The sequence below is a fragment of the Paenarthrobacter sp. NPDC091669 genome (assembly GCF_044756725.1).
Taxonomy (GTDB): domain Bacteria; phylum Actinomycetota; class Actinomycetes; order Actinomycetales; family Micrococcaceae; genus Arthrobacter; species Arthrobacter bambusae_C.
Genome location: NZ_JBIVTK010000007.1, coordinates 1 through 113,446, shown reverse-complemented (window position 1 = coordinate 113,446; position 113,446 = coordinate 1). Strand labels below are relative to the sequence as shown.

The window sequence follows — 113,446 nt, the reverse complement described above, 5'->3', positions numbered from 1 at the left end:
CGTTCTCCTCGAGCCAGCCGGAGCGCCCTACAACTACAGTCTGGGAGGTTCCCTCGAAAGCTACGGTTCCCCGGACACCGCCGCCCGGAGCGGAACTAAAGCCCTCAACGCCAGGCAGGCGGCCGCCGTCGTGCGTTGCTTCCTGCGCCGAGGCGGCGATCGCGTGGGCGATCGGGTGCTCGGAAGCGGCTTCAACGGCCCCTGCCAATGTCAGGACGGTGGCCGATGAGTAGCCGTTGAGGCCCGAAGTGTGGTCCACGGCGAGCTTCCCGCTGGTCACGGTGCCCGTCTTGTCCAGCAGGATGGTGTCCACGTGCCGGGTGTCCTCAAGAACCTGTGGGCCCTTGATGAGGATGCCAAGCTGAGCGCCGCGGCCCGTTCCCGTCAGCAGGCCGACGGGAGTGGCCAGACCCAGGGCGCAGGGGCAGGCGATGACGAGGACCGCGACGGCGGCCGTGAAGGCTGCGTTAAGGTCACCGGAGAAGAACAGCCACAGCAGGAACGTCACCAGGGCGATGACCAGCACGATCGGCACGAACACCGAACTGATCCTGTCCGCCAGCCGCGCAATGGGCGCTTTTCCGGTCTGCGCCTGGCTGACCAGTCGACCCATCTGGGCGAGCGTCGTGTCCGAACCAACACGGGTTGCACGGACCAGCAGGCGGCCGGACGTGTTGATGGTAGCGCCCGTCACCGCGCTTCCGGGCCCGACCTCGACCGGCACCGATTCGCCTGTCACCAGTGAAGCGTCGACAGCGGAAGCGCCATCAGTGACCACGCCGTCAGTGGCGATCTTCTCGCCTGGGCGGACCACAATGACGTCGTCCACCAAAAGCTGATCGGCAGGAATCTTCTGCTCCACGCCGTCCACCAGGATCGTGGCATCCTTGGCGCCCAGATTCAGCAGGGCCTTGAGTGCATTGCCGGCCTTGGCCTTCGCGTTCGCCTCAAGGTAGCGCCCCAGCAGCAGGAACGTGGTGACCACCGCAGCGACCTCGAAGTACAGCCCGCCGCCGGACATGCTTTCCATACCGGGGTGTTCAGTCATTCGGGGGTCCGCGAACAACTGCCACGCAGAGTAGAGGTATGCGGCGATCACACCGATGGACACCAGCGTGTCCATGGTAGAGGCGAAGTGGCGTGCGTTGATGGCAGCAGCCCTGTGGAAAGGCCACGCCGCCCAGCTCACCACCGGCAGGGCCATAGCCCCGACAATCCAGCCCCAGTTGGCGAACTGGAGGGCGGGGATCATCGAGATGGCGAAGACTGGAACGGTCAGGAGGGCGGCGACGATCAGGCGGGGGCGGAGTGTTGAAGCCGTTGGGCCGTGGGCCATATGGTCTTCGTGCCCGGCGTGTTCCATGGGCTCGGCTGTTGCGGCGCCGCTGGCGCCGTGCTCTGCATGCTCGGTCGTGCCTCCCTTAGACGCATGCTGCCGCACGCCGCCAGCGGCGCCGCTATGGTCGTGCTCCGTTCCCGCAGGCGAACTTTGGGCCGTGTCTTTCGGTGCCGCATCGTCGTGAAGGGTGGACTTGTGTCCGTGGCCCTCGTGATCCTTCTGGTTGTTGCTTCCCTCTGCGCGCCGGGGACGGGTGTTTGGGGGTGGGGCTTGGCGGACTGTGGCTTTGTAGCCTGTGGCGTTGACCGTGTCCACGATTTGCTGGTCTGTCACGGTTGCCGGGACGGTGACGTGGGCTGATTCGAGGGGCAGGTTGACGCTGGCCTCGACTCCTTCAAGTTTGCCCAGTTTTCGTTCCACTCGATTGACGCACGAGGCGCAGGTCATGCCCTCGATGTCCAGCTCGATGACCCTGTGTGCAGGCTGGTTGAAAGTCTCCTGGCTACTCAAGAGGACTCCTAAGCTTCGTTGGCTACCACCAGGTAGCCGGCTTCTGCCACGGCTTCGCCAATTTCAGACGGCGAGAGCTCCTTGGTTGAGGTGATGGTTACGGTGGACAGTCCACCGGGGTTGAGGTCTACGGCCACGTTTTCGACGCCGTTGAGAGACTCAAGTTCTTCGCTCACGCTGGAGACGCAGTGGCCGCAGGTCATGCCGGAAACGTTGACGTTGGTCTGGATGGTCTGGCTCATGGTGGTCTCCTTGGTGGTGAGTTGAATGGTGTGGTGGTTGTTGGCGGAATTACCGCAGCAGGCGCCCGATGGCATCGGTGGCCTCCTTCACTTTGGCGTCGATCTGTTCGGCGCGGGCTTCAGGGTTGGGCTCGGAGGCGGCGCCAACGACGCAATGGCCGATGTGCTCTTCGACGAGTCCCAGGCTGACGGCATGGAGGGCCTTGGTGGCGGCAGCCACTTGGGTGAGGATGTCGATGCAGTATTTGTCGTCCTCCACCATCCGTGCTATGCCGCGGACTTGCCCCTCGATCCGTTTCAAGCGTTTGAGGTACGCGTCCTTATTGCTGGTGTACCCGTGGGGTGCGGGGTGCTCCGGTTCCACGTTGATGGTGGGTGCATCCGGCTGACTCATGCTCAGGTCTGGCGTGCTCATATTTAGAACATATACCCATAGGGGGTATGCGTCAAGTACCCCTAGGGGGTATCTGTCCACGAATCCGGACTGGGGAAAAGCCTTGGCTCGTCCGATACTGAAGTCAGTGCCTTCGATGCAGCGTAATCACCGGCGCAGGCACTAGTGGAGCGATGTCTTGAAGGGGTAGGAAGATGGCGGTTTTCGTACTGATTCATGGTGGCGGTTCCACGGCGTGGGACTGGCACTTGGTCCAGCCCCTGCTCGAGGCTGCTGGCCACGAGGTCATCGCGGTCGACCTGCCCATCGAAGACAAGAACGCGATGCTTGAGGACTACACCCGCGCGGCAACGGAGGCGGCCGACGGCGCCCGGCACACCATCGTGGTGGGCCACTCGCTGGGTGGCTTTACGGCACCCTTGGTCAGCAATGAACTCACGTCAGATGGCCTGGTGTATCTCTCGGCCATGATTCCGATGCCGGGCGAGACCTTCGGAAACTGGTGGACCAATACCGGGCATGACCGCGAGACCATCCCCGACGAGGCGTTCTTTAACCTCGTCCCTGACGATCTTGCAGAGCAAGCCCGGGACAAGGAGCGTGATCAGCAGGGGGCCTGGATGTCTGGGCCTTGGCCAGGCCAGCATCCGGACGTGCCCACACTGGCCATTCTGTGCCGTGACGACCTGTTCTTTCCAGCGTCCTTCATGCGGTGCCAAGTACAGGATCGGCTGGGAATCGAACCGGTGGAGATCCCGGGCGGCCACTACGCCACACTGAGCCACCCGGGTGCTGTGGCTGCGGCGTTGAACCAGTTCGCCCGGCAGATGCATACGAGCCAAGCGAACGAGACCAAGAACTGAACCCCCCCAAAAAGCCCGACGTCGGCACCCACCCGGGTGCCGACGTCGAACCTTACTCATGTGGTGACCTACTACCGAAGCGTCGGCGTCGATCCTGCGTCCGGCCGGAACGCATCCAAAGCCGGGAGCGCGCGGTTGTTGTAGTCGAACATGGCCTGGTTTTCCCACGCATTGCCGGAGGACGGGTCTGCCGGGTCCCAGCCGTTTCCGGGGACGGATGTCCAGGCCGGCTCCCAGTAGACAGCGCCGAGGCCGCGGCCGCCCGGGGCGGAGGCCACCACATCCTGGACTGCGCGGAAGTTTGCGGCCTGCCCGGACGGCGTGGCCGGGTAGCCCTTGACCAGCTGGCCCGGAGTGGCGATGACGTTCTCCCAGGGGGCATTCGGGTTGTCCGCGAGGGTGAACGGGTACGAGGTTTCCACCACGATCACGTCCTTGTTGTACCGGGCGGACAGCGAGGTCACGGAGCTCTGCAGGGTGGCGAGTGTGCCGTGCCAGTAGCCGTAGTAGGACAACCCGATGATGTCGAACGGCACGGAGCGGGCGGTGGCCTGGTCGTACCACCAGTTGATCCCGTCAATCCCGTTGTTCAGGTTGGTCAGGTGGAGGATCTTCTGGGTGCCGGGGCTGACGTCGCTGACTGCGCGCGCCCCTGCCTTCAGGAAGGACGCCAAGTTGTCCCACTGGGCGCCTGTCACCGAATCGTTGGGGTCCACATCGTAGGACTGGCCGTAGGGCCACAGCATGCCCGGGTTGATTTCGTTGCCGATCTGGGCGGCGTGCGGGGTGACACCAGCAGCTCTAACGGCAGCCATGACATCACGGGTGTGGTTGTACACCGCGTCCGCGAGCCCTGCGGGAGAGTGTCCCTGCCACGCGGCCGGGACTCCCTGGGCACCGGGATCCGTCCACCGGTCCGAGTAGTGGAAGTCGAGCAGGACACGCATGCCCTGGGCGTCGGCGCGCCGGGCCATGGCGGCGACCTGTTCCTTCATGTTGAAGCCGTCCGCCGGGTTGACCCACACTTTCAACCGGACAAGGTTGGTTCCTGCGTCTGCGAACGCTTCGACTGGATCCACGGAGTTGCCGTCCGCGTCAGCGTAAACGGCGCCGTTCGCTTCGTTCTTGGGAATGCTGCTGAGGTCTGCTCCGCGGACCTTACGATCGACCTTGCCCGGGTTGAAGGTGACGTTGTCCATGCTCGCCCAGGCACCTGCGCCGCTGGTGGTCAGCTTAAGTGTGCACTTGCCGCTGGTGACGTTGGCGCTCACGGCCATCGACAACCATTGGTCATCCGTTTCGGTGGAGGGCAGAATCGTTGTCCCGTGCACCCCGCAACCGGTGAGGGTCAACCGGGACGATTCCACGGGGCCGCCGGATTTGATGTTTGCCCGGAACGTCCACCAGCCTTTCGCAAGACCGCTAAGGGTCTGTGACGTTGTGACCGTCCCATTGCCCGGAAGCCAGTGCGTCAGGCGGCTGTTGGATTGAAACCCACCAGACTCCACTTTGGCCGCATCTCTGTGTCCGTTAACAGTCCATCCGTTCAGGCCTGCCTCGAAACCTGCATTGGTGACGGTTCCGGCAGCTGTTGCTGCGCCCGGGGCAAGCAGGCTTGCGCCTGCCAGGGCTAAAGCGAGTACGACGGCGGGTAGCAGCCGTCGTTGCTGTTTCAGTCTTCCGGGGGTACTCAGCGCGGGGTGGTTCATGGTTCGTCCTCCTTGACGGGTGCTGCCGGGGTCTTACCTGGAAGTGGAACTGTTTGCGGGTTAGTGGCTGCGCTCGCGGGTGAGGCCGAAAGGGACCTCGTCGCTGACGGAGATGGTGAAGTGCCCGGGGTTGAGCCGGGTCACCAGGATGCCGTGACCGCTGCGGGTGGCCTGCGGCTGCAGGTGCTGGATGGCGGCGTTGAGCTGGTCCTCAAGTTGGGTGGCGGTTTCCACCCGGACTTCCACTGAGGTGTCGGTGGCGGTGTTCATGGGGCACCTTTCGGATAAAAAGCTGGGAGCTGGTGATTGGAATACCGGCCCGGACCGTGGTCGGTCCGGGCCGGCAGCCTGGGTTCAGCGGGTCAGGGGTGTTCCGCTGGAGCATGGATGACGCAGATGGTGCCGGCGGGAACATGCGCGGTTCCGCCGACGGCTTCGCCGGAGAGCAGATTGAGCCCGGTCGCCGGGTATTCGGCGTCCGCATCGGTGTGGTTGATGAGGAAGGTGAACGTGCCGTCCTCGGAGGTTCGTGAAGCCACTTCCAGCCCGGCGGGGGGCTGGACTCCGGTATCGATTCCGGCATTCCGGACGGCGTCCAGGACAACGTCGGCGAGGTGTCCGCCGTCGAGCTTGGTGGAAACGTACCAAGCGGTGCCGCTGCCGAAATCGTTGCGGGTGATGGCGGGTCCTGAGGCCGCGGGTCCGCTGGTGTAGCGGCTGAGGACTGTGGCGGTGCCGGGGTGGATTTCCTCGGACCACACGGTGCCGGTGGCGCCGGTGCCGAGGGTGACGATTTCTTCCTCGCGCAGGGGAAGGAATTCGTGGATCTCCAGGCCAAGAACATCACGGAGGCCGCCGGGGGAGGCGCCAGCCGGGACAGTGTCATTGCAGTCCACAATGCCGGAGAAGTAGGACACCATCAGGTGGCCGCCGTCGTGGACGTAGCGGCTCAGGTTCGCTGACGCTTTGTCGCCCACCAGGTAGAGCGCCGGGGCCAGGACCAGATCGTAGCCGGAAAGGTCGGCTTCGGGATGGGCGAAGTCCACGCTGATGCCGTGGTTCCACAGGACGGAATAGAAGGATTCGATGCGTTCGCGGTGGTCAAGATCGCTGCTGGGCCGCCATTCCAGATCCTGCGCCCAGAACGATTCCACGTCCCAGAGGATGGCCACGCGTGATGACACGGTGGAGCCCTTGACGGGGGAGAGCTTCCCCAGGTCGTCCCCGAGGTCCAGGACTTCGCGCCAGACACGGGTGCCGGTGCCGGCGTGCGGGAGCATGGCGGAGTGGAACTTTTCCGCGCCATAGCGGGAAGCGCGGAACTGGAAGAACATCACGGCGTCGGCGCCGCGGGCCACGTGGGACAGGCTGTTGCGGGCCAGTTCGCCGGGGCGTTTGGCGATGTTGCGGCCTTGCCAATTCACGGCCCCGGTGGAGTGTTCCATCAGCATCCAGGGACGGTTGCCTGCCAGGGAGCGGGTGAGGTCGGCGTCCATGGAGAGGAGGACGTGGTTGTCCTTCCGCTGGGCGACGAGGTAGTGGTCGTTCGCCACGATGTCCACCGCTTTGGCCCAGGCCCAATAGTCCGGGGACAGACAGTTGGTGGCCATGAAGTTGGTGGTCACCGGCAGGTGGGGCGTGTACTTCTTGATGACATCGCGCTCTGCGATAAAGCACTGGAGCATGGCGTCGGAGGTGAACCGGTGGAAGTCCAGGCGCTGGCCCTGGTTGCTGACACTTGCTGAGACCCTGGGGGCGTCAATCTCGTCCCATGCGCCGTACTTCTGTCCCCAGAAAAGGGTGCCCCAGGCTTGGTTCAGGGCGTCCAAGGTGCCGTAGCGGTGGCGGAGCCAGTCACGGAACGCCAGCACGGAGTTCTGGTCATATGAATCGCTGACAGGGGCGCCGTATTCGTTGTGGACATGCCAAAGAACCAGAGCGGGGTGGGAGGCGTAGCGGCGTGCCAGTTGCTCGGTGATGTTGGTGGCCGCGCGGCGGTATTCCGGTGAGCTGGGACTGGCCATGCCGCGGGATCCGTTGCCCAACGTGACCCCATCGCGGGTCACGGGACGCGCATGCGGGTACTTCTTCCAGAACCAGGCAGGCGGTGCGGCGGTGGGAGTTCCGAGGTCCACGCTGATGCCGGCATCGGCCAGCAGATCCATGAGGTGGTCCAGCCATTCGAAGTCGTATTCGCCTTCGCGCGGCTCCAGCAACACCCAGGAGAAGATGCCGATGCTGACCAGGTTGATCCCGGCCTCCTTCATCAGCGCGATGTCTTCCACCCAGACCTCGCGGGGCCATTGCTCGGGGTTGTAATCCCCGCCATAGCAAAGGCCGGCCGGTCGCTGTACCCAAGGCGCCAGTGCGGGTTGGGTGGCGGGGGCCTGCAGGACGTCTGTCATCAAATCTCCTAAGAACTGTGTGCGCTCCCAGTAGTATCACAGCTCGAATTCCGCTGGCTAGATCAAATTTGGGGTTGACATGGATCACAGGGCTGTGACTAACTGGAACCGCTCACAGTCATGCGACCTCGGTTCGGATGAGCGGTGAAACTCAGACAGACCCCATTCAGCTTTTCGACAAGGAGGACGAAATGCGCAAGTCATTTCGTGCAGGCGCCGTAGCCATGCTCGCAGCGGCCACTATGCTCGCCGCAGGATGTTCCGCAGGCTCCAGCGCCGGCAGCCAGGATGCTGCAGCCAGCGACCCCAACCAGAAGGTGGAACTGACCTACTGGGCATGGGCCCCGAATCTGGACAAGGTGGTGGAACTCTGGAACGAGAAGAACCCCACCATCCACGTCACGGTCAACAAGCAGGACGGCGGCGACCCCGCGGTCACCAAGCTGCTCACCGCCGTCAAGGCCGGCAGCGGCGCACCGGACCTGATCCAGGCCGAGTACCAGAAGATTCCTACGCTGGTGGCCGCCGACGCGCTCGCCGATCTGTCCGGCACTGCAGCCAATGACACCAAGAGCCACTTCCCCGAAGGCGTCTGGAACTCCGTGACGCTGGGCAGCGAAGCGCTGTACTCGGTCCCGCAGGACACCGGCCCCATGGTCTTCTATTACCGCGCGGACATCTTCGAGAAGCTCGGCATTGCCGTCCCCGCGACGTGGGATGAGTACGCAGCAGCGGCCAAAGCAGTCCATGCAGCCGATCCGGAGGCCTATCTCGGAACGTTCTCCTCCAACGATGCCGGCTGGTTTACCGGCATGGCACAGCAGGCCGGTGCTTCCTGGTGGGGTGTTGACGGCGATGCCTGGAACGTCAAGATTGCCGAAGAGCCCACGGAGAAAGTGGCCGGATACTGGGGTGGCCTCGTCGAAGAGGGCATCATCGACAACAAGCCCATGTACACGCCTGAGTGGAACACCGCGCTCAACACCGGCAAGCAGGTTGGCTGGCTCAGCGCAGCGTGGGGCCCGGGCGTCCTGGAGGGCAACGCCGGAGCCACAGCAGGCCTGTGGAAGGCAGCACCCATGCCGCAGTGGGATGCCTCCAAGCCGTCCACCGGTAACTGGGGAGGCTCATCCACCGCTGTCACCTCCCAGTCCAAGAACCTCGACGCCGCCGCCAAGTTCGCCACGTGGCTCAACACGGACCCTGAGGCAGTCAAGGCCTTGGTCAAGGAAACCGGAATCTACCCGGCAGACTCCGCCGGCGCCGAGTCCTCCCTCACCGAGGCCCCCGCGTTCTTCTCCAACCAGCCGGACTTCTACAAGGTGGTGGGAGAGGCCGCACAGAATGTGGGTTCCTTCACGTACGGCCCCAACGTCAACGTCGCCTACAACGCCTATAACGATCAGTTCGCCAAGGCTGCCCAGTCCAAGCAGAAGAGTGCCTTCCTGGACGCGGTCAACAGCATGCAGCAGGTCACCGTTGATGACCTGAAGAAGACCGGCTTCACGGTCAAGTAGCCGTTCCAAGCAAGCGCACCAGCTGCGGGAGGGTGGTGCCCCGCCCTCCCGCAGCATCTCCACCCAGAGTCTTACCCCCGAACCACCACAAGGAAGTGCACCGTGGCAATGACCGCAACCAGGCCCGGTCCGGCGGCCGGCAGAACAGCTGACACCCCCAGGCGGGCCAAGAACTTCAAGTCCCGGGTGCTCATCCCTTACACAATGCTGGCCCCAGGCATCATCCTGTTCCTCGTCTTCATGGCAGCGCCCATCATCTACACGTTGGTGCTCAGCTTCCAGAAGAAGAAGGTCAGCGGCCTGGGCCTCGGCAAAGGCTCGCAGAGCACTGCGTTCGCTGGCTTGGACAACTACGTCAGCGCACTGACGGATCCCGAATTCCTGGGCAGCGTCCTCCGGGTCCTGACCTACGGACTCATCCTGATTCCCCTGATGCTCGGCTTTGCCCTGCTGTTCGCGCTGCTGCTGGATTCGCGGCGTACGCGGGCCGGAAGCTTCTCCCGCACAGCGATCTTCCTGCCCTACGCAGTCCCGGCAGTGATCAGTTCACTCCTGTGGGGTTTCCTCTATCTTCCCGGTGTCAGCCCGTTCCACTTCCTGGCCCGTCAGTTCGGGATGGAACTGCCCTCGCTGCTGGATCCCAACCTGGTCACGTTCGCCATCTGCAACATCGCGCTGTGGGGTGGCGTGGGCTTCAACATGATTGTCATGTACACCTCGCTCAAGGCTGTTCCCAGCGAAATCTACGAGGCCGCCAAGCTGGATGGGTGTTCTGAAATCCAGACCGCCATCAGGATCAAGATCCCCATCATTGCCCCGTCCCTGGTGATGACCGCGCTGTTCTCGATGATCGCAACGCTGCAGGTCTTCGCCGAGCCCACCACACTCCGTCCCCTGGCCAACAGCCTTTCCACCAGTTGGTCCCCGCTCATGCTGGTGTACCGCGACGCCTTCACGCGGAACGACGTCTTCTCCGCAGCTGCCACCAGCATCGTGATCGCCCTGGCTACCTTCATCATTTCTTTCCTGTTCCTGCGCATCGTGCAGAAGCGGGCCTTCGGACAGGAGAACTGACCGTGACTGCCCTCGCCACGCCACCCAAAAGCCGCCGCGCCAACCCCAAGCCAAGCAAGCCAGGCAAGGCCACCAGGCCGGAGTATGTGAAGGAAAAGCCCAGCTACCTGTCCACCGGCATCCTGATCCTGGGTGCGCTCTATTGCCTGTTCCCGGTGATCTGGGTGGTGGCTGCTGCGAGCAAGGACGGCACCGAGCTGTTCTCCACCTTCACCTTGGCCCCCAGCACGCACCTGTGGGACAACATTGTGGAACTCACCGAATACCGCGACGGCCTGTTCTGGCGATGGATGCTCAACACCGCCCTCTACGCGGGCGTCGGCGCAATCTTATCCACCTGGGTGTCAGCCCTTTCCGGCTACGTGCTGGCGAAGTTCGATTTCCCGGGAAAGTCCGGAGTCTTCAAGATCCTGCTGATGGGGGTGCTGGTTCCCGGCGTCATCCTCGCCATTCCGCAATATCTGATGCTGGCGCAGGCAGGCCTTACCAACACCTACTGGTCCGTGCTGTTGCCCCAGATCATCAGCCCCTACGGCATTTACCTGGCCCGCATCTATGCTGCGGCTTCAGTTCCAGGCGACGTCATTGAGGCCGCCCGCACTGAGGGCGCCAAGGAGATGTACATCTTCAACCGCATCGCCGCGCCCATGATGCTGCCGGGCCTGGTGACCATCTTCCTGTTCCAGTTCGTCGCCATCTGGAACAACTTCATGCTGCCGTACATCATGCTGGGCGATGACCACCTGTTCCCCATCACGGTGGGCCTCAACGGACTGCTGAACCAGGGTGCCTCCGCGCCGGCTCTCTACACGTTGGTCCTTGCCGGTGCGCTGCTGTCGATCGTCCCGCTGGTCATCATGTTCCTTCTGCTGCAACGCTATTGGCGGGTCGATCTGGCCGCCGGCGCCGTCAAAGCCTAGTCCTAGGTAGGCTTTGGTCATGACGCAACCCACCCATCGGCCAAGGCCCAAAATCGACGACGTGGCCGCAGAGGCAGGCGTCTCGCGAGGTACGGTCTCCCGGGTTCTTAACGGAGGCCACTGGGTCAGCCCGTCTGCGCTGGCTGCGGTCAACGCAGCCATCAAGAAGACCGGGTACCGCGTCAACCCGCATGCGAGGAACCTGGCTACCAACCGGGCCAATTCGGTGGCGTTCCTGCTCACGGAAACGCAGGAGAGGCTCTTCGAGGACCCTAACTTTGCAGTGCTCATGCGCGGTGCTGCAGACGCCCTGGCCGTTCACGACATCCCCTTGGTGCTGATCATGGCCGGTACGGATGACGAGCAGCGGCGCGCCACCGACTTCCTCACCGCGGGCCATGTTGACGGCGTCCTGCTGATCTCGTCCCACGGCAGCCGGAAGGGCATCATTGCGGACATTATCGCCGCGGGTGTCCCGGCCATTGCCTGTGGCGTCCCATTGGGCTTCGAGAAGAAGATGGGCTACGTCGCGGCCGATGATTACGAGGGCGCCCGGGATGTTTTGCGGTACCTGCACGACGGCGGGCGGCAGCGGATTGCCACCATCGCCGGCCCTGCGGACACCTCGGGCGGTACGCGCCGGCTCGAAGCGTACCGGGACCATCAAGGGGAGGACATCGATGAAGCCCTCATCGCGCACGGAGATTACAGCCGCGACAGCGGGGCCAAGGCCATGCGGGAACTCCTGGGCCGCACCAAGGCGATCGACGCCGTCTTCGCGGCGAACGACCTCATGGCACTCGGCGCGATGGACGTCCTGCGGGACGCCGGCCTGACAACGCCAGGTGATGTAGCCGTCGTCGGATTTGATGACATCAAAGCCTCCCAGGAGGCAGCGCCGCCACTGACCACCGTGCGCCAGCCCTTTGACCGGATCAGCGAGGAAATGGTGCGGCTCCTGTTGGACGTCATCAGCGGCAAGCGCCCCGCCGCCGTCACCATCCCCACCGAGCTGGTCATCCGCGAATCGGCCTGAGCCGGGCACCGCGAGGGCGCCATCCCCAGCGCATAGGCTTGGACCATGCTGAACCTGGTCCTTGGACTTCTCTTTGCGGGGCTCTTCCTTGCCTCCTACCAGTCCGATCGGCGCAGGCTCCGCAACGGCGTGCTGCTTCTGGTGGCGCTATGGTTCCTGTTGCAGGCCATCCTGGACTTCCTGATCGACCTGAACCCGTGGTTCGAATGGCTGAACCTGGTGGTCGTGGTGGTTCCGGTGGTGAGCATTTTTGTGTTCGCCGGCTTCCTGATCGCCAACGGCATCACCATGGTCCGCAGGGAAGGCCCCGGCATCAGCAGCTTCCTGCCCGTTGCGGTGGGGCTGGCGGTGTTCCTCGCTCCGGTGGTCGCGTTCCTCTTCGTCCTGAGCGGGCAGCCCGTCCTGGCAGGCCTCGCCGCGTTGGCCTTCTTCCTCTGCGCTTACCTGGGCTGCGCCTTTGTGGTGTTCCTCGGGTATGCCTTGGTGTATTCGAGGATGCGCTTCAGCGCGAACCCGGCGGCCGTCATTGTCCTGGGTTCGGGTTTGATCGACGGCAAGGTCCCGCCGTTGCTCGCCGCGCGCCTGAACAAGGCGTTGGAAATCTACGACGGCGGCGCACCGGTGAGGCCGGTCCTGGTGCCTTCCGGGGGTCAAGGCCCGGATGAACCCCGGCCCGAGTCCACGGCAATGAAGGAGTATCTGGTGGCGAAGGGCGCTGCTTCCGGCGACGTGCTGGAAGAAAACCAGGCCACCACCACCCGCGAGAACCTGGCCTATTCCGTTGCCTTGCTTACTGAAAAGGGAATCCAAGGGCCCTTGCTGGTGTGCACCAACAACTACCACGTCCTCCGCGCTGCCCTCCTGTCCCGACGCCAGAAGATCAACGCGGAAGTAGTGGGTGCTCCGACCGCAAGATACTTTGTGCCCAGCGCCTTCCTTCGAGAGTTCGTGGCCGTGATGAGGGACAACCGCCTGACCAACATGGTCCTTTGCCTGCCGATGCTCGGGGTTGCCCTGCTCATCACGGTGGCACTGATGAACTCGTCCGTGGTGTAAGCCCTCTAGCCCGGGGCCGATGAACCCGGCCCTACGGCTTGGGGAGCCCCGTGGTGAAAGTGTGGCTCCATTCCGTGACGGCACCTTCGGTAAAGACGTACCCCTTGTCGCGGACTGCAGTGACCGTCACGGTTCCGGACGGCTTCCTGTAGGTCCCGGCCGCGACCTCCTTGCCGTCCACGTGATACGCCACTCCGTCCACGGCGGGAACAGTGTAGGCGTCCTGTCCCTGACCCGGCTTGTCAGTGAAGGTGACCGCTGCCGGCGTCGCGGTGTCGTAGTGGAGGCCGAATCCCAAAGGCACCAGGACGCCGTCGCCGTCTGCTTCCGGTATGTTGACCGGAAGCTTGCCACCGGGGTTCACCGCACCTGAAATGGCACGGACGGCACCGTGGAAATTGACGTCCTTGACCCCGTAGCTGTTGAGCACGGCGTCGGCGCCGGGGAAGACGCTGATGTCGTAGGGATTGCGTGTGGCCACAACGATGACGGGCGTACCAGTGGCTGCCAGTTCCGCAACCATCTGCTGCTGCGCAGCGTTGCCGGTGGCGTTGTACGAAGCGAAGACCACGGCATCCACGGTGCCGGCTGCGGCTACCGCACGCGCGCGGTACGCCGCGGAGGGGGTTGCCCCATCCTCGTAGTCTTCAGTAACGGCGAATCCCTGCTCCTTGAGCATCGGTCCCGCGAGCTCCGGCCACGCTGAACCGGCGCCCACCATGAGTACCGAGCTGCCGGATGCGAGGGGCAGGATCTTGTCCTCATTGCGGAGCAGGGTCACTGCCCGGTCCGAGATCAGCTTGGCCGTGGCCAGGTTCTCTGCGCTTCCAACAAGGGTGTCCACGGCGTTGGGGTCTGCCATCGGTTGCGCGAAGACTCCCCGCTTGACCTTCCACTCGAGGATCCGCCGGACAGACTCATCAAGGCGGCTCTCGGTGAGCTCACCGGACTCGACGGCGGCACGGACCCCTGCGAACGAGGCGTCCACATCGGGGGAGTTGAGCAGGATGTCAGAGCCGGCCTGGATGGCCTTGACGGCAATTTCTTCCTGGGGCCATTCGGCGGCCATCGCGGCCATATCCAAGGCATCGGTGGTGACCAGGCCCTTGAAGCCCAGCTCATCGCGAAGCAATCCTGTGAGGACCTTGTGGGACAGGGTGCCGGGCATCTCCGCGTCAATGGCCTCCACAATGATGTGCGCTGTCATCACCATGTCCACGCCACCGTCAATGGCGGCCTTGAAGGGTTTCAGGTGCTGGTTCAGGGTCTCGCGGTCGTAGGTGACGGTGGGGAGTCCGTAGTGGGAATCCACCGACGTATCGCCGTGCCCGGGGAAGTGTTTGGCTGCCGCGCCGACGTTGTGTTCCTGGATGCCGTCGATTTGCGCCACGCCGAGCGCGCTGACCAAGGCGGGATCTTCGCCCATGGAGCGGATGCCGATCACGGGGTTGTCCGGGTTGGAGTTGAGGTCCAGCACGGGTGCGAAGTCCACGTTGATACCCATGGCGCGCATCTCAGAGCCCAGGATTTCGCCCTGTGCCCGCGCGAGTTCCGCGTCTGCCGTGGCTCCCAATGCCATATTGCCCGGGAGGACGGTGGCCGGCGGTCCGATGCGGGCAACCAGGCCGCCTTCCTGGTCGATGGTGACCGCCAGCGGAATGCCGGTTCCGTCCTGGCCCACGGCAGCTTGTTGCAGGCCGTTGGACAACCCGGCAACCTGCCGGGGGTTGTTGGTGTTCCCGGACCATGCGAAGTAGAGGACACCGCCAAGGTTGTACTTGGCCACGACTTCAGCCGGCGTATTGACGCCGTAGCGTGCTTGGTTGCTTGCGGCCATGGATGTGTCATCGGCCGAGGATCCGTAGACGTGGGTCCAGGTCATCTGGCCGATCTTTTCGTCCAGCGACATGCCGGAGATCATCGCCTCGATGTCCGGTGAGGCGGTGACCGTCGTCGTACGTGCCGTGGTGGGTGGGGCGGCCGCAGCGACCCCGCCCGCCACCCCCGCGCCCGTCATCAACAGCGCCGTGGCTGCGGCCGTCAGCAAGGTAGTTCCTTTTCTGAGCATGTGAATTCCCATCCCAATCGTCTGAGTATTTCCGGCTGGCCTAGCGCGGCCCGTTGTAGAGGAGGTATTGGCGGGTATCGCGGACGAACTGACCCAGTTCCGCCTGCCAGCTGTCCATGATGGTCCGGGCGTCAGCACCGGCGTCGAGCTGTTCAGCAAAGCGGGCGGACCCGCTCAGCAGCCCCATCCAGCGTCCGGCGTCGCCGCGCCAGGCGAAGCCCGGGTATAGCCGCTTGGCTTCCACCAGCATGTGGGTGCCGATTTCCACGGCCTCAACGCGGGCAGGGTCGGTGATGTGCACCTGGACTCCCCCGCAGATGACGCCCTGGTTCTTGGACAGGGTGGGCTGGAAGTAGGCCTCGCGGAACGTGACTCCTGCGAGGCCCTTGCTGTTAAGCGCCTCGGCCCAGCGGTAATCCACGTAGGGGGCGCCGATCAGTTCGAAGGGCCGGGTGGTTCCGCGGCCTTCGGACATATTGGTGGCCTCGAAAAGTGCCGTGCCCGGGTACAAGAGCGCTGTCTCCGGGGTGGGCATGTTGGGACTCGGCAGAATCCAGGACGCACGGTTGTCCGGGCCGGTCATCTCGCGGCGCCACCCCTGCACTTCCACCACCTGGAGGTCGTGAAGGGGAGCGAGGCCGGCGGCCGGCAAATGCACCGCGTTGAAGTACTTGGCGAGCTCACCCACGGTCATGCCGTGCTGGAGTGCGATGCCCAGTTTCCCCACTCCGGACTCGAATCCGCTCTGCAGGACCGGTCCCCTTGCCTGCCCGCCGATCGGGTTGGGACGGTCCAGGACCACAAACCTGGCACCTGTCCGGGAAGCGGCCTGCATGGCACCCCACATAGTCCAGATGTAGGTATAGAAGCGCGCGCCCACGTCCTGGATGTCGAAGCAGATGGTGTCCACACCGGACTTTTCGTAGAAGCCCACGTACTGGTCCACGTCGGCGCCGTAGGAGTCGTAAACGGTGATGCCGGTGCGGGGATCCACTGAGGTGCCCTCGCTGCCGCCGTCCTGGGCAGTGCCGCGGAACCCATGCTCTGGGCCGAAAACGGCCCTTACGTCCACGCCGTTATCCGCCATGTCATCAACGATCGAGTGGAAGTTGGCCAGGACTCCGGTGGGATTGGTGATGATTCCCACCCGGCGGCCGGCGAAAATGCTCCAGTTGTCGGCGGCGGCAACGTCGGCACCGGTGACTACGGTTCCCGGCTTTCCGGGGCGGGTGGCCAGGCCGGTGGAGGCACTGGCGCTTGGGGCAAAGGGCGCGACGACGGCGGCCGCGGCGGCCAGTCCCGACGCATGGATGAGTTTTCGGCGGTTGAGTGTCATGGGGAGCCTTTCCGGATGAGCGGGGCATGACAACTTTTGTGATGTCGCTTACATCGACCGTATTCGCTGGAAGGATCTGCGTCAATCGTTTACCATCACTGCTGCAGTTGGGTAAGTTATTTACATGGGCCGACCGCTACTGTGGATTGGCTGGGCCGGCTGGAAGGAAACACCATGGAAGAGGCACTTGGCGGGCAGTTATCGCGGACCGTTTTAGTGCGGATCCGTTCCGCACTGCCGTCGCTGCGCCCCTCCGAGCGCGCCATTGCCGAGCTTGTCCTGGCGGATCCCTCCCGTGTGGCCATGATGTCCATCGCAGATCTTGCCGAGCAGGGCGGAACGTCCACCACGTCGGTAGTCCGTTTCTATAAGAAGGTGGGCTACGGCGGATACTCGGACCTGCGTCTGGACCTCGCCCGGGAGACCGCACGCGAGAGCCTGGCCAACAACGTGCCGGCGGGGGTCTATGAGGACATCAACACGTCCGATTCGCTGCGCGACATCGTTTCCAAAATTGCCTTCAACGAGACCATGTCCATCGCCGACACGGCCCAAGTGCTCGACGTCGACAAACTCGCCCAGGCGGTGGAGGCCATCTCCACCTCGCGGAAGACCGACATCTTCGGTGTTGGGGCCGGCGGCCTGGTGGGCGAGGACCTGCAGCAGAAGCTGCACAGGATTGGACTGACGTCCTTCAGCTGGTCGGACCCCCATGCGGCGCTGGCGTCTGCGGCGCTCCTGGACGGCGACGGGGTTGCTGTCGCCGTCTCCCACTCGGGGACCACCATGGATACGGTCGACTTCCTGCTGGCAGCCAAGGCGGCAGGGGCAACCACCATTGCGGTCACCAACCATGCCGATTCTGCGCTGGGGCGGACGGCCGACATTGTGCTGAGTACTGCCGCGCGTGAGACCCCCTTCAGGTCCGGGGCCATGGGTAGCCGGATCGCCCAGATGATGGTGGTTGACTGTCTCTTCGTTGGAGTGGCCCAACGTTCCTACGACGCGTCCGTCTCTGCCCTAAAGAAAACGCACGCAGCGGTCCAGGGCCGTAAATTGGCTTGACAAGAAGTTCGGATGAGCGGGGCCTAGAGTCGTCACCATGTTTACTCTTACCGCTCCGGATGCGTCCTTTTACGAGTCTTTTGCCGAGTCCCACCGCGAGTGGGATGGCGCCCATCAGGATGGCGCCGGGCTGTTTGCCGGGGATGACATCAGCACGGCCGAGGGTTTCGCCGCGTGGGTCCGAAAGTTGGCGGACGCTGAGCATGCCCAGGAAGTGAACGGCATTGTTCCCTGCACCTATCGCTGGATAACAGAGGAGTCGCGATACGTCGGCTCGATTGCCTTCCGCCACTACCTCACGGCTTCCCTCCTGAACTCCGGCGGGCATATTGGTTACGGGGTGCGCCCCTCAGACCGCGGCCGTGGTGCGGCAACCTGGGCCCTGCGGGAAATGTGCTCCAGCCTGGCTGCCGGGGGAGGGCCTGGCCGGGTACTCCTGACCTGTGATGACGACAACGCGGCATCTGCGAGGACCATTGAGCGGAGCGGTGGCGTGCTGGAAGATGTGCGCCTGGACGGCGAGGGCAAGGCCTTCCGCCGCTACTGGATTGAGCTCGCCCCCTCCTCAGGCAAGTAAGTTTGTCACCCCAGGGTTGACGCCGCGCTGTCGTGCGGTGACTATGGACATATGACAAGTCAACCCGGGGGTGACAATGCAGCTTCCCAAACCACTGATCCGCAGTGGCAGCACGTGCTCAGCCATCGTCCGGCCGACGACGGTTCCCGCGAAGCCGCAGCCAAAAGATTCGCGGAACGCGGGATCACCCCTGGGCAGCTCCGCGCCGTCCTGACCGATGGCGGGGATGCCCTGTACGCGGCAGCCGCGGCGGGCGGTCCCGGCTGGGCACAACCGTTCGGCGGACCTTTGGCCGTGGCACTGCTGTCCGCGGAGGTCAGTGTCTTTGCCGCACATCTAAATTCCAGGGCGTCCGGAATCAGGTCAGCGGCTGTCGCTGAACTCCTGGACGAGTACAGCGCCGTGACGGTGGCCGCCGAGCTCGGGGTGGCACGCCAGAAGGTGTACGAAATTGCACGGGCAGGTCTTCGTCCGCCCTACATTGAGCAGGTCCCTTGGAGGACATCGTGAATCCGATCGAAGAGAAGGTCCAGCTACCGGACCCGAAAACCCACTTTCTTGTCCATCCTCTTGACCTGCCCGGAGCTCGAAGGGAATTCCTGCTGGGCTGGTGGTTGGGAGTCTTCGCAACGCCCCAGGTCTACACGGCGCTCCTGGCCGTCTTGTGGGCCGTCAGCAACAACTACGTCACGCCCGTTCTGGTCCCCCTGGTCCTGGTGGTGATTGCGGGGTGGATCAGTGTGAAGCTCACGGGCGGCGCGTGGGACTACATTCCCCGGAAGCGCCATGACAAGGACCGGCGCATGACGGGAATGACCATCGCGGCGTCGCTCATCACCTCGCTTGCACTCTTTGCGGGTCTGCTGATCTTCATGGCGTGGACTGCATCGCAGGATTTGGTTCCTGGTTTCAGCGCCTATCCGCTGGGAATGGGCTCGGCCATCGCGCTGATCATGGCAGGAGAGCTGGTGATCAAGCTGGTTCGCCGCAGATCCGTGGAACTGGTTTCCGACGCCATCAGCTTGATCGTGGTGGTTGCCGCTGTGTGGATCGGCTTCGGCCTCCTCCCTGAAGGGCGGGACATCGCACCGTTGGACCTGGTGCCTGGTGCCGCCATCCTTGTGGGTGTCTGGTTGAGCTGGCTGCTGTTCACCAAAACGGAGGCCCGCCGCAACCACGGCTAGACACTGAAAGGCCTGTTCATATTCCCGTCACCATCGGTTGCTAGGCTGCCGGGCACTACACGGCTGACCAGGAGGACCGCATGACGGAGGCAAACTCACTATCCACATCCTTGGACGATTGGTGGGTCAGGGACAACCTTCGGGAGACCATCGATCACCTGGTGGAGTTGGGCTACACCATCAGCGGCGGGCAAGGGGAGGACCCGGACCTGATCGATCCCGGTGGATCGGCCGTTGAAACATGGAACGAGGACTACCCGTACCAGGAGCGGATGACCCGCGATGAGTACGAGATCGAGAAGTATCGACTCCAGATTGAGTTGCTGAAGTTCCAGTACTGGGGCCAGGACCGCGGACTCAAGCACGTGATTGTCTTCGAGGGCAGGGACGCCGCCGGCAAGGGCGGCACCATCAAGCGCTTCACTGAGCACTTGGATCCCCGATCCGCCAGGACAGTTGCGCTGGCCAAGCCGTCGGACCGTGAACAGGGTCAGTGGTATTTCCAGCGCTACATCCAGCACCTTCCCACAGCCGGCGAGATCGTCATGTTCGATCGCTCCTGGTACAACCGGGCCAACGTGGAGAAAGTCATGGGCTTCTGCACAGACGACGAATACGACACCTTCATGGGACAGGCACCGGTCTTCGAAAAGATGCTGGTGGACGCCGGGATCCACGTGACCAAGTTCTGGTTCTCCGTCACCCGGCAGGAGCAGCGGACCCGCTTCGCCATCCGCCAGATCGACCCCGTCCGCCGCTGGAAGCTCTCGCCCATGGACCTTGCATCCCTGGACCGCTGGGAGGAGTACACCGACGCCAAGGAACAAACGTTCCTGCATACCGACTCCGACCATGCGCCCTGGATCACCATCAAGTCCAACGACAAGAAGCGCGCCCGCATCAACGCCATGCGCTACTTCCTGAACCAGTTCGACTATGAGGACAAGGACACCTCGGTGGTTTACGACGCCGATCCACTGATCCTCCGACGCGGCCGCGACGCCGTAGGCGACTAACTCGCGGGGTTTTTCCGGGAATCAGTTACATTTTTCCGATGGCCGGACATTAACGGGGTATGGGCTTGCAAACGGAGCAGGGGGATCGCGTGGAGTTGGCCAGGCAGAAGCATTTTCTGGCGGCCCACGCCGCGTGCCATGACAAGGTGTACCGCTATTTCCGGCGCCGAACGGAGGGTGCGTCCACTGCCGAGGACCTCACCGCAGACGTCTTCCGGATCGCGTGGGAAAAGTCCCGACAGGACCAGGAACTCTCTGTGCTTGTGGTCTTTGGCATCGCCCGCAACGTCCTCCGGAACCATTACCGTTCGACCGTCCGCTCGCAGAATCTCACGCAGCAGTTGGAGCGGCAGCGGACGGCGGAGTTGGGCTCCGACGACGGCGTGGTGAGGGAAGCGCTGGACCGGCTCAAGCCTGAGGAACGCGAAGTCCTTCTCCTGACGTACTGGGACGGATTCAGTTCAGCCGAGGTCTCGGACCTGCTTAATGTCACCGCCACTGCCGTCAGGATGCGCCTGCACCGGGCACGGAAAGGACTCAGCAACCTGCTTCGGACAGACCACTTCACGGAGGATCCCAGCAATGCGTAACAACGACACGTCCACCCTGGATCGCCTGGCCGCGGCAGACCCCGGCTTGACGGTCACCGAAGATGAGTTGGCCCGGAGCCGGGAGAAGAGTTTGGCGGTAATGGCTACCGACGCCGAGCAGCTTGCCGTGGGAGGTTCCATCCATGACTTCCACCGGAGGTCCGCCGGGCGACCGATGCCTCTGCTGGCACGTTATGGGTTGGCAGCAGCGGCCGCTGCAGTTGTTGTGGGTGTCTTCGTGACATTCTCCGCGCCGACCGGAGTGGTTCTGCAGGGGGCTCCAGCGGCCACGCAACTGGACGAGGCGTCTCACGCTGTCTCCCCCGGTGAGCTACCGCCCCTCATCACCGGCTCCCCAACGCCGACCGTGGAAGCCGTCATCGTGACGGGCGGTGCAGGTAAGTTGGCCGCTTCCAGTACTGAAATCGACCGACTCATCTCTGAGGGCATTCACATGCGACCGGATGTTCTCCGGATACTGAAGCTTGAAGCGGACAAGGACGGTTGCATCGGCAACGGCCTACTGTTTCCCACTGGAACCACAGTCACGGACACCGGGCTAATGATGCCTGACGGAACACTCTTCCGCATGGGTGATGTCATCTCATTTGGGGGTTTGGACGTGGAGTCGAGAGACGTGGGACAGTGCGCAGACGGCCGTCAGCTTGTCTTAATGGAGGACGTGCGTCCCTACGTCGGCAATTACCCATGGCCCAGGTGAATAACAACAACCGCGACGTCGGCACTCACCGTGAGTGCCGACGTCGTGCGTTCTATTCGGCGGACTCTTCCTCAACAACCGGGTCCTTCAACAGCAGTGCCGTGCCCTGGAAGGCGGGCAGCTCGAGGTAGAAGCTGTGGAGGTCGTCCACCTGGCCTACGTTGTCGCCGCTGAAGAGGTCGTGCACGCTGGCGCCGGGGACAAGGTGACCGGACTGGATGCTGCCTGCAATGTCCTGGTCCGAGAAGTTCAGGACCGTGACCTGCAGTGCTCCGTCGGCGAGCTGGTTGACCAAAACCAGCAGCCCCCGGTTGGAAACGTCAGGCACGTCCAGCAGAGTGCTGGTGGCGATGCCGGACTCCTCCCGCACTGTGAGGATCTGCTGGAGCCGCCGCGCGTAGGAGCGTGAATCCTTGAGCTGCTCGGGCAGTGAACCGTAGAGACTGCGGGCGCGGGCCATGCCGGCCAGCGAGGTCTTCGCGTCCGGGCTGGTGCCCATGAGGTCGTGGGCTCCGCGGTTGATCCAGCGGGTATCGCCCTGCGAAGTGAGTTCCTTGACGGTTTCGCGGTCCAGGGCCGTGATGCCGGTGAGGTCCCAGCCGGAGAGCGCGAAGACGCCCGGCTGCAGCGCGTTGTACATGGACAAAAGCACGTGGGCGTCCAGTACCTGGGCTTCCTGCTCCGGGGTGATGGCGTCCTGGTCCTTGATACCCAGTGCGGCCATGATGAAGCTGACCGTGGTGCAGGCGATGCCGTTGGTGGTGAACAGTGCGTTGTAGGGCCCGTTGTCGCCCGTGAGACGTTCCCGCAGGGTCTCCTGCACCTTTTCCGCAACTTCGGCCCCGGTCAGTTCTTCGCCGCCGAGTTCGAAAACGTCGTCCCTGTGTCCGGCGGCGAAGTGCAGCAACTCATACGTCAGCTCGTCGTGGTTCTGGAGGGCGTGGACCAAGGAGGCCTGGTCCACCCCGATCTCCATGGAGAGGCGCAGGGTCAGGCGCAGGAATTCGGTATCGCCGGTGACGAAGGCGTAGTGGTACGCGGGCCGGGTGATGAAGTCGTAGGAGAGGTCGGGGCCCGATTCTGACTGGGCCTTGATGTCATCGATGGTGAGGTTGAGTTCCTGGAAGGAGAACCCGCCCACCTTGCGGATCATGGAGCCGATCAGCTGGTTTGCCGCCTCGGACAACGGGTGGCCCTCTGACCATCCCGGCTCTTCTTCCGCGGTCTTTTCGACGCCCAGGAAGCCGTTGGCATCAAGCCGCAACGCGCCGGTGCCGAGGTCCAGCAGCGAATGCAGTGCGTCGCCGACCACCAGGCGCATGCCGGCGAACGTTGGGTCCAGCCAGTTGATGGACGGTTGGCCGGACTTGAAGTAGTGGAGGTAGACCCAGCGGCGGGTCTTTCCGGTGGTGTCGATAATGGGCTTGGTGGCGCTCCAGTTGGTTTCCTTGACGCCGGGCTCATAGAAAATGACCCGCTGCAGCCGCCCAATGATGTAGCCCGCTTTTTGCAGGGCTTCCTCAGCCGCCGGGCTGATGTTCACCGAGTCTTCGCCCTCGGGGACGTCCGGCAGCAGGTGCCAATCCTCTTCAGGGATGTCCACCATGTGATAGATGCCGGGGTAGTCCCGGAAGTTCATCTCGGCGAGCCGGAAGTCGGCACCCTTGCCGGTGTGCCCGGGGACGATGTCGTCAATGATGGTGCCGCCGTGCTCGTTGGCAACCTCGCACATCTGACGGAACTCTTCTTCTGTCCCGAACGCGGGATCGATCGCCATGGAGATACGGTCAAAATGGCCGTCCACGCTGGGCGTCTGCGACCAGCCGCGGATGCCGCCGGCCAGCTTCACCGGGCCCGTGTGCAGCCCGCGGATGCCGATTTTGCTGAACGCATCCCAGAGCTCGGGATCACCCAATGCCGAAAGGAAGGACTGGCCGTCCTTGGTGATGAAGGACAACGGGTAGGCGGTGAACCAGACAGGTGAACGCTCAACGGCTGCGCGCGGGTTGGGCCGGGCATACGAGTTCTGCCACATGCTGGCCTGGCCGGAGAGTTGCCGGGCCATGGTGTTGGCGTCGCCCAACATGGATTGGTTCCTGAGCCAGTCCACATAGGTGGAGTTCAGGCCGTCAAATTCCAGGGAAGGGCGGGCCGCGAAGAATTGCCTTCTGCGGGCGATGGGCCGGAGCGCTTTGGGCCGGGCCGGGTAGAACTGCTCGTCGAAGGTGATTTCCGCCGGTTCGCTTGCGATTTCATCGGGCGTTTCCTGTGGCGTCTCCTCCGGATTTTCTTCTGGAGTTCCGCTGATTTCTGACACGCTCGTGTTGACTGCAGGCTCCCGCACAGTTGTCTCCTTACGTGGTCGCCGCGTCAACGCCGACCGTCCGAGGGGGGGGTCGTTCAAGAGGTCACGTACCCGGGCTTGCCCGGACTATTCATGCTAGTCACGTTGGCCTGCGGTTTGTCGAACCCGGGAACAACTAAGTCTCGTGATCATCCGGCGGCTTGACGTACGTCGACTGGGAGGTCAACCATACCAACACCCGACGTCGGCATTCACGTGAGTGCCGACGTCGGGCTTCGCTTACGAGGACCGCCACACCCTGGCGGCGTTCAGGTTCCCGGAACTGCGTCCGACCCTACCGATGCACCCTCCTCAGCCAGTACCGTGACTCGTGGAGATCGGAGAACCCATGAAAATCGTAGTAATCGGCGGCAGCGGCCATATTGGGTCCTTCCTGGTCCCCAGGCTTGTGCGCGCCGGACACGAGGTCGTGAACATCAGCCGCGGAAGCCGCCTGCCCTACGTCGACGTCCCCGAGTGGCAGCAGGTCCGCCAGGTCACCGCGGACCGCGAGCACGAGGAACGCAAGGGCATCTTTGGCGACCGGGTAGCGGAACTGGGCGCCGACGTCGTGGTTGATCTTTTGTGCTTCACGCTCGAATCAGCCACTGCGCTGGTGGATCGCTTGCGCGGCGAAACAGGCCATCTGCTGCACTGCGGCTCCATTTGGCGATACGGCGTCAGTCTGAAGTTGCCCCTTGCCGAAGGCCGGGATTTTGCCGGGGAGCCGGTGGATGAATACGGGATCCAGAAGCGTGACATCGCCCGCATGCTCAAGGAAGAAACTGCTGCCGGAGGGTTGGCCACAACATCCATTCATCCTGGGCATATCGTGGGTCCTGGCTGGCAGCCGATCGGCCCCTTGGGCAACCTGGATCCCGGGGTGTGGCAGACGATTGCCTCCGGACAACCGCTCCAGGTTCCCGGGAACGGTACTGAGCTGATGCACCATGTGCATGCCGACGACGTCGCGCAGGCCTTTGAGAAAGCCATCCTGAATCGGGACGCGGCGGCCGGGGAGGACTTCAATATTGTTGCGCCGATCGCCCTGACGGTGCGGGGCTACGTGAGCGTCGCTGCTTCCTGGTTCGGGCAGGAGCCGCGCATGGAACCTGTGGGCTGGGAGGAGTTCCGGCGGACCACTCCCGGGGAATCTGCCGATATCAGTTGGGCGCACCTCTCCCGCAATCACTGCGTGAGTATCCACAAAGCGACGTCACTGATCGGGTACGCGCCACGCTATGAACCCGAGCAGGCAGTGCTGGAGTCCGTGCAGTGGCTCATCAGCAACGGGCAACTTGATGTGCCAAAACTGCTGACCTAGGCCTGTACAACGGCCACCCGAGGCCCGAAGCTTAAGGGGCCACAGGGGGAGCTTCATGGATAAAGTGCCGAACAACGGCGTCACGGACAGCCGGCTCGATCACGGGTTCTTCGTCCTGGGTGGAGCTGCCGCGGTGTGGCTGGCGTTCCTGCTGGTGGGGGAGAGCTTCCACTTGGGGTGGGGCCAGCTGTGGTTTTCCTTCGTGTTCTGGGCGTTCCTTGCCTACCTGCTTTTGCCGCGGCTGCACCGGATCCTGACCACCATCTACGTGCCCGGCTATTTCATCGGCCGCGCCCGCACCAGCGATGGGCTGCTGGGCGATCCCGTTAATGTGGCGCTGCTGGGAGCCGAACCGCAGATCCACGCGCTCATGAGGTCCGCAGGGTGGACCATGGCCGACGACGTCACTTTCGCCAGCAGCCGCCGCATCATCAGCTCCACCATTTTTCGGCAGAGTTATACCGAGGCGCCGGTCAGCCCCCTGTATCTTTTCGATCGGCAACAGGACTTCGCGTACCAACAAGAGGTCAACAACACCCCCGGCAAACGCCACCACGTCCGCTTCTGGCGTTGCCCCGAGGGGTGGCTCCTCCCCGGTGGGCACAAAGTGGATTGGCTTGCGGCAGGAACGTACGACCGCAGCGTCGGCTTCTCGCTCTTCACCCTGCAGATCACGCACAAGATCGAGCAGAACACGGACGTGGAGCGGGACCACATCGTGTCCACCGTTTCGACTGCCGATCCTGCCGTCTCAGTGCAGGTGATTGAGGACTTCTCCACGGGATATCACACGCGCAACGGCGGCGGCGATTCCATCTCCACCGACGGCGACCTGCCCATCATCGACGCCAGCCGCGTCCAGGTCCCCGCCAACCAGCCGCCCAGCCGGACCGACAGCCGTGACCGGCGCCCGGCACCCATCGTGACCGGCGCTGTCCTGGTTGCCATCCGGGCGATTGCCGCCTTTACCTTGGCGATGACACTGCTCACCTCCGGCGGCGACATCGGGCTCGAAGATGTCCCCCTGGACCCGGAAACCACGACGACGACGATCGTCACCATGGCTGTCATCGTCCTGCTCTTCGGGCTCGGTGAAGTCTTCCTGGCATGGCGGATTTTCCTTGGCAGCAACGGGGCCCGGGTGATCGCCATGGCCCTGAGCTCCATCTCGATCCTGGTACAGGCCGTCGACTACTCTACCGGGACCGCGAATCTCACCCTCGAAGCGGGCCTCTCCGGCCTGGCCTCGGACATCCTCGTCCTGCTGGCGCTGTCCAGCCAGCGGGCCAGGGTCTACGCCAAACGGCAGCGCATCCCGGCCGTTCCGGCATCCGTGGTGGGGCGGCGCGTGCCTTCCTGACCTTCTTTGAGTGCGGCTTCCGTCCGACACGCCGGCCTTTGCAGCGTGTCGGGGTGGTTTTAGATTCAAAGTGGGTGGGGACGGTACGGGGCAGCCCGATTAAGGCCGGCCCGATAGGGTTAATCCGTTCCCAGCCAGCCTGCGTCACCAGCCGGGCCTCCAGAGTTACGGATTGAGGAAAACGGTGTGGACGGAGTCCTTCAGGGTTTCTTTGTGGTCAGCGTGGTGCTGCTCATTGGCTACATCCTTGGCAGAACCAGAGCTTTGGGTCCCGAAGGAAGCAAAGTCCTCTCCACACTGACCTTCATGGTGGGACTGCCCTGCCTGATGTTTTCGGCGATTGCGTCGCGCCACATATCAGATGTCCTCAGTGCCACGGGCTTGATTTCGGTGGTCACCGCGGTTGCGGTCATGCTGGTGTTTACGGTGGCCGGCCTCATTGGCCGCTGGGGTGTTCGTCGGAGCACCATCGGCGCGCTGTCGGTGGGAATCGTGAACTCCACCAATCTGGGTGTGCCGTTGTCGCTGTATATCCTTGGCAGCGCCACGTACGTCACGCCCATCATGCTGTTTCAGTTGGCCATCGTGACTCCCATCGCCCTGACGATCCTCGACCTCACAGATCCTGCGGGCAAGGAGGTCTCCGTCTGGCGGGTGCTGTCCATACCGTTTCGCAACCCTGTCACTGTGGCAGCAATTCTCGGGGTGGCCGTGAGCGCTTTGGGCATCGAAGTACCCGCGCTCATCCTCGACCCCTTGGCGCTTGTAGCCCAGTTGGCTGTGCCGCTGATGTTGATCATCTTCGGCATGTCCCTGCACGGGCTCTCGGTCCGGCCCGGCGTCGGTGACAGGGGTCCCACAACCGTGGCCGTGATCCTCAAATCCGCTGTCCAGCCAGCGCTTGCCTGGATCCTGGCGGCATTCGTATTCCACCTGGACCCGTTCAGTACGTTCGTGGTCACCGCCTGCGCCATCCTTCCTACCGGCCAAAACGTGGTGCTCTATGCGGTCCGGTACGGCGTGGGCCAAGGAATTGCGCAATCCACGGCGGTGTTCACCAGCATCCTGGCCGTGCCGCTGCTTCTTGGGGCGGCGTGGCTGTTCGGCTGAGCCGTTTCACCCGAGCGCGGCCGTCCCGCCACCACCCACTTTGACTCCGCTGACGCTTGGACACGCCGGTGAATGCGGCGTGTTGCTCTGCCCGGATACCCACAGTGGGTGGCGACGGTACGCGGCATGAAGCCAGCCACCCGTAGAAGGCCGCCCCCATAAGGCTCGACGACGGCACTCACCTTTAGCGCCGCCGTCGTTCCGTCTGCGTGGGATGTGGAAGAGCGTCCGGCTGAAGGGCGTGGGATGTGGAAGAGCGACCGGCTGAAGGGCGTGGGATGTGGAAGAGCGATCCAGGGGTTAAACAAAAGAGCTCCGGAGTGCGTTATTGGGGGATACGCACTCCGGAGCGGCCTTTGAGCAGGCGCTTTCGCTGACCTGCAGTAATCACTCTACGTTGCGCGCAACCCCTTCGCCACCACCTCGAATAAGTACTTTCGCTTTAGTTTCTGTGGGCAGCTTCCGGCCGTTTTTTCTGGGGCACAATCAGCACCGGACGGCGTTGGTGATGGCTCAGCCACGCGGCAACTGATCCGTTCAGTGCCTCGGAAATCCTGTGCCCCAAACCGGGCTCGGGCGTCCCCACGATGATCATGGACGCGTTGATGTCAGCGGCGAGCCTGCCCAACGCCCGTGCCGGGTCACCTGCCAGCAGGCGCAAGGTCCAATCGGCCGTACCGCCGTCCATCGCCTCCGCGATCACCCTGCCGAGGTCGCCGCGCACGGCCTCGACGTCGGCATCTTCCTTCTCCGGGTGAAGCGACATCCGGTGCGTCTCCCGGGACGGGTCCCACTCGACGAGGTAACTGGCCTCGTCCACGTAAGCGCACACCAACGGCACGCCGAGGCGTTCCGCCAAGGTCCGGGCGGTTTGGAGTACTTCCACATGCTGGTCCGGGAGAACTCCCACCACCAAGGGAACCGGTCCGCTGAAATTTTCCGCAGCCATACCCTTATTGTTGCGCCGGGGCGATCCAAAGAACAGGCTGTTGCGGCGGTAGCCGGTGTCAGGTTTCAGTCGGTTTGTTCCAGGTGAGCCGCACCTTGAAATTGGACGCCGTGCTTGCCGACGCGATGAAAGCGCCAGCCTCCGCGTGCAGGTCAATGCCGAACTCCACGCTGACCTCATCCGGACGGTTCTCCAAACTCAGGAGCTCGTCGATCACGCCCTGCACCGCTGGACGCACATGCGCCAGTGCGCGCTCGAAGGTTTGCTGCGCCCGCGCGAAAACCCCCGAATGGTCCCCAGCGTGGTCACCACCCCTGGTTACCAGGCTCCCCGCTGCGTTCGCGACCTCCACAACTACCGTGCCGCCGTCGTCGGTGGTGAATTCAACCAGCCTGCTCATGTTCCTGTCCCTTCTCCGACGCCCGCAGTCGGCGGACCGCCACCACGAAACCGATCCCGGATGCACACAAGACCAGCAGCTGAATCAGCACAAAGTAAGCGTGCGTCCGGTACCAGGACTCAAGGAAGACGCCTTTGTCCTGCACCCAGACCAGCGGAACCGTCACCGTGGGCCACAGCAGCAGCCACCCGAACGGCTCGGATCGGCGGGATCGCAGGGCCAGGATCCCCGCCCACAAACCGAAGCCCGCATGCACAAAGCCGGCGATGACTGTGGTCGGGTCCACCGTTTCGGTGAGTCCCGAGAGTCCAAAAAGAGCGCCCGAAATAACGACCCCTGCCATCACCACCCGGGCCATGGCGGTGCGATCGGGAAGGCCCGCGACCGCCAACAGCAGGTACCCAAGAGGTGCCACCAGGCCGTAAACGATGCGGAGGGAGCCGTCTCCGCCGCTTTCGTACCAGTAGTTGTCGTCCAACCACAGGAAGTAGACCGCGAAGCAGGCCCCGAGTCCGCCCGCCACGATCAGTGCGACGCCGCCCCACAGCAGCGGCGTCCGCAGCGGAGGAGCCGACCCGCCAGCGGGGGCGGGTGCTGAGCCGCCGGGCTTTGACCCCCGGAGGACAGCGTTAGACGGCGCGACGCCAGCGGGTGCCCCGGGTTTGGCCACGGATGGGGCCGGGTTCAGTGCTGAACCCGCTTGGCGGCTGGGGCTGGGGGCGGTGTAAGGGGCGGGGTTGGCGCGGGCAGGGGCTTTTTTCCGCGGTGGCCGCACCGGTAGATCCGCTGCCGTGTACGAACCGTGGGGCTTCTCATCGTCAGAGGCCGGAGGCACCTCAGCCGTTTCAACGGGAGGTGGTTCTTTCGACTTGGCCTTCTGGATCTCTGTCCGGGCGGCGGTTGCGAGCCCATCGGGATCTGCGGCATCAGGGTCCACGGTGGCCAACTCCGCCGACACATCCAGCACTGCTTCCCAGGAACCCAGGGAGGAATGGTATCGAAGCTCGCCTTGCAGGTCCGAGATCCGTTGCCGGCGCTCGCAGTCCTGGCGTCGGACGGCGGCGTCAGGGAATCCGGGGTCGTCCTGCACCGCGGCAAAGCCATCCGCCGCGGCCAGCCAGTCTTCGGTTTCCTCTGCCTTGAGGGCTTCGCGGTAAGTGCGGTCCAGCTCCAGCCGGTGCCGGGCCTTGTCTCTGAGCGCCGTGGCATCCCGGTAACCAGGCTCCAGCGTGAGGAGGTCATCGAACAGTTCCACGGCCTGTTCCAAGCGCCGGGCCCGCAACTCAGCGGACGCCTGAACGTACAGTGCCCGCAGCTGCGCCCGTTTCATGGCCTGTCCGGCGTTGGCCTGCCCGGCGCCGGGCAGCGGCTGGGTGGCCGGTACCGGCGCCGCTTGGGCCGGTATGGCGTGGTCCTGTCCCGTTCCGGGCGGCGAGGCCGGCGAACTTGCGTGGGCTGGTCCCGTAGCCTGACCGCCGGAGGTCCCGGCCGTCGTCGAACTTTCAACCGAAGCCGGCGCGCGCGGTGTTCCTGTGAGTGTGAACAGCTGGGTGGTGCCGCCGCGGACGTAGAGTGCCGGGGTGACCCATTCGAGCGTTCCGTCCGGGCTGGCCATGACGGAGATTCTGCCGACACGTGCCGCCTCGTCCACGGTGCGGCCGTTGGCGATTGCTGCGTAGAAGCCGTGGGCGAAGGCGATGGCGGCGTAGTCGCTGATGGCGAACTGCATGGCGGCCACGGCGCCGATCCCGCTTCGGACCAGCGCGGACGCGGTGCCGGAGAAGAGGTCCGACTGGCCCATTTCCCCCGAGGAACACGAGTTCAGCACCACCAACCGTGGGCGGGGAGCAGCGACGCTGAGCAAGGCCATGAGGCGGACGGCGCGGACCATGGCGGCCCTGCCGTCGGGTCCCACCAGTGCGATCCTGCCTTCGTCGGTGCGGGAGTCGTAGTCGCCGTGGCCTACAAAGTGGACCACATGCCAAGGCCCGGCCAGCAGCATCGACTGCACGTCATCCCAGGTTCCACTTTTTGCCCAGACCAGCTCCACCCGGCCTTCGGACACCGGCCCGGCCAGGGCCCGGCCCAGGTGGTCCTTCTCGGCGGTGACGTCCAAGCCGGGCAGGTCCCGGGGCGAGGCGACGATCCCCAGAATGCGCAGGGGCGGTGCCACATCCAGGGGATTCAGGTTGTAGTCGGGGGCGGGGACGTGGCGGAGGAGGGGCTCGGTCTGGCAGAGGTAGGTTTCGGTTTCGGGGTCGAACAGGGTCTCCCACGGCATGGTGGCCAGCTCAGGGGCGGACAACCTCAGGACCACCCTGAGCTGCTGGCCGGCATGCTGCGCCGCGCCGAGGCTGGCCCGGTAGGTTCCATAAACCTCGCGGGTGAACAAGGCCTGGAACAACTGCTGGCCTACTTCACGGACAGCCATCTCAGCCACGGGCATGGTCCTGCGGGCGGCCACGGCAGACGCCAGGACGGTGGCTTCAAGCTGGGGGAGCCGTTCAAGGATGCCCTCCACGTCCAGGGTGAACATGCCCGAGGCGTGGCCTCCCGCCGGTGCACGGACCACGCGCACCGTATATTCGCCGCGTGCAGAGCCGGCATCAATCTCCAGCTCGATGTCACAGTCCATCGCGGATCCCTTGCGTGACGGGCGGTCCGGCCGAACATCGAGTGGGCCGGGAGCACCCCTAGGAATAGATTGGCCCTAAGCCCGGCCCGCCACAAGAGCCGGACCCTTGTAGACGCTCCGGACCCGGCCTACGGTTAATCCGGGCCCACGGCGCATCGGAACCCGTGGCTCCTCCGACGGAAGGCGGTCCGCGATGGAAATTTTCATGTGGTGGCTCGATCTGCATCTGGACAGCAAGGAATGGCTGCGTGAGAACCTGCGCGCCGACGAACTTCCGCTGCCCGTGCTGCAGCATATTGCCGAGGCCGGCGGACCCCATCCGGACAAGGTCAGCGGCGTGCTGACCGAAGCGGATTGGGACTTCATCGAGACACAGTCGGAGTTCGTGGACTGACTGGACTGGCTGGGCTGACTGGGCTGGGCGGGCTTCGGCTTAGCCGGCAGGTTTCCAGCCCAGGGCAGGCCCCAGTTTGCCCGCGATGTCGGTGAGGATCTGTACGTAGTCCTCGTGGTCAAAGCTGAAGGGCAGCGCGAAGGCCACCTCGTCCACTTCCTGGAATCCCCGATGGGCATAGAGCTGTTCGGCAATGTCATCGCTGGTGCCGATGATGTCCTGTGCGAACATCATGCCCTTCGGCCCTTGGGGCGCGCGTGTGCGTGGCGTGCGTTCATCGACGTAGCGTTGGTATTTCTCCCGCTGGGCAGGTGAAGCTGTGTCTGTGGGAATCACCACCAGGCCTTGCGAGACACGGGCGGTGTTCCCTGACTGGGCAGCGGCTTCACGGTAGGCGCGGATCTGTGACTGCTGGACTCCGGCGAAGTCCGGTTCCTGGTCCTTGTCCGGGAAGATCACGCTGCTGGAGAGCAGATTGAAGCCGTTTTCTCCTGCCCACACCGCCGATTTCATGCTCGCAGCCCCATACCAAAGCCGCGAACGCAGCCCGGCAGAGTGCGGCTCCACGCGGTTGGAGAATTCTTCCACCACGCCCTGCTTGCCGGAGAAGTCCCGCACTTTCTCCCCGGCGATCAGGCGGGCCAGCCGGTTCACGCGGGCGTAGCTGAAGTCCTCCACACCGGCAGTGTCCGGGTAGAGCTCATGTTTTACGGTGTCGTAATTCATGGGTTCCCCTACGCTCAGCCCTGGATTGATCCGGCCGCCGGAGAGCAGGTCCACGGTGGCCAGGTCTTCCGCAAGGCGCAAAGGGTTTTCCCAGCCCAACGGAGTCACCGCGGTGCCCAACTCAATCCGCGAGGTGCGCTGGCTGGCCGCGGCCATGACCGCAACCGGCGAGGAGATCCCGAACTGCAGGTGGCGGTGACGGAGCCACGCGCTGTCGAAGCCCAGCCTCTCCCCGAGCTCGATGATCTCCAACGTGGACTGGTGCCCGGCAGCTGGATCCGCGGGATCGAACAGGCCAATAGTGAGGAAACCAAGCTTGCGCAGGGGGTGTTCGGGGGTGGGCATGGGCTTCCTTCACGGTAGGGCGGCGGCTACTTGCCCAGAATAGGCTCCGGTCCTGCGGACGACGGCGGGACGTTACCTTTTGTGATGCCCGGACCGTTTATGGCGGCAGGACTGCCCGTGACGCCCGGACCAGGCGCAGCTTGCGGCCGCGCTAGGCGCAGGTGGCGACTGGGCGGGTGGCCGCGACGATGACTTGGGCGGCAGTGTCGGGGGCAAGAGAGTGGATCTCTTGAGCATGGGGCGCCACCTGCACAGTCTGCGCCGGCCGCTCCGCCCGCTCCTTGGCCCGCATCCGGAGAAGCGCCACAGCGGAGATGAGGAACCACGCCACGTTGGTCACCACGGAGGGCCAGGCCCCATGGAGCGTGCCGTTGATGATGAAGGCGCACGAACCGAAGAGGTTCACGGTCTGGAAGGTGGTGCCTGCCTGCAACCAGCCCATGGACACTGCCATGTAGCCGCCGAGCATTGCCACTGCGCCGGCCCAGCCGGTGATTTCGAACAGCAGTTCCATGGGAGTCCTTTCAAGGTTTTTGGGCACCCGGATGACGCCGGCGGGCGGCGTATGGTCCGGAGTGGAGGCTTGATTCGCTAGACGGTGGTGTGTTGCTGAATCGTGCTTTTGAGTCAATATTGAGCGACTATGGGCTTTAGATCAATTGCAATATTCTGAAGACGGTGTTTAGGAGTGCTTAACATGGATGTGGACCCGCGCCGGCTGCTGGTTCTTCTTGCAGTAGCGCGAACTGGCGGCGTTCTGGCGGCGGCTGATGAACTGCGGATTACGCCGTCCGCCGTGTCCCAGCAACTCAGCAAACTCGAGACTGAGGCAGGGCAGGCGTTACTCCTGCGCACCCCCAAAGGATCGGTCCTCACTCCCGCCGGCCTGGCCATGGCAGAGGCAGGGGAAGAGATAGAGCGAGCCCTCAACGTTGCCCGCGCCCGGATGCAAAGCGAGGTCAACATCGCGGGAGTCGTGCGGGTGGGCGGATTCGCCAGTTTCATGCGCACAGTGGTGATCCCGCGACTTCCCGAGTGGCGCAGCCAATACCCTCAGCTGCAGATTCAGATCGTTGAGGACAGCTTCCCTGCAGTGATGCGGCTGCTCCGCCAGCGACAACTGGATGCTGTGGTCATAGAACAGGATTCGACGGCGGCAGAGCAGCATCCGATGGCGGCCGGAATGGTCCAGGAACCCCTGCTGGATGAGCCATGGAAGTTGGTGGTGCCCGCAGGAAGCCTGCTCGGCACGGACAACATCGACCTCAGCCGCCTGCACTTGCCATGGCTGGGGGTGGAGCCGTCAGCAGCCAATATTGCCGTACTGGGACGCCTCCGCCACTCGACAGGTGCCCGGATTGAGACTGTGCATCAGTACCACGACACCCTCACCGCACTGGCACTCGTCGCTGCCGGGGAGGGCGTGGCCATTGTGCCCACTTTGGCGCTGACCGGCGTTGTCCACGACCATGTGGACATCCTGGACGTTCCTGGGTTGGGAACCCGCCATATCGCCCTGCGGCGCTTCGATCGGCGACGGGCAGCCAGCCTGCCCGTGGACACGGTGTCCCGGCTCCTCAGGGAATCCGCGGCGGCGTTCGATACCCGCTCAGCCTCCTGACCTGTCCCGCCGTCGCGGACGGGACAGGTACAGGCAATCACGGGCAGTACAGCTAGTTCAGCGCCGGAGTGTCGGCAGGGATGACCCCGGAGCCGTACAGATCCGAGGCCAGATCCTGAAGAGCCCGCAGGGCCACCCGCTGGGTGAACGGACCGTAGGACACGCGCGCCACGCCAAGTTGCTGGAGTTCAGCAGCCGGGAGGGCTCCGGGGGCTCCGATCACGGAGAGCTTCCCGTGTCCCAGCCCTTCCACCAGCGGCTCGATGACCTCCCGGGTCATGGCACCTGGCACGAAGACCAACGAAGCTCCGGCGTCCAGGAAAGCGCGTCCCCGGGCGATGGCGTCCTGAATACTCTCCTCAATCGGCCGGTCTCCACCCCTGGCAATCGCGTCGGTGCGCGCATTCAGCTGGAACGGAATGCCTTCGCCGGCAGAAGCCGAGATGATGGCCTGTACGCGGGCGACGGCCTCGTCGAAGGGCCGCAAGCGGTCTTCAACGTTCGCGCCCACCACGCCGATCCCTATCGCCCGGCGGATGGTTTCGGCAGGGTTGTCATAGCCATCGTCCAGGTCTGCGGTGACCGGGAGATCCACGGCGTCGACAATCCGCTTCACCCCGTCCAGCGCCACGTCCAAGGGCATGGTTCCGTCGGCATAGCCGAAGGCTGCAGCAATGGAATGCCCTGCAGTGGCGATGGCCTTCGTTTCAGGAAGTCCTGCAATAGTGCGGGCACTGATGGCGTCCCAGACGTTGACCACACTCAGGATTTCAGGGGCTTCGTGCAGGGCTTTCAGCTGTTGTGCACGTGCATTGGTGGTTGCTTCAGTCATCGTCGCTCTCTCCGTCACTGTTGTTCTCCGTGCTCCAGGGGTGGGAACCAAACCCACTTGCCACCCACAGCCTAGGCATAACGTCACGCAACGCGATACCAAGCGCCTGCCGAGGGCCATAAGGGTGCGGCCCGGCGCAATGCGTCGTCCGTGTACTACGAACGTGCGTGAATTACGACGGCGGGCGGCTGGCTTCAGGTGCGGACTCCACGTCCGCGGGGTCCGCACCTACAACCCTGTTCCGTCCTTGGGCCTTGGCACTATAGAGCGCGGCGTCGGCCACATTGATCATGAAGGCAAGGTCCTGGACATCCGCTCCGGTGGACGTCACGCCGTAGCTCACTGTGGGAAACGGCAGGCCATCCGGACCCTTCATGGCTGCCAGCCGACCACTGATTTCGGACGCGATGGCTTCGGCCCGCTGTTGTGTGGCTCCCGGCAGCAGCAGGACGAATTCTTCCCCGCCATACCGCGCCACGACGTCTGTGGACCTGACCGAAGAAGTGCAGGCCGCAGCAAAAGCCCGGAGCGCGGCGTCGCCCGCTGCATGACCATGCTCATCGTTGACGGCCTTGAAGTTGTCCAGGTCCGCAAGGATCAGCGCCGCACCCCGCGGGGACGACTCCGCAAGAGACCGGGACGCCAGTTCCAGGAAGGCACCCCGGTTCAGCAGACCCGTCAGGTGGTCACGATCGGCACGTTCCCGGAGGCGTTTGATCAACTGCTTGTTGCTGAGCGTATTCATGGTGGAGGACACGGCCACCAGCAGGATCAGGTGCATCAGGGCGGCCGGAGCATACCCAAAGAATGTTTGGAACACGTGGCTGGTGGGCCCGTCCAGGACAAAGCTGATAGCCCGGAACAGGTAATACAAGGCTGTCAGCCCGGCAATGATCGACAGGAATCTGGTAATCCTGGACCGGACGGGTTTGGCGAACCACAGTTCCAGGCCCGCCAACGTGAGTCCCAGTGTGGTCAGGCCCAGGTACACCAAGCCGCCGGACCACACGCTGTTCCCGGGGTCATCCACAACGGAGGCAACAAAACCGGGAATGGACGCAGCCGCCAGAATCCAAGGCTGCACCCGCTGGTCGCGCAGTGTGCGCGCTCCCGCCCAGATGCAGAAGGTTCCGGCAACAACAAGGGCCTTGCCCAAGGGGTTGGCCCACGGCTGGAAGTCAGTACCGTTCAGCAGGAAGGCGGCATTGCCGGCTAAAAAGAGGCACAGGGCTACCCGCCACCACTCGGCGTAGGGCGAGCGTCTCCGCTGGGACGAGACACAGGAAATGACGATCAGGGTCAGAATGACCAAGCCGAGGACCATCCTGACGGAGAAGGGGTCCAGAACAATCGTTCCCTCTTGCAGCGAAACTGCAATCACGACGCGGCCCCGCTACCGGGCTACAACCGCGGAGTTCCCTCGTGATGGCCTCATGGCTCTTTGACCTCGCAAAACATCTGATCCCCCAATAAGTTGTTCCGGCCTCATGACCGCAAAACCACAGTCAAGCACGTTTTCTCCAGTGCCCGGTGGAGGTTCGTCGCTTTAGTTCCTTAAAGTTTTTTTCTGTTTTCGCGTCACGATCCGGAGTTTGGGCACACTGTAACCGTAAGGGTTGTTCTTGCCCTGTAGGCCTGACTATCCACATAGGCCAAAAAACCGTTGCCACCCACCCGCCCTGATGGTTCGATGGAACGCATGGCAACCGCAGATACCGCAGAGAGTTATGTCATTGCGATCGGGACCAAGAAAGGCCTGTGGCTGGCAACCAGCCCGGACCGCAAGGAATGGTCCCTCTCCGGCCCGCACTTCCTGATGAGCGAGATTCCCAGCATCGGCATAGACACGCGGGACGGCAAAACCCGGATCATGGTGGGCGTGCGATCAGAGCATTGGGGACCCACCGTGGCCCACTCCGATGACCTTGGCGCCACCTGGACCGAGCCCGAGCAAGGTGCCATCAAGTTCCCGGACGGCACTGACGCCGCCCTGGAACGCATCTGGCAGATCCACCCCGACGCCGACTCCCGCCCTGGCGTTGTCTGGGCCGGTTGCGAGCCGATTTCAGTATGGAAATCCACCGACGGCGGCGAACACTTCGAGCTGAACCGCGGACTGTGGGACCACCCGCACCGCAGCGAGTGGGGTGCCGGCTATGGTGGCGCGGCGGCGCACTCGATTGTGGTTGATCCGTCCGGGGAAAAGGTCCACATCGCCATGAGCACGGGCGGCGTTTACCGATCGCTCGACGGCGGGACTTCCTGGGAGCCCCGGAACAAAGGAATCTCGGCCTATTTCATGCCCGATCCCAACCCGGAGTTCGGGCAGTGCGTGCACAAGATCGCGGCGGATGCCGCCGTCGAGGGCCGTTTGTACGCGCAGAACCATCACGGCGTGTACCGCACCGATGACAACGGGGAGAACTGGGATTCCATCGCGGACGGGCTGCCTGCGGACTTCGGCTTTGTCATGCTGACGCATCCGCGGCGTGAAGGAACGGCGTGGGTGATTCCGCTGAAGGCCGACGGGGAACGCATCCCGCCGGGCAGCAAGCTCAGTGTTCACCGCACCAACGACGCCGGCAACACCTGGACAGAACTTCATACCGGCCTGCCTGACCACGAATACAACGCTGTCCTGCGCGACGCCGCGTCCGTGGACACGGCAGAACCTGTTGGCGTGTATTTCGGTACCCGTGGAGGTGCGGTCTACGCCAGTGCCGACGAGGGCGGGACCTTCACTGAAGTGGCCTCGCACTTGCCGGACGTCCTGTGCGTGAGGGCCGCTGTCGTGGTGGGCAATGCGGCAGGCGTGGAAGTCCCACTGGCTGCGGGGGAAGCCACGGTGATTGCCGAAGCCGCATTGATAGTGGAGGCAGCGGCCCAGGAGATTGACCCCACGCCGGGCGATCAAGCCAGCGCCCCGGTACCTGGGTAGGCCCGTTGTGGCTGACTTTACGGTCCTGTTGCCTGGTGTCCTTCAGCCACTCGTCGGCGGACAGTCCTATCTGACTGCGTCCGCCGACGGGGCTGTGACCGTTGGACAGTTGCTTGATGCGGTGACCGGAGATTATCCGGTGCTGGCCAGGCGTTTGCGGGATGAAACCGGGGCACTCCGCCGTTTCGTGAATATTTACGTGAACGGTGATGAGGTCCGGCGTCTGAAGGGTCTTGATACGGAGGTCGCGGCCGGCCAGGAGGTCCTGATTGTCCAGTCCGTGGCCGGCGGCTGAGCAGGGTTTGGGGTCAAGCCGGTTCAGGCGACGCGCCAGACGCTGCATTCGTCGGTATTGATGGCTTTCCTCATCCCGGAGGCGTGATCCATGATCCAGACAACGCCGATTCCCGGCGCGGTTTCCTGGACCTGTCCGCGGCGGATGACCACGTCATCATAGGCGGGTCCCACGGACAGTCGGGCTTCGATCTCGTCTCCACGGTGGAGCTGGCTGATCGCGCGTATTCGTGTTGTGTGTGTTGTGACTTCCTTCAACATGGTGGCCTCCTGGGCTGGAGCTGGTGCCTGCACTTGCCGGCTCTTCCAGTGTGGCGCGGCAATGTTGCCACGGTATTTCGGGGCGGTTAGGGTCCGGTTAGCATTCCGGGTTGGTTGCATTTCCGGTGATCCAGCCCCGCCTTCCCGGCGCATTGCGGGTGCGGCTGTAACCTGATCTCGGTTCTTGAGACTCACAGGAACCACAGGCTCCGTCCCCGGGGAGATTCAATGGGTGTTTTGCGGCGATCGATCGCGCTGTCCACGGGCTTGGTGGTGTTCGCCACCGGCCTGTTTTTTGTTCAGGCCCCCGCCACGGCCGTTCCAGTGCCCGGTCCGGATCATCCGAACGTCCAATTCATCGAGGGCACTCCGCACTCTGATCACACGTTCGAAACGCCACCGGTTGATGACGCGCCCAAGGGGCAGTCCGACGTCGACTCTTCCCTCCGCGACGGTGCGGCAGCGATTGGCCCCGCCGGGGACATCCGCGTCCGGCTGGTTACGGCAAAGCTGGCGGACAACACCAATACTGTCTCCATGGCCGATGCCGAAAAGACGGTGGCGGCCAGCAGTAAGTACTGGCAGGCGATGTCGGCCAACAAGCTTTCCATGACCGTGAGCAGCAAGGTTGCCGGGCACCAGTCCAGGGCGAAGTCGACCGACAGCTACAGCTCCATCATCTCCACCATCACCAGCGAGCTGAAATGGTCCGCGAGCCCGTACACGGCGCTGGTGATCTACATTCCCACCACCACCCTGTCCGGGAACGCGCTTGGCGCCGGCTACAGCAGTGGCAGTTACAGTGGCCGCGTCTTGATGCCGCAGATCAGCAACTTCTCCAACAACGTGATGAGCCATGAGTTCGGGCACGTCATTGGCATGATGCACGCCGATGCCCTGCAGTGCCGCAGCGGGGCGTCCGACGTCGGCGTCAACAGCAATGGCCAGTTCACGGACCCGTCTTGCTACATCCGCGAGTACGGCGACACCACAGACATCATGGGCGCTGCGCAGTGGAACTCGCCGGTCATCAGCTCCACGTTTTGGGATTACGGAGGCCTCGGGCGAGGCGACGAAATCCGCGACACCGGCGTGGCTACGGGAGTCAAGAGCTACACCCTGAAGCCCTGGGGCGGCACAGAGGCCCAGCGTGCCATCAAGTTCACGGATCCCGTCAGCCGGGAGGTCTACTACCTGGAACTCCGGCAGCCGGTGGGGGCTTACGACAGCTATCTCTCAGGCGGCAACAAAGGCGTCAAAATCGTCCAGCGCGGCGGCGCCACCATCGCCTCGTCACTGGTCCTCATGCCGGACACCACGCCTTTCAATGGCTGGTACAGCCAGAACCACGCCTGGCAGGCGGGCAGTACTTTCACCACCTACACAGGCACCAGGGTGACCATCAACTCGGTCAGCGCCACCTCGGCAACCGTGACCATCAACGCTGACACGAAACTGAAGACGCGGATGAGCTTTTCCGCCGGCGATTTCGACGGCGACAAGCTGGCCGACGTCCTTTCCCGCGAAGCGGACGGGTCGCTCCTGCTCTTTGCAGGCTTGCCCGGGAACCGCCTTGAGGATCCCGTGCGAATCGGCAGTGGCTGGGACATTTTCAACGCTGTACTGGGCACCTCCGATTTCAACGGTGACGGCTTCGCTGACATTCTGGCGCGCAGCAGCGACGGCGCTCTGTGGCTCTACCCTGGCAACGGCAAGGGCGGTTTCCTGCCACGTACGCAGGTAGGCGTGGGCTGGCAGGGCTTCACACAGTTGGTGGCTCCCGGTGACTTCAACGGCGATGGCCGGGCAGACCTGGTGGCAAGCGGAACCGATGGCCGGCTATGGCTCTATCCCGGAAACGGCTCCGGCGGCTTCCTGGCCCAGCGGCAGATCGGCCAAGGCTGGGATGCGTTCACCAGTCTTTCTGCGGCGGGGACGTTCGGGGGCGGGACGGCAGGACTCCTGGCCCGCTCGTCGGACGGCACCCTCTACGTCTACCCCGGCGATGGCAAGGGGAGCCTCCTGCCGCGTACCGCCGTCGGAAGTGGTTGGAACCTGGCGGGCGACATCGTCGGCGGGCAGGAATTTACCGGCGACGGCAAAGCTGACGTTCTCGGCGTCGGTTCAGGGATGACCCTTTATCCGGGTGACGGCACCGGCTTCGCAGACCGCCTGCCGATCGGAACCGGTTGGAACCAGTTCAGCCAGGTGTGGGAGGCCGGGGATTTCGATGGCGATGCTGTCGCTGACATTCTGGCCCGCGGCAGCAACGGCATCCTGTGGCTCTACCCTGGCAACGGTTCGGGCGGCTTCTTGCCGCGCGTGCAGGTGGGGACGGGCTGGAACGTCTTTACGTCAGTCCTGAGCGTGGGCGACTTCGACGGCGACAAGCACCCGGATCTGGTGGCCAGGGCATCCGATGGGACGCTGTGGCTGTACCCGACCGACGGGAAGGGCCAGTTCCTTGCCCGCAAACAGATCGGTACTGGCTGGCAGGGTTTCACGCAGATGCTGGCGCCGGGCGACTTCTCCGGTGACGGAAAGGCCGACATCCTGGCACGCGCCGCGGACGGGACCTTGTGGCTTTATCCGGGAAATGGCGCCGGCGGATTCCAGGCATGGAAGCAGATCGGTACCGGGTGGAACATCTTCAACGCGGTGATGCAGGGCAGTGATTTCAACGGCGACGGCAGGGAAGACGTCCTTGCCCGAGGGACGGACGGCGCCCTGTGGCTCTACCCGGGCAACGGCAGCGGAGGGTTCCTCGCCCGGCAGTACCTGGGCTCTGGCTGGAACATGTTCACCTCCTTCGCGGCCCTCGGCAACGCCTTCACGGGCACGGGCGATCCGACGCTCGTAGGGGTAGCCGGCGATGGAACACTGCTGCTCTACTCCGGGACGGGTGCGGGAAAGTTCAAGCCGGTGGCGTTGGACCCGAGGTAGCCCGCCCTCGGAGGTGAGAGAGCGCTGCTGGTTTTCCTGGGCCCCTCAGGTTGAGGCAAGCGAAAAACCCGGAATGTCAGGTGACACTCCGGGTTTTCGCTGCTTCGGTCCCAGCTCACTGGGAAGAAGCCTCAGGCTTTAGGCGTGCTGCTATTGCTGGGGCAGGCCGAGTTCCGCTGTGGGCGTCTTGGCGGATTCGCGGGCCGTCATCGCTGAGACGGCTGCGATCACACAGATTACTGCGGTGAAGATGGAGATCTGAACCCATCCGCCGGGCTTGGTTCCGCCCAGGGCAGTCACGATTGCCGGGGCGAACCCTGCCATGAGGAAGCCGAGCTGCGTTCCGATGGCCAGGCCGGAGAAGCGGACCTTGGTGCTGAACATTTCACCGTAGAAGGACGGCCATACCGCGTTGGCAGCGGCGTACCCGAACGAGAAGAACACCACGGACACCAGGAACATCAGCGGCACCACGCCGGATTCCAGGGTCAGCAGGAACACGGGGGTCATGATGGCGCTGGCGAAAGCGCCGTAGATGAAGACGGGCTTCCGGCCGATCTTGTCCGCGAGCATACCGAACAGCGGCTGGGTTCCGAGGGCCACCACATTGGCTACTACTACCAGCCAGAGCGTGATGGTGCTGCTCACGCCGGCAACATCCTGGGCGTATTTGATGGCCAATGTTCCAAAGACCGTGCTCACTGCGGCAATGAAGGCACAGCAGACCACGCGGAGGACATCGCGCCAGTGCAGCCTGAGAAGGTCGGCTACGGGGAGCTTGGAGATCTCGTTGTTCTTCTTGGCTTCAGCGAAGGCGGGCGGCTCGTGCAGGGTGCGGCGGATGAAGAACGCCACCAGAACCACCACGGCGCTGAGCCAGAACGGGATGCGCCAGCCAATGCCGTATTTGATCTCGTCAGGCAGGGCCACCACAGGAATGAAGACCAGCGCTGCCAGGATCTGGCCGCCCTGGGTGCCGGTGAGGGTCCACGAGGTGAAGAACGAGCGGCGGTTGTCCGGAGCGTGCTCCAGCGTCATGGACGAGGCTCCGGCCTGCTCGCCGGCAGCCGAGAGACCCTGGCAAAGACGGGCCAGAACCAGCAGGACCGGAGCCCACCAGCCGATGGTCTTGAAGTCGGGGAGACAGCCGATCACGAAGGTGGCTGCACCCATCAGGACCAAGGTGAACATGAGCACCTTCTGCCGGCCTATCCTGTCACCGAAGTGGCCCAGGATCACGGCGCCCACGGGGCGGGCAATATATGCGAAGCCGAAGGTCGCGAAGGACATGATGGCCGCGTTGGCATCGGCGGACGGGAAGAACACGTGCGGGAAGATCAGGGCCGCGGCCGAGCCGAAGATGAAGAAGTCGTAGTACTCAACCGCGCTGCCCAGGAAGCTGGCAAGCGCGGCTTTCTTAGGGGTTCCGGCGGCGGTTTCAGTGCCTGGCGTCGCTGACGGCATTGTTTGGCTCATGGGTGGTTCCTTCTGTGACGACGATGTCGCGGACTGGCTTTTGTGGGGAGACCCAAGCGAGGTGCGGCCGGTCAATCCCAGACAAGTAACCACATTGTGAGAGCTACTTGTGCAATACAGCAATAGTGGCTGTGAGTGGGGTCACTTGTCAAGAGATGTCACCACTATCTAGAAATAGCTCTCACTATGTGAGAGCATCGAGCTATGAGTGTGAAAGAGGACACAAAGACCGACATGGTCGGCAAGGCACTGAGCTTGTTGGTACTACTGGGCGACGAGCCGCGCGGGGCCAGTGCGGCGGATCTTGCGAGGAGTGCCGGACTGCCGTTCAGCACCACCTACCGCTTGCTGGGCTCGCTGACCCGCGATGGCTTTGTGGATTACGAGCCCGACGGGCGCCGGTACCATCTGGGCTTGCGCGTCTTCCAGCTCGGTCAGCGGGTATCGAACCATCACGGGTTCGCGGCCACTGCACTGCCCGTCTTGCAGCGCGTTACCGATCGCACGCATGAGGCCACCATCCTCTCCGTCCGCGATGGCAACCACCACCTGACGGTCAATAAGGTGGATGGCCCCAAGACCTTCCGCGTCACCAGCGACCCCGGCCATCTGGGGGCGCTCCATACGACGTCGGTGGGCAAGGCCATTGTGGCTTTCGAAGAAGAGATCGAGCGGAAGCGACTGCTGGAGGAGCTTCCCCTGGATCCCCTCACAGAACGCTCCATCACCGACCGCGATGCGTTCCGGGAAGAAATCGAGCAGGTCCGCCGGCAGGGCTATGCGGTGATGGATGAGGAAAATGAGGTTGGCATGCGGGCGGTCGCTGTACCGGTCCTCAACTCCCAGGGCCACGCTTTCGCCTCGCTCGCCGTCGCCGCGCCAGTGTTCCGCATGACCATGGAGGAGCTGATCGCCCACGTCCCCACTCTGCAGGAGGCTGCGGCTGAACTCGCGGCCCGCCTGCCCCAGCGCTGACCCCTTCATTGCGAGGCCCGCTTTGCGCCCCAAGCACGCGGGATACCCCGCAAAGCGGGCCCCGCAACGAGCGACCCGCATGCTTCTTGTTCGCGATAAGAACAAGCGTGCGGAATATGAACACTTGTAGTAATCTAAAGAACACCCGGTCAGGCGACGCCCCGAAAAGGCGCCACAAGACCGCGGTGCTGAAGTCAAAGGAGCTTTAGGATGAGCAACCGAGCCGAGTCCGTTCTGGTGGGCCTCATAGGCGAAGGCGTCATGCCCTCCCTCACGCCGCCCATGCACGAACGCGAAGCCGATGTGCAGGGCCTTCGCTTGCTGTACCGCCCCATCGACCTGCTGGAACTCACGTTGCCGGCCACCGCCGTCGGGGATCTCCTGACCGCCGCCCAGCGCATGGGATTCAACGGCCTGAACATCACCCACCCGTGCAAGCAGTTGGTGCTCGAACACCTTGATGAAATTTCCGACGACGCTCGTCGCCTGGGTGCCGTCAATACAGTCCTCCTCCAGGACGGTCGGCTGATCGGCCACAACACAGACTTCTCCGGCTTCGGCTCGGCGCTCGCCGACGGACTCCCCGGGGCAACGCTGGACCGCGTGGTCCAGTTGGGCGCAGGCGGCGCCGGCTCGGCCGTGGCCTACGCGCTCCTCACGGCCGGCGTGGGCACGCTGGACCTCGTGGACATGGACCCGGCCCGCGCTGCGGAACGTGCCGCAGAACTCGGTGGGCTCTTCCCCGAAGCCACCGTCACTCCGCGGAGCACCAACGAGCTGAGCCAGATCATGCCCCTGGCCGACGGCCTGGTGCACTGCACCCCCATCGGCATGGCCGCCCACCCGGGCCTTCCCCTGGACATCGACTTGCTGGAACCGCGCCACTGGGTGGCGGACATCGTGTACCGCCCCATCGAGACGCAACTGGTCCGTGAGGCCCGCGCCAAGGGTTGTGACGTCCTCGACGGCGGCCGGATGGCAGTCGGCCAGGCGGCCGACGCCTTCCAGCTCATCACGGGACGCGAAGCCAACCGCGAACGGATGCGGGCACACTTCCTGGAGCTGATTGCCGTGGAAGATGCCGCGGCCCCCGAGCTCGCGAAGGCGGCCCACTGATGCGCACCGGAATCGCCACGGTCTGCCTGTCCGGCACGCTGAAGGAGAAGATGCAGGCCTGCGCCATTGCGGGCTTCGACGGCATCGAGATCTTCGAGCAGGACCTCGTGACCTCTCCGCACAGCCCGGAGGAAGTCCGGAAAATGGCGGCGGACCTCGGGTTGGGCTTGGATTTGTACCAGCCGTTCCGCGATTTCGACGGCGTCACTCCGGACTTGCTGAAGGCCAACCTCAAGCGCGCCGAGGCCAAGTTCAACCTGATGGAACGCCTGGGCATGGACACCATCCTGGTCTGCTCGAACGTTGCGACGGCTACCATCGACGACGATGGTCTCAGGGTCGCGCAACTGGCTGAACTCGCCGAACTTGCTGGGGCCCACGGCGTTAAAGTTGCTTACGAAGCCCTGGCCTGGGGCAAGTACGTCAACGACTACGAGCACGCCTACCGCTTGGTCGAAATGGTGGACCACCCCAACCTGGGCACCTGCCTGGACTCCTTCCACATCCTCTCCCGCGACTGGGACACGGCGCCCATCGAGGACATCAACGCGGAGAAGATCTTCTTCGTCCAGGTTGCCGATGCCCCCAAGCTCTCCATGGACGTCCTCTCCTGGAGCCGCCACTACCGGGTGTTCCCCGGTGAAGGCCAGTTTGAGCTCGCCAAGTTCATGGGCCACGTGGTCCGTGCGGGCTACACGGGCCCGGTCTCCTTGGAAGTCTTCAATGACGTCTTCCGCCAGTCCGACACCGAGCGCACCGCCGTTGACGCCATGCGCTCCTTGATCTGGCTGGAGGAGCAGAGCGCCCAGTGGCTGGCCGGCACCTCAGCGGCAGAGGGAACAGAAGGCGCAGCCGCGTCCCGCCGTCGTTATCCCATGGAACTGGCCACGCTCCCCAAAGTGAACGAACCCGCCGGCTTCAACTTCGCCGAGGTCAAGGCCGACGACACCGCTCAGTTGGAGAAGCTCCTGGGCCAGCTCGGGTTCGGGTTCGAGGGGCGGCACCGCACCAAGAACGTCCAGCTCTGGACCATGGGCCAGGCCCGCGTGATCATCAACGAACAGGCGGCCTCGCACGCTGAACCGGCCATCGCCGCTTTGGGGTTCGACGTCGACTCTCCAGTGATTGCCTCCGCTCGCGCCCAGCAACTCAAGGCGCCCGTGGTGGCCCGTAAGGTCCAGGCTGATGAGGAAGTCTTCCAAGGCATCTCCGCACCGGACTCCACCGAGATTTTCCTTTGCCAGGGCAGTCCGGACGGGACCGCGGCGTGGACGCACGAGTTCGGGGAAGGCCAAGAGCACGCTTCCAGCGCACAGAACGCAGTGATTGACCACGTCAACCTGGCCCAGCCGTGGCAACACTTTGACGAAGCCGTCCTCTTCTACACCAGCGCGTTGGCTTTGGAACCGCAGCCGTTCGCCGAAGTCCCCAGCCCCAGCGGCCTGGTCCGTTCCCAAGTCATGGAGACCAGCAACGGTGCCATCAGGCTGGTCCTGAACCTGGCGCCCGCACAACAGGCCCAAACAGCCCGCAAAACGTACCAGGAGCACATCGCCTTCGCCGTGGACGACCTCGTGGCGACGGCCCGAGAGGCCCGGAAAAGGGGCCTCGAGTTCCTGCAGATTCCGGCCAACTATTACGAGGACCTGGACGCCCGGTTCGATCTTGAACCCGGCTTCCTGGCCACCCTCAAGGAGCTCAACCTCCTGTATGACCGGGACGCCAACGGCGAATTCCTCCACTTCTACACCGCCACGGTGGGCAGTGTGTTCTTCGAAATGGTGGAGCGCCGCGGCAACTACGACGGCTACGGGGCGCCCAACGCCCCGGTGCGCCACGCCGTCCAATACGACTCGCTCCACCGGGTGTAAACCCGCCGCCGCCCCGCAAACCAAGAGAACCCATCAACCGAAAGGAGCCGGCCGTGCCGCAAGAACAGACAGCACAGGCGCTCGAATCCGAGGAACTCGTGCCGCCCGCTGAGCCACACGCCGCCCACCAAGCACACCACGCCAAGAAGGTGGAAACCCAAGCGGATCTCAGTGCTGAGATCAAGGGCATCGGGGACCGCTACGCGGAGGCGTTGAAGAACGGCAAGGGGCCGGAGACCATGCCGCGCCTGGACTACGCGCCGTACCGCAGCAGCATCCTGCGCCACCCCACCAAGAGCCTGCACCACGCGGACCCGGAGACCATCGAGCTCTTCTCGCCGGCGTTCGGACACCAGGATGTCCACGCACTGGAATCCGACCTGACCATCCAGCACAACGGCGAACCGCAGGGTGAACGCATCATCGTGGCCGGCCGCGTCCTCGATGGTGATGGCCGACCGGTGGCGGGCCAGCTCGTGGAAATCTGGCAGGCCAACGCATCAGGCCGTTACATCCACAAGCGCGACCAGCACCCCGCACCGCTGGACCCGAACTTCACCGGCGTCGGGCGTTGCATTACCGGTGACGACGGCTCCTACAGCTTCACCACCATCAAGCCCGGCGCGTACCCATGGAAAAACCACCTGAACGCCTGGCGCCCGGCGCACATCCACTTCTCCATGTTCGGCTCGGAGTTCACCCAGCGAATCGTCACCCAGATGTACTTCCCGGGTGACCAGCTCTTCCCGCTGGATCCCATCTACCAGTCCATCGTGGACCAGGATGCCCGTGACCGCCTGGTGGCACAGTACGACCATGAGCTGACCAGCCCCGAATGGGCCCTCGGCTACAAGTGGGACATCATCCTGACCGGTTCCAAGCGCACCTGGACCGAAAACGAAGCATACGGCGACGCCGGGGACGAGGAGTAAGCGCATGAGCAAGCTGGCACCCACACCTGGCCAGACCGTAGGCCCTTTCTACGGCTACGCCCTCCCCTTTAATAAGGACAACGAACTCCTGGCGCCGGGCAGCCCCGGCAGCATCCGGCTGCAGGGCACCGTGTACGACGGCGCCGGTGATGCCATTCCGGACGCCATCCTGGAAATCTGGCAGCCGGATTCCGACGGCAACATCGTCCAGCGCACCGGCTCCCTGGTCCGCGACGGCTACACCTTCACCGGGTGGGGCCGTGGCTCCGTGGGCAACTCCGGCGTGTACACCTTCACCACCGTCAACCCGGGCCCCACGGCACCGGGCGCGGCCGCGTTCATCTCCGTGGCCGTGTTCGCCCGCGGCCTCATGAACCGCCTCTTCACCCGCGTGTACCTTCCGGAAAATGAGGAAGCGCTGGCCAACGATCCGTTGTTGAGCTCCTTGGATCCTGAGCGCCGCAAGACGCTCATCGCCCGTCGCGACCCCGACGGCGGCCTCACCTGGGACATCCGCCTGCAGGGTGGCGACGAGACCGTCTTCCTGGATTTCCAGCAGGACGGTTCGCTGGACATCAATACGGAAAACCCGGCATGACCGACGGCGACTTCGGCCTCCTTAGCCCTGTCTCGGCGTCGCCCGCTGTGGCGGCGCTGACGGGCGACCGTGCCGTGATCACGGCAATCCTCGACGTCGAAGCCTCTTGGGCTGCCGTTCTTGAGGACGCAGGACTGGTTCCTGCCGGATCCGCCGCTGTGGTGGCCGAAGCCGCCTCGGTCGAGCATTACGACGCCGCCTCAATTGCGGAACGCGCCCAGGGTGGCGGGAACCCGGTCATCCCGCTGCTCGGTGATCTGCGGGCCCGGGTCCGGGAGCTGGACACTGCCGGAATCGGCGCGGCTTCGGCTGTGCACACCTCGCTGACCAGCCAGGACGTCCTCGACTCCGCCCTCATGCTCCTGGCCAGCCGCACCGTCACGGCGTTGCTGGCAGAGGTCAAGGGCACGACGACGGCGCTCGCTACCTTGGCGGAGCAGCATGCGGACACGCTGTGCGTGGGCAGGAGTCTGACGCAGCATGCCCTTCCGTACATCTTCGGGCTCAAGGCCGCCCAGTGGTTCCAGGGCGTGGCCGCTGCGGCTGCGCGGTTGGAGTCCCTGGAGCTGCCGGTGCAGTTTGGTGGGGCTGGCGGAACGCTGGCTTCGGGTACCAAACTGACTGCTGGATCGCCAGCAACGCCGTTCACTCTTGCGGATGCCCTGGCTGCCGCACTGGGCCTCGCACCCGCTCCCGCTCCGTGGCACACCAACCGGCTGGCCGTCACGGCCCTCGGTGACGGACTCGCTGCACTGATCGATTCCTTCGGCAAGATCGCTGCCGACCTGCTGTTCCTGAGCCGCCCGGAAGTCGGCGAACTTGGCGAACCGTTGGCTGCCGGACGCGGAGTTTCCTCGGCCATGCCGCAGAAGCAGAACCCCGTGCTGTCCGTCTTGATCCGCAGTGCTGCATTGCAGGCGCCGGGCCTCGCATCGCAACTGCACCTCGCGGCCGCAACCTTCAACGACGAGCGGCCGGATGGTGCCTGGCACAGCGAATGGCCGGCCCTGCGCCAGTTGCTCGCGTTGGCCCTGGGTGCTGCCGGACACCTCCGCGAACTCACGGAGGGCCTCCGAATCTTCCCCGATGCCATGCGCCGGAATCTTGAGCTCTCGGGACCCCTCCTGCTCAGCGAAAGTGTTTCGGCCGCCGTCGCCCCGCTCCTTGGTGCGGAGGGAAAGCAGAAGCTGCAGGCCGTCGTCGATGAAACCTTGAAGGCGCCCGCCGCCGAACAGACCCGCATTTACACCAAACTGCTGCGCGAAACCATCCCGGCGGACCAGCTCTCCGACGCCGAACTTGAGGCACTGCTGGATCCCACGAGCTACCTTGGCGAAGCCCGGGAGATCAGCCGGCGGATCCTCGCCGCGTACCCCCACTTTGCAGCTTTTTCACCGAAGGGAGCCACTCGTGGCTAAGCCAACTGTCAAGGCCGTGCTCCTCTCCCCGCAGCGCGAACTGGGAGCGAAGCCGCTCCTGGTGGTGGGCCCGTCGCTGGGCACATCCACTGTGCTGTGGACCGAAACCGCTGCCCTCCTGGGTGACGAGTACGACGTCATCGGCTGGGACCTCCCCGGCCACGGCATCTCGCCGACCACCACCGAAGGTTTCGATGTTGCGGAACTGGCGGACGCCGTCGTCGATCTTGTTGACTCGGTTTTGCCGGGAGCGAGCTTCCATTACGCGGGCGTCTCACTGGGCGGGGCTACGGGGCTGCAGCTTGGCATCAAGCACGGCGACCGCCTCCGCAGCCTGTCCGTCCAGTGCACCGGAGCCAAGCTTGGCACGCCCGAGGGCTGGCTTGAGCGCGCAGAGACGGTTCGCAAGTTGGGTACGCCCGTGATGATCCAAGGCTCCGCGGAACGCTGGTTTGCGCCCGGATTCATGGACCGCCAGCCCGAGATCAGCAGCCGCCTCCTGCACGCCCTGCGCGATGCCGACCGCTTCGGCTACTCGTTCTGCTGCGAAGCCCTGGCGTCGTTCGATGTCCGCGGGCAGCTCGGCAGCATCACCGTCCCCACTTTGGCGATTGCCGGCGTAGAGGACTCTGTTGCTCCGCCGTCGTTCGCCGAAGCTGTTGCCGCCGGTATCACCGCCGGCGGCGGTACCGCCCAGGCTGTAGCGCTCGACGGCGTCGCCCACCTCGCGCCTGCAGAGGCACCAGCCGCTGTGGCGGAATTGATGCGCACCTTCATGAAGGAGAACGGACTGTGACTACTTTGTCCCCTGATAACTTCGAGCGGAACGGCGCCGTGCAGCCCGATGCCACCGCCCAGGACATTTACGACGCCGGCATGGTGGTCCGCCGCGAAGTGCTCGGCGATGCCCACGTGGACCGGGCCAACGCCAACAAGGACTCCTTTACCGAGGACTACCAGGACATGATCACCAGGATCGCCTGGGGTGGCATCTGGACGCGACCCGGCCTCAGCCGGCGCATGCGATCCGCGGTCACCCTCACCGCGCTGGTGGCGCACGGTCACTGGGAGGAGCTCGCCATGCACGTCAAGGCGGCCCTCAACAACGGCCTGAGCAGGGACGAAATCAAGGAGATCCTGCTGCAGACCGCCATCTATTGCAGTGTGCCGTCGGCCAACTCGGCCTTCAAGACGGCCCAGAAAGTATTCGCCGAGATCGACGCGGCCACCGCCCACCCCTCCAACGAACCCAACTAGGTCGCAGTTAAGCGCGTTTAGACCCTCCAAAACGCGCACTATTGCGACTCAGTTGGGAAAGAGAACGAAAGAGAAAACCATGAACCAGGCTTTTGTGTACGACGCCGTGCGCACGCCCTTTGGCAAGTTCGGCTCCGGTCTTGCTGCTGTCCGTCCCGATGACCTTGCTGCCCATGTGGTCCGCGAGTCCGTCAAGCGGGCGCCGGGGCTGGATGTTGAGCGGATCGACGAGGTGGTGTTCGGTAACGCCAACGGCGCCGGTGAGGAAAACCGCAACGTCGCCCGCATGGCCACCCTGCTGGCCGGCCTTCCGGTCTCGATTCCGGGCACCTCGGTGAACCGGCTGTGCGGCTCATCCTTGGACGCGGCGATTATCGCTTCGCGCCAGATCAATGCCGGCGACGCCGACCTCATGCTGGTGGGCGGTGCCGAGTCGATGTCGCGTGCTCCGTGGGTGCTGCCGAAGACCTCCAAGCCCTACCCGGCCGGTGACATGACGCTCGCGTCCACCACCCTGGGCTGGCGTTTGGTGAACCCGGCCATGAACAAGGACTGGACCATCTCCCTGGGCGAGGCCACGGAGCGGCTGCGCGAGAAGTACGGGATTACCCGTGAACGCCAGGATGCTTTTGCGGCTGATTCGCATAATCTGGCCGACGCTGCCTGGAACGAAGGCTTCTACGATTCGTTGGTCTCGCAGGTTCCGGGCACTGACCTGGTCCGCGACGAGGGCATCCGTGCCGGTTCTTCGGCGGAGAAGCTGGGCGGTTTGAAGACGGTGTTCCGGCCGGAGTCGTCGGGGCCCGACGGCGGCACGGTCACCGCCGGGAATGCCTCGCCGTTGTCTGATGGTGCTTCGGCTGCGTGGATCGGTTCAGAGGCTGCCTCGGCGATCCTTGGTTTGGAGCCTTTGGCCCGTATCGCCGGCCGCGGTGCGCATGGCAACGATCCCCAGTTCTTCGGGTTCGCCCCGGTGGAGGCCGCGAACAAGGCCCTCGCGAAGGCGGGCATCGGCTGGGACCAGGTGGGCGCCGTCGAACTTAACGAAGCGTTTGCCGCGCAATCGCTGGCGTGTGTTGACGCGTGGGGGATCGACCCCGGGATTGTGAACCAGCACGGCGGTGCGATCGCGATGGGACACCCGCTGGGTGCCTCAGGTACCCGCATCCTGGGCACGCTCGCCCGTTCCCTGCAGGCTTCCGGGCAGCGCTGGGGTGTTGCGGCGATCTGCATCGGCGTGGGCCAAGGCTTGGCTGTGGTGCTCGAAAACGTTACTGCCGGCGCAACGGCGTAGAAGGGTAAAGAGTCATGCTGAATTTCATTGACACTGTTGGCGAGGCTGTCGCCGGCATCAAGGACGGATCCACGGTGATGATCGGCGGTTTCGGCAACGCCGGGCAACCGTTCGAACTGATCGACGCCCTCATGGATTGCGGCGCGAAGGACCTGACCGTGGTGAACAACAACGCCGGCCAGGGCGATCAGGGCCTGGCGTTGCTGATCAAGGAAGGACGGGTCCGCAAGATGATCTGTTCCTTCCCGCGGCAGTCCGATTCCTGGCACTTCGACGCCAAGTTCCACGCCGGCGAGATCGAACTCGAGCTCGTCCCGCAGGGCAACCTTGCCGAGCGCATCCGTGCCGCGGGCGCCGGAATTGGTGGATTCTTCACGCCCACCGGCTACGGCACCACGCTCGCTGAGGGCAAGGAAACCCGTTTACTGGACGGGAAATGGCAGGTTTTCGAGACTCCGATCCACGCCGACGTTGCCCTGATCAAGGCACTCAAGGCCGACGGCAAGGGCAACCTCGTCTACCGCAAGACTGCGCGGAACTTCGGGCCCATCATGGCTGCGGCAGCCAAGCACACCATCGTGCAGGTCTCTGAGATCGTGCCCACGGGTTCCTTGGATCCGGAGAACGTGGTCACGCCCGGTATTTACGTCAACAGCGTGGTCCGCGTCGATTCTGCCGGCTCAAACGAAAAGGTGGCCTGACCATGAGCACCCAAACCAGCATTCAGACCTCCGAGAAGCCACTGGGCCGCGACGAGCTCGCCCAGTTGGTGGCCCGCGACATCACGCCCGGTTCCTTTGTGAACCTGGGCATCGGCCAGCCCACCCTCGTGTCCAACTACCTCACCGAGGAACAAGACATCACCCTCCACACGGAGAACGGGATGCTCGGCATGGGCCCGGCCGCTGAAGGCGACCAGATCGACGGTGATTTGATCAATGCCGGCAAGATCCCCGTCACCGAACTGCCCGGAGCCTCCTACTTCCACCACGCCGACTCGTTCGCGATCATGCGCGGCGGGCACCTTGACATCTGCGTGCTCGGCGCCTTCCAGGTCTCGGCCACCGGTGACCTCGCCAACTGGCACACCGGCGCCCCGGACGCCATCCCCGCCGTCGGTGGCGCCATGGACCTGGCCACGGGCGCAAAGGACGTCTTCGTGATGATGACCTTGCTGACCCGCGAGGGCGTATCCAAACTCGTGGAACAGTGCACCTACCCCCTCACGGGCGTCGGCTGCGTCACCCGCGTGTACACGGACAAGGCGGTGTTCCTCACAGGACCCGACGGCGTCACCGTCCGCGAGACGTTCGGCTGCACCTTCGAAGAAATCCAGGAACTCGTGCCGCTGCCGCTGAAGAAGGCAGAGTAGGACCCGCAAGTTGGTCCCTTCCCGTTGTGGGGCCCGCTTTGCGTGCTTGATCCCGCGTTTGGGGCGCAGAGCAGGCCCCGCAAGTTGGGCCCCGCAACGCACCCTAGGATTGGTAACCATGACCGACTCCGCAGTTACCCCGCAGGCCAGCGACCAGTACGTCCAGTCGTTGGCCCGCGGGCTCGCTGTGATCCGGGCGTTCGATGCGAACAACCCGGTGATGACTCTCAGCGAAGTCGCAGCCCGCACGGACCTGACGCGCGCCACGGCACGCCGTTTCCTGCACACCCTGGTTGAACTGGGTTACGTCCGCACGGACGGGAAGACCTTTGCGCTCACGGCCAAGGTGCTGCAGCTTGGCTACTCCTACTTGTCCGCGCTGTCCCTGCCGCAGTTGGCCCAGCCGCACCTGGAGCAGCTGAGCCTGAAACTGGGGGAGTCGACGTCGGCCGCCGTCCTCGACGGCCCGGACATCTTCTACGTGGCCCGCGTCGCCACGCGCCGGATCATGAACGTGGGCATCACCGTCGGCACCCGCTTCCCGGCGTACGCCACCTCCATGGGTCGCGTCTTGCTGGCCGGATTGCCGCAGGCCAAGCTGGAGGCTTACCTCACGACGGCGGAACTCACCCCGCTCACGCCGCGAACCGTCGCCAGCGTGCCCGACTTGAGGGCCGCCGTCGAGCAGGTCCGCCAGCAAGGCTGGTGCTTGCTTGACCAGGAGTTGGAGATCGGGCTGATGTCCATCGCGGCGCCCGTGTGGAACCACAACAACGGCGACAACGTGGCTGCGATCAACGTGTCCCTGCAGGCGCAAGCCGTCTCTGCGCAGCCGGATCCGGACGCGTATCTCGAGTCAGTGCGGCAGGAAGTGGTGGCCACCGCCCACGCGATCTCGCAGGACGTCTCGGCGAAGCACTAGGACGTCGCAGCCTACTTCCGGATCGAAGCCAGCCGCGTCTCCAGGATCCGGCGCACCAGCGAGTCGGGCACGGGGTTGTCTGCCGAGAACCGCAACGTCCCCGGCGACCACGAGTATCCACCAAGCTCTTCCGACATCTCCGGCAGGATCTGCCCGCTGAAGGGGTACAGGGCCAGGTGCTTTGCGGTTTCCTGCACGCTCAGGAAGCCCTTGCCATCAACCAGCAGCGCGGGCATCCCGTAGCTGACCCCTTCTTCGGCATCCGGCGCGAGTTCGCGGGCGATCTCCACAATCCGCTCCAGAATCGCGCGGTTGGCTTCGCTGACGCCCACAAGATATTCGGTGACGGTTCCCATGGCCCAATCCTGCGCCATACACGGGAGTTTTTGTACAGCTAATGACCTTTAGAAGCGGTTTTAGGGGCGGTATCTGTACAAAAACTCCAGAGGTTTAGCGCTCAGGAATGACCGCGATGCCCTGGATTTCGATCAGGGCCTCTTTCTGCCACAGCCTTGTGACACCGATGCCGGCCATCGCTGGGTACTGGGATCCCGCCATCTCGCGCCAGATGCGTCCGATTTCGCGGCCGTTGGCCATGTAGTCGTCCACGTCCGTCAGGTAAATGGTCACGTTGACCAGGTCCTCGGGCTGTCCGCCGGCCTCGCGCAAGGTGGTGATGACGTTGGAGAACGCCTGCGTGAACTGCTCCACGATGCCGCCTGGAACGATGTTCATGTTCTTGTCCAGGGCCGTCTGCCCACCCAGGAAGACAGTGTTGCCGGCAAGAATGCCGTGCGCAAAACCTGATGGCTTGGGCAGCGATTCCGGGTTGATCGTCTGGTGGCTCATGCTGTTCCTCCTCGTTGTGGCAACTGCAAAAACTTTTGGAAAGCCTCTGTGCAGATCATTTCCGCCGTGCTACGTTGAGCATATGTGACGATCGTAAAAAAGTCGACACATCACATCATCTCGAAGGGAACCCGCAATGAAACTTGCCACCTTGCGTACGGCCAACGGAGGTACGACGGCGGCCCTCGCCACGGGCGCCGACTCTTACCTCACGCTGCCCGCCACTGACGTCGGGGCGCTCCTGGCCCAGCCCGAGTGGCGTCTTGTGATCGAGAAGGCAGCAGAGACGGCGGGTGATCAGAACATCATCGCGGCAGGAGACGCCGACTTCGCCACACTCCTTCCCCGCGCCGGCAAAGTCATCTGCTGCGGCCTGAACTACGGGGACCACATCCAGGAAATGGGCCGGGACCTTCCGGAATACCCCACGCTGTTCGCCAAGTACGCGGACACCTTGGTTGGCGCCAATGACGCCGTAGAAGTCCACGGCAGCGGCCGCGTCGACTGGGAAGCCGAGCTCGCCGTCGTCGTGGGTTCTGAACTGTTCCACGCGGATGAAGACCAGGCCCGTGAGGCAATCGCCGGGTACACCGTGGCCAACGATGTCTCCATGCGCGACTGGCAGAGCCGGACCCTGCAATGGTTCCAAGGCAAGGCCTGGGACGGCTCCACGCCTGTGGGCCCGGTCATGGTCACCGCGGACGAGGCAGATCAGCACTTTGAGGTCCGCGGCTACGTCAACGGCGAGCTCGTCCAGCAGGGCAACACCAGCACCTTGGTGTTCGGCCCCGCGCAGCTGCTGTCCTACATTTCGCAGTTCACCATCCTGCGTCCCGGCGACCTTGTCCTCACGGGCACGCCCGGGGGTGTGGGGATGGGGATGACCCCGCCGCGCTTCCTCAAGGACGGTGACGTCCTCACCACCGAAATCGACGGGATCGGCCGGCTGGAAAACAGGTTCCGGATCCACGCACCCGTCCCGGCAAACGCCTAGAAACCTTCACACGACACCAAAGGAGAGAGACCCATGAGCCAGACCACCACCGAATACCGCCTCGAAGGCGACAACTCCATCTACGCCCAGGCGGATGGCAAGGTTGTCCCCGTTGTCACCCGCGCCGGCGCCGAAGACACCAATACTGCCCAGTCCGGTGATTGCATCCGCGTCTCCGGCGTGAGCATCCAGCACACCCCGGCAACCAAGATCTGGTTCGGCCAGGTATCCAACACCCCCGGGTACCGCTCACTTCCGCACCACCACGGCGAGGCCGAGACGGGCGGCTACGTGCTCCGCGGCCACGGCCGCATCTACTTCGGCGAGGACTACTCGGAGTTCATCGACATGAAGGCCGGCGACTGGGTGTTCGTGCCGCCGTTCATGCCCCACGTCGAGGCCAACATGTCCATTACCGAAGAACTCGTCTGGCTCACCGCGCGCACGCCGGAGAACCTCGTGGTCAACCTCGAAGACGTTGCCGACGAAACCCTCGCAGACTACCGCCGCGTCTAGCCATGATCACTGGAACCCTGACATCGGAAACCTTCCTGAAGGCCATCGAGCTCACGCCGGCAACGGCCGAGGTCTTCGACGAAGCCTATGAAGCAACCACCCAGTACGTGCCCTGGCCAAAAGCCTACGGCGGGGACATGGTGGCACAAGCAGCGGCCGCCATGATGCGCTCAGTGGGTGCTGACCGGACCCTGCACTCGATGCACAGCTACTTCATGCGTCCCGTGGATATCGGTTCCAGTGTCCGTTACGAAGTAGAACATTTGCGGGACGGCCGCGGGTATTCCACCCGCACGGTTCGCGGCTTCCAGAACGGCAAGCCCGTCTATGCCGCCATGGGTTCCTTCCAGGTTCCCGAGGAAGGTCCGGAGTTTCAGCCGGAGGCTCCCGCCGCCGTCGAGCCTGAATCGCTGCGGACAGCTGCGGAAGCGCTGGACGGGACCGGGGGAGCGGCCGCAGACTATTGGTCCACGGGTCGAAGCTTCGACATGCGGCATATTCCCGGTCCGGTATACATCGAGCTTGAAGGCGGCGCAGTGCCTCAGCAAGCCATATGGGTCAAAGCCTTTGACGCCCTGCCCGACGACGTCGACCTCCACCGCGCGGCCCTCGCCTACGTCTGCGATTACACGATCCTGGAGCCGTTGCTCCGGGTCAACGGACTGAACTGGTCCAGCCCGGGACTCACCACCGCCAGTCTGGACCACTCCATGTGGTTCCACCGGGATGGTCGCGCGGACGAATGGGTCTTATATGCCCAGGAAGCCATATCCGGCCAGAGCAACCGGGGCCTGGCCATGGGCCGCTTCTTCGACCGGCAAGGAAGGCTCCTCGCCACCGTGGCCCAAGAGGGCATGATCCGCGCCGGCGCCTGAATAGCTTTCTACCTCCCCAACCATCAGCTTCAACGACGCACCACTGAAAGGACCGGCCATGAGCATGATGCCATCGGCCCACGTGGACACGTTCACCCGCGACCACCTGCCGCCCGCCGATACCTGGCCTGCGCTTGAATTCACCCTCCCCGAACTCCACTACCCGGAACGGCTCAACGCTGCCGCAGTGCTGATCGACGACGCTGTCGACCAGTACGGCGCGGAGCGTCCGGCCCTGTGGACCCCTGACGGCTCGGTCTGGACCTACGGTCAGCTCCAGAAGCGTTCCAACCAGGTGGCCCAGGTTCTCACCGAGGATCTCGGTGTTGTTCCCGGCAACCGCGTGCTCCTGCGCGGCCCCAACAATCCGTGGATCGTCGCTGCCTGGCTGGGTGTTCTGAAGGCCGGCGGCGTGGTGGTTACCACCATGCCCATGCTGCGCTCCACTGAGGTCGCCACACTCATTGAACTCACCAAGCCGACGGTGGCCATCTCGGATCACCGGTTTGTGGACGAGCTCGCGATTGCCGCCGGGGATGACCTCACCGTCCTCACGTATGGCGCCGGTAACGGATTCGACGACGACGGCGACCTCGCCTCCCGCTGCGAGCACAAGAGTGGCAAGTTCACGGCAGTAGACACAGCCTCCGACGACGTTGCCTTGCTGGGTCCGACGTCGGGCACCACCGGCGTCCCCAAGGTGACCATGCACTTCCACCGGGACATCCTGGCCAACGCCGATACCTTCGCCCGCTACATCCTGCAGCCCACCGCCGAGGACGTCTTCGCCGGTTCGCCGCCTTTGGCCTTCACCTTCGGGCTGGGCGGTTTGGTGGTCTTCCCCCTCCGGTTCGGGGCGTCGTCGCTCTTGACCGAGAAGGCAGGGCCCGTGGAATTGGCGGAGCACGCCTCAAAAGCCGGGGCCACCATCCTGTTCACCGCCCCCACGGCGTACCGGGCCATCCTGAAAGAGAAGCGCGGCGATCTCCTCCGCGGCCTGCGCATCGCAGTGTCCGCCGGAGAGCACCTCTCCAAGGAAACCTGGGAAGCCGTCCATGAAGCCACGGGCCTGCGGCTGGTCAACGGCATCGGTGCCACGGAGATGCTGCACGTCTTCATCTCCGCTGCCGGGGACGACATCCGGCCCGGGAGTACAGGACGCGCTGTTCCGGGATTCCGGGCCACCATCCTGGACGAGGACGGCAACGAACTCGGCCCCGGGAACATCGGACGCCTGGCCGTCATTGGCCCCACCGGCTGCCGCTACCTGGACGATCCCAGGCAGGCGAACTACGTGGTCCGTGGGTGGAACGTCACCGGAGATACCTTCGCGATGGACGCGGACGGGTACTTCACGTACCAGGCCCGCTCAGACAACATGATCGTCTCCTCCGGCTACAACATTGGCGCGCCGGAGGTCGAAACGGCCATCGACCAGCACCCTGACGTCGTGGAAAACGCCGTGATCGGAGTTCCCGACGAGGAGCGCGGGAGCATCGTCTGCGCGTTCATTGTCCTGCGTGAAGGCGTCACCGGCGACGCCGCGAAGCGCAAGGAAATCCAGGACTTCGTCAAACAAACCATCGCCCCGTACAAGTACCCCCGGGACGTCCGCTTCGTCACCGAACTTCCGCGCAATCCCAGCGGCAAGCTCCAGCATTTCAAGCTCCGCGAGGGCCTTTCGAAGGCGAACGCGAGCCAGACCGAACAACTTACCCCCGCCGGCCAGAGCCAGGCCTGAGAAGGAGCAACACCCATGAAAATCGCAATTGTTGGAGGCGGCCCCGGTGGCCTGTACTTCGCAGCACTGATGAAGCAGCTGGACCCGTCCCACAACATCACCCTTTGGGAACGCAACGCTGCCAGCGACACCTTTGGCTTCGGCGTCGTATTTTCCGATGAGACGCTCGGCGGCATCGGCAACGCGGATCCCGTGGTGGCCGAATACATGAGCCGCCGTTTCGCCCGTTGGTCGGACATCGACATCCACTTCCGCGACCAGATGATCACGGTGGGCGGACAGGGCTTCGCTGCCATGAGCCGCAAGGAACTGCTGGAACTGCTCCAGCGCCGCTGCATCGAACTGAACGTGGACGTGCGCTTCAGCACCCTGGCCCCGGCCATCGAGGAACTCGAAGCCAACTACGATCTGGTTCTCGCCGCGGACGGCATCAACTCGCAGATCCGTGCCAAGTACGCCGATTCGTTCAAACCGAACCTGGACATGAGGACCAACAAGTTCATGTGGCTTGGTACGGACCAGGTATTCGAGGCCTTCAAGTTCTTTGTGAAGGAAACCGAGTGGGGTGTCATGCAGATCCACGGTTACCCCTACTCGGACGAAGGTTCCACGTTCATCGTGGAAATGCACCAGGACGTATGGCACGCGGCCGGCTTCGACGAGACCGCCAACGAGGTCTTCCCTCCCGGCGTCTCCGACGAGAAGGCAATCGCGAAGATCCGTGAGATTTTCGCTGAAGAACTGAACGGCTACCAGGTCCTGACCAACAACTCCAAGTGGATCAACTTCACCACGGTCCGCAACGAGAACTGGCGCCACAACAACGTAGTGCTGCTGGGCGACGCGGCCCACACGGCCCACTTCTCCATCGGTTCCGGCACCAAGCTGGCCATGGAGGACTCGTTGGCGTTGGCCGCTTGCCTGCACGAGCACCCGGATGTTGAATCCGCATTGGCAGCCTATGAGGCCGAGCGCCGGCCCGTGGTCGCTTCCACCCAGCGTGCCGCACAGGCATCCCTTGAATGGTTTGAGCGCATCGGGCAGTACAAGGACCAGGACCCCACCCAGTTTGCGTTCAACCTGCTCACCCGCAGCCGCCGCATCACGCAGGAAAACCTGCGCCTGCGTGACCCGGAGTTCGCTGACGCCGTGGACCGCGACTTCGCAGAATCCCAGGGACTCACAGAGGTGGCTCCGGCCATGTTCCAGCCGTTCCGGATCGGCGGGCTGGAGCTGAAGAACCGCATTGTGGTCTCCCCGATGGACATGTACTCCGCCACGGACGGCGTCCCGGGTGATTTCCACAAGGTCCACCTCGGCTCCAAAGCGCTTGGCGGTGCCGGCCTGGTCATGACCGAAATGGTCTGTGTTTCCGAAGCCGGCCGGATCACCCCCGGTTGCAGCGGCTTGTACACGGACGATCAGCGTGACAGCTGGAAGGAAATCGTGGACTTCGTCCACAGCCGTTCCACCGCCAAGATCGGTGCCCAGCTGGGCCACTCAGGCCGCAAGGGCTCCACCAAACTCATGTGGGAAGGCATCGACCAGCCGCTCGAGTCCGGCAACTGGACCGCCGTCGGGCCTTCAGCCCTGCCGTACAGCCCGGAAAACCAGACTCCCGTGGAGCTGGATCGCGCCGGCATGGACGCCATCAAGGCGGAGTTCGTCGCTTCCACGGTCCGTGCCGACGAGGCAGGCTTCGACCTCCTTGAAATCCACGCGGCCCACGGTTACCTGCTGTCCTCCTTCCTCTCGCCGGTGTCCAACAAGCGGACCGACGAATACGGCGGCAGCCTGGAGAACCGGCTGCGGTTCCCGCTGGAAGTGTTCGACGCCGTTCGCGCGGCGTGGCCCGCCGGTAAGCCGGTGACGGTGCGCATCTCCGCGACCGACTGGATCGAGGGTGGCAACACGTCCGACGACTCCGTGGCAATCGCCCGCGCTTTCGTGGCACACGGCGCTGCCGGCCTGGACGTCTCTACCGGACAGGTCGCCAAGGAGGAGAAGCCCGCCTTCGGCCGCAGCTACCAGACCCCGTTCGCCGACCGCATCCGTCAGGAAGTGGCCGCACCGGCAGGAGTGGCGGTGATCGCCGTCGGCGCCATCTCCACCTACGACGACGTGAACTCCATCCTCCTCGCAGGCCGTGCGGACTTGATCGCCCTGGGCCGTACGCATCTCTACGATCCCCAGTGGACCCTTCACGCCGCCGCAGAGCAGGAGTACCAGGGGCCCGGCGCTGACTGGATACCGCAGTTCCGTGCCGGTCGCCGGAAACCACCGAGCTCCCGCACTGACGCAGTCCGTCCGCGTCTGTCCTTGCTGAAGGAAGCAGACATCGAAGAGGCCAACACCCACCTCCGCTGGACTCCCGAGTCCGCCGCCGCATCGGTTTTGGTGAAGTAGCCATGGCCACCGCACCCGTCAATAACTGGAACGTGCCCAAAAAGACCACCGGCTTGGTGTTGTTCTGCTGCTGGCTCGCGATCCTCGCCGAGGGCTACGACGTCGGCGTCCTCGGAGCCATCCTTCCGGCCCTTGCCGAGTACAAGGAATGGAACCTCAGCCCGCTGGCCTTGGGCGGCCTGGGCTCATATGCCTTGATCGGCATGCTTATTGGTGCCCTGTTCATCGGTACGCTCAGCGACCTCGTGGGACGCAAGAAGATGCTCTTGGCCTCCATGGCGATCTTCACGCTTACCCAGGCCGGTGCTGCCTGGGCTCCGACGCCGGAGCTCTTCGGACTGTTCCGGCTCATCGGTGGTTTGGGTATGGGCGGTGTCATTCCGGTGGCAGCAGCCCTGACCATTGAATACTCTGCGCCGAACAAACGCTCCTACAACTACGGCCTCATGTATTCCGGCTATTCGCTGGGAATCGTCGCCGCCGCTCTCGCCGCCCTCTTCGTCCTGCCCATGGGTGGCTGGCGTGCCGTCGTCGCCATCGGCGCCGCGCCCGTGGTGCTGATCCCGATCATCTGGAAGTTCCTGCCCGAGTCCTTGGAATTCCTGGAATCCAAGGGCCGCAAGACCGAGGCCAAGGCACTGGCCACCAAGCTGAACATCTCCAACTACACGCCGGTTGTTGCCGTTGCTCCCAAAGCAGGTGTGCAGGCTGATCCTTGGTGGAAGACCATCACCACCATGTTCTCGAAGAAGTACCTGCGCTCCACGGTGTTCTTCTGGATCTCGCTCTTCTGCGGCCTGGTCCTCGTCTATGGCCTGAACACCTGGCTGCCAAGCATCATGAAGAAGGCCGGCTATGATCTCGGTTCTTCCTTGACCTTCCTTCTGGTCTTCAGCCTTGCTTCCGCAATCGGTGGCCTGCTCCTGGGCCGCGCCGCAGACAAGTACGGCAAGAAACTCATCCTGGTGGTGTTCTACATCCTGGGCGGGCTGGGCATCATGCTGTTGGTCTTTCCGAACACCATGGTGGTCAACCTGCTGTTCGTCGCCTTCGCCGGTGTCGGTTCCATCTCCACATCGCTTGTACTCACCGGGTATATCGCCGATTACTACCCTGCCAAGGTCCGCGGCACGGCAACGGGTTGGGCCTTGAGCTTCGCCCGCCTGGGTGCCATCTCCGGGCCATTGATTGGTGGCTGGATCGCGGGCTCCAAGTTGCCTTTCGAGGCCAACTTTGCGATCTTCGCCGGCATCGCAGTACTGGCAGCCGGTGCTGTGGCGATGATTCCCAAGCCACAGCCTGAGGTGCCGGTCGCCGTCGTCGACGTTGATCCCGACGACGCCACCGTCAGCGCCCGCTAGGAGCAATCATGGACAGGTTTCCGGAGGCGTGCGTCGAGCGAACGGTGGAATGGGTGGACACCGACGCCTCCGGACACCAGCACAACTCGGCCATCCTGCGCTGGGTTGAGGCTGCGGAAGCCGAGCTCTTCCGTTCGCTGGAGTTGCCTGGCTATTTCCCCAGCGCACCCCGGGTCCAGCAAGTGATCAACTACAAGGCCAAGTTGTGGTTCGGCCAGCGCATCACTGCCACGGTGAAGATCAGTGCGCTCGGCCGGAGCTCGCTGACGCTGGCTTTTGAGGTAACTTCCGACGGCGGTGAGGTGGCCGCGTACGGAACGGTCACCACGGTGCATGTCCCCCAGGGGACGACGTCGGCGCAGCCTTGGCCGGATCACCTGATCCGGGCCGTCGGGGCCAGGCAAGAGTCCTAAGCGCCCCGCGAGACGGCAGATAACACCAATGTAGAGTGGGGGATTGGTGTTAGCTGCCGTCTCGGCGTCAGGGTAGTGACCGCGGGGTTGGCGGTTAGCGCAGGCCCTTCAGGATGTTCTTGGGCCGCTGCATCTCGCCGTGCTTGGCGCCAAGGATGATCACCCATGCTGCGAAGGCCGGAATGGCCCACTGGAGTGCTTTCAGCTGCGTTTGTGCGGCCTTCAATTCATCCGATGCCCCGGCGCGCGGTTCGGTGGCACCCTCGGCGCCTTCCTCGGAGAGTTCGTCCACCTTCTTGCCCACAACACCGGCGTACAAGGTGACGGCAGCTCCAGCCAAGGTCACTACTGTCTTGTAGACGGTGTTCGCGGCAACGCTGTCCTGCTTGGCGATCCGGCCTTTGTTTTCCCACGCGATGGCCAGGTCTGCGGCCAGGTGTCCGGCGAAAGCGGCTGTCTGAACCGGAGCCCATTTGCCCCAGCCCTTGCTTGAGAGACGGGTACGCTCGGTGGGATCCTTGGCTTCTGCTGCGGCACCGTTCAATCCGATGGCGCCCATCAGTGAGCCGCCGAACCATGCCGCGGCGGTGAGGTCGTGAAGGGAACGGGCTACGAGATTTCCTGCCATGATGTGCTTCCTGTCGTTGATACGGAAAGGACCTTTCGAGGCGGGTCAGCCTCGAAACAGCGTGGACCTATAGTAAGCATGCTTATGAAGATGCGGCCAGTCGCGCGGAGCCTTCAGGCATGTGGTTGAGGGCAGGTTCCGCCGGCGTTCATGTCAGGTTCGCCGATGGCACGGCGCCGGGCGGTTACGCTTAGCCGGTGGAGCAGCTCTACGCGATTCCCGCGTGCATAATCCTTGGTTGTTTGGCCGTGTTCCAAGTGGCTTTGGCGGCCGGCGCGCCCCTTGGACGATTCGCTTGGGGTGGGCAGCACGACATCCTGCCGCAGAAGCTCAGGGTAGGCAGTGTGGCTTCCGTCGTGCTCTACGCCGTCTTCGGCTACACGGCGTTGGCCAAGGCCGAACTGGTGCCGGCGCTGATCAGCGAAGGGTTCACCGACGTCTTCATGTGGGTACTTACTGCCTACTTCACTCTGGGCGTCTTCATGAATGCTATATCCCGCAGCAAGCCTGAGCGGTGTGTCATGACCCCGGTGGCGTTGGTACTCGCAATCCTCTTCCTGCTTCTTTCGCTGGGCTGATCCGGAACATCGGCGGGAACCATCACCGCACCTATGATGAACTGGACTGGCGCCTGATTGAGGGCGCGGAAATGAGGATCTTTCGATGTTCGCCGTCCCGGCACCCCCGGTACGCCACCAGCAGTTGCTCGTGACGATCTTCGGCCTCTATGGCCGGAACGCAGGCGATGCTTTGCCGGTTTCTGCGCTGATTTCCATGCTGGGTTCGCTCGGTTATGACGCTCCGGGTGTGAGGTCGTCGGTCTCCAGGCTCAAGGCCAAAGGGGTGCTGAAGAGTGTCCGCGAGGGTGGAATCGCCAAGTACAAGATTTCCGAGTCCGTCAGCGATGTGTTCCGTGAGGGCGACCGGCGGATTTTCGCACCGGAACCGCCCGCTCCGGTAGACACGTGGGTACTTGCCGTTTTCTCGGTGCCGGAATCCATGCGTAACCGCCGCCACCAGCTCCGTTCCGCCTTATTGGCGTTGGGGTTCGGTTCGGTGGCCAACGGGGTGTGGATCGCGCCGGCCCACAAGCTGGAGCAAGCCCGGGAGCGGCTCACCGCCGGAGGGCTGATTGAGTTCGTGGACCTGTTCCGGAGCGACTACGTTTTTGACGGCCCCATGCGACCCAAGATCTCCGAATGGTGGGACCTCAAGGAGCTCGATGAGCAGTTCACCGAGTTCCTGGGTCTGTACGAAGGTGCGGAACAGCAATGGACGGAGAAGGTGGGCGGCGATCCCGCAAGGGCGCTGGCTGATTCCACCGAAGAGCTGCGGCGCGACGCCTTCCGCTATTACATTCCCATGCTCACCATGTGGCGTAAGTTCCCGTACCGCGACCCGAACCTCCCTGCCGACTACCTTCCGCCGGAATGGCACGGTCCGGCGGTGCGCAGGACGTTCCAGGCGGTTCATCGCCTGGCGGCACCCCTGGCCGCTGCCCACGCACACGAGGTCATCGCGGAAGCACTGGACCCCGCAGCAGCCTGATTAGTCACTGGTCCGCGGCGCGTCGATGACGCCGAACACTTCACCCTGCGGCGCCCGGACCACTACCATCCGGCCCAGGGTGGTTTCCGCCACGGGACCCAGCAGGGTGGCGCCCAACTCGACGGCCCGGGTTGCTGTCCCCGCCACGTAGTCGCTGGCGAACCAGGTCATCCAGTAGTTGGGCGCGTTTTCTGGAAGTGCGGCATCGTGCTGCATCCCGCCCACTTCCCGGCCGTCCGAAGGGCGGCGGAAGGTGGAGTAGATCAGGCCCTCTTCGGTGACGTCCTGGTAGCTGACGTCGAAGACCTCCGAGTAGAAGGACCGGGCGGCGGAATAGTCGCGGGTGTGGAGTTCATTCCAGCACAGGGATCCGTGCTCATTGACGCGTTCAGCTCCGATGTGGGTGCCGGCCTGCCAGACGCCGAACGCCGCACCAACACTGTCAGTGGCCAGGGCCATGCGGCCGGATTCCATGACATCAAAGGGCGGGGCCAGGAGCTGCCCTCCAGCCGCGCCGATCTTTTTTGCCGTGAGGTCAACATCGTCCGAAGCCAGGAAGGTGGTCCAGACTGTGGGCATGCCGGGATCCTGTTTGGGGCCTAGTCCGGCCACGGCGCGGCCCCTCAGGTGAGCCAGGACGTAGTCGCCGGATTCCTTGCCGCCGGATACGAAGTCCCAGCCGAAAAGGTCTGCGTAGAACGCTTTTGCGGCGCTGAGGTCGTCAACTCCCAGGTCCACCCACAGGGGAGTTGCTGCTGGCCAGGTGGAAATCTTGGTGGACATGGGGCTCCTCGGGTCGTGGCGCTGGGGGGGCAGCTGCTTCCCCGGGTGCCCGATGCGCCAAGCGCCTGAGGAAGCAGCCACCCATAAAGTGCGCCACGGACCCGATTCATGACACCGTTTCCACTCCCTTTTTCAGGGCAGCAGCCCACAACAAGGCGGCGGGCAAGCGTCAGCCGCTTGCCCGCCGCCGTGCATTGAGGGTTTAGACCGTACGGGTCGCCTTGGCGAGGTTGTCCTGAAGTTCGACGGCGGTCTGCCGGATGACGTACGCGGGGCGGTCGCGTTCGACGCGCCAGCTGTCCTCCAGGGGGCCGACGTTGACGGTGTCAAAGCCAAATTCGTCGTACAGCTTGGTGACGAGGCCGGCGGCTTCCGGGAAGTCGCTGGAGGTGGCGAGGGCGCGGCGGTTGGGGGTGCCGGCCGGCGTGCCGTCGGTGGTGATGTCCTTGGCGAAAATGTGGTTGAAACCCTTGGCCACCTTGGACGTGGGGAGGTGCTTCTGGAGCAGGCCGGAAGTGGTGGCTTCGCCGTTGTCCAGCTCCGGGATGCGGCCGTCGCGCTCCCAGTAGTAGTTGTTGGTGTCGATCACGATCTTGCCCTCGAGGGGCTCAGCGGGGATGTCCTGGTAGTTCTTCAGGGGCACGGTCACGACGGCGAAATCGCCTGCCGCTGCTGCTTCGGCTGCCGTGGCGGCGCGGGCGCGCGGCCCGAGTTCCGCGACGAGTTCGCCGAGCGTTTCGGGGCCGCGCGAGTTGCTGATGACGACGTCATAGCCCAATTCCACGGCCTTGCGTGCAACCTGGCTGCCAATGTGTCCTGCACCGATGATTCCGATTGTTGTCATGGCGGTGCCAACAAGAAGTTGCAGGCGCCTATTTCCCGCGTGACGAAATATGTCGATCAGCCTCTATACTAAGTAGTCTTACTATGGGGACTGTTGTTGAAGCAAGGAGGTCGGTATGGCCGGTCATTTGGAACTGGTAGAGACCCCCGACGGAGGATTTCGCATACTGGTATTGGACGGCAGCGACGCGTTGATGGGTCTGTCCAAACGTTTTTCGTCGCTGGACGAGGCCATTGAGGGAGTCTCTGCCATGAGGGAAGTGGCCGGGACGGGCCTGCTGCGAACGGGATCCGCTGAGCGGTATGAAGTCCTCATGCTCCAGGAACCAGACATCGATCCCGCCCTGGCAGCGCAGGGCATCCAGACCAAAGCGAAGGTGGTTGGCCATGACAAATGATTCAGCATCACCAAAGAAGCGCGGGGTCCTCTTTGATGTGGATGGAACCCTGATTGACTCCAGCTATTTCCACGCCATGGCATGGTGGCAGGCGTTCCGGCGTGAAGGGCTGGACATCGAGATGTCCGCCATTCACCGGCGGGTGGGCATGGGAGGCGACCGACTGATCCAGAGCCTCGTACCTGACTGCCCTGAAGACCTGCTGGAAGATCTGAAATCGGCACATAGCGCAGTGTTCTCAACGTTCTGGCCTACGCTGCGGTCATTCGATTCCGTCCGCGACCTTCTCTCGGCTTGCTCCGGGTCCGGGCTGGCAGTGGGCTTGGCATCGTCAGCACAGCAGAGAGACCTGGAAGTCAGCAGGCACATCCTCGACGCCGGCTCCTCCATCGATGCGTGGACCAGCTCCAATGACGCCAAGGAGAGCAAGCCCGCGCCGGACATCCTCATCGCATGCTTGGAGAAGCTTGGCGTCAGCCCGGAGGATGCGGTCTTTGTTGGTGACGCAGTCTGGGACATTAAGGCCGGTGCGGCCATTGGTGTTCCCGTGATTGCCCTGACCTGCGGCGGAATCAGTGAGGCGGAGCTGCGTGACGCAGGTGCCGCAGAGGTCTATGACAATCCGCGGCACCTGCTGGAACACCTGGAAAGCAGCCTCATCGGCCGGTTGGCGGCGGGCGCCCTCAAGGCGTAGCCCGTCGCCTAGCGAGGCTCGTCGCTGATTCCCTTGTCCCGCCCGCGCCGATTGCGCGCGGTCCAGATAATCAAGGCGATGATGATGACTGTGGCTACTCCGGCCAGCACCCAGGGGGTGGCGTCCGTGCGGGTCTGTTCCTGGGAATCAGACTCTCCGGTCCCGGGGTTGGCTGGCCCGCTGCCTGCAGGATTGGACGTGCTGGGAGCCCCGGACGATGGTGCCGGGTTGGTTGGTGTTTGCGTTGAGGGGCCGGAGGGGTTGGTGGAATCCGCCGTGGGTGTCGGCGTCGTGGCGGCTACGTTGCCTTGGACGGCGCTGCTTTGGGCGGCGCTGCTTGGGGCGGCTGGCGCCGCGGTGGCGGCAACCGTCGTGGAGAGCATGGACCCCGCGAAAAGGGCCACGGCCAAGGTGGTGGTGGCTAATCTTCGAAACATCGATACCTCCAGGGGTTTAGTGGCGTGAATCCTCATACTCGTAAGGATACTGACTAAACCGTGGCGGTGGGTGATTTTCGCCGGTGCCGCCCGCGCGCCGGGAGCGGCACCCCATCGGCCTTTACCGCGTGAGCTTGGCGGAATCCGGCTCCTGGTCCCCGATGTGGCCCGGGGCGTTGGCGGCGAGGACACGCTGCACGAACGCGCTGTATTCCTCCATGTAATGCCGCAACAAGGAAGCGGTTCCTTCATCCTTAACTGAACCGTCGTCGTCGTACGCGTCTGCGACGAAGCGGATGTAAGCCTCCGGCGCATTCAGCTGCGGCGCGTCCAGGAAGCTCAACACGCTGCGCATGGACGACTGCATCACGGCCGTTCCAATGCCGCCGGGCGATGCGCCGATGATTCCCGTGGGCTTCCTTGCGAACGAGTTGGTGCCCCATGGGCGCGAACCCCAGTCGATGGCATTTTTCAATGCGCCCGGAATGGAGCGGTTGTACTCGGGGGAGACAAACAGGATGCCGTCCGACGCGGCGATGGCTTCCTTGAGCTCCCGGCCCGCAGGCGGGAAGTCGGCGTCGTAATCGGAGCTGTACAGGGGGAGGTCCTTGATGGCGATCTCATGGAACTCGAGTTCCGGCGGGGCCACGCTGATGAGGGCCTTGGAGAGGACCCTGTTAATGGAATTGCTTGCCAGGCTTCCGACGAAATAACCGATGGTGAAAGTGTCCATAGCGGCGTTCCTTTCCGACGGCACGGCCGGAACCGGCTCGTCGACGGTGTGGTGGCTGGTTGCCCCCAGCTCCCACCGACCCTAATTGACTTATGCACATAGCGCAGCCCCTACTCCCGCCCGGCCCCTCGCGGTCATAGACTCATGCCAACTGAGTTCTGGAGAGTTCCGGAAAAGGGGTGGCGGGTGAAAGCAGGCATAGCGCACGAGACGCTCGACGGTGAACGGCGTGTGGCCGCAACGCCGGAAACGGTGAAGCAGCTGGTGGGGTTGGGCCTTGAGGTGCAGATCGAGTCCGGCGCCGGGCTGGCGTCCGGCCATGGCGACGACGACTATCGGGCCGCTGGCGCCGCTGTGGTGCAGTCGTTGGTTCTCGGATCGCTTGATGTGTACTGCCACGTACGCCCCATGGAACCGTCGACGGCGGGAGCCCTCCGCCGGGGTTCGGTCACTGTCGGGTTGGGGTCGCCGTCCTCGGAGTTGCCTACGGTGCGGGCACTCGCCGCCGGTGGAATCACGTCCTTTGCCCTCGAGCTGGTTCCCCGCATATCCCGTGCCCAATCCATGGATGCGCTCACTTCGCAGGCTCTGGTGGCTGGCTATCGCTGTGTCCTCGAGGCGGCCATGCGTTTGCCACGTTTCTTCCCGCTGTACATGACGGCAGCCGGAACCATCCCGCCCGCCCGGGTGCTGGTGTTGGGCGCAGGCGTTGCCGGACTGCAAGCGATCGGCACAGCCAAGCGGCTCGGGGCCAGGGTTTCCGCCAACGACATCCGCCCGGCTTCGGCGGACGAAGTAGCATCCATGGGCGGCACATTCATCAAACTGGACCTCGAAACCGCCGAAGCATCCGGTGGATACGCCCGCGAACTCAGCGCAGATCGCGGCGCGTTGCAGCGGGCGCTCCTGGCGCCGCACGTTGCCCAAGCCGATGTGCTGATTACCACCGCCGCTGTCCCCGGCAGAAGGGCGCCACTCCTGGTGAGCCGCGAAATGGTGCAGGGTATGCGCCCCGGCTCCGTGGTGGTGGACCTGGCGGCCGAATCCGGCGGGAATGTTGAGGGAAGCATCCCGGGACAGGACATCCCCGTGCCCACCGCAGACGGCCAAGGGCTGGTGACGCTGGTGGGAATCAAGGACGCAGCCTCCGCGATGCCCGCAGACGCTTCCCGTCTCTACGCCAAGAATGTGGCCAATCTGCTGGCACTCATGACCAAAGACGGGACGGTCTCACCGGACTTCGACGACGAAGTAGTGGCGGGCACCTGCCTCACCCACCTCGGCGAAGTACGGCACGCCCCCACCGCGGAGGCACTCACGGCGCTCGCAGGCGAAACAGAACCCGTAGGCACTACCCGTCCCGGAACCGAAGGAGTGCGCTGATGGATGGCATGAGCCTGCTGACGATCACCGTGCTGGCCGTGTTTGTGGGCTTCGAGGTTGTTTCCAAGGTCTCCAGCACCCTGCACACGCCGCTCATGTCCGGTGCGAACGCGATCCACGGCATCATCCTGGTGGGAGCCATCATCGTTGCAGGACAGGCTGCAGATCCGTGGGTGCTGGCCGTGGCCTTGTTGGCTGTCGTCCTTGCCACAGCCAACCTCGTGGGCGGGTTCGTGGTGACCGACCGCATGTTGGAAATGTTCCGCGGAAGGCAACGGCCGCCGTCGAAAGTTGAGCCGGCCAGTCCTGGCTCCGCCGAAGCCGTGACGAAGGAGCGCCAACCGTGACGCTGCTCAATCCCACGTGGACGGCACTCCTCTATCTCGCAGCGGCGGCGTGCTTCATCCTCGCGCTCAAGGGGCTGAACTCACCGAAAACGGCCCGTCGCGGCAACCTGATCGGCGCCCTTGGTGCTCTGTTGGCCGTGGTCACGGTCTTCGTCTCCGTGAAGTTGGACAACATTCCCTGGATCCTCGGTGCCATTGCGGTGGGTTCAGGTGTGGCGGCACCGGTGGCCCGCCGCGTGCAGATGACGCAGATGCCCCAGCTCGTGGCCCTCTTCAACGGTGTTGGCGGTGGTGCCGCGGCGCTGGTTGCCATGCTGGAACTTTCCCACGCAGACGATCCCTGGGTTCGCCTGGCCATCGTCTTTACGCTGCTGGTGGGTGCAGTGTCCTTCGCTGGTTCCGGTGTCACCTTCGCCAAACTCCAAGGGCTCATGACCACCAAACCCGTGACGTTCCCTGGCCTGCCCGCATTGATGGCTGTGGTGTTGCTGGCCGCTGTGGGTGCCGGGGTGGTGGTGATCCTGAACGGTTCGCTGGTGCTGGCGCTGGTGCTGTTGGTCCTGGGTCTTGTTACCGGCATTCTCTTGGTTCTTCCGGTGGGTGGCGCGGACGTTCCGATCGTCATCTCGCTCCTGAATGCCTTCACCGGCCTGGCTGTCGCGGCATCGGGGCTGGTGCTGGGCAATGTTCTTTTGCTGGTCGCCGGAACGCTGGTGGGAGCCTCGGGCACCATCCTGACCCGGGCCATGGCGGCGGCGATGGGTCGGAGTGTCGCGGGCATCATGTTCGGTGCCTTCAAGGGTGGCTCGACGGCAGGTTCCACGGCCGTGAGCGAGCGACCGGTGCGGTCCTCCAGCGCAGAGGACGTTGCAGTGCTGCTCGGCTACGCGCAGCGCGTCATCATTGTGCCGGGATACGGACTGGCGGTCGCCCAGGGACAGCACACCGCCGCCGAACTCGCCCTGGCCTTGGAAGCACGCGGAATTGAGGTGGATTTCGCCATCCATCCCGTGGCCGGACGAATGCCCGGACACATGAACGTTCTACTGGCAGAGGCCAATGTGCCCTACGAATCGCTGAAGGAAATGGGCGACATCAACTCCGAATTCAAGACCGCCGATGTTGCTTTGGTGGTGGGCGCCAACGACGTCGTCAACCCTGCCGCGAAGACCACCTCCGGCTCGCCGATCTACGGAATGCCCATCCTTGAAGTTGCCGACGCCCGGCAGGTGGTGTTCCTCAAACGCTCCATGCGTCCGGGATTTGCCGGTATCGAAAACGAACTCCTTTACGAACCCCACACCACCTTGCTGTTCGGAGATGCCAAGGATTCATTGACCAAGGTCCTGGGTGCAGTGAAAGGACTCTAGCGAAAAACCCCTGAACCGCGTCATGTACTGAGCCCTGGCGGCACAAGTCCTTACAGACAGTTTGTAAAGCACCGCTAGGAGTCATTGACGTGCAGGACAGTAACAAAAAATCGTCGCCCGGGAGGCCTTTCGGCCAAGCCGAGGGCAGGGCCGTGACCAATTGGCGGGTCCTCGTGGGCCAGACGGTACAAGTCTGGCGGTACAACGAAGTTGTGGACCAAGGCTGCGTGGAGTCCGTCACCCATGACGGCAGGGTCCTCTGGCTTGCCCAAAGCGGGCCCATAGAGCGGAGGTTGGTGGAGAAAGAGCGGGGAACCGGCCTCAGGATCCGGCTGGTGGACTGACCGCAGGGGCCTGGCGCGGAAATTGAGCCTGGTCGCTGGGCCCGCCAGTCCGGCCTTCCAGCCAAGCGGGCCTTCCCGCCCGTCCGCCGTCGTCCTAAGCTGGGCTGCACGAGCTACCGGATTCAGCCAAGCCACCCATCCCAGCGAGGTGCGCCATGACAGTGAAACTCAACAAAAGGGCCTTTGACCATGCGAAGCGCCTGGTCAAGGACGGCAAGGTGGTCAAGGACGCCCGCGACGATTGGAGTGAGCACGCACCCTCCACCAAGGACGAGAATGCCTTCTTGGACAAGCACGGGCACGCCGAATACTCCAAGTGGTTCCTCGGGGTGGACGACGAGCACCCGGACGATCAAAAGGGCCACTACAAGTTCCCCATCGGCGACTTCACGAAGATCCACCGCTGCGGTGTGATCGCCGCCGAGAGCAGGGCGGGCCAGTACGACTACGACGACATCCGGGATGCCTTGGGGAAGCTCCTCGAGAAGATCGACCAAGACTGAACCCTGTGGCGTTCAGCAGCGGGCTCTCTCCGGTGCCGCCGGGCTGTGTGCCAGGATCTCCGCGAGTTCAGCCAGCCTATGCGCCCGGGCGGACTCGGCCGGCGTGAACGGTTCGCCGGGTCGGGAAAAGACCAGTGGGCCGTTCCAGGCGGTGGGGATTTTGAGGACGTCCGGTGAAGGCCCGACGCCGGCGCTCGTCGCGGGTGCAGGATGCTCCGGATCGCCCGGGACGATTTTGGCGGAAAGCAGCTCGGCGACTGCGTGCGGAAGTTCCTTCGGGTTTCCGGCAATCCGGGTTGCCAGGGTCAGTGCTTTGGTCTGGCCATCTGCCATGGCCAAAGCAGTGGTGGGCCAAACAAGGGACCCACACCCACCGCCGTCGGCCAGGGCTTTCAGCAGTTCCTGCTCGGTGACGTCGCCCGGTGCGGAGAGAACAAACTCGTCCATGACAGTGCCGATGTGTCCCGGGCCGAGGGACCTGGCGCTCGTCACCGGGTGGACGTGAAGGCTGAGGATATTGGTGCCCAACCTGGCCAAGGACTGCGTGACCGTCTGCAGTGAACCCGGCTGGTCCAGCAGCACCGTTCGGGCCCGCCACAGGGCCGGTGCCAGATGTAGTCTGTGCCGTTGGCGGAGAGCCGGCGCGTGCAGCCAGCCCCGGAGGACCTTGGCAGCTGAAGGTTCGGCCACCCAGATCACCAAAATGGTGGCGGTCACTGCAAGTAGCAAGACCTTGGCCACGTAGGGGAGGGTGGTTCCAACCACGGCTGCATGAACCAACAGCTCGATAGGAAGCATCACCGCGATGTTGGCGAGGGTGAGTCGGGCTTTGGGCGGTTCGGGCAACTGACCGCAGACATCACAGAGAAGATCCGCGGTGACGGAAGTGCTCGGGTTGGGCTTCATGTTCCCATGCTGCCCTGCCCCCGTTTCGCACCGGTTGCCAGCGCGTCACGTTCTGTGGACGAGCCGGTGAACGTGCGCTCCTCCCCGGTTTTGAGGGTGTCCATGCGGGTCCGCCAACGTAAGAACCCGGCGCCCTCGCGGAGAGAACACCGGGTTCGGTGAAGCAACTTGGAACCAACGCCCGCGGGGAGCTGAAGATTCTAGCGGGTGCGGTCGGAATCGAGTTCGGAGTCCAGGTCCGACTCGAGGCCAGAGGTCCGGGCAGTGCTGCGGGCGGCAGCGGCGTCCTTCAGAAGGTCACGGATTTCGGCCAGAAGGGCAGTATCTGCCGGAAGCGGCTCTTCCTCGGGTTCCTCGGTGGAGAGTCGGTCCTTGACCAGGGAATTGATCTTGTTCATGGGTGCCACGAAGATGAAGTAGACCACGGCAGCGGTGATCACAAAGGTCACGAGAGCCGTCAGCACAGCTCCGATGTTGATGAACGTGGCGGGGTTGTTTTCCCAGATCTTGAAGCCGAGTCCGTCGGCGTTCATGCCGCCTGCGGCGGCGATCACGGGGTTGATGATGTGATTGGTGAAGGCTCCGACGAGTGCCGTGAACGCGCTGCCGATGACTACGGCGATGGCCAACTCGATCACGTTGCCGCGAAGTATGAAGTCCTTGAAACCCTTGAACATGGATGATCCTCCGAATAGGTGCAGTGTCTGCCTCCAGCAGAGATCAAAATACCACTCCGGGGTTTCCAGCTGGTGTAGGAGGGATGTGAGAGAGGGCTGGCGGGAAGGGCTCGGGATGTGAGAGAGGGCTGGCGGGAAGTAGCCACACCTTGCTTGCGCTTTCTCAAAACAACCCGCTATGGTGTGAAGCGTGTCACTCATGGTGATGCAACGCTTTTGATCTGCGGCGGGAGAGTCCTGCCGGTACATCCAGTCAGGCGCCGTAGGAGCAAATCCTCCCCAGGAATCTCTCAGGCCCATGTACCGCCGCGGTTAGGCAACTCTGGAAAGCAGTCCGGGTAACCGGACTCACCGACGGTGCAAGCAGACGGAATGTGGAAACACAGTCTGCGGAATCTCTCAGGTCCAATACAGAGCGGGGAGGAACCCCACATCATCGTGGCGCTCACTGGGCGCCTGAATCATGGAGTTCCTCTTGACTGTTCAATCAACCCCCACCGCCTTCGCGGACCGGCACATTGGCGCCCGCCGCCAAGCCGACGTTGACACCATGCTCAAGGCCATCGGCTACGACTCTGTCGACGGCTTGGTAGATGTCGCGGTCCCCGATTCCATCCGCCAGGAAACGGCCCTGAAGTTGCAGGACGCCCTCTCCGAGGTGCAGGTCCTCGCCGAGCTCCGCAAGCTCGCGTCCAAGAACAAGACCGCTGTCCAGATGATCGGCCAGGGCTACTACGACACCGTGACGCCCCCGGTGATCCGCCGCAACATCCTGGAAGCTCCCGCTTGGTACACCGCCTACACGCCGTACCAGCCGGAAATTTCGCAGGGCCGCCTCGAAGCGCTGCTCAACTTCCAGACGATGGTGCAGGACCTCACTGGACTTCCCGTAGCCAACGCCTCGTTGTTGGATGAAGCCACCGCCGTTGCTGAAGCTGTGCTGCTGATGCGCCGCGCCAACAAGAACAAAACTGCCAAGGACGGCAAGACTGTCCTGGACGCGGACCTCCTCCCGCAGACCATCGCGATCGTGAAGGGCCGCGCCGAGGCGCTGGGCTTCGAAGTTCAGATTTCTGACCTTTCGGCCGGGCTTCCCGACGGCGACATCAACGGCATCGTCCTGCAGCAGCCCGGGGTTTCGGGCCGGGTTTTCGACCATACCGCTGTGATTGCTGACGCCAAGGAACGTGGAGCACTGGTCACGGTGGCCGCGGATTTGCTGGCGCTCACCCTCATCACGCCTCCTGGCGAACAAGGTGCGGACATCGCCGTCGGAACTGCGCAGCGCTTCGGTGTCCCGCTGTTCTTTGGCGGCCCGCATGCTGCCTACATGGCCGTCCGCGAAGGCATGGAGCGCACGCTTCCCGGCCGCATCGTGGGCGTCTCCAAAGACAACGCCGGCGTCCCTGCGTACCGTTTGGCACTCCAGACCCGCGAGCAGCACATCCGCCGCGAAAAGGCCACGTCCAACATCTGCACCGCGCAGGCATTGCTCGCCATTGTTGCCTCGATGTACGCGGTGTACCACGGTCCCGAGGGCTTGAAATCGATCGCCGAGACCGTCCACGGACACGCCCGTGTTTTGGCTTCGGCCCTGCAGAAGGCCGGCCGGGAACTCGTCTCCGAGTCCTTCTTCGACACCCTCACTGTCCGTGTCCCGGGCAAGGCCGACAAGGTCATCGCAGCAGCCGAAGCCCGCGGCATCAACCTGCGCCTCATCGATGCCGACACCGTTGGTGTCTCCGTTGATGAAACCACGACGCCGGAGGTCCTCTCAGCAGTAGCCGTCGCCTTCGGTGCCGGCCCGGTAGGGGCCGCATCCGGGTTCGAACTGCCCGCTGACGTGGTCCGAGTGAGTGATTTCCTGCAGCACCCGGTGTTCAACACGCACCGTTCCGAGACGCAGCTGTTGCGCTATATCCGCAAGCTGTCGGACCGGGACCTCGCACTGGACCGCACCATGATCCCGCTGGGTTCGTGCACCATGAAGCTGAACGCCACCGCTGAGATGGAGGCGATTTCCTGGCCGGAGTTCGCCTCCATCCACCCGTTCGCTCCGGAGCACCAGACAGTTGGCTGGCGCGAACTGATCGAGGACCTCGAGGCGGACCTCACCGAGATCACCGGATATGACCAGGTCTCCATCCAGCCGAACGCAGGGTCCCAGGGCGAGCTCGCAGGTCTGCTGGCGATCCGCGGCTACCACCTGTCCCGCGGTGATGGGCAGCGCACTGTCTGCCTGATCCCGGCGTCGGCCCACGGCACCAATGCAGCGTCTGCTGTGCTGGCAGGCATGAAGGTAGTGGTGGTGGCCACGGCTGCTGACGGCACCATCGATCACGCGGATCTGACGGCCAAGATCGAGGCCAACAAAGACGTCCTGTCCTGCATCATGATCACCTACCCGTCCACGCACGGTGTGTACGACGCCGACGTCCGCGAGGTGTGCGACGCGATGCACGCAGCCGGCGGCCAGGTGTACGTCGACGGCGCCAACCTGAACGCGCTGGTTGGCTTGGCCCAGCCGGGCAAGTTCGGCGGCGACGTGTCCCACCTGAACCTGCACAAGACCTTCTGCATCCCGCACGGTGGCGGCGGACCGGGTGTTGGCCCTGTTGCTGCGAAAGCCCACCTGGCTCCGTTCATGCCGGGCGACGCGAACAAGGCGTCCCATGAGGAAGGGCACGGCGTGGCCATTTCTGCCTCGCGCTACGGCTCGGCCGGTGTCCTCCCGATTTCCTGGGCCTATGTGAAGCTCATGGGTGGGCAGGGTCTGACGGAAGCCACCAAGTCGGCTTTGTTGGCCGCCAACTATGTTGCTTCCCGCCTGGATGAGCACTTCCCGGTTTTGTACACCGGTGAGGGCGGGCTGGTGGCCCACGAATGCATCCTGGACCTTCGCGAGCTGACCACCCGCACGGGCGTCACGGCCGAAGATGTGGCCAAGCGCCTGATCGACTTCGGCTTCCACGCGCCCACCCTCGCGTTCCCGGTGGCGGGCACGTTGATGGTGGAGCCGACGGAGTCCGAGGACCTGGCCGAAATCGACCGCTTCGTCGAAGCCATGATCACCATCCGCGCCGAGATCGAGCAGGTAGCCAGCGGTGATTTCACTGTTGAGAAGTCGCCGCTGCGCAACGCACCGCACACGGCTGCCGCCGTCGTCAGTTCCGGCTGGGACCGTGACTACCCGCGTGAGCAGGCCGCTTTCCCGGTCCACCACCTCAAGCAGGACAAGTACTTCCCGCCCGTCGGCAGGATCGACGGCGCCGCCGGTGACCGGAATCTTGTGTGCTCGTGCCCTCCGCTTGAAGATTTTGAAAACTAAGGACTCCCGACATGCCTGATAACTACACAGCTCTCTATGAGCAGCACAAAAAGGCCGGCGCTTCCTTCACGGACTTCGGCGGCTGGCAGATGCCCCTGAAGTACGAGTCGGAGCTCGCCGAGCACCACGCCGTCCGCAAGTCCGCGGGCTTGTTCGACCTCTCCCACATGGGCGAAGTCTGGGTCAGCGGCCCGGAGGCGGCTGCCTTCCTGGACTACGCGCTGGTGGGCAAGCTGTCCGCGGTCGCCGTGGGCAAAGCGAAGTACTCGCTCATCTGCAACACCGACGGCGGCATCATCGACGACCTCATCACCTACCGTCGGCCCTCTCCCGAGGAAGGTGCGGACAAGTACCTGGTGGTGCCCAACGCAGGCAACGCCAAGGTGGTGGCTGCGGCGCTGCTGAAGCGCGCGGCAGGGTTCGACGTTGTGATGGAAGATGCCTCAGCGGAGACTTCGCTGATCGCGGTGCAGGGCCCCAACGCCGAAGCCATCCTGCTGACCCTGGTTCCCGCCGATCAGCACGCGCTGGTCACCGGGCTGAAGTACTACGCCGCCGTGGAGGTACGGCTGACGTTCGACGGCGGTACCCTGGACCTGCTGCTGGCCCGAACAGGCTACACCGGCGAGGACGGCTTCGAGATCTACGTCCCGAACCTCGACGCCCCGGGCCTCTGGGAAGCACTGCTCGAAGCCGGCGAAGGCCACGGCCTCATCCCAGCAGGCCTCGCAGCCCGCGACTCGCTGCGCCTGGAAGCCGGCATGCCGCTCTACGGCAACGAACTTTCCATCCACGTCAACGCCTACACCGCAGGCCTCGGCCCCGTAGTTTCCCTGGCCAAGGAAAGCGACTTCGTTGGCCGGGAAGCGCTGACGTCGATCAAGGCAGCCGGCGTCGGATCGGCTCTGGGCCAGAAGCTCGTGGGCCTCAAGGGCGCCGGACGCCGCGCCGCCCGCGCCCACTACTCGATCCTCAAAGACGGCTCGCTCATCGGCGAAGTCACCTCCGGCCAACCGAGCCCCACGCTCGGTTACCCGGTAGCGATGGCGTATGTCGACGTCGAGCATTCAGAGCCGGGCACCATCGTCGAGGTGGATCTCCGCGGCAGGGCAGAGCCGTTCGAAGTTGTGCCGCTGCCGTTCTACAAGCGGGCAAAGTAGGTCCCGGCGGGAGTGACATCCTCCGCGGGCTCGGTCGCAGAAGCGCCCGCTGGGCGGACGCGATGCTCCCTTGGACGCCCGCTTCCGGATGCCACTCCCACAGGGGCTTTGTTACCGAAAGTCACTTCCACCGGGGCTGTGGCGCTGTTTGAACCCCTAAGCGCTGGGGATGGGTCTACCTGCCGTGGGTGATCTTGAAAAGTTTTAATTAGTGAGAGAAGGAGTCTGATGAGCAAGGTAGTTGCTGGATTGAAATACTCGGCTGAGCACGAGTGGGTTGCCGTTGATGGTGACGGGCCTGTGGGGATCGGGATTTCCGCGGTTGCCGCTGATGCCTTGGGCGACATTGTGTATGTGGACCTGCCCGAGGTTGGTTCCACGGTGACCGCCGGCGAGACGTGCGGCGAGGTGGAATCGACCAAGTCGGTGTCCGACCTGTACTCGCCCGTGACGGGGGAGGTGACCGGGATCAACGACGCCGTCGTCACCGATCCCGCCCTCATCAACAACGATCCTTACGGCGCGGGCTGGCTGTTCAAGGTGGCCGCCACGGAAGAAGGGCCGCTCATGTCAGCCGAAGAATACGCTGCAACGAACGGTGGAGAACTGTGAACCCGGTATCTGTGACTGAATACCAGCAAGTGGTGTCGGCGTCGTTGGACGCGCGGCTGTCCGAGCTGGATCCTGAGATCGCTGCGAAGATCGACGACGAACTGGGTCGCCAGCGCGACGGCCTGGAAATGATCGCCTCGGAGAACCACACGGCCGTCGCCGTGATGCAGGCACAAGGTTCGGTGCTGACCAACAAGTACGCCGAAGGCTACCCCGGCAAGCGTTACTACGGGGGCTGCGAGCACGTCGATGTGATTGAGCAGCTCGCGATTGATCGCATCAAGGCCCTGTTCGGTGCTGAGTTCGCGAACGTCCAGCCACACTCCGGTGCGCAGGCCAACGCCTCCGTGATGCACGCCCTCATCAAGCCCGGTGACACCATCATGGGCCTGAACCTGGCCCACGGCGGGCACCTGACCCACGGCATGCGGATCAACTTCTCCGGCAAGCTCTACAACGTGGTCCCCTATGGCGTTCGCGAGGACACCCACACGGTGGACATGGCCGAAGTAGAGGCCCTGGCACAGGAGCACAAGCCCGCACTGATCGTGGCCGGCTGGTCCGCTTATGCGCGGCAGCTGGACTTCGCTGAGTTCCGCCGGATCGCCGACTCCGTGGGCGCCTACCTGATGGTGGACATGGCCCACTTCGCCGGCCTGGTGGCTGCGGGGCTGCACCCCTCGCCGGTCCCGCACGCGCACGTCACCACGTCCACCACGCACAAGACCCTCGCCGGTCCCCGTGGCGGCATCATCCTCTCCAACGACGCCGACATCGCCAAGAAGATCAACTCGGCCGTGTTCCCCGGCCAGCAGGGCGGCCCGCTGGAGCACGTCATCGCCGGCAAGGCTGTGGCATTCAAGATCGCCGCCTCGGAGGAGTTCCGTGAGCGTCAGGAACGCGTCCTCGCCGGCGCCCGCATCCTGGCCGAGCGACTGGTCCAGCCCGACGTCGCCGCCCAGGGCATCAGCGTCGTCTCCGGTGGAACGGACGTGCACCTGGTCCTCGTCGATCTCCGCAACTGCGAACTCGACGGCCGGCAAGCCGAAGACCGCCTCGCCGCGATCGACATCACCGTCAACCGCAACGCCGTCCCGTTCGACCCCCGCCCGCCCATGGTCACCTCCGGACTGCGCATCGGCACCCCGGCGTTGGCCACGCGCGGCTTCGGCGAAGCGGCCTTCCGCGAGGTGGCGGACATCATCGCCGAGGCACTGATCGCCGACGCCGACGCGGACCTTTCCGGGCTGCGTCACCGTGTTGATGTTCTTGCGAAGGCGCACCCGCTGTATCCGGGAGTCGCGAACCTGAGCTAGTCGCTCGGTTGCGTTGGCCGATGGGCCTGAAGTCCTCGGCGGGCTCGGTCGCCTTCGCCCGTTGGGGCCGACATCCTCCGCGGGCTCGGTCGCATAGGCATCCGCTGGGCGGATGGGATGCTCCCTTGGACGCCCGCTTCCGGATGCCGGCCCCAAGGGGGCCCGCCGGGTTGCACATAGCCGGGTTGCACACAGTCGGGTTGCACAGATGGGGCACGACTCGCGGGTTCGCTTGTTTGAGAGATTGGTCCAGCTGCCGGGGGTTTTCTTCGGGCGTTGGGTTGGTTTGGGAATGCGTTGGTGTTTTGTCCGGTTCGGGGGGTTGCTGCGGGACATGCCGTGGACGCGGCGTGTTTTGCAGCGAAGCCCCGAACCGGCGAAGTGTGCTTTGGGGTCCGTTCCGTTTGTTGGGGGCGGGGCGGGTTCAATGTCGTTTTACTTAGTGAGGAAATAGCCATGGCCGTTGGAGTCTTCGATCTGTTCTCTGTGGGTATTGGGCCGTCGAGTTCGCATACTGTGGGGCCGATGCGGGCCGGGGCGGTCTTTGCCCGTGAGCTTCGTGAGTCCGGAGTGCTTGAATCCATTGCCGGTTTGCGGGTTGATCTGTACGGATCGTTGGCCGCCACCGGTAAGGGACACGGCACTTTCACGGCCGTCCTGCTGGGGCTGGAGGGATACGACCCCGAGGAGATCCTGCCTGACGAGGTGGAGGAGCGGCTGGCTTCCATTGCCGACACGGGGAAGCTCAACCTGGCTGGCGGGGTCCTCCTCGACTACGCCCTGGAGGACATGGTTCTGCATCCGTTGACGGTGTTGCCGCGGCATACCAATGGGATGAAGTTTGCTGTTTCTGATGCTGAGGGGAACGTGCTGCGGGAGGCGACGTTCTTTTCGGTGGGTGGTGGGTTTATTGTCCGGGAGGGTGAGGAAGACGCGGCCCTTGAGGATCTTGAGGAGTCCAAGAAGGAGTTGCCGTTGCCGTTCCGGACGGCGGCGGAGTTGTTGGGCCGGTGCCAGTCCAAAGGGTTGGGGATCAGCGACATCATGTTCATCAACGAGCGTGCGTCCCGGTCCGAGGAGGAGATCCGGGAGGGTCTGCTGCATATCTGGCAGGTGATGGAAGCCTGTGTTGAAACGTCCTTGAAGCGTGAGGGTGTGCTTCCTGGCGGGTTGCGGGTCCGGCGTCGTGCGCCTGATTGGTTGGAGCGGCTGCTCAAGGAGGACAAGGACCGGAATGATCCGAAGTATTGGCAGGAGTGGGTGAATCTGATCGCGTTGGCGGTCAATGAGGAGAACGCTTCGGGTGGCCGGGTGGTGACGGCGCCGACGAATGGTGCTGCGGGGATTATTCCGGCGGTGCTGTATTACGCGTTGAATTATGCGCCGGGCATGGACAAGGCTTCCCAGCAGGATCGGGATGATGTGGTGGTGAAGTTCTTGCTCACTGCGGGTGCTGTGGGCGTGTTGTATAAGGAGCAGGCGTCCATTTCGGGTGCTGAGGTGGGCTGCCAGGGTGAGGTGGGATCGGCGTCGTCGATGGCTGCTGCTGGTTTGGCTGAGGTGATGGGTGGTACGCCGGGGCAGGTGGAGAATGCTGCGGAGATCGCGATGGAACATAATTTGGGGTTGACGTGTGATCCGATCGGCGGGCTGGTGCAGATTCCGTGTATTGAGCGGAATGCGATTGCTGCGGCGAAGGCGATCAACGCGGCGAAGATGGCGTTGTGGGGTGATGGGACGCATCGGGTGTCGTTGGATGAGGTCATTGTGACCATGCGGGAAACGGGCAAGGACATGTCCGATAAGTACAAGGAAACAGCGATGGGCGGCCTCGCCGTCAACGTTGTCGAATGCTGAGTTGTGAGGCCCGCTGTGCACGGTATGCCGAAGCCGAAGGGCGCAGAACAGGCCCCGCAACGCAAGAATTTAGAGATCAACTCGAAGGAACGTCATGACACTCGCCCCTGAAGGCCGTAAGTTGCTGCGCGTCGAGCAGCGTAACTCGGCGGTCCCGGTTGAACGCAAGCCCGAGTGGATCAAGGCCAAGGTCCAGATGGGTCCGGAGTTCGTCCAGCTCAAGAATCTGGTGAAGAAGGAAGGCCTGCACACGGTGTGTGAAGAGGCCGGTTGCCCGAACATTTTTGAGTGCTGGGAAGACAAGGAAGCGACGTTCCTGATCGGCGGGTCTGAGTGCACCCGGCGCTGTGATTTCTGCCAGATCGATACCGGTAAGCCGTCCCCGGTGGACATGTTCGAACCCACCAAAGTGGCGCGGAGCGTCCAGGCCATGCAGTTGCGGTACGCCACGGTGACCGGGGTGGCCCGTGACGACCTCGCCGATGAGGGTGTGTGGTTGTACGCCGAAACGGTGCGGAAGATCCATGAACTGAACCCGGGCACCGGGGTGGAGTTGTTGATCCCGGATTTCTCCGGCAAGCCCGAGCACATCGCGGCGATCTGTGATTCCAAGCCCGAGGTGTTCGCGCACAACGTGGAGACCGTGCCGAGGATTTTCAAGCGGATCCGCCCGGCGTTCCGGTACGAGCGGTCCCTGGATGTCATCACGCAGGGCCGGGATTTGGGCATGGTGACCAAGTCCAACCTGATCCTGGGCATGGGCGAGACCCGCGAGGAAATCTCCGAGGCGCTGCGGGACCTGCACGCGGCCGGGTGTGATTTGATCACGATCACCCAGTACCTGCGCCCGTCCGAGCGGCACTTGCCGGTGGACCGGTGGGTCAAGCCGCAGGAGTTCGTGGACCTCCAGCACGAGGCCGAGGAGATCGGGTTCCTTGGTGTGATGTCCGGACCGTTGGTGCGGTCCTCGTACCGGGCCGGGAGGTTGTGGGCCACCGCGATGCGGAAGAAGGGCCGGGACATCCCCGCCCACCTCGCCCACATTGCCGAGGGCATCCAGGACTCCGGCACCACCCGCCAGGAAGCCTCCACCATCCTCGCCGCCCACGGCTAAGCCCCACACAAGGACCCTCACTGCGTTGAAATCATCCCCACCAACGGCAATCCGGCTCTACAGCTTCAACTCCTTGGACGCCCTCCCGCACCTGGTGTGACCGCAACAGCTCTACAACCGGAAGCGTCCATGCCCGACGGCGGTCGGTCACCTCCAAGAGGCGACCGACCGCCGTCGGGGGTTAAGTCATAAACCCCAGCACTCGAACACCAGCGCAGTTTTTGCTCAAGACGGGCACAATGTTCGCGCAGTCAGGTGGAGCTGCGTGCTGCGGAGGATCGCAAAGCCAGCGGACGGCGCCCGGGTCGCGTTGACTGAAACTGAGTACCCACCGCCCGGCCCTGACTGCATTTAGCGGCGCCCATCCAAGTAGTCCGCCGCCAGAACCTGAGTACTTGCATGCGGTATGAGCGTATTTCTGACCCCTCGTTCGGGCTTAAAAGAGGCGTACAGCAAAGGGTAGCCACGGAAGCCTGGCGCACAGAAACATGGGGGCATCGCTTCATTCGACAACAACGTTCGGATGCTGGGGGTTGCGATGCGGCTCCCCGGGACATAGAAAAACCAAGGAGTCTTATCATGCGCAAGCTTTCCAAGAAAAGCCGGATCACCGCTGCTGTCGCCGGCGTGGCACTGGTAGCCGTCGGCGGCGGGGCTGCCTATGCCTACTGGACCACCACGGGCTCAGGCAACGGCTCAGCCGCCACCGCGTCCGGCGGCGGAACGGTGACGCTCCACGCCACGTTCGCCGCTGGGCTCGCACCAGGCAACCAGGTCGATGTGGCCTACACGGCCGATAACTCGACCACCTCCAGCACGGTGGTGGGCGCCCTCTCCGCGAATGTGACCACCAACGTGGCCGGTTGTCTTCCGGCTTGGTTCGAGGTCACCGCGGTGACCAGCAGCAGCCCTGTGGCGGCCGGTTCCACCGGAACCTCAGTGGGCAGCGGCGTCCTGAAGTTCAATGACAGCACCACCGAGAACCAGGACGCCTGCAAGTCGGCAATCGTGACGGTCAACGTCTCAAGCCTGTAGCACCGGCCTGCCGGGGATCATCCTGCGAGTGGTGATCCCCGGCTGATCCTTCTGCCCAGCACCGAATACGTCCGAAAAGAGCTTCCATGGACCCCCGCCCAGAGCGCACCGCGCCATTGCACCGAGTCGCGATACCACTACGCGCGCTGCTCCTGGCGTTGGTAGTGGCATTGGTGCCTGTTGGGGCACTTGCCGCAAGCGATGCACAGGGCGGTCAGGCCAAGGTCACCAAAGGAATCACCGTGACGTTGTCGCCTTCAAGCCGCACGGTGGATCAGGGTCAATCAGCCACGTACACGGTGTCCGCAGCATCCACGGGAGGTTTTACGGGACCGGTGACGTTCGCCGCCACAGGTCTGCCGGCAGGAGCGGCAGCTGCATGGTCGCCGTCGTCGGTGGTGTTGACGTCCGGAGGCACCGCCCAGGTGGCGTTGACCATCACCACGGCGCCCGCCACCCCGGCTGGAAAGACCAACTTCACCGTGAAGGGGACGGCCGGAACTCTCCAGTCGTCAGCGCAGGCGCAGTTGCACGTCCTGGAGGTAAACCGGACCTTTGATGTGAGCGGTACTGTCAGCGGGCTGCTCGCTCCGGGAGTTACACGGTCCGTGGACCTGCTGATCTCCAACCCCAACAACAAGGCCATCGCGGTGAGCAATCTGACGGTTGCCATCAGCCAAGTGGTGAGGACTCCCGCCGCGGTGGCGGCCAACCTGCCGTGCACTCCGGCCGACTACACGCTCGCCCAGTACTCCGGAACGTATCCGCTGACAGTGGCGCCGGGGAGCCGCTCCCTCTCATCGCTGGGGGTTCCTGAGCCGAAACGGCCCCAGATCACCATGCTGGATACGTCACAGCTCCAGGATGGGTGCAAGGGTGCCACCATCCGGCTGACGTTCAGCGGAACAGGACAGGCGAACTGACATGACCACAGTCCCAACTCCGCGCATCCCCACTCATGGCCGGCTTGCACGAACTGCTGTGGCCACCGTGGCCCTCTGCGTCCTGGGCGGCGCAGGTTCCGCCTATGCCTACTGGGCGGCTGCGGGAACAGGCAGCGGTTCAGCAAGCAATGGCACCATGCAGGCCGTCACGGTGGACGCACTGGTCCCGGGCGACACTTCCCAGACCAGCCTGGTCCCCGGCGGAACCGCAGACGTCCTCCTTCGCGCGTCGAACCCCAACCCGCACGCCGTCACCGTCTACGGTTTTGCGGCCAACGGGCCCGTGACCGCCGACGCGGCCCACCCCGGTTGCACCACAACGGGAGTGTCGTTCACACCGCCTCCCGTGCCGCTTTCACCGCCGCTGATCATCCAGCCGAACTCCTCCATCCTGCTGACGCTCCAGGGCGCTGCAGGAATGAGCGCGACGTCGGTATCCGCCTGCCAAGGCGCCGAATTCACCGTTCCCGTCACGCTGGAGGTACGGAAGTGAGCCGGCTTCGTCAAAACCGTCCTGTACCTGCTGTGTTCGGCTGGCGGAGCAGGCTCGCGATCATCGTGGCCGGCATCCTCCTCGTCTCCTGGGGAGGTCCGGCTGCCAGCGCATTCTGGGGCTCCATCAGCAGCGGGCCCGGCGCAGTAAAGGCCGATTCGGTAGCCCAAGGCGCCAGGCCCGCTACCGCCATCTCCGGCGCCAACGTGACGGTGTCATGGACGGCCGGCACGACGGCGGCAGGACGGTCCGTCACCGGCTACAGTATTGCGCGCTACAGTTCCGCTACGGGTGGGACGAAGGTTCCGGCGACAGGTGGATGCGCGGGAACGGTGGTTGGACTGGGTTGCGTTGAGGCCGGAGTGGCCGCGGGAACTTGGTACTACACCGTGACGCCCGCCCTTTACCTGTGGCAAGGAACCGAGAGCCAACGCAGCACTGCCACCACACCTGTCACGGACACCACAGCGCCCCTGGCTCCGGTGGTTACCGCGCCGGCTTACGTCAACCAGTCCACCGTGGGGAGCGTTCCCATCAGCGGCACGGCGGAGGCGAACTCCTCGGTGACCCTCACGGTGTCCGGTGCCGGCGCAGCGCCGGTGACGCAGACTGTCACCACCCTTGCCTCCGGTGTGTGGACCGCCGCTCCGTTGAACCTCTCGGCTTTCACTGACGGAACCATCTCCTCTTCGGCCCGTGCAAGCGATGCGGCCGGAAACACCGGACCCGCCGGGACGGCAACCTCCACCAAGGATGTAGTAGCGCCAACGGTCACCGCGGTCCAGCTGAACAACGGCACAGGGAAAACCCCGGGCATCGTAGAGCAGACCGACTCCGTGAAGCTCACCTTCTCCGAGATCCTGATCGCCAACACCATCTGCAGCGCCTGGACCAGCAACACCACAACGCAGACGCAGAGTGGAAACGGCAGCAGCCAGGTCCTGGTTAACATCAGTGCAGGCGACGTGCTGACCGTGTCCCAGGCGGGTTGCCCCAGTTTGAGGGTTGGCAGTGTGGCACTCGGTGGGAATTACACCGACACGGCCCTCACCTTCGCCGGGAACAACACCAGCGGCTCCATCCTGACGTGGAACCCGGGCGCCAAGACACTCACCATCACCTTGGGGGCGGGAGGCCCCGGGACGCTGACGGTGGCTGCTACGCCGACGCCACTTCCCGGATACGCTCCGGCAGCCGGAGTGACGGACCTCGCCGGCAACGAGCTCTCCACGACGCAGGTCAACAGCCTCGCAGCATCCCGCTTCTGACCCCCGGGTTTTTGTACAGATAATGCCCTGATAACGCGTGATTAGGGGCACTATCTGTACAAAAACTCCAAGTAGTCCAGGGCTCGGAGCGTAACCTTGAAACGGACGCCAGCGCCGTCGTCGTACGTTTGATCCTGCGACGAAAGGCGAGCCGCCCCCTTGAAGGCTGTAGCGGAAATGTTCACGATGGGTCCTGGAAACAAGGACCACCATCCCGCCCTCCGCTGCGCTGTAGGTGTGTTTGTTCCGCTGATCACGCTGACGCTGATCGGACGCCTGGACCTGGCAGTTTTTGCCTCATTCGGAGCCTTCACCGGAATCTATGGCCGCAATGAGCCCCACAGCATCCGCTTCCGCAGCCAGTTGCGTGCCGGCGGCTTCATGCTTTTCATCATCCTCCTTGCGACCCTCATGGCCCGCTTTGCGCAGAGCCCGGGGCTGGAAGGTGCCGCATATTCGTGGCTTCTGACCGCCGCGACCACCGTAGTGGCGGGCGTCTGCTCAGTGGTGGTGGCGGCCTGGAGGCTCCGACCGGGCGGTTCGCTCTTTCACATCTTTGCGTTTGCCGCCATCGCGTCCATCGCCGCGCAACCGCCTCTGTGGGAAGCGATGCTGGTATCGCTTCTGACCACTGTTTTCTGCCTGCTGATTGGCATGTCGTCCCGCGTCGTCAAGAGCCATCGGACGCCGTGGAAACGTCCGCCTCCCATCCGTCACACCGACGCCGAACGCCGCGCAATCTGGCTGGAAGGCGGCGGTTACCTGATTGCTGCGGGCCTTGCGGGGACCATTGCGACGCTGGTGGGGGAGCGGCTCGGGTTCGGGCATACCTACTGGGCGATGGTTGCGGCCGTGGTTCCGCTGGTAGGCCACTCGACGCGCCACCGCGTGAGCCGCGGCATCCAAAGGATCGCCGGAACGGTCATTGGGCTGGTGCTGCTGGCCGGGATCCTGTGGCTCAATCCCGCGCCGTGGGCCATGGTCATGGTGATCGCAGCCTGCCAGTTCGGCGCGGAAATGTTCATTGCCCGGCAGTATCTGGTGGCGCAGGTTTTCGTGACTCCGCTGGCATTGATTGCAACGCTGTTGGCGGCGCCGGTCGATCCTGGTTTGCTCCTGCGGGACCGCATCATCGAGACGGTCATTGGTGCCGCCGTCGGCGTGGCAGTGGTGGTGGCTCCGGCGGTCTGGCGGCGGGTACGCGGGGGTCCGGCCAAGGCCTGAGCGGCTGGACGTCAGCGGCAGGGGAAGTTATCGCCTAGGATCGATTGGTTAGACAAGCGAGATACATGTCTACCAAAGGACTGGTGATGAGCGACAAAAGTGAACGTCAGGGCTACTGGTACGGGCTTGAGAGTCGTAAGCAGATGGGCGCAGTGGACGTCCTGAACGCACTGAGGGACTATCGCTCCGCCGAGGCTGATATGCGCCGCCGCACGCGCGCCTCCATGGGGATGGGCGAAACCGACCTTGTAGCCTTGCGCTACCTGCTTGAAGCCGAGCGGGCCGGGCGCGATGTGGGACCCAAGGAGTTGGCGGTCCGTCTCGGTGTGACGTCGGCGTCTATGACCTCACTGGTGGACCGTTTGGTCAGGTCCGGGTACGTGAGCCGGGAGCCGCATCCTACCGATCGGCGTGCCCTCATTTTGCGCCCAACCCCGGGCTCCGACCAGGAGGTTCGCAGCACCTTGGGGGACATGCATTCGAGGATGATGGAGGCCGCCGAAACCCTGAGCGCGGAAGACTCCGCCGTGGTGGTGGAGTTCCTCCGGCGCATGCGCGCGGCCATTGACAGCGTCGCAACCCCCTGACGTCCCGGCTGGACATAATTGATAAGTACACATATAACTAGATAGCCAAGCTACTTACTAGTGAATGTGTGGGAAGACGATGACAGTCGCGCTGCGTGAACCAAGTTCCACACCAGTGGCTGAGAATGACGTGCACGTTCTCACGGACCAGGTTATTCCCGTGGGGCCAGTGCATTGCGGGTCGCACATGGCCATCTCCGCCGGACCATCCTATGACGCCATGAAGTGGGTCTCGGTAGAGCCCATCTGGCCGGAATGGGCCTGCGGATGCGGCTTCCGCATGGACATCGACGCCATTGATCCCGTGAGTGGTGTCTGGATCGCCGCGCTTCGCCGCCAGAGTCTCCAGCACGAACTCGCTATCTCCCAGAACACCCTTGCCTTAGCCTTCAGGAAGGCCGTTGACGCCGGAGTCAACCCCCAGGCGCTCGCGGAGGTGGCCGGTGTTCCGGCCGCCGAGATCGAAACACTCCTGGCGTGACCACGCTTGACGTTGCGGCCGTCCGCCTTGATCGCGGGGCCGGATGTTCAATCATGGCGCAGCCAGGGGCAGTGCAGGCAAGTGCAGTCGTGCTCGGCGGACGGTACCGACTCGGCGCCCGGCTGGGTGACGGCTCGGAGGCCTACGTTAATGAAGCCCTCGACCTGCGCACCGGAAAGCATGTGGCGGTCAAGATCTTCCGGGCAACGGACCCGTCCACAACAGAAGCCGCCCGGGACTCGCCCTTCCGCCGCGAGGTGGACATCCACAGCAGGCTTCGCCATCAGAACATCGTCGCGGTGCTCGGTTCGGGCACGACGGCGGATGAGGACTCCCAGCGAAGCCGCAACTATCTGGTGATGGATCTGATGGACGGCAAGGACCTCCGGTCGATCCTCCACGAGCACCCGGCCTCCCCCGAGCAGACGGTGGCGTGGATGAGCGGGATCGCGAAGGCGCTCACGCATCTTCATCGCCGGGGAATTGTCCACAACGACATCAAGCCCGGAAATATCCTGGTGGACTTCCGCGCGGATCCGGACGGCCCCGGGATCGCCAGGTTGACCGACTTTGGGATAGCAATCGACGGGCGTCATGAGGCGCCTAAATCGTCGTCGGGAACACCGCATTACCTGAGTCCCGAAGAGGTGTGCGGCGGTACGTCCACGCCGGCCAGCGATATCTATTCGCTGGGCTTGGTGGCACTTGAATGCCTGACCGGAACCAAAGCGTTCCCAGGCCCTCCCCTCGAGTCAATGGTGGCAAGGACTCTGGGGGAACCCCGAATTCCCGGCACGGTTCGGCGGCGCTGGTCCATGGTGCTTCATGCCATGACAGACCCCGATCCTGCCGGCAGGCCGTCTGCCAGCCAAACCGTCGGCATGCTCCGACGACTCAGCTGGTAGCCAACAATCAGGTCGATAGCGGCATGCGTCCTTATGCCGAACTGGGTCCTACTTATGAAAGAGAGATGAAAAATGGGAATCATTGGTTGGATCGTTTTGGGTTTGATTGCTGGAGCCATCGCCAAGGCCATTAAGCCTGGCAAGCAGGGCGGCGGTTGGATCGCTACGCTGCTGCTCGGCATCGTCGGCGCCGTGCTGGGCGGTTGGATCGGCAGCGCGCTCTTCAACGTCGGCATCAACGAGTTCTGGTCGCTGTCCACGTGGCTGCTCGCCATCGGCGGTGCCCTGCTGGTCCTCATCATCTGGGGACTGCTCACCCGCAAGAAGGCCTAACCGCCTTAGCCACACCGCCTGAACGCCACGAGGCCTCGACGCTGCTGCGTCGGGGCCTCGCTGCTGTCTCCGGGGGCGTGCAGGGTGACGCGGGTCAGGTAGCTGAATAGTCCAGGGCCAGATCGATGAGGAGACGCGCGCCGAACCCCGTGGCACCCTTGCTTCGCCAGGAATCGTCCTTGTCCGACTGCATAGTGCCTGCAATGTCGATGTGCGCCCAGGGAGTTTCACCCACGAACTCGGCCAGGAACAGGGCAGCAGTGGTGGAACCGGCGTAGGGTCCGCCAAGGTTGGAGATGTCCGCGACGTCGGAATCCAGTTGGGGGCGGTAGGCCCGTTCCAGTGGAAGCTGCCACAGCTGTTCGTCTGCCCGCCCGCCCGACTCCAGCACCAGGTCCACCAAACGCTGATCGTTCCCGAAGACCGGGGCGGTGAGCTGTCCCAAGGACATCAAGGCTGCCCCGGTCAGGGTGGCGATGTCCACGATCCCGTCCACGCCATCCTCCACCGCGAGCGTCAGGGCATCGCACATCACCAGGCGACCTTCGGCGTCGGTGTTCTTGACCTCGATGGTGAGTCCGCTGCGCGTGGTGAGCACGTCCCCCAACTTGTAGGCCGAACCGGAGGGCATGTTGTCCGTGCACATCAGGAACCCGGTGACGGCTGATTTGCAGTGGAGATCGCGCAAGGCGGTGAAGACGGCAAGGACCGCCGCCGCGCCGCCCATGTCCATTTTCATGAGCAGATGCATGGGGTCGCTGGGTTTGAGGCTGACACCGCCGGAGTCATACATGATGCCCTTGCCCACCAGGCCGAGGTGGCCGGTGGGCGCCCCGTCGGGCTGGTAGCTGAGCTTGATCATCCGGGGTTCCTGGGCACTGCCGGCGTTGACGCCCAGAAGGCCGCCGCAGCGGAGGTCGATCAGCTGCTGTTTATCGAACTCCTCAACCCCAAATCCGAACCGTTCCCCGAGCTCCTTCGCCGCCGAACCCAATCCAACGGCAGTGAGGTGGCTTGGCGGAGCGTTGCACAGATCCCGGGCTATGGCGGTGGCCCGCACTTTCACCCGGCCCGTGTCCACTCCTCGTGAAGCGGCGTCGGTGTCTATGCCGGGAGCCAGGAACTGTACTTCGGCAAGGGCGGTTCCTTTGCCCCTGCTCTTGAGGGTGTCGTAGCTGTACCGGGCCAACAGCACCCCTTCGGCCAGCACCTGTCCCAACCGCCCGGCGTCGAGCCCTGTTGTCCCGTTTGTTCCAAAACCTTCAGGCAGTTCAAAACCGATCCGGGAGTGTTTCTGCGTTGCCCGGACCAAGGCCGCGGCCGCCTTGCGCCAGCCGTCCGCGTCCAAGGAACCCGGCTTTCCTCCGCCAACGGCAACCACCAGCGTTCCTGAGGCATTGGCCAGCTGCAGGGTAGTCCCGGGTTTGCCGTCAAACCCCGCGCTGGCCAATGCCTCCCGGTGCAGGCCGACGGACTCGGGAACGTCACCCTCTGAGGGGACCAGTACCCCGATCACGTCGAGCGCACCGAAGCCGTCCACGAAGTGCAGTTCCGGTTCGGTGCCGCCCAAGGAGGGGAGGGCAGAGAAGTCTTCCGGGATCAGTTTGTAGGGTTCGTGATTCACCGTTTCGCCCGTTCTGTTGTGGTTGGTTCAGTGTGGTCCGCTGTGACGCCTGGCTCCGGGATCGCGTCGGGATCGTCGGGTTCGAGCTGTTCCGGCAGGTCGCCTTTCATCCGGCCGGGCATTCGGCCCGCCGGAACGATCGCCAGCAGGGCAAGCCCGGAGAGCCCAAGAAGGGAGATCTGCAGGGCGCGAAGACGCGCTTCCTCGTTGACTTCCGTCGCTGCCGCGAGCTCGGAGGGGCTGCTCACGCGATCGCCGATCACCGCTTCCACCTGCGCGTTGGTCATAAAGTCGGCCTCGTTGACGTTCACTTTGTAGATCAGCTCCTGGGACACTTCAGGGTGCGCGGCGGCGCCGCTGGCGATCAGCGAGGACAGCATGCCGACGGCGAACGCGCTCGCCACCGCGATGCCCACACTGCCGGAGAGGTTATGGACCAGTCCGCGCCAGGCTCCGACATCGCCGGCCAACTCGCGGGGAACCGCGCTGAGCAGCGTATTGAACACCAAGGCGACGATTGCGCCTTGGCCGAGCCCCAGCAGGATCAGGCCCAGCACGACGAACAGCTGGCCCCAATCGTTGCGGATGGTGAAGGCGAGAAGGACCAGCGCACCGGCCACCACGACGAAGCCGCCTTGCGCGATGGTCCGGGGCGGGAACTTGTCGTACAGGAACGCCACGAAAGTGCTCGCAAGGAAAATGGACAATGTGTAGGGAATGATCGAGAACGACGTCTCAATGCTGGAACGTCCTTGCACGATCTGCATGTACAGCGGAATCAGGAAGTTTGCGGCCGTCCCCACGAAGAGCATGATGGCCATGCACGCAGTGACTGCGAGCTCGGAACGTGAGGCGAGGACCCTGAGGTCGAAGATGCGCGGCAGCTTGGCGTCCTGGCGTTTGCGGATCCACATGAAGAACACCTGCCCCGCGATGGCTCCGAGGAGGATCAGCAGCGGCGCAGGGGAGAGCCCAAGGATGTCGAAGGGCGCTTGGCTGGTTGCGAACCAGGTACCCCAGGCGGAGAGGCCGCTGAAACCGAAGCTCAGCAGGATGACGGCAACCGCGGCGATGATGGAGCCCGTCCAGTCGATCTTCAGCTGTGGTTGTGCCGGGACGGTTTTGAGCTTGAAACTCAGCAGCAGGTTGATGGCGCCGAGGACCACCATGAGACCGAACGAGTAGCGCCATCCGATAGTGGTGGCGAACCACCCGGCGATGAGCAAGGCCAGGACACCCGCGGCCGGAATGGCGGCAGCCAGGAGCCCGATGGCCTTGGCTTGTTGCTGGTCCTTGTAATTGGTGGCGATAAAGACCGTGAGTGCGGGTGCGATAAGTGCGATGACAGCGCCGGAAGACGCCTGGGCAATGAAGAGCATCGCCGGACTGAGGCTCAGTGCCACCCCGGCCATGGCGGCGGCATGAATGGCGACGGCGATCTGGAACACCTTGCGCGTTCCGAACCGGGCACCCAGCTTCGCTCCCAAGAGGATGAACGCCGCCATGGAAAACGTCCCGGCAGTAATGGCAGTGCCCACTGACGTCGCTGCGGTGTCCAGGTCGGTGGTGATGCCCTGCATGGAAACCGTCAAGGCATTGACGGCGAATGATGCCTGGATCTGGGTGAGGACCACCACGATCAAGGGCAGCCATGAAGCTGCCTTGACGGGTGGTGGGGTTTCCTTGGTGGTGTGGTCGCTGGCCATGTCATGCTCCTGGTGTGCTCTGCCCCTTCACGGGAAGGGGCGTTGTGAATACCTCACTACGGGGTTGGCGGAACGGTGTGCGGGTTTGCCTTGGCGTCTCTCTCCGATCATTGGGTTCTGGTTCTGGAGTCCTGGTTCTGGAGTCTTGGGTCTGGAAAAGCGGCTACGTCTGCAGGGGCCAGAACACCGGCACCAAGAGGATGGCCACTGCCGCGTACAGTGCCATGATGGCCAGCCCGAACTTCCAGTAGTCGCCAAACCTGTAGCCCGCAGGCTGCATGATCATCATGTTGGCCGGTGTCGCCACGGGCGTCAGCAACGCGGCGGAGGAAGCCACGGACACGCACATCAGCACGGCGTAGGGGTTGATGGACGACTCCTGGGCCACGGAAAGCGCGATAGGGATGATGATCAGGGCAGTGGCCGTATTGCTGATCAGCTGACCGAGTACGGCAGTCACCACAAAGAGCCCCAGGAGCAACAGCAAAGGCCCGCCATTCCCTACTACTGCCACCATTCCCTCGGCGAGGATCTCGGCGGTGCCGGTGGAAGTGATGGCCGTGGACAGCGGAATCATGCCGGCCACCAGGATGAGGGTGGTCCAGGCCATGGAACGGTGGGCTTGCTGAACTGTGACAACGCGCAGCACCACCATGGCCAAAGCCGCCAGCATGGCCGCGACGGGTGCAGGGACGAGGTTGGTGGCCAGCAGAACCACCATGGCGCCCAAAGTGATCAGCGCCGGTGTGGCCCGCGGACCCAACGGGACTGTTTGGCGGCGGATGGTGTCCGGTGAATCAACCAGCAACACATTGTGGTCCACCGTGTGCTGATCCAGCGCCGACCAGGATCCTTGAAGCAGCAGTCTGTCTCCCGCAGTAATCAGCGTGCGTCCCGACGATTCCGGCCCACCCGGATGGTGATGGGCCAACACCACCAGGTCCCCGCTGTCCGTGACCATCCCGGGGTAAGCCTCCGTGCCGACGAGGTTCGACCGCGGCGCCACCACTACCTCGGCCACTCCGTAGGTACTGCTGATGAGGCCGCACGTGGCGTCGTCGTCCTGTTCGAGGCCGTGCCGGGCAGCGAGGGCGTCGATTGTCTGCTGCCCGCCGCGGACCACGATCTCATCGCCGCCTTCAAAAAGGGTGTTGTTGGACGGTTTTCCGTCCGGCCGCTGCACGCTGATGAGGTGGAGGTGTCCGCCGTCGTGCCCGTCCTGAAGGCACGCAACCGGCTGGCCCACCAATGCTGATCCTGCCGGGATGCTGAGCCGGCTCAGCCCCTCTCCGCCGAGGTAGTGGTTCATGAGCGTCTCGCCGTGGGAGCCCAGGTCTTTCGGTAGGGCGTCAGGAGTCCGCGTGGGCAGAAGCCGCGGCCCCAGCCACAGGGTCAAAGCGATGGTGCCGAGCAGCAAGGGAAGCCCCACCAGCCCGAACTCGAAGAAGCCGATTCCCTTTCCCGTGGTGTCCAGCGCTGCGTTGAGGATCAGGATGTTGACCGGCGAACCGGTAAGAATCAGCAGGGACCCGGCGTGGGCCGCGAAGGCCATGGGCATCAGGAGTTCGGAGGGCCGCCGTCCCAGCCGGACTGCGAGGACCACCACCATGGGCAACAAGGCGGCGACCGCTCCGTTGACACTGATGAGGGCCGTCAGCAAGGCCGTCAACACCATCATCAACACCATCAGCCGGGTGCGGCTCGTTCCCGAAAACCTGATCAGCAAGCTTCCCAGCCACGTGGTGACACCCGCGGCATCGATCGCCTCCGCCACCACGAACAGCGCAGCGATCAACACCACGGTTCCGCTCCCGAAACCGGCGAATGTGTCGTCCAATCCCACAATCCCGGTGCCGTAAAGGGCCAAGGCTGCTCCGAGAGCCACTACCTCAACCGGCAGGCGGTTCCATACGAACGCAGCAATCACCACGGCAAGCACCAGAAGCGTGACGATGACGTCTGTCATTGATGCCTTGGGTAACCCGTGGGGTCTTTGGCCAGCATTCTTTCAGACTAGGTCCGGGTTACTACCGCAGGGTCACCCCAATCGGGTGAGTGATGGGCGTCCGACGAGGTCACGGCCTACGGCAGGTACCCGAACTTGTAGGCCGCGGACACGGCGTCATGACGGGTCCCGGCGCCGAGCTTGGAATAGATGATCCGCAGGTGGGTTTTCACGGTATTCACGGACAAATGAAGCTCTGATGCCATCTGTTCCTGCGATAAGTGTGAGGGGAGCAGGGTGAGGACCTCCCGCTCGCGGGGCGTCAACAAAGGCGCAAGCCGGGAATCAGCGGGAGGCCTTAAAGCCAGCAACCGCTTGGCGAGTTCCTCGTGCGGCCCATGGGTCCCCGCCCGTTCCACCAACAGGTCCATGACCTCCTGGGGAGCGATGGCCAAAGGCCTGATAACCCCTATATCGTCGGCCCTGCCCAGCGCCTCTTCCAGGAGTTTGCCGGCCAGTGTCCGCCGCCCTGTACGGATGGCAATGGAGCACTCAAGGACGTTCACGTGAAGCCACGTCCATTCCAGCAGGGGTGCAACAGCGCCCGCGTGAAGTGGACGGAGACGTTCGATGGCGGCGTCGAAGCGGCTGATCCCCGCGGGGCCTTGCGCTCGCAGCAAGCACAATTCACCTGTCCCGGGGATGATCTCCTCGGCCCACTCCAGGACTTCGCGGGCACGCTCTGCATGCCCAAGGGACAGTGCAGCGGTGTGTTCCATCACCGCGACGAAGGCCGCCATGGGCTGGGCGAACAGATGGTCCTGGCCGATCCTCAGTCTGGCTTGCCGCATGCCATCCAGGGAGTGCCGTCTGTCCCCTGAGTCCAGGTGGGCGGACGCGGTGACCAGTTCCACGGTGGCGCGCATGGCGGCTCCCACTCCTTTGGAAGAGGACCCCAGCTGTCCCAGTTCCGCACTTGCCGTGGCGGCAAATTTCAGGGCGGCTGCAGGTTCGGCGCAGAGAAGAGCGGCAGCGGAGTGCATCAGGGCGCCCACCGATCGGCCGGCTCCCGCAGTCCACGCATAGGCCGGAAGTTTCTCCTCTGCCTGCCGAAGATATTCACCGGCGCGGCGGAGGTGGCCTTGCATTGAGGAGATGCCGGCAAGCTTGAGGTACACCTTGCCGGCAAGGTAGCCGTTACCCGCTTCAATGGCCTCGAGCAGTGCCTCCTGGGCGTCGTTTTCGGCGGCCCCGTAGTGCTGCCCGACCACGGCGGCGGTGACCGAAACCATCCTCGCTTCGATCCGGATGTCGCTCTGCCGTGACAAGGGAAGGGCTGCAAAGTCAGCGGTGGTTTTGGGGTCCTGGTTCTCCCAATCCCCGCTGAACCAGGAAAGGCGGGCTTCTGCCAGGGCGCGGAGTTCTGCGAGGTCGGAGGGCGGGTCTTCTGTCCACAGCCGATTCGCGGCCGCCAGGTAACGGGCAGCGGTGGTGGGCTGTCGGCTTTCCACATGGGCCAGCGCCGCAACCAGGCAGAGCTTGGGACTCGCCGCCAGGGCGGAATCCGGCAACGCCGCGATGGCCCTCCGAACCCTCGTGACTCCGCCTGATCCCAAGAGGGTTGCTCCATGCCGTTCGAGGATTGAGCCGATCAACAGGCAGTCACCTGAGTCCATGGCGTGCCGGAGGGCGGGCTCGGGTTCGCCTGCCTGCTCGTGCCACTGCGAGGCGATCCGGTGGAGACAGAGCAATACGTCGGGCTCCTTCCGGGCAAGCTCCGCCCGGAAGTAGGCCCTGATCGGTGGCCGGACCAGGAAGACGTTCCGGCCACTCCCTGCGGATTCCACCAGATCGCGGTGGTCCGCCAACCTGGCGAGGACGTTCCCAGCGTTCCGGTGGCCCGAAAGGGCATTGGCTTGGGCGGCCACGAGGACACGGCACACGCTGGTACTGGAGAGCACGTGCCGCTCGTCCAGGGTGAGCGAACGGAGAATTTCATGGTCCAGATACTCGGCGAGTTGGCGGTTGTTGGCTGCGATGTCGCCCACGGACGTTTCTACGTCCGCGGCTTGGCGCAGCGAACGCAAAGCAAGCACCACACAAGCGGGCCAGCCCCCGGTTTGACGGAACAGTTCGCCCAGTTGATGCGTGCCCAGCAACGTGATGGTCTTGGCCGCGAGTGAGTTGATCTCGTCCAGGGAAAAAGCGAGATCGTGCGATTGCAGTTCCAGAATCCGCCCGCTGAGGCGGGCTCGTCCCGGGTCAACAGTCGTGCTTTCCCTGGTGGCCAGGACAAGTTGGAGGGGCAGATGCTCTTGGTTCAGCAGCGCTGGAATCCATCGATCGCGGTCATCTGCCGGGAAGCCCTCAACGCCGTCGATGACAAGACGGATGGTCCCTTCGGCGGCGGTCAACTGCTCCGCCAAGTGGTCCAGGACGTCATGGGCATTCGTCTCGGCTCCCGAAAATTGACACAAGGCACCGTCCGGTATGGCTGGGCAATGCCGGAGCGCCTGAAGCACTGAGGGCCACAGGGCCGGCTCGTCCTGGTGGTCCGGGCTCACCCACGCCACGTTGTACATCCGGCGGGCAAGCCATTGGCCGAGGATCACCGATTTGCCGAACCCGGCGGGGGCGCAGAGGAGGACGGTGTCAGGTGTGGCATCCAGTTTTGCCACAAGCCGGGGCCGAGCCAGCAGGTCCAAGGGCGGCTTGGAGACCGCCATCAGTTGGGGGCTCAAGAGGTCCGGGCGGGTACCACTGAGGTCGTCCACTCCTTCAGTGTAGGGGCGGGACTTCGAGGATTCACCCAGTACGGGCGATCCGCGCGGCGGCCTCTGGGCGTAAGGATGGTGTTGTCCTCCGTGAGACGCTTGGGCGAAGCCCGGAAGGGGGTTTCACCGTGCAGGCTTTCAGGGACATCATGAGCGCTGCGGATTCCGGCTGGGTCTACCCGCTCGGGGCCGTGTTCGTGGCGTTGTCGGCAGTCTTTCCACCCATTCCCACCACGTCCTTGTTTGTGGCTTTGGGGGCCCTGTCCGCCACAGACAATCTCCCGAACGGATACCTGTTGGTGGCCGCGATGCTGGCCGGAGCGGTTGCCGGAGACCTCGGTGCGTATGAATTGGTCCGGCGTCGGGACATGGCCAACTGGAAGATCCTCCAGGGCGCCCGGACGCAGAAGGCCCTGCATGCATCCCGGGAGCGTCTATCCAAGCACTCCGCGTCCTGGGTCCTCACGTCCCGGTTTGTCCCGCTCGGACGGCTGACCATGAATGTAGCCAGCGCCATCACCCCGGTCCCGCGCGGCAGGTTTGTCCTCTATTCCGTCGCGGCGGGCATCCTGTGGTCCGCCTACTCGGTGGGCATTGGAGCCTTGTCCGGGCTTTTGCCGGGGCTTTCCACAGAGTTCGCCGTTGTCATTGCCATTGCCGTCTCGCTGCTGTTGGGCAGGGGGATCAGCGCCGCAGTAACGTGGTATTTGCAACTGGACGACTGACTTAACCCGGGCGCGCTATTGCAACGACGATGTCAGCCTGGCCAAGTTGTCCAGAGCCACCTGGCCCACCGGCCGCCGCAACCAGTCCTCCAGCAACAACTCTGTGCTCGCCGCGCGGTAGCTGTCCTCGACGGCCCGCATCCGGTCCACGATGGACCGGCCGTGGACCAGCACTGAAACTTCCATGTTGAGGCTGAACGAGCGGACATCCATATTGCTTGAGCCGATCACGGCGACGTCGTGGTCAATGGTGAAGTGCTTGGCGTGGAGGACCTGAGGGGCCCGGTAAAGGTAGATGCGGACGCCGGCCCGCAGCAGGACTTCATAGTAGGAACGCTGGGCGTGGTAGACCATGGCCTGGTCGCCCACTTCCGAGACAAAGAGCTCCACGCTGAGACCACGGGAGGCTGCGGTGACGATGGCCAATTGGATGGCTTCGTCGGGGACAAAGTAGGGGCTGGTGATGCTGACGCGGTGCTCGGCCTTGTAAATGAGCGTGGTGTAGAGCTTGAGGTTGTTGTCGTTGTCGAAGCTGGGACCGCTGGGCAGGACCTGGGCGTCGATCAGCTCCGGCTCCGACCCCAGGACCACCGGTGAAGTGTCCAACGGCAGCAGGGTTTGGGACTCGCTGTACCAGTCGGTGACGAACACGGCGTTGAGTTCCCGCACCGCAGGCCCCTCCAAACGCACCATCAGCTCATGCCATTGGAGGCCGCGTCGGATGTTCCGCTTCTTGTTGTAGGAGGCATCGATCAGGTTTTGGGAGCCCGTGTAGCCAACCCTTCCGTCCACCACCACCAGTTTCCGGTGGTTGCGCAGGTCCGGACGTTGCCATTGGCCCTTAAAGGGGCGCAGGGGAAGCATGGCGTGCCACTCGGCGCCCATGCCATCAAAAGCCTGCAGCATGTCCTTGTACTTGGGGTCGCCCACTGCGGCCAGGTGGTCGAAGAGCACCCTGACCGCCACGCCGCGGTGGCAGGCCCTGGCCATGGCATCGAAGAATGGAGATGTCGTGGTGTCCAAGGCCAGAATGTAGAACTCCACATGGACGTACTCTTCAGCGGCGTCCATGTCCGCGATCATGCGGTCAAAGCAACCCCTGTAGTCCTCCAGCAATTCGGCGCGGTTGCCGCCCACCATGGGCAGCGCGCCGAGCCTGAGGTTGAGTTCGACGGCGGAACGCAGCCAGGCGGGCCAGTCGTCACTGTGGCTGACTGCTGAGAGGCCAGGTGTGCGTCCAAGCATGAGCTCGTTGACGGCGCGTTGCTTCTCCCGCCGCGCCCTGGGGAGTTTTCCGCGGCCCACCAGCAGGAATGCCACTGTGCCCAGATAGGGAATGAAGATGATCGCCAGGACCCAGGCAATGGCCGACGACGGTTTCCGGTTGGCCGAGACCATCACCGCGGCAATTGATCCGAGCACGATGTGGAGCGCCAACAAGATCAAGGCGACGGTATCGGCGTCGTGCAGTAATCCCTGCATGCCGCGCTACTTGGCGTTCTGCTGTGGGATGACCACTTTTTTGATGATCAGCAGGATGGAAGCCGTGGTGGGGCAGGCGATCAGCGCTCCCAGCAGGCCCAGCAGCGTACCACCCACCATCGCGCCGATCAGCACCAAAGAACCCGGGATGCTGATGGCTTTACCCACCACACGGGGCGTCAGGACGTAGGCCTCAACCTGCATGTAGGCCAGCATGACGAGGAAAACAACAACCGCCGTTGAAGGGGACGTGAAAAGTGAAACCACGGTGATGATGGCGGTGCTGATCGCACTGCCCACCAGAGGAATGAGGGTAATGGGGAATGCCAGGACGGCGAGTACAGCCGCATATCTGACTCCGGCCACGGAAAGGAGAATAAAGGTGAAGATTGCATTGAAGAGGGCCAGGACCGACATGCCGCTCAGGTATTTACCCACGGAGGCAATGATTGTTTCGGAGATATCCGCGAATGATTCCCTGCGGGATGCCGGCACCAGTGCATAGAGGCTGGACTTCATGACCTCGTGCCCGGCGACGAAATAGAGGGTCAGGACAACCACGAAGACCACGGCGAAGGTCCCGTTCACCACGTTGTAGCCAACCTGGACGGCTCCGCCGCCAATTGCCAGCCAGACGTTGGGATCCGCCGCCGAGGTTTCCAACCATTCCAGCAACGGAGTCAAGGCTCCGCCCAGTGAACCGTTGAAATCCCGGAACCACTCTTGCTCACCCACTGCGTCAAAGCTGGAAGGAAGCAACCGGACCAGCGCGGTGCCTTCCTCCACCAGGATGGGGACCACGAAGCGGATCAAAAGGGCCACCATCACCAGGAAGCCAACAGCCACCGCGAGTACGGCCTCGCCACGCGAAAGTTTCCAGCGCTCCAGCCAGCGCACCAGCGGATACAGGCCCAAGGAAATAAACAGGGCCGCGAAAATCAACGTCAGCGAATACCGCAACGTGATGACCGCCGAGCCCAGGGCCAAGGCAACCAGAACACCCAAAGCCGTTATCAGGCCGAATCGGAACGGCCCGCCTTCCAACAGTGGGAATGCCTTCAATCGCGTCATGCGGTCCCTTTCGGCAGTACATGAATGGCGGGCCGTCGAATCAGGCCAAAGCGAGCTCCTTCAGGCGAGCGTACTCCGCCTCGGTAATGTCACCAGCGGCAAGCAGTGCTTTGGCTGACTCGATTTGCTGGGTGGGCGTGGGTCCTCCCGCAACCTCCCTGATGTAATTCTCGGCTTCCTCCACCGATTCACGGACGCGTATTTCGCTGCGAAGGGCCATTCCTTTCCCACGCATGATGACGTAGATCAGGGCCGAGATAAACGGGGCCACAAACAGGCACAGAATCCACAGGGCTTTTACACCACCACCCAGGGCTTTGTCGCGGAGAAGATCGGAAATGATCTGAAAAAGGAGGATCAAATAGGCAATGAAGAAGAAAGCGACAATGATGCTCCACAACGATTCCAAAAAGTTCATGGTGTCTTTCCCATCGTTCGTTCGGCCCGGGGCAGGGCCGTCGTCATCCGGCAAGGGACCCGTTCCCCGGCGGGACCACAACACCATTCTCGATTCGCCCGGACCGGCCAGCGGCCGCCCGCGCTGGATCGGCAGCGATTGGACAGAAAGATCACCCACTAAGGGTGAGCGGAGATGGTGAGACCCGGTAGCTGGGGCGGCTTGCCTGGGGTGGCTGGGTTATCTGGGCGGCTGGGTTGGGCGCCCGGCCGGTCACAATTTCCCCATAACTTGGCCGTTGCAGGTGGCGTCAAACGGTCGGTTACGCTGCTCAAAGCCACGCACCACCGCACGTTTTAGGGTTCCAATGACGCACTCTTTCCCGACTCCTCCGGCCGCCGCCCTCCCATCCAAGCCCAAGGTCACGCGAGGACCGGAGCAAGCGACCCATCACCGTTCGGCAGCAGTCGCCTTGGGGGCGTTCAGCATGGCGGCTGTCGTCGGGGTCTTGGCGTTGCTCGTGCACACGCTCGCGCAACTGTCTCCGAGGATTGGTCCGGTGTACATGGGGTGGCCGGAAACCGTCTCCGACTCACCGGTGACTGCCTTGCGCTGGTTCCTCAGCGACATGACCGAGCCCTTGTTCTGGGCGTCGGATCTCGCCGCGCTCGGCCTGCTGTCCGGGGCCGCGTTGGCATGGTGGACCGGGCGGCGGGGGAGAAGTTGGGCGGGATCGCTCACCTACGGGACCGGCCTCGGGCCGTGGGTGATGGCGTCGGCATCGCTGAGTTTGCTCCTGTCCAACCTGGCTTTCGGGTGGATGCTCGACGACGGGTGGCAGCCCACGTTTGTGCCGTTTGTTTGCGTCGCTCCCGCCATGGTCCTTCTCTACGGGGCCGGCTGGAAGACCTGTGTCACCGGTGCCGTTCTGGGAGCAGCCACCACGACGCCGCTGGCTTGGCTGTTCATTCCGGCCGTATCGGCCCCGCTCGGCCTGCCCGTGGTGGTGGCAAACGTCCTCGCGATGTCCGTTGGTTCCGTGTTGGCGTTCATGGTGGCCCGGCGGTTGCCGTGGCTGGCCCTGCAGGAGCCGGGCCGACCGCCAAAACTGTACCGCCCGCCGTCGAGCGTTCGCCGCACTTTCCGAAACGATGCCGCGTGGGCTGCGCGCCGCGTCCTCAAGGACTTCACCGAGACCAACTTCCTGGCCAACGAGCTCGCCGGTATCGGCGTGATTCTGGCCGTTGCGGCGGCGTTCGTGCTCAACCCGGCGCTGCCGTCGTACGGAACCAACCTGTTGCCCCACATACTGTTCGCCCAAGCGCTGACCTCCGCACTCGGCGTCGTCCTCTGGCAGCGCTGGTACCTCGACGGCGGGTGGGCTGCCACCTATGCGTCCGTGGTGTCCGTGGCCCCTGCCGCCGTCCTGGCCTACGGAGGCTCGTGGTCCTCGGTGGTGGGCGGAGCCGTGCTGGGAGCAGTCCTGGCGCCGCCCCTTGCCCGCGCGGTTTCCGCTCGCCTGCCCGCCGGTTTTCACCCGGTCATTGGCAACACGGCGGCCATGGCAGTGTCGACGGCGGTCGCCTTGCCATTGCTGGGGCTGCTGCCGCACTAGCTCCTGATGGCCTTCGCCCTTAGCCGCCGACGTGATGGATCGTGAAGGCACTCAGGAACCCGACGGCGGCCGTCAGCCCCGTGAGGTTATGGTGCTCTTCGAAAGCCTCGGGAATCATGGTGTCCGCAAGCATGGCCAGGATTCCGCCGGCGGCGATTGCGGTGATGAACGCAATGACAGTCCCGGGGGCGTTCTCCAAAGCGGTGTAACCGATGAGCGCTGCGAGTCCGCTGAACACAGCGATGCCGGTCCACGTGCCAAAGACGTAAGCGGGGCTGCGCCCGGCCTTCTTCATGCCGGCTGTGCTGGACAGGCCCTCTGGAACATTGGAGATGAAGACGGCGGCCAGCATGGCCGGGCTCACCGCCCCACCGGCAAGGAGGCCGACGCCGAGCACCACCGATTCGGGAATGCCGTCAATCAGCGCACCCACGGCGATGGCCGTTCCGCTTCCGGGGCTGTCCTTCTCGGAGGGCTGGGGGCCGGTGGAGCGTTTCCGATGTTTTGCCCCGGCGCGAGCCAGCAAAACGTTCGAGCCGACAAAAATGAGCGCACCAAGGAGGAAACCCAGGATGGTGGGGATCAAGCCGCCGCCTTGGACGGCTTCGTCCACCAGTTCGAATGCAAGGGCTGAGATCAGGACGCCCGCGCCGAAGGCCATCACTGTGGAAACAACCTTGGGCGGGACTTTCCACAGCCACGCAATGCCTGCGCCGAGGACAAGGGCTCCGCCAGCCAGCGTTCCCCACATCATGGCCTGCAACCACATCGGCATCCTTGTGCCCTTTCCTTGGCCTTTCACGTGCCCCATGAGTGTTTCATATGGGGTTGCTGGGGCTGTGGTGAGTCTTGAGGTTTTCCTGAGGAAGTGTTGCGGGTTTGCAGGATTGGTTCTTGATCCAGCCCCGGCACAGTAGTTCTTGTCAGCCAGAGAGGCTGGAAGAAACGGCCGGCCGGACCCGCGGTGGCCTCCCGAAAGGACCACACCCAGATGGCCATCAGCCTCAAGACCACCTCCGGCAAAATCCTCGCCTCCGTCGCACTGGTCGGCACCGCAGCCGCCGTCGCCGGCATGGGAACCTACGGTGCGTTCACCTCCTCGACCTCCGCGTCGCAGGCTGTCACCGCAGGTACGGTCACCATCGCCCTGGGCGCCCCCGGCCCGGCCAACACCCTCAACGTCCCCATCGCAGGATTGCTCCCCGGAGACAAGGTCGAAAAACTCGTCACCCTGGCCAACACCGGCAACTCGGACCTGAACAACGTCACCCTCACCACCTCCGCCGGAACCACCGGATCCCTGCTCACCACAGACACCACCAACGGCCTGCAGCTGACCATCGAAAACTGCTCCGTGGCCTGGACCGGCACCGCAGCCCCCTACACCTGCACCGGAACCAAGACCACCGTCCTGGCCTCCGCCCCGGTCATCACCGCCAACAAAGCCCTGGCCAACCTCAGCTCCGTAACCTCGGCCAAGACCGACAACCTCAAAGTCACCACCGCCTTCCCCACCACCGCGAACAACGACTTCCAAGGCGCGACGTCGACCGTCGCCTTCTCCTTCACCGGCACCCAACGCACCGAAACCACCAAGTAAACCCCCACCCCGCTGACCCACAACCGTCAGCCCGCTGTAACACCGGACGGTCAGCCCGCTGCGACTGCCGCAACAGAAACACCATCAAGCCCCGCCGGGCCTGGTCGGGCGCCCCCCTGCCCGATCAGGTCCGCCGGTATTTCCTGGTCAGCCATATTTGGGGCCAGCCGTACTCATGAGCAGGTCATACTCCCGAGCGAGTTCTCCGCAGGAAGTCCTGAGCCCGGCCGCGCAGACTTTGGTACAGACCTCCTACAGAAAGCCGATCAACACAAGGCCCGATCAACACAAGGCCAGATCAACACAAGGCCCGATCAACACAAGGAAGGAACGCCAGGACAATGAGCACCCGCAACAGCATCAACAGCATCAAGGGATCAGCCCTCCAAGATCGGCGTTCCGCCGTGGAGCCCGCTGGAATCGGGAGCAAGTCCGCTGCCTGCGTCGTCACCGCTGCCCGGCCTGCCGTTGTCGTCACCGCGACCCGGCCTGTCTCCGCCGTCTCCGCGACCCGGCCCGTCGTCGTCTCCGCGACCCGGCCCGCTGCCGTGGTCACCGGCCACATCCCGGTCGAAGACCAGCAGGTGGAAACCCGGCTGATCACCAAGGTCATCGCCACTGGCGCCGCAGAACCCCAAACAGCACGTAGTGAGTGACTGGCGGGCAGTGACGAGTCACGCTGAACCACACCGGACACCAACGGATTCTGTCCTGGAATCGTGCACGCTGCAGGCACTGGCTGAGGAGTTGGACGACTCTGCGCCGGCCATCAGCTTCCTCTCGACATATCTGTCCATGCTGCCCGGCCGGATCCTCAGAATCTCCACTGGTCTTTGCCTGCACGATGCCGATGCCAGTATGGACGCTGTCTTGAGCCTCAGGATTTCCTCCGCCATGGTGGGTGCCGTCGAGACGGAGAACCGGTGCCGGGCCATTGAAAACATGATCCGGGAGCACCATTTCGACTCAGCGGTCCTGGCACTCCCCGCGCTGCAGAACTCCACGGAGCGCTGGTTCGTGGCAGGTCCGCAGCTGCTCGCGAAAGCGCACGAGTCCCTGCGTCAAGGGCCGGGCCATTGAATCCTGGGCGGTAAGTCCTGGGCTGAGGGTCCCGGGTGGCGAAAGACGGGCTAGTGGCGGGACGGCACGGAGGTGTCGGCGGCCTTGACCTCATGCGGCACCAGGAACAGCGCTGCAACGGCCAGGAGACCGGCGGCTGCGAAGACGTAGAAGCCTGCAGGATAAGCAATATTCGCGGCCACCAGGGTTCCGGTCACCGCAGGACCAACGATCGCACCCAGCCTGCCAACCCCGGCAGCGAAGCCCAGAGCGGTTCCGCGGAGCCTGGCCGGGAAGAGCTGGCTGACCCAGGCATACACCAGCACCTGGGAGCTGAAGACGAAGACACCCGTCACGAAGACGGCCGCGTTGAGCAGGAATTCGTTCTGGATCTTGACGCTGAGGATGGCCAGCAGCACCGCCGACAACCCGAACCACAGCAGCACGATCTTCTTGGTCCCATGCCTGTCGGCAAGTATTCCGGCGACGAACAGCCCCGCCACGGCGCCCACATTCAGGACCAGCAACAGCGTCAGTCCGGTGCTCACGGGATATCCGGCGGCGGCCATCAGTTGCGGCAGCCACGTATTCAGCCCGTACACCAGCAGCAGCCCCATGAAGGACGCAATGCCGATACCAACCGCCACCAGAGGATAGGGCTTCTGCAGGAGGTCGCGGAAGCCGGTCTTTTGTTGAGTACCGCCGGAATGTTCGACGGCGGCTGCCGACTTCGCGGCTGCGCCCGCCCCGGGTTCGCCCGCCTTGGAGCCGCCCGCCTTGGACTCGCCGGCCTTGGCAGGAGCTGCTTCCGGGAGAGATTCGGGCAACTTGGCCCACAGGAATGGCAGCAGCACCAGCCCAGCCACACCACCGATGATGAACATGAGCCGCCAGTCGGGAACAATGAAAATTGCCAGCAGAGCCGTGGCTACAGCCCCCACGTGGTACCCGGTCATGGTCCGGGTGGTGGACTTTCCGGCCGACCCTGCTGGGGCGTAGTCGTTCATGTATGCCAACGCCGCCGGAAGGCAGGCGCCCAAGCCGAGACCGGCCAGCAGGCGGAGCAGTGAGAAGACCGCAACGTTCGGGGCGAAGGCAACGCCGATGGTGAACAGCGAGAAGCCTGCCACGCAGGCGATCAGGAGTTTCCTGCGACCAAACTTGTCCGACAGCGGCGCGATGAAGAGCGCCCCAAGACCAACGCCAACCAAGGAGATGGTGGCAGCGAAGGTGGCTCCGACCGCGTCGAAGCCCAGATCACCGGTCTTGATGAGTGTGGGGATGACGGTTCCGAGAACCACGAGGTCGAAGCCGTCCAGCACCATGGCCAGCCAGCAGAGCCAAACGGGCCATTGGGAACGGCGGGCAGATGACATCGTTGGCATAGCGTCCTCGGTACTTCGTTGTTTGTTGCCTTGGCTGGTTGTTTCGTGGCCAAAGAACGTTCGGTCGGTCATGAGAGTTGTATCACCGTCCGGTGTTGTGTGGCACACGTTCTACCATTGAATGGAAGCTTTTGCTGGCACGGATGTCACCACTCTCCGCGCAGCAGCCCCAGTCTCCAACAAGCAACCGACCAGCAAGCAAAGGAGCGCATCGTGGCTAACTCGGCATCCGGTGACTCCGTAGTCGACCGCGTAGTGCGGGTCATCGAGGCCTTCCCTGAGGGGGTGACCTCGCTCCAATTGACCGAGTTGGCTGACCGGGCCGGGCTTCCTCTGTCCTCGGCGCATCGGCTGGTCCGCCAACTCTCGGAGCATGGGTTGCTGGATCTTGGCGCGGGCGGGACCGTGCGCCTTGGCTTGCGTTTGTGGGAACTCGTCAACCGCAATTCGCCCACCCTGGCCCTTCGTCAAGCAGCCATGCCCTTCATGGAAGACATCCAGCAGGTTTTGAACCAGAACGTGAACCTTGCCGTGCTGGATGGGTGGGAAGCGCTCTTCGTGGAGCGGCTTTCGCGGAGGGGGTCAGTCGCCAACCGTGCCAGGATCGCCGGAAGGATGCCTGTGCATATCTCATCGGCAGGGCTGGCCCTCATGTCCCACCAATCTCGGGAACTGCAGGCGGAGTACCTCGAACAATTCGAGGACCCTACCGGAAAGGTGACTGCCGACGTCGTGCGTCATTTCCTGGCCGAAGCGGTGCAACAGGGATACGCGCAACTCGCGGGCGTTGTGGATCCGGACACGTGGGGCATCGCCGTTCCTGTGATGAATCACAAGCGTCGGACCGTGGCGGCACTGGGTGTCGTGGTCCCGCTGGCTGAGATGAGGCTGCAGGCGCTGGTGCCCGCGCTCCAGACGGCGGCTCGTGGCATTGGACGTCAACTCGGCGATTGACTGAGCTTCCGTTCAACGGAATTGATGTAACGCCAATCACCCGTTGCGGGCCACACTGAATCCAGATTCATCCCGCTTTCAAGCAAGCCGGGATCCGCAACGAAGCGAGGAACAACCATGGCACGCACACTCATCACCACCCAAGTGGCCATTATGGGCGCAGGCCCCGCAGGCCTCATGCTCTCCCATTTGCTGGCCAAACAGGGCATTGAGTCCATCGTTGTGGAGATCCGCAGCCGCAAGGAGATTCAGGAGACGGTTCGCGCCGGAATTCTTGAGCACGGCACTGTTAACTTGTTGGTGGATTCCGGCGTTTCGGACCGGGTGCTTCGCGAGGGCGACCGGCACGACGGCATCGAGTTGCGGTTCAATGGCGAGAGCCACCGCATCAACTTCAAGGAACTCGTCGGAGAATCCGTGTGGCTTTACCCGCAAACTGACGTTTTCATGGACCTCGCCGCGAAGCGGGAGGCCGACGGCGGTGACGTCCGGTACAGCGTCACGGACACCGCGGTTCACGACCTCGAAGGCAAGCCAAAGGTGTGGTTCACGGACGCAGACGGCCAGGAATTCGAAATCCAGGCCGACTTCCTGGTGGGCGCTGACGGATCCCGCAGCCACTGCCGCTTCCAGATTCCCGAGGCCAACCGCAAGTGGTACTTCCACGAGTACCCCTTCGCGTGGTTCGGAATCCTCGCCGAAGCCCCGCGCAGCGCCGACGAACTGATCTATGCCAACTCCGAGAACGGATTCGCCCTGATCAGCCAGCGCACCGAAACCGTGCAGCGGATGTACTTCCAGTGCGATCCCAAGGAAAATGTGGCCGACTGGGATGACGAACGCATCTGGAACGAATTCCGCAAGCGCGTCAATGGCAACGGGTTCGAGCTCAAGGAAGGGCCCGTCCTGGAGAAGATGGTCCTGCCGTTCCGCAGCTTCGTCCACACTCCCATGCGCCACGGCAACCTCTTCCTGGCCGGCGACGCAGCGCACACTGTTCCTCCCACGGGAGCCAAAGGCCTCAACCTGGCCATCCACGACGTCAAAATGCTCTTCGAGGGCCTCGACTCCTTCTATTCCAAGGGCTCCGCGGCGTTGTTGGATTCGTACAGCGACCGCGCTTTGGACCGCGTGTGGAAGGCCCAGCACTTCTCGTACTGGATGACGTCCATGCTGCACACAGTGCCGGGTGCCGACGACTTCGACCGCGCCCGCCAACTCGGTGAACTGCACTCGGTGGTCACTTCCGAGCACGCGAAGGCATACCTCGCAGAGTCCTACACAGGGTGGCCCGCCTCGCGCTAAGCCCGCGGGTTGCTGGGTGAACCGGTTCGGCAAGCGCTCGACGGCGGTTCATCTCCTTAAGGCGATGGGTTGTAGTCGGGCGCTTCCAGTACTGAGTGCCCTCTGTCTGTTGAGTGCCCTCTGTCGTACGCAACGGCAGTTCCCTCGCTTGGCGCTTTGTCTCCGTGCACACCGGCCGGCTCTGCACACCGGCCGGCTCTGCACAGCGGTCGGCGCTGGTGCTGGCGCTGGCGCTAATCCGACCGGCTTGAGTGCCCAGGGGTTGCGTGGGCTGCGTTAGTGTCCGGCGTGCTGGTGCTCCCCATTGGTGCCAGGCGCCTCACGGTTATCTGGATATCGCACCCGCAAGATCGTCCCCGCAGCAAGATCGGGCTCATGGACTCTTCACTCACGTTGGACCCGCGCCTCCTATGTTCTGTGGGGCGTGTTTCTGTGGGGTGTGTGGTGGTGGTTGCGTCGGGGTGTTTGGGTTGGGTCGATGTGGGGTGGGGGGATGAACCAGGGGACGCGGGTTTTCATGTCGATGCGCCATTGTTCTTTGTGGATGAGGTGGTGGTGGTGGCTGCAGAGCAGGGTGCCGTTCTCTGTTGAGGTGGTGCCGCCGTGGGACCAGTAGGTGGTGTGGTGGGCTTCGCACCAGGGGGCGGGCATGGTGCAGTCGGGGAAGGCGCAGCCTTGGTCGCGGGCGGTGATGGCTTTGCGGATGTGGGGTGGGAAGATCCGGGTGGTGTGGCCGATGTCCAGGACGCGGGAGTCGCTGCCGAGCAGGACGGGGATGATCTCGGCGTCGCAGGCGATTTTGCGGATGGTGTTCGGGTGCATCGGGCCGGTGAACGTCGCGGTCCCAGTCCCAGTCCCAGTTCCAGTCCCAGTCCCACTCCCTGAATGTGTCCCTGTCTCTGTTCTGGTGCCGGACTGGTTCGGCCCCGTGAAAGTCGCGGTGCCGTTGCCAGTGCCGGTGCCGGTGCCGCTGTCGGTGTTGTGGTGTTGGTGGTTGTGGACTTGTTCGAGGAGTTCTTGGTAGCCGATGGTGACGGTGAGTTGGGGTGGGAGGCCGCCGTTGGAGGGC

Annotated in this window: 108 protein-coding genes and 1 riboswitch (1 of these 109 cut by a window edge); of the genes, 71 read left to right on the top strand and 37 right to left on the bottom strand. The window is 63.9% G+C overall.

Going from position 1 to position 113,446, the window contains the following annotated elements; translation table 11 throughout:
• The 3 genes in view from ACIQLI_RS13180 to ACIQLI_RS13170 are tightly spaced (at most 49 nt apart) and all read right to left on the bottom strand, a layout consistent with a single transcriptional unit that may run on beyond the window.
• Positions 1-1,849: the 5' portion of a heavy metal translocating P-type ATPase gene (locus ACIQLI_RS13180; RefSeq protein WP_400389064.1), read on the bottom strand. 653 nt of this gene lie to the left of the window's left edge; 1,849 of the gene's 2,502 nt are visible here — the first part of the coding sequence; it begins with the start codon at positions 1,847-1,849; its stop codon lies beyond the left edge, outside the window.
• 8 nt (positions 1,850-1,857) lie between these two features.
• The gene (locus ACIQLI_RS13175) at positions 1,858-2,091 is read right to left on the bottom strand and encodes a heavy-metal-associated domain-containing protein (protein WP_026541102.1); all 234 of its coding nucleotides are present in this window, start codon (positions 2,089-2,091) and stop codon (positions 1,858-1,860) included.
• Positions 2,092-2,140: 49 nt separating this feature from the next.
• Complete coding sequence (locus tag ACIQLI_RS13170; RefSeq protein ID WP_400389061.1) at positions 2,141-2,506, bottom strand: metal-sensitive transcriptional regulator; 366 nt, start codon at positions 2,504-2,506, stop codon at positions 2,141-2,143.
• A gap of 173 nt (positions 2,507-2,679) precedes the next feature.
• Between ACIQLI_RS13170 and ACIQLI_RS13165 the strand changes: the two genes are divergently transcribed.
• Positions 2,680-3,348 carry an alpha/beta fold hydrolase gene (locus tag ACIQLI_RS13165; RefSeq protein ID WP_400389058.1) on the top strand — a complete coding sequence of 223 codons (669 nt, stop codon included), beginning with the start codon at positions 2,680-2,682 and terminating at the stop codon, positions 3,346-3,348.
• Between the two features lie 71 nt (positions 3,349-3,419).
• Here the strand turns inward: ACIQLI_RS13165 and ACIQLI_RS13160 are convergent, their stop codons facing one another.
• The 3 genes from ACIQLI_RS13160 to ACIQLI_RS13150 form a co-directional block, all read right to left on the bottom strand.
• Positions 3,420-5,057 carry an arabinogalactan endo-beta-1,4-galactanase gene (locus tag ACIQLI_RS13160; RefSeq protein ID WP_400389055.1) on the bottom strand — a complete coding sequence of 546 codons (1,638 nt, stop codon included), beginning with the start codon at positions 5,055-5,057 and terminating at the stop codon, positions 3,420-3,422.
• A gap of 60 nt (positions 5,058-5,117) precedes the next feature.
• The gene (locus tag ACIQLI_RS13155; RefSeq protein ID WP_354231333.1) at positions 5,118-5,327 is read right to left on the bottom strand and encodes a hypothetical protein; all 210 of its coding nucleotides are present in this window, start codon (positions 5,325-5,327) and stop codon (positions 5,118-5,120) included.
• A 92-nt stretch (positions 5,328-5,419) separates the two neighbouring features.
• A complete protein-coding gene (locus ACIQLI_RS13150; RefSeq protein WP_400389051.1) occupies positions 5,420-7,462 on the bottom strand; it encodes a beta-galactosidase in 2,043 nt (680 codons plus the stop codon).
• A 191-nt stretch (positions 7,463-7,653) separates the two neighbouring features.
• Here ACIQLI_RS13150 and ACIQLI_RS13145 point away from each other — a divergent pair, with 191 nt between their 5' ends.
• The 5 genes from ACIQLI_RS13145 (at position 7,654) to ACIQLI_RS13125 (ending at position 13,065) form a co-directional block, all read left to right on the top strand.
• The gene (locus ACIQLI_RS13145) at positions 7,654-8,979 is read left to right on the top strand and encodes an ABC transporter substrate-binding protein (protein ID WP_400389048.1); all 1,326 of its coding nucleotides are present in this window, start codon (positions 7,654-7,656) and stop codon (positions 8,977-8,979) included.
• 108 nt (positions 8,980-9,087) lie between these two features.
• Complete coding sequence (locus ACIQLI_RS13140; RefSeq protein WP_354231651.1) at positions 9,088-10,053, top strand: sugar ABC transporter permease; 966 nt, start codon at positions 9,088-9,090, stop codon at positions 10,051-10,053.
• Positions 10,054-10,055: 2 nt separating this feature from the next.
• On the top strand, positions 10,056-10,973 hold the full coding sequence (locus ACIQLI_RS13135; RefSeq protein ID WP_400389045.1) for a carbohydrate ABC transporter permease: 918 nt from the start codon (positions 10,056-10,058) through the stop codon (positions 10,971-10,973).
• A gap of 19 nt (positions 10,974-10,992) precedes the next feature.
• Complete coding sequence (locus ACIQLI_RS13130; protein WP_400389042.1) at positions 10,993-12,009, top strand: LacI family DNA-binding transcriptional regulator; 1,017 nt, start codon at positions 10,993-10,995, stop codon at positions 12,007-12,009.
• A gap of 45 nt (positions 12,010-12,054) precedes the next feature.
• On the top strand, positions 12,055-13,065 hold the full coding sequence (locus ACIQLI_RS13125; protein ID WP_400389040.1) for a YdcF family protein: 1,011 nt from the start codon (positions 12,055-12,057) through the stop codon (positions 13,063-13,065).
• 31 nt (positions 13,066-13,096) lie between these two features.
• On the opposite strand, the gene ACIQLI_RS13120 is transcribed toward ACIQLI_RS13125, so the two are convergent.
• Together ACIQLI_RS13120 and ACIQLI_RS13115 are read right to left on the bottom strand one after the other, a co-directional pair.
• Positions 13,097-15,133 carry a glycoside hydrolase family 3 protein gene (locus tag ACIQLI_RS13120; protein WP_400389038.1) on the bottom strand — a complete coding sequence of 679 codons (2,037 nt, stop codon included), beginning with the start codon at positions 15,131-15,133 and terminating at the stop codon, positions 13,097-13,099.
• A gap of 40 nt (positions 15,134-15,173) precedes the next feature.
• On the bottom strand, positions 15,174-16,469 hold the full coding sequence (locus tag ACIQLI_RS13115; RefSeq protein ID WP_400389035.1) for an exo-beta-N-acetylmuramidase NamZ domain-containing protein: 1,296 nt from the start codon (positions 16,467-16,469) through the stop codon (positions 15,174-15,176).
• A 174-nt stretch (positions 16,470-16,643) separates the two neighbouring features.
• Here ACIQLI_RS13115 and ACIQLI_RS13110 point away from each other — a divergent pair, with 174 nt between their 5' ends.
• The 7 genes from ACIQLI_RS13110 (at position 16,644) to ACIQLI_RS13080 (ending at position 21,622) form a co-directional block, all read left to right on the top strand.
• Positions 16,644-17,534: a MurR/RpiR family transcriptional regulator gene (locus ACIQLI_RS13110; RefSeq protein ID WP_400389032.1), complete on the top strand. Its 891-nt coding sequence runs from the start codon at positions 16,644-16,646 to the stop codon at positions 17,532-17,534.
• A gap of 37 nt (positions 17,535-17,571) precedes the next feature.
• Positions 17,572-18,111 carry a GNAT family N-acetyltransferase gene (locus ACIQLI_RS13105; protein WP_400389029.1) on the top strand — a complete coding sequence of 180 codons (540 nt, stop codon included), beginning with the start codon at positions 17,572-17,574 and terminating at the stop codon, positions 18,109-18,111.
• Positions 18,112-18,162: 51 nt separating this feature from the next.
• Positions 18,163-18,621: a hypothetical protein gene (locus tag ACIQLI_RS13100; protein ID WP_400389026.1), complete on the top strand. Its 459-nt coding sequence runs from the start codon at positions 18,163-18,165 to the stop codon at positions 18,619-18,621.
• The gene (locus tag ACIQLI_RS13095) at positions 18,618-19,295 is read left to right on the top strand and encodes a hypothetical protein (RefSeq protein WP_400389023.1); all 678 of its coding nucleotides are present in this window, start codon (positions 18,618-18,620) and stop codon (positions 19,293-19,295) included. The genes ACIQLI_RS13100 and ACIQLI_RS13095 overlap by 4 nt, the downstream gene beginning before the upstream one ends.
• Before the next feature lie 80 nt (positions 19,296-19,375).
• On the top strand, positions 19,376-20,311 hold the full coding sequence (gene ppk2 / locus ACIQLI_RS13090; RefSeq protein ID WP_089596959.1) for a polyphosphate kinase 2: 936 nt from the start codon (positions 19,376-19,378) through the stop codon (positions 20,309-20,311).
• A gap of 59 nt (positions 20,312-20,370) precedes the next feature.
• On the top strand, positions 20,371-20,901 hold the full coding sequence (locus ACIQLI_RS13085; protein ID WP_400389019.1) for an RNA polymerase sigma factor: 531 nt from the start codon (positions 20,371-20,373) through the stop codon (positions 20,899-20,901).
• Complete coding sequence (locus tag ACIQLI_RS13080) at positions 20,894-21,622, top strand: hypothetical protein (protein WP_400389016.1); 729 nt, start codon at positions 20,894-20,896, stop codon at positions 21,620-21,622. Before ACIQLI_RS13085 ends, ACIQLI_RS13080 begins: the two co-directional genes overlap by 8 nt.
• A 52-nt stretch (positions 21,623-21,674) precedes the next feature.
• On the opposite strand, the gene treS is transcribed toward ACIQLI_RS13080, so the two are convergent.
• Positions 21,675-23,966 (bottom strand): maltose alpha-D-glucosyltransferase, encoded by a 2,292-nt coding sequence (gene treS, locus ACIQLI_RS13075; RefSeq protein ID WP_400389014.1) that lies wholly within the window; start codon positions 23,964-23,966, stop codon positions 21,675-21,677.
• A gap of 349 nt (positions 23,967-24,315) precedes the next feature.
• On the opposite strand from treS, the gene ACIQLI_RS13070 reads away from it, so the two are divergent.
• The 3 genes from ACIQLI_RS13070 to ACIQLI_RS13060 all read left to right on the top strand — a co-directional run bounded on the left by ACIQLI_RS13070 (position 24,316) and on the right by ACIQLI_RS13060 (position 27,760).
• The gene (locus ACIQLI_RS13070) at positions 24,316-25,290 is read left to right on the top strand and encodes an NAD-dependent epimerase/dehydratase family protein (RefSeq protein ID WP_400389011.1); all 975 of its coding nucleotides are present in this window, start codon (positions 24,316-24,318) and stop codon (positions 25,288-25,290) included.
• Positions 25,291-25,345: 55 nt separating this feature from the next.
• The gene (locus ACIQLI_RS13065) at positions 25,346-26,650 is read left to right on the top strand and encodes an LssY C-terminal domain-containing protein (protein WP_400389008.1); all 1,305 of its coding nucleotides are present in this window, start codon (positions 25,346-25,348) and stop codon (positions 26,648-26,650) included.
• A 186-nt stretch (positions 26,651-26,836) separates the two neighbouring features.
• On the top strand, positions 26,837-27,760 hold the full coding sequence (locus ACIQLI_RS13060) for an AEC family transporter (protein WP_400389005.1): 924 nt from the start codon (positions 26,837-26,839) through the stop codon (positions 27,758-27,760).
• Positions 27,761-28,202: 442 nt separating this feature from the next.
• Here the strand turns inward: ACIQLI_RS13060 and ACIQLI_RS13055 are convergent, their stop codons facing one another.
• From ACIQLI_RS13055 to ACIQLI_RS13045, 3 genes are read right to left on the bottom strand one after another with little or no spacing between them, the layout of a single operon-like run.
• Positions 28,203-28,709: a universal stress protein gene (locus ACIQLI_RS13055; RefSeq protein ID WP_354231295.1), complete on the bottom strand. Its 507-nt coding sequence runs from the start codon at positions 28,707-28,709 to the stop codon at positions 28,203-28,205.
• 58 nt (positions 28,710-28,767) lie between these two features.
• Entirely contained in the window at positions 28,768-29,109 is a 342-nt protein-coding gene (locus ACIQLI_RS13050; RefSeq protein ID WP_026541119.1) for a CU044_2847 family protein, read from the bottom strand.
• Entirely contained in the window at positions 29,093-31,744 is a 2,652-nt protein-coding gene (locus ACIQLI_RS13045) for a CHAT domain-containing protein (protein ID WP_400389000.1), read from the bottom strand. The genes ACIQLI_RS13050 and ACIQLI_RS13045 overlap by 17 nt, the downstream gene beginning before the upstream one ends.
• Before the next feature lie 193 nt (positions 31,745-31,937).
• Here ACIQLI_RS13045 and ACIQLI_RS13040 point away from each other — a divergent pair, with 193 nt between their 5' ends.
• Positions 31,938-32,138: a hypothetical protein gene (locus ACIQLI_RS13040; RefSeq protein WP_089596938.1), complete on the top strand. Its 201-nt coding sequence runs from the start codon at positions 31,938-31,940 to the stop codon at positions 32,136-32,138.
• A 39-nt stretch (positions 32,139-32,177) separates the two neighbouring features.
• Here the strand turns inward: ACIQLI_RS13040 and ACIQLI_RS13035 are convergent, their stop codons facing one another.
• Both ACIQLI_RS13035 and ACIQLI_RS13030 read right to left on the bottom strand, forming a co-directional pair.
• Positions 32,178-33,209, bottom strand: a complete 1,032-nt coding sequence (locus tag ACIQLI_RS13035; protein ID WP_400388997.1) for an LLM class flavin-dependent oxidoreductase — start codon at positions 33,207-33,209, stop codon at positions 32,178-32,180.
• Between the two features lie 151 nt (positions 33,210-33,360).
• Positions 33,361-33,723, bottom strand: a complete 363-nt coding sequence (locus ACIQLI_RS13030) for a hypothetical protein (protein WP_400388994.1) — start codon at positions 33,721-33,723, stop codon at positions 33,361-33,363.
• 183 nt (positions 33,724-33,906) lie between these two features.
• On the opposite strand from ACIQLI_RS13030, the gene ACIQLI_RS13025 reads away from it, so the two are divergent.
• Entirely contained in the window at positions 33,907-34,830 is a 924-nt protein-coding gene (locus tag ACIQLI_RS13025; protein WP_354231286.1) for a LysR family transcriptional regulator, read from the top strand.
• A 52-nt stretch (positions 34,831-34,882) separates the two neighbouring features.
• Here ACIQLI_RS13025 and ACIQLI_RS13020 read toward each other — a convergent pair whose 3' ends face one another.
• The gene (locus tag ACIQLI_RS13020; protein ID WP_354231284.1) at positions 34,883-35,662 is read right to left on the bottom strand and encodes an isocitrate lyase/phosphoenolpyruvate mutase family protein; all 780 of its coding nucleotides are present in this window, start codon (positions 35,660-35,662) and stop codon (positions 34,883-34,885) included.
• Positions 35,663-35,834: 172 nt separating this feature from the next.
• On the bottom strand, positions 35,835-37,043 hold the full coding sequence (locus tag ACIQLI_RS13015; RefSeq protein WP_400388990.1) for a GGDEF domain-containing protein: 1,209 nt from the start codon (positions 37,041-37,043) through the stop codon (positions 35,835-35,837).
• 318 nt (positions 37,044-37,361) lie between these two features.
• On the opposite strand from ACIQLI_RS13015, the gene ACIQLI_RS13010 reads away from it, so the two are divergent.
• Positions 37,362-38,600, top strand: coding sequence for a WD40/YVTN/BNR-like repeat-containing protein (locus tag ACIQLI_RS13010; protein WP_400388987.1), 1,239 nt, complete (start codon positions 37,362-37,364; stop codon positions 38,598-38,600).
• A gap of 7 nt (positions 38,601-38,607) precedes the next feature.
• Entirely contained in the window at positions 38,608-38,895 is a 288-nt protein-coding gene (locus ACIQLI_RS13005; protein WP_354231278.1) for a MoaD/ThiS family protein, read from the top strand.
• 23 nt (positions 38,896-38,918) lie between these two features.
• On the opposite strand, the gene ACIQLI_RS13000 is transcribed toward ACIQLI_RS13005, so the two are convergent.
• On the bottom strand, positions 38,919-39,155 hold the full coding sequence (locus ACIQLI_RS13000) for a hypothetical protein (protein ID WP_089597727.1): 237 nt from the start codon (positions 39,153-39,155) through the stop codon (positions 38,919-38,921).
• A 228-nt stretch (positions 39,156-39,383) separates the two neighbouring features.
• Between ACIQLI_RS13000 and ACIQLI_RS12995 the strand changes: the two genes are divergently transcribed.
• Complete coding sequence (locus tag ACIQLI_RS12995; RefSeq protein ID WP_400388983.1) at positions 39,384-42,098, top strand: FG-GAP-like repeat-containing protein; 2,715 nt, start codon at positions 39,384-39,386, stop codon at positions 42,096-42,098.
• A 150-nt stretch (positions 42,099-42,248) separates the two neighbouring features.
• Here the strand turns inward: ACIQLI_RS12995 and ACIQLI_RS12990 are convergent, their stop codons facing one another.
• Positions 42,249-43,574, bottom strand: coding sequence for an MFS transporter (locus ACIQLI_RS12990; RefSeq protein ID WP_400388980.1), 1,326 nt, complete (start codon positions 43,572-43,574; stop codon positions 42,249-42,251).
• A 204-nt stretch (positions 43,575-43,778) separates the two neighbouring features.
• On the opposite strand from ACIQLI_RS12990, the gene ACIQLI_RS12985 reads away from it, so the two are divergent.
• From ACIQLI_RS12985 to ACIQLI_RS12930, 12 genes are all read left to right on the top strand, one after another.
• On the top strand, positions 43,779-44,549 hold the full coding sequence (locus ACIQLI_RS12985) for an IclR family transcriptional regulator (RefSeq protein WP_400388977.1): 771 nt from the start codon (positions 43,779-43,781) through the stop codon (positions 44,547-44,549).
• Between the two features lie 210 nt (positions 44,550-44,759).
• Positions 44,760-45,665 carry a shikimate dehydrogenase gene (locus tag ACIQLI_RS12980; RefSeq protein WP_400388974.1) on the top strand — a complete coding sequence of 302 codons (906 nt, stop codon included), beginning with the start codon at positions 44,760-44,762 and terminating at the stop codon, positions 45,663-45,665.
• On the top strand, positions 45,665-47,536 hold the full coding sequence (locus tag ACIQLI_RS12975) for a bifunctional sugar phosphate isomerase/epimerase/4-hydroxyphenylpyruvate dioxygenase family protein (protein ID WP_400388971.1): 1,872 nt from the start codon (positions 45,665-45,667) through the stop codon (positions 47,534-47,536). Before ACIQLI_RS12980 ends, ACIQLI_RS12975 begins: the two co-directional genes overlap by 1 nt.
• A gap of 53 nt (positions 47,537-47,589) precedes the next feature.
• Complete coding sequence (pcaH, locus tag ACIQLI_RS12970) at positions 47,590-48,468, top strand: protocatechuate 3,4-dioxygenase subunit beta (RefSeq protein ID WP_354231265.1); 879 nt, start codon at positions 47,590-47,592, stop codon at positions 48,466-48,468.
• A 4-nt stretch (positions 48,469-48,472) separates the two neighbouring features.
• A complete protein-coding gene (pcaG, locus tag ACIQLI_RS12965) occupies positions 48,473-49,066 on the top strand; it encodes a protocatechuate 3,4-dioxygenase subunit alpha (protein ID WP_354231263.1) in 594 nt (197 codons plus the stop codon).
• Positions 49,063-50,484, top strand: coding sequence for a lyase family protein (locus tag ACIQLI_RS12960; RefSeq protein WP_400388967.1), 1,422 nt, complete (start codon positions 49,063-49,065; stop codon positions 50,482-50,484). Before pcaG ends, ACIQLI_RS12960 begins: the two co-directional genes overlap by 4 nt.
• Positions 50,477-51,280: an alpha/beta fold hydrolase gene (locus ACIQLI_RS12955; protein ID WP_400388964.1), complete on the top strand. Its 804-nt coding sequence runs from the start codon at positions 50,477-50,479 to the stop codon at positions 51,278-51,280. Before ACIQLI_RS12960 ends, ACIQLI_RS12955 begins: the two co-directional genes overlap by 8 nt.
• Positions 51,277-51,741, top strand: a complete 465-nt coding sequence (gene pcaC, locus ACIQLI_RS12950; RefSeq protein WP_400388961.1) for a 4-carboxymuconolactone decarboxylase — start codon at positions 51,277-51,279, stop codon at positions 51,739-51,741. The genes ACIQLI_RS12955 and pcaC overlap by 4 nt, the downstream gene beginning before the upstream one ends.
• 79 nt (positions 51,742-51,820) lie before the next feature.
• Entirely contained in the window at positions 51,821-53,035 is a 1,215-nt protein-coding gene (locus tag ACIQLI_RS12945; RefSeq protein ID WP_400388958.1) for a thiolase family protein, read from the top strand.
• A 14-nt stretch (positions 53,036-53,049) separates the two neighbouring features.
• Positions 53,050-53,736, top strand: a complete 687-nt coding sequence (locus ACIQLI_RS12940; protein WP_354231253.1) for a 3-oxoacid CoA-transferase subunit A — start codon at positions 53,050-53,052, stop codon at positions 53,734-53,736.
• 2 nt (positions 53,737-53,738) lie between these two features.
• Positions 53,739-54,407 carry a 3-oxoacid CoA-transferase subunit B gene (locus tag ACIQLI_RS12935; RefSeq protein ID WP_400388954.1) on the top strand — a complete coding sequence of 223 codons (669 nt, stop codon included), beginning with the start codon at positions 53,739-53,741 and terminating at the stop codon, positions 54,405-54,407.
• Between the two features lie 118 nt (positions 54,408-54,525).
• The gene (locus tag ACIQLI_RS12930; RefSeq protein ID WP_400388951.1) at positions 54,526-55,329 is read left to right on the top strand and encodes an IclR family transcriptional regulator C-terminal domain-containing protein; all 804 of its coding nucleotides are present in this window, start codon (positions 54,526-54,528) and stop codon (positions 55,327-55,329) included.
• A gap of 11 nt (positions 55,330-55,340) precedes the next feature.
• On the opposite strand, the gene ACIQLI_RS12925 is transcribed toward ACIQLI_RS12930, so the two are convergent.
• Positions 55,341-55,703 (bottom strand): iron chaperone, encoded by a 363-nt coding sequence (locus ACIQLI_RS12925; RefSeq protein ID WP_400388948.1) that lies wholly within the window; start codon positions 55,701-55,703, stop codon positions 55,341-55,343.
• A gap of 76 nt (positions 55,704-55,779) precedes the next feature.
• On the bottom strand, positions 55,780-56,178 hold the full coding sequence (locus tag ACIQLI_RS12920) for a RidA family protein (RefSeq protein WP_089596898.1): 399 nt from the start codon (positions 56,176-56,178) through the stop codon (positions 55,780-55,782).
• 136 nt (positions 56,179-56,314) lie between these two features.
• Here ACIQLI_RS12920 and ACIQLI_RS12915 point away from each other — a divergent pair, with 136 nt between their 5' ends.
• Genes ACIQLI_RS12915 through ACIQLI_RS12885 form a run of 7 tightly spaced genes read left to right on the top strand, consistent with a single transcriptional unit; the run spans position 56,315 to position 64,484 of the window.
• Positions 56,315-57,172 (top strand): fumarylacetoacetate hydrolase family protein, encoded by an 858-nt coding sequence (locus ACIQLI_RS12915; protein ID WP_400388945.1) that lies wholly within the window; start codon positions 56,315-56,317, stop codon positions 57,170-57,172.
• A 33-nt stretch (positions 57,173-57,205) separates the two neighbouring features.
• Positions 57,206-57,688, top strand: a complete 483-nt coding sequence (locus ACIQLI_RS12910; protein WP_400388942.1) for a cupin domain-containing protein — start codon at positions 57,206-57,208, stop codon at positions 57,686-57,688.
• A gap of 2 nt (positions 57,689-57,690) precedes the next feature.
• A complete protein-coding gene (locus ACIQLI_RS12905; protein ID WP_400388939.1) occupies positions 57,691-58,563 on the top strand; it encodes an acyl-CoA thioesterase in 873 nt (290 codons plus the stop codon).
• 58 nt (positions 58,564-58,621) lie between these two features.
• Positions 58,622-60,304 carry an AMP-binding protein gene (locus ACIQLI_RS12900; protein ID WP_400388936.1) on the top strand — a complete coding sequence of 561 codons (1,683 nt, stop codon included), beginning with the start codon at positions 58,622-58,624 and terminating at the stop codon, positions 60,302-60,304.
• A gap of 15 nt (positions 60,305-60,319) precedes the next feature.
• The gene (locus ACIQLI_RS12895) at positions 60,320-62,710 is read left to right on the top strand and encodes a bifunctional salicylyl-CoA 5-hydroxylase/oxidoreductase (protein WP_400388933.1); all 2,391 of its coding nucleotides are present in this window, start codon (positions 60,320-60,322) and stop codon (positions 62,708-62,710) included.
• A 2-nt stretch (positions 62,711-62,712) separates the two neighbouring features.
• Positions 62,713-64,071 (top strand): MFS transporter, encoded by a 1,359-nt coding sequence (locus ACIQLI_RS12890; protein ID WP_400388930.1) that lies wholly within the window; start codon positions 62,713-62,715, stop codon positions 64,069-64,071.
• Positions 64,072-64,079: 8 nt separating this feature from the next.
• Positions 64,080-64,484, top strand: a complete 405-nt coding sequence (locus tag ACIQLI_RS12885; protein ID WP_400388927.1) for an acyl-CoA thioesterase — start codon at positions 64,080-64,082, stop codon at positions 64,482-64,484.
• Positions 64,485-64,578: 94 nt separating this feature from the next.
• Here the strand turns inward: ACIQLI_RS12885 and ACIQLI_RS12880 are convergent, their stop codons facing one another.
• The gene (locus tag ACIQLI_RS12880; protein ID WP_354231232.1) at positions 64,579-65,112 is read right to left on the bottom strand and encodes a hypothetical protein; all 534 of its coding nucleotides are present in this window, start codon (positions 65,110-65,112) and stop codon (positions 64,579-64,581) included.
• Between the two features lie 197 nt (positions 65,113-65,309).
• Between ACIQLI_RS12880 and ACIQLI_RS12875 the strand changes: the two genes are divergently transcribed.
• Positions 65,310-65,690 carry a hypothetical protein gene (locus tag ACIQLI_RS12875; protein ID WP_400388924.1) on the top strand — a complete coding sequence of 127 codons (381 nt, stop codon included), beginning with the start codon at positions 65,310-65,312 and terminating at the stop codon, positions 65,688-65,690.
• An 85-nt stretch (positions 65,691-65,775) separates the two neighbouring features.
• Positions 65,776-66,660 (top strand): PaaX family transcriptional regulator C-terminal domain-containing protein, encoded by an 885-nt coding sequence (locus tag ACIQLI_RS12870; RefSeq protein ID WP_400388921.1) that lies wholly within the window; start codon positions 65,776-65,778, stop codon positions 66,658-66,660.
• Here the strand turns inward: ACIQLI_RS12870 and ACIQLI_RS12865 are convergent, their stop codons facing one another.
• Both ACIQLI_RS12865 and ACIQLI_RS12860 read right to left on the bottom strand, forming a co-directional pair.
• Positions 66,661-67,443: a VOC family protein gene (locus tag ACIQLI_RS12865; protein ID WP_354231226.1), complete on the bottom strand. Its 783-nt coding sequence runs from the start codon at positions 67,441-67,443 to the stop codon at positions 66,661-66,663. It abuts the gene before it with no gap.
• Positions 67,444-67,645: 202 nt separating this feature from the next.
• On the bottom strand, positions 67,646-68,287 hold the full coding sequence (locus tag ACIQLI_RS12860) for an NAD(P)-binding domain-containing protein (RefSeq protein ID WP_354231224.1): 642 nt from the start codon (positions 68,285-68,287) through the stop codon (positions 67,646-67,648).
• Positions 68,288-68,402: 115 nt separating this feature from the next.
• On the opposite strand from ACIQLI_RS12860, the gene ACIQLI_RS12855 reads away from it, so the two are divergent.
• Both ACIQLI_RS12855 and ACIQLI_RS12850 read left to right on the top strand, forming a co-directional pair.
• Entirely contained in the window at positions 68,403-68,684 is a 282-nt protein-coding gene (locus ACIQLI_RS12855; protein WP_400388918.1) for a hypothetical protein, read from the top strand.
• Positions 68,674-69,378, top strand: a complete 705-nt coding sequence (locus ACIQLI_RS12850; RefSeq protein ID WP_400388915.1) for an HAD family hydrolase — start codon at positions 68,674-68,676, stop codon at positions 69,376-69,378. Before ACIQLI_RS12855 ends, ACIQLI_RS12850 begins: the two co-directional genes overlap by 11 nt.
• 8 nt (positions 69,379-69,386) lie before the next feature.
• Here ACIQLI_RS12850 and ACIQLI_RS12845 read toward each other — a convergent pair whose 3' ends face one another.
• Positions 69,387-69,815, bottom strand: a complete 429-nt coding sequence (locus tag ACIQLI_RS12845; protein WP_400388912.1) for a hypothetical protein — start codon at positions 69,813-69,815, stop codon at positions 69,387-69,389.
• 121 nt (positions 69,816-69,936) lie between these two features.
• Positions 69,937-70,548, bottom strand: a complete 612-nt coding sequence (locus ACIQLI_RS12840) for an NADPH-dependent FMN reductase (protein WP_354231216.1) — start codon at positions 70,546-70,548, stop codon at positions 69,937-69,939.
• Positions 70,549-70,734: 186 nt separating this feature from the next.
• On the opposite strand from ACIQLI_RS12840, the gene ACIQLI_RS12835 reads away from it, so the two are divergent.
• The 5 genes from ACIQLI_RS12835 (at position 70,735) to ACIQLI_RS12815 (ending at position 74,495) form a co-directional block, all read left to right on the top strand.
• Entirely contained in the window at positions 70,735-71,931 is a 1,197-nt protein-coding gene (locus ACIQLI_RS12835) for a Re/Si-specific NAD(P)(+) transhydrogenase subunit alpha (protein ID WP_400388908.1), read from the top strand.
• Positions 71,931-72,278, top strand: a complete 348-nt coding sequence (locus ACIQLI_RS12830) for an NAD(P) transhydrogenase subunit alpha (protein WP_400388905.1) — start codon at positions 71,931-71,933, stop codon at positions 72,276-72,278. Before ACIQLI_RS12835 ends, ACIQLI_RS12830 begins: the two co-directional genes overlap by 1 nt.
• Complete coding sequence (locus ACIQLI_RS12825) at positions 72,275-73,648, top strand: NAD(P)(+) transhydrogenase (Re/Si-specific) subunit beta (RefSeq protein ID WP_354231210.1); 1,374 nt, start codon at positions 72,275-72,277, stop codon at positions 73,646-73,648. Before ACIQLI_RS12830 ends, ACIQLI_RS12825 begins: the two co-directional genes overlap by 4 nt.
• 152 nt (positions 73,649-73,800) lie before the next feature.
• Complete coding sequence (locus ACIQLI_RS12820) at positions 73,801-73,992, top strand: hypothetical protein (protein ID WP_354231208.1); 192 nt, start codon at positions 73,801-73,803, stop codon at positions 73,990-73,992.
• 155 nt (positions 73,993-74,147) lie between these two features.
• Positions 74,148-74,495 carry a hypothetical protein gene (locus tag ACIQLI_RS12815; protein WP_400388901.1) on the top strand — a complete coding sequence of 116 codons (348 nt, stop codon included), beginning with the start codon at positions 74,148-74,150 and terminating at the stop codon, positions 74,493-74,495.
• Positions 74,496-74,507: 12 nt separating this feature from the next.
• On the opposite strand, the gene ACIQLI_RS12810 is transcribed toward ACIQLI_RS12815, so the two are convergent.
• Both ACIQLI_RS12810 and mscL read right to left on the bottom strand, forming a co-directional pair.
• Positions 74,508-75,401 carry an amino acid-binding protein gene (locus ACIQLI_RS12810; protein ID WP_354231204.1) on the bottom strand — a complete coding sequence of 298 codons (894 nt, stop codon included), beginning with the start codon at positions 75,399-75,401 and terminating at the stop codon, positions 74,508-74,510.
• Positions 75,402-75,601: 200 nt separating this feature from the next.
• Positions 75,602-76,078, bottom strand: a complete 477-nt coding sequence (gene mscL / locus ACIQLI_RS12805) for a large conductance mechanosensitive channel protein MscL (protein WP_400388898.1) — start codon at positions 76,076-76,078, stop codon at positions 75,602-75,604.
• Positions 76,079-76,295: 217 nt separating this feature from the next.
• Positions 76,296-76,394, top strand: a riboswitch (glycine riboswitch).
• Positions 76,395-76,553: 159 nt separating this feature from the next.
• Here mscL and gcvP point away from each other — a divergent pair.
• The 15 genes from gcvP (at position 76,554) to ACIQLI_RS12730 (ending at position 92,735) form a co-directional block, all read left to right on the top strand.
• Positions 76,554-79,406, top strand: coding sequence for an aminomethyl-transferring glycine dehydrogenase (gene gcvP / locus ACIQLI_RS12800; RefSeq protein WP_400388895.1), 2,853 nt, complete (start codon positions 76,554-76,556; stop codon positions 79,404-79,406).
• An 11-nt stretch (positions 79,407-79,417) separates the two neighbouring features.
• Complete coding sequence (gcvT, locus tag ACIQLI_RS12795; RefSeq protein ID WP_400388892.1) at positions 79,418-80,566, top strand: glycine cleavage system aminomethyltransferase GcvT; 1,149 nt, start codon at positions 79,418-79,420, stop codon at positions 80,564-80,566.
• A 228-nt stretch (positions 80,567-80,794) separates the two neighbouring features.
• Positions 80,795-81,178, top strand: a complete 384-nt coding sequence (gcvH, locus tag ACIQLI_RS12790) for a glycine cleavage system protein GcvH (RefSeq protein ID WP_354231196.1) — start codon at positions 80,795-80,797, stop codon at positions 81,176-81,178.
• Positions 81,175-82,494, top strand: a complete 1,320-nt coding sequence (glyA, locus tag ACIQLI_RS12785; RefSeq protein ID WP_400388888.1) for a serine hydroxymethyltransferase — start codon at positions 81,175-81,177, stop codon at positions 82,492-82,494. The genes gcvH and glyA overlap by 4 nt, the downstream gene beginning before the upstream one ends.
• Before the next feature lie 456 nt (positions 82,495-82,950).
• Positions 82,951-84,351, top strand: a complete 1,401-nt coding sequence (locus ACIQLI_RS12780; protein WP_400388885.1) for an L-serine ammonia-lyase — start codon at positions 82,951-82,953, stop codon at positions 84,349-84,351.
• Between the two features lie 94 nt (positions 84,352-84,445).
• Positions 84,446-85,465, top strand: a complete 1,020-nt coding sequence (gene lipA / locus ACIQLI_RS12775) for a lipoyl synthase (RefSeq protein ID WP_089594525.1) — start codon at positions 84,446-84,448, stop codon at positions 85,463-85,465.
• A gap of 579 nt (positions 85,466-86,044) precedes the next feature.
• On the top strand, positions 86,045-86,500 hold the full coding sequence (locus ACIQLI_RS12770) for a hypothetical protein (protein WP_400388882.1): 456 nt from the start codon (positions 86,045-86,047) through the stop codon (positions 86,498-86,500).
• A gap of 86 nt (positions 86,501-86,586) precedes the next feature.
• Positions 86,587-87,423, top strand: coding sequence for a hypothetical protein (locus ACIQLI_RS12765; protein ID WP_400388879.1), 837 nt, complete (start codon positions 86,587-86,589; stop codon positions 87,421-87,423).
• A gap of 1 nt (position 87,424) precedes the next feature.
• Entirely contained in the window at positions 87,425-87,937 is a 513-nt protein-coding gene (locus ACIQLI_RS12760) for a hypothetical protein (RefSeq protein WP_400388876.1), read from the top strand.
• On the top strand, positions 87,934-89,205 hold the full coding sequence (locus ACIQLI_RS12755) for a hypothetical protein (protein WP_400388873.1): 1,272 nt from the start codon (positions 87,934-87,936) through the stop codon (positions 89,203-89,205). Before ACIQLI_RS12760 ends, ACIQLI_RS12755 begins: the two co-directional genes overlap by 4 nt.
• A 159-nt stretch (positions 89,206-89,364) precedes the next feature.
• Positions 89,365-90,429: an FUSC family protein gene (locus ACIQLI_RS12750; RefSeq protein WP_400388870.1), complete on the top strand. Its 1,065-nt coding sequence runs from the start codon at positions 89,365-89,367 to the stop codon at positions 90,427-90,429.
• 86 nt (positions 90,430-90,515) lie between these two features.
• Positions 90,516-91,016, top strand: a complete 501-nt coding sequence (locus tag ACIQLI_RS12745) for a MarR family winged helix-turn-helix transcriptional regulator (protein ID WP_400388868.1) — start codon at positions 90,516-90,518, stop codon at positions 91,014-91,016.
• Between the two features lie 115 nt (positions 91,017-91,131).
• Positions 91,132-91,497 (top strand): hypothetical protein, encoded by a 366-nt coding sequence (locus ACIQLI_RS12740; protein ID WP_400388866.1) that lies wholly within the window; start codon positions 91,132-91,134, stop codon positions 91,495-91,497.
• Positions 91,494-92,402, top strand: coding sequence for a serine/threonine-protein kinase (locus ACIQLI_RS12735; RefSeq protein WP_400388864.1), 909 nt, complete (start codon positions 91,494-91,496; stop codon positions 92,400-92,402). Before ACIQLI_RS12740 ends, ACIQLI_RS12735 begins: the two co-directional genes overlap by 4 nt.
• 72 nt (positions 92,403-92,474) lie before the next feature.
• A complete protein-coding gene (locus tag ACIQLI_RS12730) occupies positions 92,475-92,735 on the top strand; it encodes a GlsB/YeaQ/YmgE family stress response membrane protein (RefSeq protein ID WP_207595429.1) in 261 nt (86 codons plus the stop codon).
• A gap of 94 nt (positions 92,736-92,829) precedes the next feature.
• Here the strand turns inward: ACIQLI_RS12730 and ACIQLI_RS12725 are convergent, their stop codons facing one another.
• The 4 genes from ACIQLI_RS12725 to ACIQLI_RS12710 all read right to left on the bottom strand — a co-directional run bounded on the left by ACIQLI_RS12725 (position 92,830) and on the right by ACIQLI_RS12710 (position 100,784).
• Positions 92,830-94,359, bottom strand: coding sequence for a leucyl aminopeptidase family protein (locus ACIQLI_RS12725; protein ID WP_400388860.1), 1,530 nt, complete (start codon positions 94,357-94,359; stop codon positions 92,830-92,832).
• A complete protein-coding gene (locus tag ACIQLI_RS12720; RefSeq protein WP_400388857.1) occupies positions 94,356-96,065 on the bottom strand; it encodes an MFS transporter in 1,710 nt (569 codons plus the stop codon). Before ACIQLI_RS12720 ends, ACIQLI_RS12725 begins: the two co-directional genes overlap by 4 nt.
• 163 nt (positions 96,066-96,228) lie before the next feature.
• Positions 96,229-98,031, bottom strand: coding sequence for an SLC13 family permease (locus tag ACIQLI_RS12715; protein WP_354232634.1), 1,803 nt, complete (start codon positions 98,029-98,031; stop codon positions 96,229-96,231).
• Between the two features lie 116 nt (positions 98,032-98,147).
• On the bottom strand, positions 98,148-100,784 hold the full coding sequence (locus ACIQLI_RS12710; protein WP_400388853.1) for a LuxR C-terminal-related transcriptional regulator: 2,637 nt from the start codon (positions 100,782-100,784) through the stop codon (positions 98,148-98,150).
• A 128-nt stretch (positions 100,785-100,912) separates the two neighbouring features.
• Between ACIQLI_RS12710 and ACIQLI_RS12705 the strand changes: the two genes are divergently transcribed.
• The gene (locus ACIQLI_RS12705) at positions 100,913-101,509 is read left to right on the top strand and encodes a DedA family protein (protein WP_400388850.1); all 597 of its coding nucleotides are present in this window, start codon (positions 100,913-100,915) and stop codon (positions 101,507-101,509) included.
• Positions 101,510-101,524: 15 nt separating this feature from the next.
• Here the strand turns inward: ACIQLI_RS12705 and cls are convergent, their stop codons facing one another.
• From cls to ACIQLI_RS12690, 3 genes are read right to left on the bottom strand one after another with little or no spacing between them, the layout of a single operon-like run.
• On the bottom strand, positions 101,525-102,991 hold the full coding sequence (cls, locus tag ACIQLI_RS12700; protein WP_400388847.1) for a cardiolipin synthase: 1,467 nt from the start codon (positions 102,989-102,991) through the stop codon (positions 101,525-101,527).
• 6 nt (positions 102,992-102,997) lie between these two features.
• On the bottom strand, positions 102,998-104,062 hold the full coding sequence (locus tag ACIQLI_RS12695) for an AI-2E family transporter (protein ID WP_400388844.1): 1,065 nt from the start codon (positions 104,060-104,062) through the stop codon (positions 102,998-103,000).
• Between the two features lie 40 nt (positions 104,063-104,102).
• Entirely contained in the window at positions 104,103-104,480 is a 378-nt protein-coding gene (locus ACIQLI_RS12690) for an SHOCT domain-containing protein (protein ID WP_089596826.1), read from the bottom strand.
• Positions 104,481-104,826: 346 nt separating this feature from the next.
• On the opposite strand from ACIQLI_RS12690, the gene ACIQLI_RS12685 reads away from it, so the two are divergent.
• The gene (locus tag ACIQLI_RS12685; RefSeq protein WP_400388841.1) at positions 104,827-106,074 is read left to right on the top strand and encodes a hypothetical protein; all 1,248 of its coding nucleotides are present in this window, start codon (positions 104,827-104,829) and stop codon (positions 106,072-106,074) included.
• 19 nt (positions 106,075-106,093) lie between these two features.
• Here ACIQLI_RS12685 and ACIQLI_RS12680 read toward each other — a convergent pair whose 3' ends face one another.
• The gene (locus ACIQLI_RS12680; RefSeq protein ID WP_354232653.1) at positions 106,094-106,849 is read right to left on the bottom strand and encodes a ZIP family zinc transporter; all 756 of its coding nucleotides are present in this window, start codon (positions 106,847-106,849) and stop codon (positions 106,094-106,096) included.
• A gap of 216 nt (positions 106,850-107,065) precedes the next feature.
• On the opposite strand from ACIQLI_RS12680, the gene ACIQLI_RS12675 reads away from it, so the two are divergent.
• The 3 genes from ACIQLI_RS12675 to ACIQLI_RS12665 all read left to right on the top strand — a co-directional run bounded on the left by ACIQLI_RS12675 (position 107,066) and on the right by ACIQLI_RS12665 (position 108,754).
• On the top strand, positions 107,066-107,674 hold the full coding sequence (locus ACIQLI_RS12675; RefSeq protein ID WP_400388838.1) for a TasA family protein: 609 nt from the start codon (positions 107,066-107,068) through the stop codon (positions 107,672-107,674).
• A 341-nt stretch (positions 107,675-108,015) separates the two neighbouring features.
• Positions 108,016-108,330, top strand: a complete 315-nt coding sequence (locus ACIQLI_RS12670; protein WP_400388835.1) for a hypothetical protein — start codon at positions 108,016-108,018, stop codon at positions 108,328-108,330.
• Positions 108,323-108,754 (top strand): Hpt domain-containing protein, encoded by a 432-nt coding sequence (locus tag ACIQLI_RS12665; protein ID WP_400388832.1) that lies wholly within the window; start codon positions 108,323-108,325, stop codon positions 108,752-108,754. Before ACIQLI_RS12670 ends, ACIQLI_RS12665 begins: the two co-directional genes overlap by 8 nt.
• A gap of 50 nt (positions 108,755-108,804) precedes the next feature.
• Here ACIQLI_RS12665 and ACIQLI_RS12660 read toward each other — a convergent pair whose 3' ends face one another.
• Positions 108,805-110,118, bottom strand: coding sequence for an MFS transporter (locus tag ACIQLI_RS12660; RefSeq protein ID WP_400389533.1), 1,314 nt, complete (start codon positions 110,116-110,118; stop codon positions 108,805-108,807).
• 213 nt (positions 110,119-110,331) lie between these two features.
• Here ACIQLI_RS12660 and ACIQLI_RS12655 point away from each other — a divergent pair, with 213 nt between their 5' ends.
• Positions 110,332-111,072 carry an IclR family transcriptional regulator gene (locus tag ACIQLI_RS12655; RefSeq protein WP_400388829.1) on the top strand — a complete coding sequence of 247 codons (741 nt, stop codon included), beginning with the start codon at positions 110,332-110,334 and terminating at the stop codon, positions 111,070-111,072.
• 117 nt (positions 111,073-111,189) lie between these two features.
• The gene (locus ACIQLI_RS12650; RefSeq protein ID WP_400388826.1) at positions 111,190-112,377 is read left to right on the top strand and encodes a 4-hydroxybenzoate 3-monooxygenase; all 1,188 of its coding nucleotides are present in this window, start codon (positions 111,190-111,192) and stop codon (positions 112,375-112,377) included.
• Positions 112,378-112,785: 408 nt separating this feature from the next.
• Here ACIQLI_RS12650 and ACIQLI_RS12645 read toward each other — a convergent pair.
• The coding region (locus tag ACIQLI_RS12645) for an HNH endonuclease signature motif containing protein (RefSeq protein ID WP_400388823.1) at positions 112,786-113,446 on the bottom strand (661 nt) is incomplete at its 5' end.

Bases quoted from the DNA above. Each gene is read 5' to 3' on its own strand.
- ACIQLI_RS13175 (WP_026541102.1), bottom strand. From the start codon at position 2,091: ATGAGCCAGACCATCCAGACCAACGTCAACGTTTCCGGCATGACCTGC.
- ACIQLI_RS13170 (WP_400389061.1), bottom strand. From the start codon at position 2,506: ATGAGCACGCCAGACCTGAGCATGAGTCAGCCGGATGCACCCACCATC.
- ACIQLI_RS13165 (WP_400389058.1), top strand. From the start codon at position 2,680: ATGGCGGTTTTCGTACTGATTCATGGTGGCGGTTCCACGGCGTGGGAC.
- ACIQLI_RS13160 (WP_400389055.1), bottom strand. From the start codon at position 5,057: ATGAACCACCCCGCGCTGAGTACCCCCGGAAGACTGAAACAGCAACGA.
- ACIQLI_RS13155 (WP_354231333.1), bottom strand. From the start codon at position 5,327: ATGAACACCGCCACCGACACCTCAGTGGAAGTCCGGGTGGAAACCGCC.
- ACIQLI_RS13150 (WP_400389051.1), bottom strand. From the start codon at position 7,462: ATGACAGACGTCCTGCAGGCCCCCGCCACCCAACCCGCACTGGCGCCT.
- ACIQLI_RS13145 (WP_400389048.1), top strand. From the start codon at position 7,654: ATGCGCAAGTCATTTCGTGCAGGCGCCGTAGCCATGCTCGCAGCGGCC.
- ACIQLI_RS13140 (WP_354231651.1), top strand. From the start codon at position 9,088: ATGACCGCAACCAGGCCCGGTCCGGCGGCCGGCAGAACAGCTGACACC.
- ACIQLI_RS13130 (WP_400389042.1), top strand. From the start codon at position 10,993: ATGACGCAACCCACCCATCGGCCAAGGCCCAAAATCGACGACGTGGCC.
- ACIQLI_RS13125 (WP_400389040.1), top strand. From the start codon at position 12,055: ATGCTGAACCTGGTCCTTGGACTTCTCTTTGCGGGGCTCTTCCTTGCC.
- ACIQLI_RS13120 (WP_400389038.1), bottom strand. From the start codon at position 15,133: ATGCTCAGAAAAGGAACTACCTTGCTGACGGCCGCAGCCACGGCGCTG.
- ACIQLI_RS13115 (WP_400389035.1), bottom strand. From the start codon at position 16,469: ATGACACTCAACCGCCGAAAACTCATCCATGCGTCGGGACTGGCCGCC.
- ACIQLI_RS13110 (WP_400389032.1), top strand. From the start codon at position 16,644: ATGGAAGAGGCACTTGGCGGGCAGTTATCGCGGACCGTTTTAGTGCGG.
- ACIQLI_RS13105 (WP_400389029.1), top strand. From the start codon at position 17,572: ATGTTTACTCTTACCGCTCCGGATGCGTCCTTTTACGAGTCTTTTGCC.
- ACIQLI_RS13100 (WP_400389026.1), top strand. From the start codon at position 18,163: ATGACAAGTCAACCCGGGGGTGACAATGCAGCTTCCCAAACCACTGAT.
- ppk2 (WP_089596959.1), top strand. From the start codon at position 19,376: ATGACGGAGGCAAACTCACTATCCACATCCTTGGACGATTGGTGGGTC.
- ACIQLI_RS13085 (WP_400389019.1), top strand. From the start codon at position 20,371: ATGGGCTTGCAAACGGAGCAGGGGGATCGCGTGGAGTTGGCCAGGCAG.
- ACIQLI_RS13080 (WP_400389016.1), top strand. From the start codon at position 20,894: ATGCGTAACAACGACACGTCCACCCTGGATCGCCTGGCCGCGGCAGAC.
- ACIQLI_RS13070 (WP_400389011.1), top strand. From the start codon at position 24,316: ATGAAAATCGTAGTAATCGGCGGCAGCGGCCATATTGGGTCCTTCCTG.
- ACIQLI_RS13065 (WP_400389008.1), top strand. From the start codon at position 25,346: ATGGATAAAGTGCCGAACAACGGCGTCACGGACAGCCGGCTCGATCAC.
- ACIQLI_RS13055 (WP_354231295.1), bottom strand. From the start codon at position 28,709: ATGGCTGCGGAAAATTTCAGCGGACCGGTTCCCTTGGTGGTGGGAGTT.
- ACIQLI_RS13050 (WP_026541119.1), bottom strand. From the start codon at position 29,109: ATGAGCAGGCTGGTTGAATTCACCACCGACGACGGCGGCACGGTAGTT.
- ACIQLI_RS13045 (WP_400389000.1), bottom strand. From the start codon at position 31,744: ATGGACTGTGACATCGAGCTGGAGATTGATGCCGGCTCTGCACGCGGC.
- ACIQLI_RS13040 (WP_089596938.1), top strand. From the start codon at position 31,938: ATGGAAATTTTCATGTGGTGGCTCGATCTGCATCTGGACAGCAAGGAA.
- ACIQLI_RS13035 (WP_400388997.1), bottom strand. From the start codon at position 33,209: ATGCCCACCCCCGAACACCCCCTGCGCAAGCTTGGTTTCCTCACTATT.
- ACIQLI_RS13030 (WP_400388994.1), bottom strand. From the start codon at position 33,723: ATGGAACTGCTGTTCGAAATCACCGGCTGGGCCGGCGCAGTGGCAATG.
- ACIQLI_RS13025 (WP_354231286.1), top strand. From the start codon at position 33,907: ATGGATGTGGACCCGCGCCGGCTGCTGGTTCTTCTTGCAGTAGCGCGA.
- ACIQLI_RS13020 (WP_354231284.1), bottom strand. From the start codon at position 35,662: ATGACTGAAGCAACCACCAATGCACGTGCACAACAGCTGAAAGCCCTG.
- ACIQLI_RS13010 (WP_400388987.1), top strand. From the start codon at position 37,362: ATGGCAACCGCAGATACCGCAGAGAGTTATGTCATTGCGATCGGGACC.
- ACIQLI_RS13000 (WP_089597727.1), bottom strand. From the start codon at position 39,155: ATGTTGAAGGAAGTCACAACACACACAACACGAATACGCGCGATCAGC.
- ACIQLI_RS12995 (WP_400388983.1), top strand. From the start codon at position 39,384: ATGGGTGTTTTGCGGCGATCGATCGCGCTGTCCACGGGCTTGGTGGTG.
- ACIQLI_RS12990 (WP_400388980.1), bottom strand. From the start codon at position 43,574: ATGAGCCAAACAATGCCGTCAGCGACGCCAGGCACTGAAACCGCCGCC.
- ACIQLI_RS12985 (WP_400388977.1), top strand. From the start codon at position 43,779: ATGAGTGTGAAAGAGGACACAAAGACCGACATGGTCGGCAAGGCACTG.
- ACIQLI_RS12980 (WP_400388974.1), top strand. From the start codon at position 44,760: ATGAGCAACCGAGCCGAGTCCGTTCTGGTGGGCCTCATAGGCGAAGGC.
- ACIQLI_RS12975 (WP_400388971.1), top strand. From the start codon at position 45,665: ATGCGCACCGGAATCGCCACGGTCTGCCTGTCCGGCACGCTGAAGGAG.
- pcaG (WP_354231263.1), top strand. From the start codon at position 48,473: ATGAGCAAGCTGGCACCCACACCTGGCCAGACCGTAGGCCCTTTCTAC.
- ACIQLI_RS12960 (WP_400388967.1), top strand. From the start codon at position 49,063: ATGACCGACGGCGACTTCGGCCTCCTTAGCCCTGTCTCGGCGTCGCCC.
- ACIQLI_RS12945 (WP_400388958.1), top strand. From the start codon at position 51,821: ATGAACCAGGCTTTTGTGTACGACGCCGTGCGCACGCCCTTTGGCAAG.
- ACIQLI_RS12940 (WP_354231253.1), top strand. From the start codon at position 53,050: ATGCTGAATTTCATTGACACTGTTGGCGAGGCTGTCGCCGGCATCAAG.
- ACIQLI_RS12935 (WP_400388954.1), top strand. From the start codon at position 53,739: ATGAGCACCCAAACCAGCATTCAGACCTCCGAGAAGCCACTGGGCCGC.
- ACIQLI_RS12930 (WP_400388951.1), top strand. From the start codon at position 54,526: ATGACCGACTCCGCAGTTACCCCGCAGGCCAGCGACCAGTACGTCCAG.
- ACIQLI_RS12925 (WP_400388948.1), bottom strand. From the start codon at position 55,703: ATGGCGCAGGATTGGGCCATGGGAACCGTCACCGAATATCTTGTGGGC.
- ACIQLI_RS12920 (WP_089596898.1), bottom strand. From the start codon at position 56,178: ATGAGCCACCAGACGATCAACCCGGAATCGCTGCCCAAGCCATCAGGT.
- ACIQLI_RS12915 (WP_400388945.1), top strand. From the start codon at position 56,315: ATGAAACTTGCCACCTTGCGTACGGCCAACGGAGGTACGACGGCGGCC.
- ACIQLI_RS12910 (WP_400388942.1), top strand. From the start codon at position 57,206: ATGAGCCAGACCACCACCGAATACCGCCTCGAAGGCGACAACTCCATC.
- ACIQLI_RS12905 (WP_400388939.1), top strand. From the start codon at position 57,691: ATGATCACTGGAACCCTGACATCGGAAACCTTCCTGAAGGCCATCGAG.
- ACIQLI_RS12900 (WP_400388936.1), top strand. From the start codon at position 58,622: ATGAGCATGATGCCATCGGCCCACGTGGACACGTTCACCCGCGACCAC.
- ACIQLI_RS12895 (WP_400388933.1), top strand. From the start codon at position 60,320: ATGAAAATCGCAATTGTTGGAGGCGGCCCCGGTGGCCTGTACTTCGCA.
- ACIQLI_RS12890 (WP_400388930.1), top strand. From the start codon at position 62,713: ATGGCCACCGCACCCGTCAATAACTGGAACGTGCCCAAAAAGACCACC.
- ACIQLI_RS12885 (WP_400388927.1), top strand. From the start codon at position 64,080: ATGGACAGGTTTCCGGAGGCGTGCGTCGAGCGAACGGTGGAATGGGTG.
- ACIQLI_RS12880 (WP_354231232.1), bottom strand. From the start codon at position 65,112: ATGGCAGGAAATCTCGTAGCCCGTTCCCTTCACGACCTCACCGCCGCG.
- ACIQLI_RS12870 (WP_400388921.1), top strand. From the start codon at position 65,776: ATGTTCGCCGTCCCGGCACCCCCGGTACGCCACCAGCAGTTGCTCGTG.
- ACIQLI_RS12865 (WP_354231226.1), bottom strand. From the start codon at position 67,443: ATGTCCACCAAGATTTCCACCTGGCCAGCAGCAACTCCCCTGTGGGTG.
- ACIQLI_RS12860 (WP_354231224.1), bottom strand. From the start codon at position 68,287: ATGACAACAATCGGAATCATCGGTGCAGGACACATTGGCAGCCAGGTT.
- ACIQLI_RS12855 (WP_400388918.1), top strand. From the start codon at position 68,403: ATGGCCGGTCATTTGGAACTGGTAGAGACCCCCGACGGAGGATTTCGC.
- ACIQLI_RS12850 (WP_400388915.1), top strand. From the start codon at position 68,674: ATGACAAATGATTCAGCATCACCAAAGAAGCGCGGGGTCCTCTTTGAT.
- ACIQLI_RS12845 (WP_400388912.1), bottom strand. From the start codon at position 69,815: ATGTTTCGAAGATTAGCCACCACCACCTTGGCCGTGGCCCTTTTCGCG.
- ACIQLI_RS12840 (WP_354231216.1), bottom strand. From the start codon at position 70,548: ATGGACACTTTCACCATCGGTTATTTCGTCGGAAGCCTGGCAAGCAAT.
- ACIQLI_RS12830 (WP_400388905.1), top strand. From the start codon at position 71,931: ATGGATGGCATGAGCCTGCTGACGATCACCGTGCTGGCCGTGTTTGTG.
- ACIQLI_RS12815 (WP_400388901.1), top strand. From the start codon at position 74,148: ATGACAGTGAAACTCAACAAAAGGGCCTTTGACCATGCGAAGCGCCTG.
- ACIQLI_RS12810 (WP_354231204.1), bottom strand. From the start codon at position 75,401: ATGAAGCCCAACCCGAGCACTTCCGTCACCGCGGATCTTCTCTGTGAT.
- mscL (WP_400388898.1), bottom strand. From the start codon at position 76,078: ATGTTCAAGGGTTTCAAGGACTTCATACTTCGCGGCAACGTGATCGAG.
- gcvT (WP_400388892.1), top strand. From the start codon at position 79,418: ATGCCTGATAACTACACAGCTCTCTATGAGCAGCACAAAAAGGCCGGC.
- gcvH (WP_354231196.1), top strand. From the start codon at position 80,795: ATGAGCAAGGTAGTTGCTGGATTGAAATACTCGGCTGAGCACGAGTGG.
- ACIQLI_RS12780 (WP_400388885.1), top strand. From the start codon at position 82,951: ATGGCCGTTGGAGTCTTCGATCTGTTCTCTGTGGGTATTGGGCCGTCG.
- lipA (WP_089594525.1), top strand. From the start codon at position 84,446: ATGACACTCGCCCCTGAAGGCCGTAAGTTGCTGCGCGTCGAGCAGCGT.
- ACIQLI_RS12770 (WP_400388882.1), top strand. From the start codon at position 86,045: ATGCGCAAGCTTTCCAAGAAAAGCCGGATCACCGCTGCTGTCGCCGGC.
- ACIQLI_RS12765 (WP_400388879.1), top strand. From the start codon at position 86,587: ATGGACCCCCGCCCAGAGCGCACCGCGCCATTGCACCGAGTCGCGATA.
- ACIQLI_RS12760 (WP_400388876.1), top strand. From the start codon at position 87,425: ATGACCACAGTCCCAACTCCGCGCATCCCCACTCATGGCCGGCTTGCA.
- ACIQLI_RS12745 (WP_400388868.1), top strand. From the start codon at position 90,516: ATGAGCGACAAAAGTGAACGTCAGGGCTACTGGTACGGGCTTGAGAGT.
- ACIQLI_RS12730 (WP_207595429.1), top strand. From the start codon at position 92,475: ATGGGAATCATTGGTTGGATCGTTTTGGGTTTGATTGCTGGAGCCATC.
- ACIQLI_RS12720 (WP_400388857.1), bottom strand. From the start codon at position 96,065: ATGGCCAGCGACCACACCACCAAGGAAACCCCACCACCCGTCAAGGCA.
- ACIQLI_RS12715 (WP_354232634.1), bottom strand. From the start codon at position 98,031: ATGACAGACGTCATCGTCACGCTTCTGGTGCTTGCCGTGGTGATTGCT.
- cls (WP_400388847.1), bottom strand. From the start codon at position 102,991: ATGCAGGGATTACTGCACGACGCCGATACCGTCGCCTTGATCTTGTTG.
- ACIQLI_RS12695 (WP_400388844.1), bottom strand. From the start codon at position 104,062: ATGACGCGATTGAAGGCATTCCCACTGTTGGAAGGCGGGCCGTTCCGA.
- ACIQLI_RS12690 (WP_089596826.1), bottom strand. From the start codon at position 104,480: ATGAACTTTTTGGAATCGTTGTGGAGCATCATTGTCGCTTTCTTCTTC.
- ACIQLI_RS12685 (WP_400388841.1), top strand. From the start codon at position 104,827: ATGACGCACTCTTTCCCGACTCCTCCGGCCGCCGCCCTCCCATCCAAG.
- ACIQLI_RS12680 (WP_354232653.1), bottom strand. From the start codon at position 106,849: ATGCCGATGTGGTTGCAGGCCATGATGTGGGGAACGCTGGCTGGCGGA.
- ACIQLI_RS12675 (WP_400388838.1), top strand. From the start codon at position 107,066: ATGGCCATCAGCCTCAAGACCACCTCCGGCAAAATCCTCGCCTCCGTC.
- ACIQLI_RS12670 (WP_400388835.1), top strand. From the start codon at position 108,016: ATGAGCACCCGCAACAGCATCAACAGCATCAAGGGATCAGCCCTCCAA.
- ACIQLI_RS12660 (WP_400389533.1), bottom strand. From the start codon at position 110,118: ATGCCAACGATGTCATCTGCCCGCCGTTCCCAATGGCCCGTTTGGCTC.
- ACIQLI_RS12650 (WP_400388826.1), top strand. From the start codon at position 111,190: ATGGCACGCACACTCATCACCACCCAAGTGGCCATTATGGGCGCAGGC.